At 38.5% G+C, this 115,343-nt stretch carries 101 protein-coding genes and 2 pseudogenes (1 of these 103 running past the window's edge); 57 read left to right on the forward strand and 46 right to left on the reverse strand.

Annotated elements, in window-relative coordinates; all coding sequences use genetic code 11:
• A pseudogene (locus tag ACTJJH_RS00005) lies at nt 1–69 on the reverse strand (helix-turn-helix domain-containing protein); the annotation flags it as partial.
• A gap of 438 nt (nt 70–507) precedes the next feature.
• Here ACTJJH_RS00005 and ACTJJH_RS00010 point away from each other — a divergent pair.
• Nucleotides 508–1,062 carry a TetR/AcrR family transcriptional regulator gene (locus ACTJJH_RS00010; protein ID WP_068528162.1) on the forward strand — a complete coding sequence of 185 codons (555 nt, stop codon included), beginning with the start codon at nt 508–510 and terminating at the stop codon, nt 1,060–1,062.
• A 77-nt stretch (nt 1,063–1,139) separates the two neighbouring features.
• On the opposite strand, the gene ACTJJH_RS00015 is transcribed toward ACTJJH_RS00010, so the two are convergent.
• A complete protein-coding gene (locus tag ACTJJH_RS00015) occupies nt 1,140–2,738 on the reverse strand; it encodes a bifunctional aspartate transaminase/aspartate 4-decarboxylase (RefSeq protein WP_002116631.1) in 1,599 nt (532 codons plus the stop codon).
• 56 nt (nt 2,739–2,794) lie between these two features.
• The gene (gene aspT, locus ACTJJH_RS00020; protein WP_060464706.1) at nt 2,795–4,480 is read right to left on the reverse strand and encodes an aspartate-alanine antiporter; all 1,686 of its coding nucleotides are present in this window, start codon (nt 4,478–4,480) and stop codon (nt 2,795–2,797) included.
• Nucleotides 4,481–5,487: 1,007 nt separating this feature from the next.
• Here aspT and ACTJJH_RS00025 point away from each other — a divergent pair.
• From ACTJJH_RS00025 to ACTJJH_RS00040, 4 genes are read left to right on the forward strand one after another with little or no spacing between them, the layout of a single operon-like run.
• Nucleotides 5,488–6,096, forward strand: a complete 609-nt coding sequence (locus tag ACTJJH_RS00025) for a paraquat-inducible protein A (protein WP_002116639.1) — start codon at nt 5,488–5,490, stop codon at nt 6,094–6,096.
• Complete coding sequence (locus tag ACTJJH_RS00030) at nt 6,093–6,902, forward strand: paraquat-inducible protein A (RefSeq protein ID WP_372549756.1); 810 nt, start codon at nt 6,093–6,095, stop codon at nt 6,900–6,902. Before ACTJJH_RS00025 ends, ACTJJH_RS00030 begins: the two co-directional genes overlap by 4 nt.
• Nucleotides 6,903–6,909: 7 nt before the next feature.
• A complete protein-coding gene (locus tag ACTJJH_RS00035) occupies nt 6,910–8,577 on the forward strand; it encodes a PqiB family protein (protein WP_081309635.1) in 1,668 nt (555 codons plus the stop codon).
• Nucleotides 8,567–9,274, forward strand: coding sequence for a PqiC family protein (locus tag ACTJJH_RS00040; RefSeq protein WP_320123653.1), 708 nt, complete (start codon nt 8,567–8,569; stop codon nt 9,272–9,274). Before ACTJJH_RS00035 ends, ACTJJH_RS00040 begins: the two co-directional genes overlap by 11 nt.
• A gap of 85 nt (nt 9,275–9,359) precedes the next feature.
• On the opposite strand, the gene ACTJJH_RS00045 is transcribed toward ACTJJH_RS00040, so the two are convergent.
• Nucleotides 9,360–9,812 carry an Rrf2 family transcriptional regulator gene (locus ACTJJH_RS00045; RefSeq protein WP_025466502.1) on the reverse strand — a complete coding sequence of 151 codons (453 nt, stop codon included), beginning with the start codon at nt 9,810–9,812 and terminating at the stop codon, nt 9,360–9,362.
• A 105-nt stretch (nt 9,813–9,917) separates the two neighbouring features.
• Here ACTJJH_RS00045 and ACTJJH_RS00050 point away from each other — a divergent pair, with 105 nt between their 5' ends.
• A complete protein-coding gene (locus ACTJJH_RS00050) occupies nt 9,918–10,823 on the forward strand; it encodes an NAD(P)/FAD-dependent oxidoreductase (protein ID WP_014207182.1) in 906 nt (301 codons plus the stop codon).
• A 117-nt stretch (nt 10,824–10,940) separates the two neighbouring features.
• On the opposite strand, the gene uraH is transcribed toward ACTJJH_RS00050, so the two are convergent.
• Nucleotides 10,941–11,342: a hydroxyisourate hydrolase gene (gene uraH / locus ACTJJH_RS00055; protein ID WP_000167347.1), complete on the reverse strand. Its 402-nt coding sequence runs from the start codon at nt 11,340–11,342 to the stop codon at nt 10,941–10,943.
• A gap of 10 nt (nt 11,343–11,352) precedes the next feature.
• Nucleotides 11,353–11,820 (reverse strand): GlcG/HbpS family heme-binding protein, encoded by a 468-nt coding sequence (locus ACTJJH_RS00060; protein ID WP_081309271.1) that lies wholly within the window; start codon nt 11,818–11,820, stop codon nt 11,353–11,355.
• A gap of 125 nt (nt 11,821–11,945) precedes the next feature.
• On the opposite strand from ACTJJH_RS00060, the gene ACTJJH_RS00065 reads away from it, so the two are divergent.
• From ACTJJH_RS00065 to ACTJJH_RS00110, 10 genes are all read left to right on the forward strand, one after another.
• On the forward strand, nt 11,946–12,617 hold the full coding sequence (locus ACTJJH_RS00065; protein ID WP_005123675.1) for a heavy metal response regulator transcription factor: 672 nt from the start codon (nt 11,946–11,948) through the stop codon (nt 12,615–12,617).
• Nucleotides 12,614–14,017: a heavy metal sensor histidine kinase gene (locus ACTJJH_RS00070; RefSeq protein WP_320123654.1), complete on the forward strand. Its 1,404-nt coding sequence runs from the start codon at nt 12,614–12,616 to the stop codon at nt 14,015–14,017. Before ACTJJH_RS00065 ends, ACTJJH_RS00070 begins: the two co-directional genes overlap by 4 nt.
• A gap of 96 nt (nt 14,018–14,113) precedes the next feature.
• Nucleotides 14,114–14,677, forward strand: a complete 564-nt coding sequence (locus tag ACTJJH_RS00075; protein WP_000770558.1) for a lipocalin family protein — start codon at nt 14,114–14,116, stop codon at nt 14,675–14,677.
• Nucleotides 14,678–14,796: 119 nt separating this feature from the next.
• On the forward strand, nt 14,797–15,768 hold the full coding sequence (locus ACTJJH_RS00080) for an acyl-CoA desaturase (protein WP_440600519.1): 972 nt from the start codon (nt 14,797–14,799) through the stop codon (nt 15,766–15,768).
• A complete protein-coding gene (locus ACTJJH_RS00085; RefSeq protein ID WP_304396038.1) occupies nt 15,765–17,027 on the forward strand; it encodes an NAD(P)/FAD-dependent oxidoreductase in 1,263 nt (420 codons plus the stop codon). Before ACTJJH_RS00080 ends, ACTJJH_RS00085 begins: the two co-directional genes overlap by 4 nt.
• A gap of 21 nt (nt 17,028–17,048) precedes the next feature.
• On the forward strand, nt 17,049–17,840 hold the full coding sequence (locus tag ACTJJH_RS00090; RefSeq protein WP_440600520.1) for a DUF1365 domain-containing protein: 792 nt from the start codon (nt 17,049–17,051) through the stop codon (nt 17,838–17,840).
• Nucleotides 17,837–19,036 carry an SAM-dependent methyltransferase gene (locus ACTJJH_RS00095; RefSeq protein WP_271055755.1) on the forward strand — a complete coding sequence of 400 codons (1,200 nt, stop codon included), beginning with the start codon at nt 17,837–17,839 and terminating at the stop codon, nt 19,034–19,036. The genes ACTJJH_RS00090 and ACTJJH_RS00095 overlap by 4 nt, the downstream gene beginning before the upstream one ends.
• 29 nt (nt 19,037–19,065) lie before the next feature.
• On the forward strand, nt 19,066–19,845 hold the full coding sequence (locus ACTJJH_RS00100; protein WP_060464694.1) for a DUF1295 domain-containing protein: 780 nt from the start codon (nt 19,066–19,068) through the stop codon (nt 19,843–19,845).
• 8 nt (nt 19,846–19,853) lie between these two features.
• Entirely contained in the window at nt 19,854–20,903 is a 1,050-nt protein-coding gene (locus ACTJJH_RS00105) for an SAM-dependent methyltransferase (RefSeq protein ID WP_440600521.1), read from the forward strand.
• Between the two features lie 29 nt (nt 20,904–20,932).
• Nucleotides 20,933–22,261, forward strand: a complete 1,329-nt coding sequence (locus ACTJJH_RS00110; protein ID WP_440600522.1) for a sensor histidine kinase — start codon at nt 20,933–20,935, stop codon at nt 22,259–22,261.
• On the opposite strand, the gene ACTJJH_RS00115 is transcribed toward ACTJJH_RS00110, so the two are convergent.
• The 3 genes from ACTJJH_RS00115 to ACTJJH_RS00125 are packed head-to-tail and all read right to left on the reverse strand — an operon-like array spanning nt 22,258 to nt 24,004.
• Entirely contained in the window at nt 22,258–22,953 is a 696-nt protein-coding gene (locus tag ACTJJH_RS00115) for a response regulator transcription factor (protein ID WP_039758477.1), read from the reverse strand. The two genes, ACTJJH_RS00110 and ACTJJH_RS00115, sit on opposite strands and share 4 nt — an antisense overlap.
• A gap of 17 nt (nt 22,954–22,970) precedes the next feature.
• On the reverse strand, nt 22,971–23,465 hold the full coding sequence (locus ACTJJH_RS00120; RefSeq protein WP_000350280.1) for a chalcone isomerase family protein: 495 nt from the start codon (nt 23,463–23,465) through the stop codon (nt 22,971–22,973).
• On the reverse strand, nt 23,432–24,004 hold the full coding sequence (locus tag ACTJJH_RS00125) for a nuclear transport factor 2 family protein (protein ID WP_039758461.1): 573 nt from the start codon (nt 24,002–24,004) through the stop codon (nt 23,432–23,434). The genes ACTJJH_RS00120 and ACTJJH_RS00125 overlap by 34 nt, the downstream gene beginning before the upstream one ends.
• Before the next feature lie 280 nt (nt 24,005–24,284).
• Between ACTJJH_RS00125 and ACTJJH_RS00130 the strand changes: the two are divergent.
• From ACTJJH_RS00130 to ACTJJH_RS00145, 4 genes and pseudogenes are all read left to right on the forward strand, one after another.
• A pseudogene (locus tag ACTJJH_RS00130) lies at nt 24,285–24,975 on the forward strand (aspartate/glutamate racemase family protein).
• A gap of 58 nt (nt 24,976–25,033) precedes the next feature.
• Entirely contained in the window at nt 25,034–25,453 is a 420-nt protein-coding gene (locus ACTJJH_RS00135; protein WP_078225108.1) for a PH domain-containing protein, read from the forward strand.
• Nucleotides 25,454–25,624: 171 nt separating this feature from the next.
• Nucleotides 25,625–26,995, forward strand: a complete 1,371-nt coding sequence (locus ACTJJH_RS00140; protein WP_440600523.1) for a PQQ-dependent sugar dehydrogenase — start codon at nt 25,625–25,627, stop codon at nt 26,993–26,995.
• A gap of 38 nt (nt 26,996–27,033) precedes the next feature.
• A complete protein-coding gene (locus ACTJJH_RS00145; protein ID WP_078225106.1) occupies nt 27,034–27,486 on the forward strand; it encodes a GNAT family N-acetyltransferase in 453 nt (150 codons plus the stop codon).
• Nucleotides 27,487–27,545: 59 nt separating this feature from the next.
• Here the strand turns inward: ACTJJH_RS00145 and ACTJJH_RS00150 are convergent, their stop codons facing one another.
• On the reverse strand, nt 27,546–28,748 hold the full coding sequence (locus ACTJJH_RS00150) for an MFS transporter (protein WP_440600524.1): 1,203 nt from the start codon (nt 28,746–28,748) through the stop codon (nt 27,546–27,548).
• A 137-nt stretch (nt 28,749–28,885) separates the two neighbouring features.
• Here ACTJJH_RS00150 and ACTJJH_RS00155 point away from each other — a divergent pair, with 137 nt between their 5' ends.
• On the forward strand, nt 28,886–29,446 hold the full coding sequence (locus tag ACTJJH_RS00155; RefSeq protein ID WP_014207150.1) for a TetR/AcrR family transcriptional regulator: 561 nt from the start codon (nt 28,886–28,888) through the stop codon (nt 29,444–29,446).
• A gap of 455 nt (nt 29,447–29,901) precedes the next feature.
• Nucleotides 29,902–31,200 carry a dicarboxylate/amino acid:cation symporter gene (locus ACTJJH_RS00160; protein WP_002119617.1) on the forward strand — a complete coding sequence of 433 codons (1,299 nt, stop codon included), beginning with the start codon at nt 29,902–29,904 and terminating at the stop codon, nt 31,198–31,200.
• Between the two features lie 166 nt (nt 31,201–31,366).
• Here ACTJJH_RS00160 and ACTJJH_RS00165 read toward each other — a convergent pair whose 3' ends face one another.
• From ACTJJH_RS00165 to ACTJJH_RS00215, 11 genes are all read right to left on the reverse strand, one after another.
• On the reverse strand, nt 31,367–31,570 hold the full coding sequence (locus ACTJJH_RS00165; protein ID WP_002119766.1) for a hypothetical protein: 204 nt from the start codon (nt 31,568–31,570) through the stop codon (nt 31,367–31,369).
• Between the two features lie 360 nt (nt 31,571–31,930).
• Nucleotides 31,931–32,662 carry a hydroxyacylglutathione hydrolase gene (gene gloB / locus ACTJJH_RS00170; RefSeq protein ID WP_262440314.1) on the reverse strand — a complete coding sequence of 244 codons (732 nt, stop codon included), beginning with the start codon at nt 32,660–32,662 and terminating at the stop codon, nt 31,931–31,933.
• A 152-nt stretch (nt 32,663–32,814) separates the two neighbouring features.
• The gene (locus ACTJJH_RS00175; protein WP_440600525.1) at nt 32,815–33,510 is read right to left on the reverse strand and encodes a methionine ABC transporter permease; all 696 of its coding nucleotides are present in this window, start codon (nt 33,508–33,510) and stop codon (nt 32,815–32,817) included.
• Nucleotides 33,507–34,532, reverse strand: coding sequence for a methionine ABC transporter ATP-binding protein (locus tag ACTJJH_RS00180; RefSeq protein ID WP_002119636.1), 1,026 nt, complete (start codon nt 34,530–34,532; stop codon nt 33,507–33,509). The genes ACTJJH_RS00175 and ACTJJH_RS00180 overlap by 4 nt, the downstream gene beginning before the upstream one ends.
• A gap of 75 nt (nt 34,533–34,607) precedes the next feature.
• The gene (locus tag ACTJJH_RS00185) at nt 34,608–35,480 is read right to left on the reverse strand and encodes a MetQ/NlpA family ABC transporter substrate-binding protein (protein WP_440600526.1); all 873 of its coding nucleotides are present in this window, start codon (nt 35,478–35,480) and stop codon (nt 34,608–34,610) included.
• 487 nt (nt 35,481–35,967) lie between these two features.
• A complete protein-coding gene (gene purD, locus ACTJJH_RS00190) occupies nt 35,968–37,254 on the reverse strand; it encodes a phosphoribosylamine--glycine ligase (RefSeq protein WP_002119643.1) in 1,287 nt (428 codons plus the stop codon).
• Nucleotides 37,255–37,377: 123 nt separating this feature from the next.
• Entirely contained in the window at nt 37,378–38,952 is a 1,575-nt protein-coding gene (purH, locus tag ACTJJH_RS00195) for a bifunctional phosphoribosylaminoimidazolecarboxamide formyltransferase/IMP cyclohydrolase (protein ID WP_069031178.1), read from the reverse strand.
• 85 nt (nt 38,953–39,037) lie between these two features.
• The gene (fis, locus tag ACTJJH_RS00200; protein ID WP_001086304.1) at nt 39,038–39,307 is read right to left on the reverse strand and encodes a DNA-binding transcriptional regulator Fis; all 270 of its coding nucleotides are present in this window, start codon (nt 39,305–39,307) and stop codon (nt 39,038–39,040) included.
• A 376-nt stretch (nt 39,308–39,683) separates the two neighbouring features.
• Nucleotides 39,684–40,529: a zinc-ribbon and DUF3426 domain-containing protein gene (locus ACTJJH_RS00205; protein ID WP_005073576.1), complete on the reverse strand. Its 846-nt coding sequence runs from the start codon at nt 40,527–40,529 to the stop codon at nt 39,684–39,686.
• A gap of 12 nt (nt 40,530–40,541) precedes the next feature.
• Nucleotides 40,542–41,447: a 50S ribosomal protein L11 methyltransferase gene (gene prmA / locus ACTJJH_RS00210; protein WP_017480823.1), complete on the reverse strand. Its 906-nt coding sequence runs from the start codon at nt 41,445–41,447 to the stop codon at nt 40,542–40,544.
• Between the two features lie 154 nt (nt 41,448–41,601).
• A complete protein-coding gene (locus ACTJJH_RS00215) occupies nt 41,602–41,832 on the reverse strand; it encodes a hypothetical protein (RefSeq protein ID WP_002119672.1) in 231 nt (76 codons plus the stop codon).
• Nucleotides 41,833–42,064: 232 nt separating this feature from the next.
• Here ACTJJH_RS00215 and mnmG point away from each other — a divergent pair, with 232 nt between their 5' ends.
• From mnmG to ACTJJH_RS00245, 6 genes are all read left to right on the forward strand, one after another.
• Nucleotides 42,065–43,945 (forward strand): tRNA uridine-5-carboxymethylaminomethyl(34) synthesis enzyme MnmG, encoded by a 1,881-nt coding sequence (gene mnmG / locus ACTJJH_RS00220; RefSeq protein ID WP_440600527.1) that lies wholly within the window; start codon nt 42,065–42,067, stop codon nt 43,943–43,945.
• A 765-nt stretch (nt 43,946–44,710) separates the two neighbouring features.
• The gene (locus tag ACTJJH_RS00225; protein ID WP_161282377.1) at nt 44,711–46,900 is read left to right on the forward strand and encodes a TonB-dependent siderophore receptor; all 2,190 of its coding nucleotides are present in this window, start codon (nt 44,711–44,713) and stop codon (nt 46,898–46,900) included.
• Nucleotides 46,901–46,954: 54 nt separating this feature from the next.
• The gene (locus ACTJJH_RS00230) at nt 46,955–47,344 is read left to right on the forward strand and encodes a Fur family transcriptional regulator (protein ID WP_064785205.1); all 390 of its coding nucleotides are present in this window, start codon (nt 46,955–46,957) and stop codon (nt 47,342–47,344) included.
• 30 nt (nt 47,345–47,374) lie between these two features.
• The gene (locus ACTJJH_RS00235; RefSeq protein ID WP_064785204.1) at nt 47,375–47,725 is read left to right on the forward strand and encodes a hypothetical protein; all 351 of its coding nucleotides are present in this window, start codon (nt 47,375–47,377) and stop codon (nt 47,723–47,725) included.
• Nucleotides 47,725–49,434, forward strand: coding sequence for a PepSY-associated TM helix domain-containing protein (locus ACTJJH_RS00240; RefSeq protein WP_440600528.1), 1,710 nt, complete (start codon nt 47,725–47,727; stop codon nt 49,432–49,434). The genes ACTJJH_RS00235 and ACTJJH_RS00240 overlap by 1 nt, the downstream gene beginning before the upstream one ends.
• On the forward strand, nt 49,431–49,772 hold the full coding sequence (locus ACTJJH_RS00245) for a DUF3325 domain-containing protein (protein ID WP_050688037.1): 342 nt from the start codon (nt 49,431–49,433) through the stop codon (nt 49,770–49,772). The genes ACTJJH_RS00240 and ACTJJH_RS00245 overlap by 4 nt, the downstream gene beginning before the upstream one ends.
• Nucleotides 49,773–50,137: 365 nt before the next feature.
• On the opposite strand, the gene ACTJJH_RS00250 is transcribed toward ACTJJH_RS00245, so the two are convergent.
• Nucleotides 50,138–51,145 carry a helix-turn-helix transcriptional regulator gene (locus tag ACTJJH_RS00250; protein ID WP_069031174.1) on the reverse strand — a complete coding sequence of 336 codons (1,008 nt, stop codon included), beginning with the start codon at nt 51,143–51,145 and terminating at the stop codon, nt 50,138–50,140.
• A gap of 225 nt (nt 51,146–51,370) precedes the next feature.
• On the opposite strand from ACTJJH_RS00250, the gene ACTJJH_RS00255 reads away from it, so the two are divergent.
• The 4 genes from ACTJJH_RS00255 to ACTJJH_RS00270 are packed head-to-tail and all read left to right on the forward strand — an operon-like array spanning nt 51,371 to nt 55,073.
• A complete protein-coding gene (locus ACTJJH_RS00255) occupies nt 51,371–52,921 on the forward strand; it encodes a circularly permuted type 2 ATP-grasp protein (protein ID WP_032005405.1) in 1,551 nt (516 codons plus the stop codon).
• 22 nt (nt 52,922–52,943) lie between these two features.
• Complete coding sequence (locus ACTJJH_RS00260) at nt 52,944–53,540, forward strand: alpha-E domain-containing protein (protein WP_032035534.1); 597 nt, start codon at nt 52,944–52,946, stop codon at nt 53,538–53,540.
• Nucleotides 53,541–53,542: 2 nt separating this feature from the next.
• Nucleotides 53,543–54,322 (forward strand): transglutaminase family protein, encoded by a 780-nt coding sequence (locus ACTJJH_RS00265; RefSeq protein ID WP_017480828.1) that lies wholly within the window; start codon nt 53,543–53,545, stop codon nt 54,320–54,322.
• Between the two features lie 16 nt (nt 54,323–54,338).
• A complete protein-coding gene (locus tag ACTJJH_RS00270) occupies nt 54,339–55,073 on the forward strand; it encodes a proteasome-type protease (RefSeq protein WP_002119721.1) in 735 nt (244 codons plus the stop codon).
• A gap of 59 nt (nt 55,074–55,132) precedes the next feature.
• Here the strand turns inward: ACTJJH_RS00270 and alr are convergent, their stop codons facing one another.
• The 12 genes from alr to ppsA all read right to left on the reverse strand — a co-directional run bounded on the left by alr (nt 55,133) and on the right by ppsA (nt 67,552).
• Complete coding sequence (alr, locus tag ACTJJH_RS00275; RefSeq protein ID WP_017480829.1) at nt 55,133–56,203, reverse strand: alanine racemase; 1,071 nt, start codon at nt 56,201–56,203, stop codon at nt 55,133–55,135.
• A 32-nt stretch (nt 56,204–56,235) separates the two neighbouring features.
• The gene (dnaB, locus tag ACTJJH_RS00280; RefSeq protein ID WP_002119718.1) at nt 56,236–57,681 is read right to left on the reverse strand and encodes a replicative DNA helicase; all 1,446 of its coding nucleotides are present in this window, start codon (nt 57,679–57,681) and stop codon (nt 56,236–56,238) included.
• 197 nt (nt 57,682–57,878) lie between these two features.
• Entirely contained in the window at nt 57,879–58,325 is a 447-nt protein-coding gene (gene rplI / locus ACTJJH_RS00285) for a 50S ribosomal protein L9 (protein ID WP_000382591.1), read from the reverse strand.
• An 8-nt stretch (nt 58,326–58,333) separates the two neighbouring features.
• Nucleotides 58,334–58,561, reverse strand: a complete 228-nt coding sequence (rpsR, locus tag ACTJJH_RS00290; RefSeq protein WP_000090661.1) for a 30S ribosomal protein S18 — start codon at nt 58,559–58,561, stop codon at nt 58,334–58,336.
• An 11-nt stretch (nt 58,562–58,572) separates the two neighbouring features.
• Nucleotides 58,573–58,956 (reverse strand): 30S ribosomal protein S6, encoded by a 384-nt coding sequence (gene rpsF / locus ACTJJH_RS00295; RefSeq protein WP_002119610.1) that lies wholly within the window; start codon nt 58,954–58,956, stop codon nt 58,573–58,575.
• A 181-nt stretch (nt 58,957–59,137) separates the two neighbouring features.
• Nucleotides 59,138–60,016, reverse strand: a complete 879-nt coding sequence (cyoE, locus tag ACTJJH_RS00300; protein WP_005073589.1) for a heme o synthase — start codon at nt 60,014–60,016, stop codon at nt 59,138–59,140.
• Nucleotides 60,017–60,026: 10 nt separating this feature from the next.
• Nucleotides 60,027–60,356: a cytochrome o ubiquinol oxidase subunit IV gene (locus ACTJJH_RS00305; RefSeq protein WP_000094534.1), complete on the reverse strand. Its 330-nt coding sequence runs from the start codon at nt 60,354–60,356 to the stop codon at nt 60,027–60,029.
• On the reverse strand, nt 60,356–60,976 hold the full coding sequence (cyoC, locus tag ACTJJH_RS00310) for a cytochrome o ubiquinol oxidase subunit III (RefSeq protein WP_002119759.1): 621 nt from the start codon (nt 60,974–60,976) through the stop codon (nt 60,356–60,358). Before cyoC ends, ACTJJH_RS00305 begins: the two co-directional genes overlap by 1 nt.
• 4 nt (nt 60,977–60,980) lie before the next feature.
• Nucleotides 60,981–62,972, reverse strand: coding sequence for a cytochrome o ubiquinol oxidase subunit I (gene cyoB, locus ACTJJH_RS00315; protein WP_005068497.1), 1,992 nt, complete (start codon nt 62,970–62,972; stop codon nt 60,981–60,983).
• A 3-nt stretch (nt 62,973–62,975) separates the two neighbouring features.
• Nucleotides 62,976–64,028, reverse strand: coding sequence for a ubiquinol oxidase subunit II (cyoA, locus tag ACTJJH_RS00320; protein ID WP_002119579.1), 1,053 nt, complete (start codon nt 64,026–64,028; stop codon nt 62,976–62,978).
• A 316-nt stretch (nt 64,029–64,344) separates the two neighbouring features.
• Nucleotides 64,345–65,100 (reverse strand): RDD family protein, encoded by a 756-nt coding sequence (locus ACTJJH_RS00325; protein WP_002119677.1) that lies wholly within the window; start codon nt 65,098–65,100, stop codon nt 64,345–64,347.
• A 64-nt stretch (nt 65,101–65,164) separates the two neighbouring features.
• Nucleotides 65,165–67,552 carry a phosphoenolpyruvate synthase gene (gene ppsA / locus ACTJJH_RS00330; RefSeq protein ID WP_005803576.1) on the reverse strand — a complete coding sequence of 796 codons (2,388 nt, stop codon included), beginning with the start codon at nt 67,550–67,552 and terminating at the stop codon, nt 65,165–65,167.
• A gap of 147 nt (nt 67,553–67,699) precedes the next feature.
• On the opposite strand from ppsA, the gene ppsR reads away from it, so the two are divergent.
• The 5 genes from ppsR (at nt 67,700) to pgaD (ending at nt 74,891) form a co-directional block, all read left to right on the forward strand.
• Complete coding sequence (gene ppsR / locus ACTJJH_RS00335; RefSeq protein ID WP_002119749.1) at nt 67,700–68,536, forward strand: posphoenolpyruvate synthetase regulatory kinase/phosphorylase PpsR; 837 nt, start codon at nt 67,700–67,702, stop codon at nt 68,534–68,536.
• Nucleotides 68,537–68,924: 388 nt separating this feature from the next.
• A complete protein-coding gene (gene pgaA / locus ACTJJH_RS00340) occupies nt 68,925–71,363 on the forward strand; it encodes a poly-beta-1,6 N-acetyl-D-glucosamine export porin PgaA (protein ID WP_440600529.1) in 2,439 nt (812 codons plus the stop codon).
• Nucleotides 71,363–73,189, forward strand: coding sequence for a poly-beta-1,6-N-acetyl-D-glucosamine N-deacetylase PgaB (gene pgaB, locus ACTJJH_RS00345; protein WP_440600530.1), 1,827 nt, complete (start codon nt 71,363–71,365; stop codon nt 73,187–73,189). The genes pgaA and pgaB overlap by 1 nt, the downstream gene beginning before the upstream one ends.
• Nucleotides 73,189–74,436, forward strand: coding sequence for a poly-beta-1,6-N-acetyl-D-glucosamine synthase (gene pgaC / locus ACTJJH_RS00350; RefSeq protein ID WP_032004705.1), 1,248 nt, complete (start codon nt 73,189–73,191; stop codon nt 74,434–74,436). The genes pgaB and pgaC overlap by 1 nt, the downstream gene beginning before the upstream one ends.
• Nucleotides 74,433–74,891: a poly-beta-1,6-N-acetyl-D-glucosamine biosynthesis protein PgaD gene (pgaD, locus tag ACTJJH_RS00355; RefSeq protein ID WP_063099166.1), complete on the forward strand. Its 459-nt coding sequence runs from the start codon at nt 74,433–74,435 to the stop codon at nt 74,889–74,891. The genes pgaC and pgaD overlap by 4 nt, the downstream gene beginning before the upstream one ends.
• A gap of 39 nt (nt 74,892–74,930) precedes the next feature.
• On the opposite strand, the gene ACTJJH_RS00360 is transcribed toward pgaD, so the two are convergent.
• The 5 genes from ACTJJH_RS00360 to ACTJJH_RS00380 all read right to left on the reverse strand — a co-directional run bounded on the left by ACTJJH_RS00360 (nt 74,931) and on the right by ACTJJH_RS00380 (nt 79,037).
• Nucleotides 74,931–75,494 carry a hypothetical protein gene (locus tag ACTJJH_RS00360; RefSeq protein WP_002119689.1) on the reverse strand — a complete coding sequence of 188 codons (564 nt, stop codon included), beginning with the start codon at nt 75,492–75,494 and terminating at the stop codon, nt 74,931–74,933.
• A gap of 148 nt (nt 75,495–75,642) precedes the next feature.
• Complete coding sequence (locus ACTJJH_RS00365; protein WP_440600531.1) at nt 75,643–76,647, reverse strand: LLM class flavin-dependent oxidoreductase; 1,005 nt, start codon at nt 76,645–76,647, stop codon at nt 75,643–75,645.
• A gap of 133 nt (nt 76,648–76,780) precedes the next feature.
• Nucleotides 76,781–77,287, reverse strand: a complete 507-nt coding sequence (locus ACTJJH_RS00370) for a hypothetical protein (protein ID WP_002119687.1) — start codon at nt 77,285–77,287, stop codon at nt 76,781–76,783.
• A 235-nt stretch (nt 77,288–77,522) separates the two neighbouring features.
• Nucleotides 77,523–77,942, reverse strand: coding sequence for a glycine zipper domain-containing protein (locus ACTJJH_RS00375; protein ID WP_440600532.1), 420 nt, complete (start codon nt 77,940–77,942; stop codon nt 77,523–77,525).
• 192 nt (nt 77,943–78,134) lie between these two features.
• Nucleotides 78,135–79,037, reverse strand: coding sequence for a LysR family transcriptional regulator (locus ACTJJH_RS00380; RefSeq protein ID WP_440600533.1), 903 nt, complete (start codon nt 79,035–79,037; stop codon nt 78,135–78,137).
• Between the two features lie 119 nt (nt 79,038–79,156).
• Between ACTJJH_RS00380 and ACTJJH_RS00385 the strand changes: the two genes are divergently transcribed.
• The 3 genes from ACTJJH_RS00385 (at nt 79,157) to prmC (ending at nt 82,189) form a co-directional block, all read left to right on the forward strand.
• Nucleotides 79,157–79,996, forward strand: coding sequence for a type 1 glutamine amidotransferase domain-containing protein (locus ACTJJH_RS00385; RefSeq protein ID WP_440600777.1), 840 nt, complete (start codon nt 79,157–79,159; stop codon nt 79,994–79,996).
• 289 nt (nt 79,997–80,285) lie between these two features.
• Entirely contained in the window at nt 80,286–81,374 is a 1,089-nt protein-coding gene (gene prfA, locus ACTJJH_RS00390; RefSeq protein ID WP_002119588.1) for a peptide chain release factor 1, read from the forward strand.
• On the forward strand, nt 81,374–82,189 hold the full coding sequence (gene prmC, locus ACTJJH_RS00395; protein WP_325753113.1) for a peptide chain release factor N(5)-glutamine methyltransferase: 816 nt from the start codon (nt 81,374–81,376) through the stop codon (nt 82,187–82,189). The genes prfA and prmC overlap by 1 nt, the downstream gene beginning before the upstream one ends.
• 2 nt (nt 82,190–82,191) lie before the next feature.
• Here the strand turns inward: prmC and ACTJJH_RS00400 are convergent, their stop codons facing one another.
• The 3 genes from ACTJJH_RS00400 to ACTJJH_RS00410 form a co-directional block, all read right to left on the reverse strand.
• On the reverse strand, nt 82,192–83,031 hold the full coding sequence (locus ACTJJH_RS00400; RefSeq protein ID WP_161282368.1) for an ABC transporter permease: 840 nt from the start codon (nt 83,029–83,031) through the stop codon (nt 82,192–82,194).
• 3 nt (nt 83,032–83,034) lie between these two features.
• Nucleotides 83,035–84,009 carry an aliphatic sulfonate ABC transporter substrate-binding protein gene (locus tag ACTJJH_RS00405; protein ID WP_440600534.1) on the reverse strand — a complete coding sequence of 325 codons (975 nt, stop codon included), beginning with the start codon at nt 84,007–84,009 and terminating at the stop codon, nt 83,035–83,037.
• Nucleotides 84,010–84,251: 242 nt separating this feature from the next.
• The gene (locus ACTJJH_RS00410) at nt 84,252–85,280 is read right to left on the reverse strand and encodes an AraC family transcriptional regulator (RefSeq protein WP_440600535.1); all 1,029 of its coding nucleotides are present in this window, start codon (nt 85,278–85,280) and stop codon (nt 84,252–84,254) included.
• Nucleotides 85,281–85,449: 169 nt separating this feature from the next.
• On the opposite strand from ACTJJH_RS00410, the gene ACTJJH_RS00415 reads away from it, so the two are divergent.
• Together ACTJJH_RS00415 and ACTJJH_RS00420 are read left to right on the forward strand one after the other, a co-directional pair.
• Nucleotides 85,450–86,220: a 3-hydroxyacyl-CoA dehydrogenase gene (locus ACTJJH_RS00415; protein ID WP_440600536.1), complete on the forward strand. Its 771-nt coding sequence runs from the start codon at nt 85,450–85,452 to the stop codon at nt 86,218–86,220.
• Nucleotides 86,221–86,239: 19 nt separating this feature from the next.
• Nucleotides 86,240–87,376 carry an acyl-CoA dehydrogenase family protein gene (locus ACTJJH_RS00420; protein ID WP_440600537.1) on the forward strand — a complete coding sequence of 379 codons (1,137 nt, stop codon included), beginning with the start codon at nt 86,240–86,242 and terminating at the stop codon, nt 87,374–87,376.
• Between the two features lie 89 nt (nt 87,377–87,465).
• On the opposite strand, the gene ACTJJH_RS00425 is transcribed toward ACTJJH_RS00420, so the two are convergent.
• Entirely contained in the window at nt 87,466–88,044 is a 579-nt protein-coding gene (locus tag ACTJJH_RS00425) for a flavin reductase family protein (RefSeq protein WP_440600538.1), read from the reverse strand.
• Nucleotides 88,045–88,217: 173 nt separating this feature from the next.
• Here ACTJJH_RS00425 and ACTJJH_RS00430 point away from each other — a divergent pair, with 173 nt between their 5' ends.
• The 9 genes from ACTJJH_RS00430 (at nt 88,218) to ACTJJH_RS00470 (ending at nt 99,197) form a co-directional block, all read left to right on the forward strand.
• Nucleotides 88,218–88,994, forward strand: a complete 777-nt coding sequence (locus ACTJJH_RS00430) for a HesA/MoeB/ThiF family protein (RefSeq protein ID WP_440600539.1) — start codon at nt 88,218–88,220, stop codon at nt 88,992–88,994.
• A gap of 58 nt (nt 88,995–89,052) precedes the next feature.
• Nucleotides 89,053–90,351 carry an ABC1 kinase family protein gene (locus ACTJJH_RS00435; RefSeq protein ID WP_002119658.1) on the forward strand — a complete coding sequence of 433 codons (1,299 nt, stop codon included), beginning with the start codon at nt 89,053–89,055 and terminating at the stop codon, nt 90,349–90,351.
• Nucleotides 90,352–90,366: 15 nt separating this feature from the next.
• Entirely contained in the window at nt 90,367–90,747 is a 381-nt protein-coding gene (gene folB / locus ACTJJH_RS00440; protein WP_000338783.1) for a dihydroneopterin aldolase, read from the forward strand.
• The gene (locus ACTJJH_RS00445) at nt 90,704–91,141 is read left to right on the forward strand and encodes a 2-amino-4-hydroxy-6-hydroxymethyldihydropteridine diphosphokinase (RefSeq protein WP_023896504.1); all 438 of its coding nucleotides are present in this window, start codon (nt 90,704–90,706) and stop codon (nt 91,139–91,141) included. The genes folB and ACTJJH_RS00445 overlap by 44 nt, the downstream gene beginning before the upstream one ends.
• Before the next feature lie 258 nt (nt 91,142–91,399).
• Nucleotides 91,400–93,109, forward strand: coding sequence for a potassium-transporting ATPase subunit KdpA (gene kdpA / locus ACTJJH_RS00450; RefSeq protein ID WP_440600540.1), 1,710 nt, complete (start codon nt 91,400–91,402; stop codon nt 93,107–93,109).
• A gap of 8 nt (nt 93,110–93,117) precedes the next feature.
• On the forward strand, nt 93,118–95,157 hold the full coding sequence (gene kdpB, locus ACTJJH_RS00455; RefSeq protein WP_440600541.1) for a potassium-transporting ATPase subunit KdpB: 2,040 nt from the start codon (nt 93,118–93,120) through the stop codon (nt 95,155–95,157).
• 13 nt (nt 95,158–95,170) lie between these two features.
• Complete coding sequence (gene kdpC / locus ACTJJH_RS00460) at nt 95,171–95,776, forward strand: potassium-transporting ATPase subunit KdpC (protein WP_202732230.1); 606 nt, start codon at nt 95,171–95,173, stop codon at nt 95,774–95,776.
• Between the two features lie 38 nt (nt 95,777–95,814).
• Nucleotides 95,815–98,469 (forward strand): sensor histidine kinase KdpD, encoded by a 2,655-nt coding sequence (locus ACTJJH_RS00465; RefSeq protein WP_322976401.1) that lies wholly within the window; start codon nt 95,815–95,817, stop codon nt 98,467–98,469.
• Between the two features lie 11 nt (nt 98,470–98,480).
• Entirely contained in the window at nt 98,481–99,197 is a 717-nt protein-coding gene (locus ACTJJH_RS00470; RefSeq protein ID WP_000625746.1) for a response regulator, read from the forward strand.
• A 77-nt stretch (nt 99,198–99,274) separates the two neighbouring features.
• Here ACTJJH_RS00470 and ACTJJH_RS00475 read toward each other — a convergent pair whose 3' ends face one another.
• Nucleotides 99,275–100,699, reverse strand: coding sequence for a glutamine synthetase family protein (locus tag ACTJJH_RS00475; RefSeq protein WP_440600542.1), 1,425 nt, complete (start codon nt 100,697–100,699; stop codon nt 99,275–99,277).
• Nucleotides 100,700–101,105: 406 nt separating this feature from the next.
• Here ACTJJH_RS00475 and ACTJJH_RS00480 point away from each other — a divergent pair, with 406 nt between their 5' ends.
• Complete coding sequence (locus tag ACTJJH_RS00480; protein ID WP_440600543.1) at nt 101,106–101,654, forward strand: DUF2799 domain-containing protein; 549 nt, start codon at nt 101,106–101,108, stop codon at nt 101,652–101,654.
• Between the two features lie 45 nt (nt 101,655–101,699).
• Here ACTJJH_RS00480 and coq7 read toward each other — a convergent pair whose 3' ends face one another.
• Nucleotides 101,700–102,335, reverse strand: coding sequence for a 2-polyprenyl-3-methyl-6-methoxy-1,4-benzoquinone monooxygenase (gene coq7 / locus ACTJJH_RS00485; protein WP_044102222.1), 636 nt, complete (start codon nt 102,333–102,335; stop codon nt 101,700–101,702).
• 3 nt (nt 102,336–102,338) lie between these two features.
• Nucleotides 102,339–103,661, reverse strand: a complete 1,323-nt coding sequence (locus tag ACTJJH_RS00490) for an MFS transporter (protein WP_233733591.1) — start codon at nt 103,659–103,661, stop codon at nt 102,339–102,341.
• Between the two features lie 166 nt (nt 103,662–103,827).
• On the opposite strand from ACTJJH_RS00490, the gene ACTJJH_RS00495 reads away from it, so the two are divergent.
• The 5 genes from ACTJJH_RS00495 to ACTJJH_RS00515 all read left to right on the forward strand — a co-directional run.
• Nucleotides 103,828–106,563 (forward strand): autotransporter assembly complex protein TamA, encoded by a 2,736-nt coding sequence (locus ACTJJH_RS00495; RefSeq protein ID WP_017385429.1) that lies wholly within the window; start codon nt 103,828–103,830, stop codon nt 106,561–106,563.
• 26 nt (nt 106,564–106,589) lie between these two features.
• Nucleotides 106,590–111,098, forward strand: coding sequence for a translocation/assembly module TamB domain-containing protein (locus tag ACTJJH_RS00500; protein WP_347737912.1), 4,509 nt, complete (start codon nt 106,590–106,592; stop codon nt 111,096–111,098).
• A gap of 271 nt (nt 111,099–111,369) precedes the next feature.
• A complete protein-coding gene (locus ACTJJH_RS00505; RefSeq protein ID WP_320123687.1) occupies nt 111,370–112,605 on the forward strand; it encodes a lactonase family protein in 1,236 nt (411 codons plus the stop codon).
• Between the two features lie 134 nt (nt 112,606–112,739).
• Nucleotides 112,740–113,102: a hypothetical protein gene (locus ACTJJH_RS00510; protein WP_320123688.1), complete on the forward strand. Its 363-nt coding sequence runs from the start codon at nt 112,740–112,742 to the stop codon at nt 113,100–113,102.
• Between the two features lie 253 nt (nt 113,103–113,355).
• Nucleotides 113,356–115,343, forward strand: partial view of a bifunctional aconitate hydratase 2/2-methylisocitrate dehydratase gene (locus ACTJJH_RS00515; RefSeq protein ID WP_005068571.1) — the 5' portion only. The gene runs 652 nt beyond the window's last position; the window shows 1,988 of its 2,640 coding nt (coding positions 1–1,988); it begins with the start codon at nt 113,356–113,358; the stop codon falls past the right edge of the window.

Below are 115,343 nucleotides of genomic sequence, written 5' to 3' on the forward strand. Positions count from 1 at the left end.
TTTACTTCCCTCTAAATAAGCTTGAATGACTTTTAATTTTAACTCTTTTGAATGCTTCGGAATTGGCATAGAGCACACCTCATAAGTTTTAAAAGTCTAACTTATGGGGTGCAGTTCAGGACGGGAGAGGGACACCTTCGGGTGTGCTGGCGTCTAACCAGTCTGTCAACCTTCTCTCGTTCTGCCACCATAATTATTTGACAGTAATTCGGTAGAACTTCTTTAGACATGAGGAGTCCTCTATGCGTACTAATTCTTTTTCTTTATTGGCCTTTGCCAAATTCTCTCTACCCATACCGCTTAAACAGTCTTTAAAACGACGTAATCGACTTTAGGTTTCTACACCTTAAGAATCGTTACGACTAAAACATAGCAACAATAAACCAGAGATAGGTGAGCACACCATTATTGTGGGGCTTTTGCATGCCTGTATTTAGCACTCATTTTAAGAGTGACGGTATTTCTATCTCTTTTATATACAACAAAAAATTATTTTAAGCGGTATACATGAAAAATTTAGAAGTTTCATTTAGAGCAACTCGAGCGCTTTATACAGCAGCAGATTTATTTAAACAATATGGCTTTAACAAGGTCGGGGTAGACCGAATTGTTAGTGAAGCCAAGATGACTAAAGCCACTTTTTACAATTACTTTCACTCCAAAGAAAGATTAATTGAAATGTGTTTGTTGGTTCAAAAAGAACACTTAAAAGAAAAAGTGAGAGCGGTAAGTGAATCTCGTCAATATCCAGATTTGTCTCTTACGCTTAGACAAATTTACCTTTTACATGCGGACTTAAAAGGTGCGTATTATCTGTTGTTTAAAGCGATTTTTGAAATTAAACAGCTTTATCCAAATGCATATCAAACCGCAATTCGCTATAGGCGATGGCTTAAAAATGAAATTTTCTGGGTTCTGCGAGAATCTAAAAAAAGGGCTACGTATGAAGAGTCAGATATTTTTGTATTTATGATTGATGGTGCGATTTTTGGTCTTTTAGATTCAAGCCAAAATGAAGAGCCTGATGAGTTGCTGACTTACTTTTTAAAAATAAATGCTTAAATTGAAAAACTGAAATAGCAAATTAAAGAACAGAAAGGAAAAAGTGAGGCTGCTAGAGCCTCACTGTATATAGGTGCTTATTTGCCTTTTTTAGTTTTTAAATACTCTGCATAAGCTTCATCTGCAAAGCGTCTTAGAGAATCACCAATTGCAGCATATTGGTATTCATTCAGGTTAGCTAAAGATGCACGGGCAGAAGGGTGCTGCACACCGAAGCCAGAACCGGGTAATAAAACCACACCTGTTTCATCTGCTACTCTAAATAATAGCTCGGTCGGATTTTTATTTTTCATAACCCAATCGGCAAACTCATCTCCATAGAGAGTCCGTGATGTGTTTTCAAGGTTGACTAGGGTGTAGTAGTCCACAGCATTCGGATCTGTTGGAACCTCGACACCAAGCTGTCTATAAAGTGCTGCATCGCGTTCACGAACAACAGATTTAACAGCTTTTTTATAGCTTTGGCGTGAGTCCATCATATTAAATAGTGCAAATAAAACCATTTGAACTTGCTGCGGGGTAGACAGACCAGCGGTATGGTTCAAAGCAACATTTCGGCTATCGGCAACTAAACGGTCAATAAACTTAATGCTTGCTGGGTCGGTAGTTAAAGATGAATAGCGCTCTTCAAGCTCTTTCTTCTCTTTTTTCGATAAGTTCGCAATTTGTTTATCAAGCACATTGTTATTTGAAAGTGCAATGACACCGAGTCGCCAACCAGTCGCACCAAAGTATTTAGAGAATGAATAAACCAAAATTGTATTGTCAGGACAGATTGCAAAAAGTGATTTGAAGTTATCTGCAAACGTACCGTAAACGTCATCGGTCAAAATAATCAGATCAGGGCGCTTTTTGACGATATCGGCCAAAATCGCAAGTCCTTCATCACTCATTTTCACCGATGGTGGGTTACTTGGGTTGACTAAAAAGAATGCTTTAATAGACGGATCTTCTAACTTTCTAAGCTCCGACTCTGGATATTGCCAACCGAGTTTAGGGTCGGCTTCAATTAATACTTCTTCAAGCTGGTAGTCATTGAGTTTTGGAATCTCAAGATATGGCGTGAAAATAGGGCTACCAATGGCAATACGGTCGCCATTTTTGATAATTTTATTTTCTTTTAATGAGTTAAAAATATAGGCCATTGCGGCTGTTCCGCCTTCAACCGCAAACAAATCTAAGTCTCTTTTTTGCATGCCTTGTACGCCCATTTCTCTTAAGACGTACTCTTTAATAATCGTTTCACTGACTCGAAGCATTCGGTCTGGCACTGGATAGTTACAGCCTAAAATCCCTTCAACCATTTCAAGTAAAAAAAGATCTGGATCTAAGCCTAACTGGTCGCGCACATAAGATACGGCTTTGCCTAAAAAGACCACACCGGGTTTGTCACGGTTTTCCAAAATGAAGTTATCAAAACGTGACTGGAGTCCAACGGGGCGCGGGAAGCCACCTAAACCTTCTGGCATATATGAAAACGAGAACTCGGATTCGGTCGCAGAAAACAAACCCAGTTGAAAGAACGCTCTACGTGGGATGGTAGCAAGAAAGTTTGGATTACCACGCCCAGCATTTAGCATCATTCGGTCAGTTCTGCTTTGAGCTAATTCTATTAAATTATCTTTTAGTTCAAATGGGCTGAGTTTTGCGTATTTAGAATAATCGACTTTCCCCATGGGACGTCTCCTTAATTATAGTGGGATGAATAAAATTTCTAATTCAATGTATAAAATCAGGCCAAGCCTACGATCAGTGGTCCGAGTAAGGTTAAGAACACATTTGCTAGGGCATAGGTAATTGCAAATGGAACGGTCGGAATCGAGTTTCCTGCTTTGTCTAAAATTGCACCAAATGCAGGGTTTGCACTGCGTGAACCAGATAGTGCACCTGCCATTACTGCAACGTTGTCATAACGCAGAACATAACGAGCAAAGAGCATGGAAAGTAGGAGAGGAACCAGTGTTACCACAACTCCTATCATAAAGAGTGAAAGACCACTTTCTTTAATGGTTTGAATTGCTTGTAAACCTGATTGTAAGCCGACGGCAGCAACGAAGCCTGCAAGACCCAAATCTTTAAGAAGCTGTGAAGCCGCTAAAGGCATATTGCCATGCACTTGATTTCGACTTCGAATCCAACCAAACAGAAGACCTGATAGTAAAGCTCCGCCACCTGCTCCTAGCGTTAATGGCACATCACCCAAACGAATCACAAAAAGACCAATCACCAAACCGACCACAAGGCCTGCACCATGGAAAATCCAGTCCGTTTTTAAGCTTTCAGGTAGGGCTTTACCTGCTTCTTTCACCAAGCGGTCGAGGTCGCTTTTTGTTCCGTATACAGTGACCACATCGCCTTGTCGTAAAACAGTGTCATCACTTAAAGGTTGTGGCTCATCCTTACGCTTAATTGCAAGTACATAAATACCGTGCTTTAAATACGCAGGCGTATTGGCCTTAATGTCTCCTAAGGTGCGGTTGAGATATTTGGAATTTCTTAGGATGACATCACTGGTATCCATAATCATTTCCATACCTTGCGATGACTGTAATTCGCTACCGATTTGCTCGGCAACTGAAACCACACTGGCACGGCGACCAACCAATAAGATGACATCGTCTGTTTGTAAAGTTAGCTCGGGAGCGACATCAATAAACTGATCTTTACGTTTTAACCGTTCAATCGTAATACTCGGCTCTTTTGCTTCAATTTCCGCAATAGTTTGCCCATTGGCTTGTTTAACTTTATAAATACGGCCAACAATTTCCGGGATTGCCAGTTCTTGGCCTGGGGCTAATTCAAAAGCACCTTTTAGCCGCTCACTCTGAGCTTTTAAAGCATCGTCGTGAATTTCTTTACCCATAAATTTAGGCAAGATATTCACACAGACAATAATTGCTCCCAATGAACCGAAAATGTAAGTGACCGCATAGCCAATCGCGACATTTGCTTGAAGTCTTTGAATTTCTGCGAGTGGGAGATCGAGTCTAGAAATTGCATCTCCCGCAGTCCCAATAATCGCTGATTGAGTCATGCCGCCCGCAGCGAGACCCGCAGCCAAGCCTTTATCGAGATGAAAAATTTTAGCCATTACTAAAACAGTGACTAAACCACACACTGCCATGAATACTGCTAATAAAATTTCTTTTATGGACTGTGGACCCAGTGATTTAAAAAACTGTGGACCACTTTCAAAGCCTACTGCGTAAATGAAGAGAGCAAATAAAATTGCTTTAACGCCGTTATCGACAGGTACGCCAATAAGGCTTAAAACAACTGCGACGAGTAAGGAGCCTGCGACTCCACCAAACTGAAATTTTCCAAACTGGAATTGTCCAATCCAGAAGCCTATTGCGAGTGATAAGAACAATAATATTTCGGGGCTGTGCTTTAAAACACCTTGTAACCATTCAATCATTTTGATCTCACTTTTATTATTAGCTCTATCTTTAATATATAAATTTATTTATTTTTCATTTTTAAAATACAGTATGAAAATTACTTAAGCAAACCTTCAGGTTTAGTGGTTTTCTTAAGTTTAATTATAAAAAATAATGCGCTTAAAATACGTGTGAACTAAGGTATGGTGGTAATTCTGAGTGTTTAAATCAACTATTAATTTTTTAATGAAAGGTAAAATTTATTTACAATAATATAAAGAATATTTTATGAGATTAAAGTGTATTGCTTATATCTAATCTTGAAAACTAATTTTTAGTTTATTGATATTTAAGTGATTAATTTTTAATTGTTAGGCTGGTCTTAATTTTTATATAAATTAAAAAACAATCTACTTAAAATCAATTTTTTGATAATTATGTCGCATAAATTAATTTTTAATATATTTAAATTAATCTTTATAATGACATTTATTTTTAAAGAAAAATATAAGATTTGAAATTGCCGTTCTTAAATGGAATGTATATTTGAATATAGAAGTGATTAATATTTTTGTTTTATATCTTAATTAAAATTATCATATTAAAAAGAGAGGGTTATAGGTATTAAAAAACTTTAGAAATACTCTATGACTGCTCATATTTTTAAGTAAATCTCTGTCCGCGTGTATAACCAATACGCTATTCTTTCGTACTGTTTTCCCAATGACTCACATGCCGTACTGTTCAGAAATGCTAAATTTTTGATGGTTTCGTGCTGTCACATGCTGATCTTAGATATGTTGGTCATAAAACTGTGTTATCTCAGCTTAAGCCTTTGACTTTTAGGTTCTATTTTAATTTGGCCACAGAATTTGTACAGATTATTCAGCAGTTTCAATAATATATTGAACAGTACACGGTAATTTTCATCTCAAAATTTATGATGACTTGGATAGTTTTTCGATTGATTTATATTTTAATTTACCTTAGTAATAAAAAGAGTTTTGTGTGACACAGTTAAAACTATAAATCTCAGAGTATAACTATGAAGCTTAAAGAATTAGCAGGTTGTGAGGAATGCGATACTGTCTATCGTAGAACCCCGCTTGCTTATGGAAAAAGAGCTTATTGCTTATGCTGCGGTGCTGAACTCTATCGGCACACCAAACCTTTTTCGACACTGTTGGCTTTAATATTAACGGCATTAATTGTATTTATTATTGCTAATAGCTTTCCTATTGTAAAAATTGAATTGCAGGGCAACATCTCTGAAACCACCTTACTGGGTGCGGTCTGGGTAATGTTTCATTATGATCGGGCTTTTGTTGGCATTCTTATTTTAATTACTACTTTTATTGTGCCGCTTTCCTATCTGTTATTACTTTCCTATGTGTTGGGCACAGTAAGTGTATTGAAGAAAAGACCTACATTTTTAGTGTTTGCCTTACGTACACTTTATTTTATGAGAGTGTGGGGAATGGTTGAGGTGTTCTTAATCGGAATCTTGGTCACGCTTGTGAAGTTAATAGGAATGGTGTTGGTGATTCCCGAGATTGCGTTATGGGCATTTGCGATCTTAAGTGTATTGTTGGTCTATATTACTTCCATAAAGGTGAGTGATATATGGAACGAAATTGATAGGTCACTGCCATGAAAACGATAAAAAATGTGACCCAAACACAAAGCTCGCAGCAAGGGTCAGTGCTTAAGCAATACCCAAGAGCCAAAGATCTCTCATTGATTGTCTGTCACTGCTGTGGTGTCGTAAATTCTGCGAAAAATGAAAAGAGACAACTCAACCAAAGCCATAAGGTGTTACGTTGTATTCGCTGTAATAGCGTACTGCATTCACGTAAGCCAGCAAGTTTAAATCGAACTTTTGCCTTAGTGGTGGCTGCGACTATTCTCTATATTCCAGCCAATGTACTTCCAATGACGGTGACGGACTCACTGTTGGGTAGCCAGCAAGATACCATCATGAGTGGAGTCATTTACTTTTGGCAAAGTGGAGACTATCTGGTTTCAGTGGTCATTTTTATGGCCAGTATTTTTATTCCCATGCTAAAGCTACTGATTTTGTATTTTTTATTGGTGGCGGTATATCTTCAACAATCTTCAGCTTGGAAGTTTTTACCTGAGCAATGCGTTAAATTATATCGAGTTGTCGAGTTTATTGGCCGTTGGTCAATGATTGATGTATTTGTGGTGGCACTCTTAACAGCGCTCATTCAGATTCAGTCGCTTGCTACGATTTTAGCAGGGCCGGGTTCGATTGCTTTTGGTGCAGTTGTAGTGTTAACCATGTTTGCATCGTTAAGTTTTGACCCACGGCTTATTTGGGATAACTTCTACGCATCTCAAAATAAAAATAAGCCTTCTTCTTTTGCCTCAAACAAAACCAAGATTATTCAGGCAGAACATCCGCCGTTGAATAATGATTCTATTAATCCCAGTCAATAAAAGAACAATGAGTATGTCTGAAAATGAAATAACCCCTGGTAACTCAGATCGTCGTGATCCGGATGTTGAACTGGATAGCATGAATGATTTGCCAGAACCCCAAGAAAAGAAAAGTCGGTGGAAGCCTCTTTTAATTTGGCTCATTCCATTGATTGCTCTTTTAATCGCGCTTTCATTAGCGATAAAAGCGCTCTTGTCTCACGGCCCTACAATTGACGTATCTTTTAGGACGGCTGAGGGATTGGTCGCGGGTAAAACAACGGTCCGTTATAAACAGGTGGATATTGGTGTAGTACGCCAGATTGATCTTTCAGAAGACCGTTCACACGTGATTGCCAGAATTGATTTGCGTAAAGATGCGAGTAACTTTGCCGCAAAAGATTCACGGTTTTGGGTTGTGCGACCACGGATTGGGACGAGTGGGGTTTCAGGAATAGACACCTTATTGTCAGGTTCATATATTGAAGTGGATGGTGGTAAGTCGGAAGAGAAAAAACTCGAATTTACTGGCTTGGAAATACCGCCAGTGATTACTTCCGATGTGCCGGGTAAAGAATTTTTCTTAAATGCAGATGACTTGGGGTCTTTAGATGTCGGTTCCCCAATTTATTATCGTCGAATTAATGTGGGCCAAATTACAGCCTATAAATTGTCAAATGATGGTAAAACTGTAGAGTTGCAAACTTTTATCCGTGCACCATATGACAAGTTTGTCACCACAGATGCACGTTTTTGGCAGGCGAGTGGGATCGATGTGAGCCTGAATGCTTCAGGATTTAGTTTAGATACTCAATCTCTGGCAAGTATTGTCGCGGGCGGTATTGCTTTTGGAATTCCTGAAAGCTCGCGTGCTACTACAGCGGCAAATCATAGTCGCTTTAATCTGTGGGACTCGAAATCTGAGGCATTAAAAGAACCTGACGGGCAACCTCGTGGTGTGATTATGTACTTTGATCATTCATTACGTGGACTGTCTGTTGGCGCGCCAATTGATTTCATGGGCATTGAAATTGGTAATGTTAAATCGATTAATGCAGAGTTTTATAATAACTATAAGCAGATTCGTATGCGTGTTGAGGCGGTCATCTATCCGTCACGCGTTGAGAATGGACAGGCACTCAATCCAAACAGCAATATTTTCAAAGATTTTGTTGAACATGGATGGCGTGCTCAAATGAGAACAGGCAACCTTCTCACGGGTCAAAACTACATTGCCCTAGATAAGTTCCCTAAAGCTAAACCAGCCACATTACAAATTTTGAGTGATGACCGTGTGGTGATTCCGACTACACCAACTGAACTGAGTGGCTTACAAGCACAAGTTTCTCAGATTGCTGACAAGTTAACTAAATTCCCGTTAGTTGAGATTGGGCAAGATGTACGTAAAACGCTCAACAATATGAACACAGCCATTGAGTCTACCGACAAACTGGTTAAACAGTTAGATGGAAAAGTTGCACCTGGTTTACAAGCAACCTTAGACGATGTTCGTAAAACTGTAAGATCGTCAGAGTCTATTTTGTCGAGTGATGCGCCGTTACAGCAAGACGTACGTAAAGCATTGCAACAAATGACACGTGCGGCTGCTTCCTTACAGTTAATGGCAGACTATATTGAGCAACATCCTGAATCAATTATTCGTGGTAAAACACCAGAGACCGATGATGAAAAATAAAAACATTCTACCTTTTCAACATCCTAAAGCAGCCAACTGGCTGCTTGGGAGCGGCCTGTTTTTAACGGCTGTTGCCATGACGGCATGTTCGAGTTCGCCAACGCCAAACTATTATACGATGTCCCCTAAAATTACTGCGGCTACAAAATCAACTGTGCAGGTGATTGAGGTATTACCCGTCGGGATTCCAGACCGATTGGACCGTGCGCCTTTGGTACTTCAAGACAGTAGTGGTAAGTCTACGGTGTTAAACAATGAACGCTGGACATCGACCATGGGTACGCAATTACGCGATACCTTGTCGGCGGGTTTACAGCAAAAATTAGGGGCAATTGACAGTTATAGCAGTGGGCTAGCTGGAAACAATCAGCCTTTATATCGAGTTTCTACAGACTTTTCTCATTTTGATATTGTAGATAAAAGCTATATTAATATTGCGGTGTCTTGGGTGGTGAAGCGTCAAATACCGCCCACTCAATTAGAGTCAAATAATGCAAAAGTCATCACGAATGCAGGATCTCAGCTCAATTGTCGAATTGCTTTTAGGCAACCGATTGATCAAAAAGCTAAAAAGATGGAAGGTATTGTGAATGCTTCAAGTGAAGCGATGACCCAAATTATTAATACGGTTTCTTCTTCAATTGTGGCGCTAGATTCAAACAAAAAATTGGTTATTAGCAATGGTGTTTGTTCGTAGTTAAGAATTTTGAAATCACTTCAAATTAAAGCTCCTTACATTTAAGGAGCTTTTTTTAGTTAAAAGCACGTGAGGAAAAAATTACTCAATGTGAGTGTTTTAAATCCCATCCTTTTTCAATACAGATTTGATCAAATGATCTTGCAAGATCGGCTAGGGTAGTGTCTTTTAAACGCTGAATTAAAATCGCCTGTGCAGCTTGAATACTTGAATCTAGAGCTGCATTGACAACTTGTTCTACAGCACATTCCGGATTTTTTCTTTCATTGCCCATTGCAAAAATTGTTGGTTCACCAACAGCATTATAAATATCAAGAAGCGTAATTTTTTCGATATCTCCTATTAAGTGCCAACCACCACCAGGTCCTTTTTCTGACTGTACGAAGTTAGCCTGTTTTAATCCAACCATGGTACGACGGATAACTACAGGATTAGTTGATAGCATTTTTGCAATTTCTTCAGAAGTAAAACTGCGATTTTGCCTCGCCATATGTAAAAGCACATGAAGTATTCGGGAAAGTTTATTGTCGGTACGCATAAGCACAAAAAACAGCGCGATTAATAGAATATATAAAATGTAACATGAAAAGTTGCAAATTAAAATAAAAAGCATTAATGTAACTTCATAAGTTACTTATTAAGGGTGGACAAAATGCTGTACGACGTTGCGATTATTGGCGGCAGTTATGCGGGTTTATCGGCAGCAATGCCGTTAGCCCGTGCACGTAGAAACATTGCGATAATTGATGCAGGGCAAAGAAGAAATCGTTTTGCTGAAAATTCTCATGGATTCCTTACACAAGATGGAACTCAAGCTAGTGAAATTATTGAAATTGCAAAAAAACAATTAGAAGCATATAGCACTGTTCACTGGCAAAATGGAGGAGTTAAAAAAATCGCAAAAATAGATGAAGGCTTTTGTATTTGTATTGATGGGGTGTATTCCATTCAAACTAAAAAAATTATTATTGCGGCAGGAGTGACCGACCAGTTGCCCGAAATACCGGGTTTAGCTGAAAGATGGGGAAAAACAGTTTTTCACTGTCCATATTGTCATGGATATGAATTAGAACAAGGAAAAATCGGTATCTTGGCCACTTCAGAACACAGCTTACAATTGGCAATGATGCTACCTGATTGGGGCCCAACCACGCTTTTACTTAATGGAAATGATCAACTCATTCATACAGAATGGCATACTTCCTTACAAAAACGTGGAGTGATTGTAGAGCCATGTCTTATTCAGGAAATCAGAGGTGAGGCAGAGATTGTGTTTACCGATGGAAAGGTTATTGCTCTGGATGGACTGTTTATTCCAACACGTACATATATTACTCAACCTTGGCTGGCCGAGCTTGGATGTGAAGTCGAAGACACGCCGTTTGGACAAATAATCAAAACAAACGCGACAAAAGACACCACGGTAAAAGGGGTTTTTGCTTGCGGTGATATTGCACGTTTAGGTGGTTCGGTACCATTCGCAGTTGCAGATGGAATGATGGCAGGGGTAAGCGCTCACCGTTCGCTTATTCTTAATGGTTCATCGTAAATTAGGAAAACTGCATTCTACTAAGATCATTACGAATGTAGGGTCTCAGTTGAATTGTAGAAATTGCTTTTAACCAACCCCTTTATTTTTGCATAACAGATAAAGGGGTTTTTTATTTTAATTGCCGCGATAAGTTGAATAACCGTAAGGGCTAAGTAGTAACGGAATATGGTAGTGATTTACGCTTCCATCGACTTTAAAAATTACAGGTACTTCGGCAAAAAAAGTTTGTTGTTTGTTCTTTTTAAACCAGTCTTCAGTTTTAAAAGTAACTTTATAAACACCTTGCTCTAGTTTTTTATTTTCTGGATAGAGCGCAGTAATACGACCATTTGAATCGGTCACTTGCTGGTTGAGCTTAACCCATTGGTTATTGGTGTTTTTCTCTAAAACGACTTCAACCTGAGAAGAGGGTAAACCCGTTTCTAGATTTAACACGTGCACACTTAGCGGATTAGTTTGTGCAAATGTAGCCGAAGCAATAAATAACGAAGATAAAGCAATAAATGATTTAGTCATGGTGAACTCCTTATGAATGAAAAACGGTTTCAATGGCTTTGCTTGCGCATTGATTGTCATTTTGTGCACCGCCAGCACCTGCAACCCCAATGGCTCCGATCACTTGGTTCCCAAAACGAACAGGTACGCCACCGCCTAACAAAAGTAAATTTGCTACGGTAGTTAAATTTTTTGCATCGGGGTTCTGGTTACTGTTTTGGCTTAAAACTAAGGTCGATGTTTTGGTTGTTAACGCGGTATAGGCTTTTTTCTCGGCAGCCATTAAATTATGTGGACCTACCAGCTCATGCCGTTCGGCAGTTAAAGGATTACCGCCGTGATCTACAACAACAACCGCAATATTTTGGTTTAGTTTTTTACATGCCTCTTTCGCACTGTCGGCTAACAGGTGGGCAGTTTTGAAATCTAATGAATAAACTTGATTCAAAGCAGGGGGCTGTGCAAAAGTACTATTACCGAATAGCACGACTGTTAACATCAGCCAGTTCAATTTTTTCATAATGATTGCCTCTAAGTCGCTTTGAAAATCTTAAACAAATTGCTTAATTTCAAGCATGACAATCACATTACAAAGTTGTCATCTTTCAAATGAGTCTCTACAAAATGCGTATCCTTATTATTGAAGACGAGATCAAGATCGCCACTTATTTGGTCAAAGGATTAAAAGAGTCTGGATATCAAGCGGAGTGTGTTCACTTAGGGCTGCAAGGTTTGGAAATGCTAAAGAGAGATCAATATGACTTGCTTATTCTTGACGTCATGTTGCCGGACATAGACGGCTGGAGCGTATTACAGGTTCTACGCCAGTTTTCAAAAATTCCGGTGATTTTCTTAACGGCGAAAGATCAGGTGATGGATAGAGTGAAAGGGTTAGAGTTGGGTGCAGATGATTACTTGGCTAAGCCTTTTTCCTATATTGAACTATTGGCACGTATCAAAAGTCTGTTAAGACGACAGCAATATCTGCAAGAAAATGAGCTATCTATTAGCGATTTAAAAATGGATGTGGTCAGTCATAAAGTATGGCGTAGTGGCAACTTAATTGAGCTGAGTAAAACCGAATTTAATTTGTTGCGTTATCTATTGCTCAACAAAGAGCAAATCGTGACACGCAGACAAATTGGTTCCGAAGTTTGGAACATTAACTTTGACACTGATACTAACTTTATTGACGTTGCAGTACGCCGTTTACGAAGCAAAATTGATGAGGGATATGAGTTAAAACTCATTCATACCATACGTGGCTTGGGCTATAAAATTTCGGTTAGCTTATGAACTTTAAATTTCTACGTTCTCTTGAAGTCCGTATTACATTACTGGTCACGCTTTGTTCTGCCTTAATTTTATGTTCCGTCGGCTTTATGACCTATTTGGGTATTAACCAGATTTTATTGAAGCAGCAAGATAAAGCTTTAGCAGAGCGAATTAACCGTTTGGAAATTTTGTTGCAAGATAGCGAAAATGTAGAGCAAATCATTGCGCGTCCTAAGCTGTATCAAAACATGCTCGGCAACCAAGACAACTTGTTTCTGCTCATCCATAAAGATAAAACTTTAATTAATATCAATCCGCTCCATATTCAGTTACCTGAACTTGCACAGCGCGACAGTCTTCAATTTCAAGATTTAGCTAACAACTCATATCCAACGCGCATTGCTTGGAAATCCATAAAAATTAATAACGAACCTTATCTGCTCATTGCAGGTAAACAGTGGTCGGAACGCATCAACATTCTTTTACCTTTTCAAGAAAGTCTCTTGATGTATGTGGTCGGGGGGGTATTTGCAATCTTTGTGCTTTGCATTTTAGCGTGTCATTTTGGTTTACGGTCGCTACAACAGCTTCGCAAGCAAACTCATTCTATTAATGCAAATCAGCTACAGAACCGATTAAACCTCCCAAATTCACCTTTAGAAGTTGATCTGCTTTCAAAAGATATCAACCACATGCTTGAGCGTATTGAAAAGGGCTATACCCAGCTCAACCGTTTTTCTGAAGATATCGCTCATGAGTTCCGCACACCTTTAAATAATCTGATTGGGCAAACCGAGATTGCTTTAACGGGCGAACGTTCGGTTGAGCAATATGAAGATTTACTGGTTTCTCATTTAGACGATTACCATAGATTAAAACGCATGATTGATAGCATGCTTTTCTTGGCAAGAGCCGATCAGAAAATGGTGCTTGTAAATAAACAAGAAATAAATATCCAAGATGTTATGGATAGGTTATGCCAGATTTTTGAATATCAGGCCGAGGAACAAGACTGTCATTTTAGTTGTAACTTAGAAGCTCAAACGTTATTTGCAGATCCTGAGCTTTTTCAAAGAGCCGTTTATAACCTGATTTTAAATGCGTTGGTTCACGGTGGTGACAAGCGAACTATTTATATCGCAACAAAACATAAGATGATTGAACATAGGCAATGGGTCAGCCTAACTGTGGTAACGGGTGGTATTTCAATTGCTGAACATCAACTTGAGCATCTTTTTGAAAGATTCTACCAATGCCATTCAAGTCGAAGTGATGAGAATCAAACAGGTGGATTAGGTTTGTCGATTGTTGCTTCAATTATGGATCTACATGATGGCCGCTATCGAGTTTATAACACCGTCGAGGGGGTGTGCTTTGAGGTTGATTTTCCATTTGCAGATGCTGCAAAGAAATACAATTAAATCCTTATTAATGTTGCTTAATTTCTAAAATTCACACTTTGTTCACAGCCCTCTGACGTATGTTTAAACGTATGAAATAAACAGAAGAGGGCGATCATGAAACTATTATTTAAATCACTTGTCATTAGCAGCAGCCTTGCAGCGGTCAGTTTAATGCTTCCTTTGAGCACCTTTGCCGACACCAATACTAAACCTGTCGCCGTTGATTCTATCGATATTAATAAATACGCAGGTAAGTGGTATGAAATTGCACATTTACCTATGTTTTTTCAGCGTAATTGTGTAGCCAATACAACTGCAAACTATTCTATTAACGCGGACAAAACCGTTGGTGTTTTAAATAGCTGTACGACTAAAAAAGGCGAAATGATCTCATCTGAAGGTGTGGCCTATCCGCAAAATGAAGGCAACAGTAAATTGAAGGTGAGCTTTTTACCCTCTGGCCTCCGATGGATTCCTTTTACAAAAGGCGATTATTGGGTTTTAAGAGTTGACCCAAATTATCAGGTTGCTTTAGTGGGTGGCCCAAGCCATAAATATTTATGGATTCTTTCTCGTAGCCCTCAACTTGATGAGGCGACATATCAGTCTTATCTGCAAACCGCAAAAAGCTATGGCTACGACGTTTCTAAACTGGTTAAAACAACACAGTCTAAATAGCGAAGTGCTGGTTGCATAGATGCTTATATTTATCTCGTAACTGAGTGAACTTCACATAAAATTCATTGCGTATTTTCTAAATTAGAACCAAAAGAAATGCTTTAGATCAGGAAGAATCAATGTCTAAATTTTTTCTGCGCTGGATCGATAGCTGGTCAGATTCAGAAAATGCGCAAGTGGGTACTTCTAGCGAATATGTCATTGAAAAGAACATTCAATGGTTAAGAATTATTCCTTTTATTTTATTGCATATCGCTTGTTTAGCTGCGTTTTGGGTGGGCGTATCTTGGTTTGCGGTGATCTTCATGCTTGGATTTTATTTTCTTCGCATGTTTGCAATTACTGCTTTTTTCCACCGCTATCTTTCGCATAAAACTTTTCAGACATCACGTATTGTTCAATTCATTTTTGTACTGATCGGAACCATGAGTGCGCAGCGCGGACCTTTATGGTGGGCAGCCCATCACCGTTATCACCATCACTTTACCGACACCGATCAGGACCCGCATTCAGCAAAAGCAGGCTTTTGGTATTCCCATGTAGGCTGGTTTTTAAATGAGCAAAATTTTGCTACTCGAAAAAAAGTCATTAAAGACTGGTTGAAATATCCAGAGCTAATTTGGCTAGATCGATTTAGTTTGCCTATTGTGATTTTGACGGCCTTAGCAATTTATGGTTTAGGTTCGTGGCTTGCACAACATTTCCCTGAGTTGGGCACCAATGGCTTACAACTTTTAGTGTGGGGATTTGTGATTTCCACTGTTCTATTAACACATGCAACCTTGTGTATTAATTCACTCGCTCATCGTTATGGCTCACGTGAGTTTAACACCCCAGATGATAGCCGTAATAACTTCCTACTTTCTTTAATTACCTTGGGCGAAGGATGGCACAACAACCATCACTTTTACGCGGGTAGTGTGCGTCAAGGCTTTTATTGGTGGCAGATTGATATCACTTTTTATGTGCTCAAACTGATGTCTATATTTGGTTTGGTGTGGGGGCTAAAGCCAGTACCAGACAAGGTTTATCAATACAAAAAGATTAAAAATTTATCGATAGAAAAAATTGAAAACGGTGAAGTGTTATGAGAATTGCCATTATTGGTTCGGGTATATCTGGACTTTACGCAGCTTGGAGATTGTCAGAACAACATCAAGTCACTGTGTATGAAAAAAATAATTATTTTGGCGGTCATACTGATACTCACGAGCTAGAGATAGAAGGCACTAAAGTCGCGGTAGATAGTGGTTTTATTGTGTTTAATGACTATAACTATCCGTTATTTACCGACATGCTTAAAAAATTAGGCGTAGAAACTCAAAGCAGCGATATGAGTTTTTCTGTGAATAATCTGGTCAGTGGACTTCAATATAATCCTTCAAAAAAATGGTCGCTCTTTGCCCGTCCGCAGAACTTTTTAAACCGAAAATTTCTGCAAATGCTCTCAGATTTGCTGCGTTTTTATGATGACAATAAAGATATAGATGTGGCAGATATTGATCCTAATTTATCGATTGAAGAGTATTTGGACCTTCACAAATATAGTCATGAGTTCCGTTATGAGCATCTTTATCCGATGTGCGGTGCTTTATGGTCGGCACCCGTTGAGCAAGTAGGACAAATTCCATATCGATTTGTCGTGAGCTTTTTTCAACATCACCGCATGTTGCAGTTAAAAGACCGCCCACAATGGCAAACAGTTAAACATGGTTCGGCAAGCTATATCCGTGCTATTCAAAAGAAATGCCGATCCATTGAGTGGAAATTTGCAGAAGTAAAAGCTGTGAGTCGTTCATCAGAAACTGTGTTGATCGAAACCGTTGAAGGGCAATCGCAATATGACTGGGTGATTTTTGCAAGCCACGCTGACGATAGCCTAAGTTTAATTAAAGATGCGTCAGAGCTTGAACAAGAAATATTAAGTCAATTTGGTTATCAAGATAATCGAATGGTCGTCCATCGTGATCTTTCAATTATGCCTAAAAGCCGTTTGCAGTGGGCAAGCTGGCATGTACATGTAACACCAAAATCTCAAGTTCAAAACGATGAGTCCGACATACATTATGGTTTTACCTACTGGATGAATAATTTGCAGAATTTACCTTGCGCTACTCAAATTTTTTCTACTTTAAATCCGAATATGAAAATCAAAGTCGAAGACATCTTGGTTGAGCGGCAATATCGACATCCCGTATTTGATGCAAAAGCGATTCAAGCTCAATCTCGTTGGCACGAAATTAATGGGCAAAATCGTACTTCATTTTGTGGAGCATATTGGGGCTGGGGCTTTCATGAAGACGGTGCCCGCAGTGCAGCACGTGTTGTTGAGCAACTCTTAGCGTTATAAGAATAAATAAGGAGCTTTCAAATGTTATTAAATAAACTTGCTATCGCTCCTGCGTTTATTCGTCATCGGCGTTATAGCCCTAAACCACATGAGTTTAGATCGACCTTAAATTATTTATGGTTCGATCCAGATCAATTAGTTGATATCACAAAAGATTGTTCACTTTGGTCGACCGACCACTGGAATCTATTAAAACTATCTGAAAAAGATTTTTTAAATATGTATCGCGGTTCTATAAGAGATAGAGTAGAGAAAGCGATACTGCAAAATAATCACTTACATCTTCGGCCAGACTGGCAAATTCGAGTCTTGGCTTTGCCTCGTTGTTTAGGTTTTCGGTTTAATTCGGTCGTATTTTATTTTGTTTTAAATAAAGCTGGAAAACCGCTCTTTATTCTTAGTGAAATCACCAATACTCCGTGGAATGAACGAAAAGTCTATACACACGACTGTATAAAACAACAAGGTCAGTTGGGTGACTATCAAAGTTTTGATTTTAACTTTGAAAAATCATTTCATGTTTCGCCGTTCATGCCCATGCAGTTGACTTACCGTTGGCGATTTAGTTTTTCAGATCAGCAGAATGTCATTCATATGCAGCTTTTTGAAGAGCAAAAACAAGTCTTTGATGCCACTATGCGTTTTGAGCTTGTGCCCATCACATTTCCTTCACAGCAATATCGATATGCTCTTATGAACAGCTTAGCGCCTTTTAAAATGTTGTTTTCAATATATTTAGAGGCATTTAAGTTGTGGCGAAAAAAAGTTCCATTTTATCGTCATCCTAAAAAGATCAAGGTAGATAAGACATGATAAAAACATTTCTTTATGGTGAAGATGACTCACTACCGTTATTGCTTAAGAGTCTTCTCAAACTACGTCATGGACAGATCACTTTTCAGGGCACGTGGAATGGGACGGTCGGTGAAGTTTCAGACTTACATGCTGTGATTGAAGTTCACAATCCTTTATTGATGGATCTTATTTTAAAAAATGGTGTTTTGGGAGCAGCAGAAGGCTACATTCGTGGTGACTGGAGCAGCGAGCACCTTGTCGAGTTGATTCAGATCTTGGCACGTAACCGAGCTGTATTGGACCAAATCAACCAGAATGTTATTGCTCAAGCGAGCCAGTTTTTTCTTAAAGCTTGGTATCAAAATCGAAAGAATTCTATAAGTGGTAGCCGTAAAAATATTGCTGAGCATTACGACTTAAGCAATGACTTTTTTAAATTATTTCTAGATCCGTCTTTAATGTATTCGAGCGCAGTTTTCGAAAATGAAAGCATGACCCTCGAAGAAGCATCTGATTTAAAAAAAGAGATCATTTGTAAAAAGTTAGATTTAAAACCGCTAGATCATTTGGTTGAAATTGGAAGTGGGTGGGGTGGTTTTGCCATTTATGCAGCTCAACATTATGGCTGTAGAGTAACCACCATTACCATTTCACAAGCTCAATATGATGAAGCCGTTACTCGTGTAAATGAAGCTGGCTTGGCACATCGAATTGATGTGCAACTTAAAGACTACCGTTTGCTCGAAGGCAAGTTCGATAAGCTGGTTTCAATTGAAATGGTTGAGGCGGTTGGTGCGCAATATTTATCGACATACTTTGATCAATGTAAAGCACTCTTAAAACCGAAAGGTTTGGCATTTATTCAAGCCATTACCATTGAAGATTTCCGATATAAAAAAGCATTAAATACAGTTGATTATATTAAGCGCTATATTTTCCCGGGTAGCTTCATTCCTAGCATAAGTGTATTAACTCAAACTGCTTCTGAAAGTGGTTTAAGGTTAAAACATTTAAATGATATTGGTTTAAGTTATGCACAAACACTTCATCACTGGCGAGCGCGTTTTTTAGCAGCGCGGGAACAAGTATTGGCTCTGGGTTTCGATGAAAACTTCATTCGCATGTGGGATTTCTATTTATGTTATTGCGAAGGCGGTTTTAAAGAAGGCGTGATAAGCAATGTTCACTTGTTGTTTGAAAGTACCAGTTACTAAATCAAACAGCTCAAGTAAGGAGACTGCTCATGTTTTGGAATTTACTGATTCTAGATTTAATGATCATGTTGCTGAGCTGGCTACTTGCCACTCTAAATGGCCGAGCTGGAATAGTAGATGCTGCATGGAGTTTCTGTCTGGCAGTAAACATTATCGTGTCTTCTTTACTCATTTCAGTTGCCCCAGTTGAAGTGCGTCTTTTTATCGGTATTTTTAGCGGTTTATGGTTTTTAAGATTATTTTGGCACCTGTTAAGACGTTATCAATCTGAACAAAAAGAAGATGGCCGTTACGCGAGCATGCGTAAAGCGATGGGTAAGTTTCAGCATATTGGCTTTTTATTCTTTTTTATCTTTCAAACACTTTTAGTGCTTTTGTTCTTTTTGCCGATGTGGATGCTCCTCAATGTAGAGGCAACTGAATGGAGTAGTGGATATAAAGTCGCTTTAGTAATTGCTGCTGTCATCATGGCAATTGCTTTCATTGGAGAACAACTCGCTGATCAGCAGTTATACCGATTTAAATTAAATCCAGATCATCATGGCAAAACGATGGATCAGGGTTTATGGCGTTATTCACGTCACCCCAATTATTTTTTTGAATGGTTACACTGGTTTGCCTATCCAATTATTGGTTTAGCGGCAGGCCAATATTTATTGTGGATTTATCCGTTACTGATGTGGCTATTTTTATATTACGTCACGGGTATTCCATTTAGTGAAAAACAAGCAATTAAAAGTCGCGGTCAAAATTATCTTGATTATCAACAAAAAACGTCAATGTTTATTCCGCGAAAACCCAAAAAATAGGTGCGCATATGGATTTTATTGTTCATCAGTCTTTGAAAATTGTTGAAAGTGGTGTGATTCCAGATCATGCCATTCGAGCTGCAATTCGTGCTTTAAGTAAAAAGCGCTTAATCCAAGAAGGCCGTTATGACCCTGAACAAGGAGCACAGCGCTACATGGATGTGCTTAATATGCTGAAGAAGAGCGAAATCGCGGTTGAAACGGATAAGGCAAACGAGCAGCACTATGAATTGCCGACCGAGTTTTTTCAGGCGGTGCTTGGAAAAAGACTCAAATATAGTGCATGTTATTTCCCGACTAAAACCACAACTTTAGATGAGGCAGAAGAGTTGGCTCTTCAGATTTATTGTGAAAGAGCACAACTTAAAAACGATCAACAGATTTTAGAGTTAGGCTGTGGATGGGGCTCTTTAACTTTGTGGATGGCAGAAAACTATCCGCGCTCACAGATTACAGCTGTTTCAAATTCTGCCACTCAGAAAAAGCATATTCTTCGACAAGCAGAATTGAGAGGTTTAACCAATATTGAAGTGCTTACCTGTGATGTGAATGTACTCGACTTAGACCAAGACAAGTTTGATCGTATTGTATCGGTCGAAATGTTTGAACACGTCCGTAATTACCAACTTCTTTTTGAAAAAATTCAGAGCTGGTTAAAGGCAGACGGCTTACTTTGGTGTCATATTTTTTGCCATCGCTTTTTACATTATCCTTTTGAAGTGAAATCAGATTATGATTGGATGTCCAAGTATTTCTTTACTGGCGGTTTAATGCCTTCGACTTCAACTTTTTTGCATTTTCAAGAGCATTTAGAGTTGGCTCAACAGTGGCAGTGGTCGGGTGAGCACTATATGAGAACGGCAAATGCTTGGCTTGATAACATGGATAACCAAGAAGTCGAACTAAAGCCCCTGTTTAAAAAAATCTATGGAAAAGATGCCAATATTTGGTGGCAACGCTGGCGTATTTTCTTTATGGCTTGTGCTGAGTTATTTGGTTTTGAGCAAGGTCAAGAATGGGTCATTGGTCACTTTTTATTTAAAAAGCGATCAAAGTAATTTCTATAGCCTATCCCGGCGATAAAGATATGATAAGAACTCGACATGATGGCAAAACGAGACATCCATTAGCCCAAATGTTCAATCGATATTACTGGTTGCAGATTGGTCTGATTGCATTATCGATCGTGGTCGGGTTGGCTTGTAGTGCTTGGGTGATTAAGGGTTCTTTACTTAAAACCGCTTTAGAACAGGAAATGGAGCATTACTGGTTACGTATAGAACGTAACCCAAATGCTGATTTACCAGATACCAAAAATTTATATGGATATCGGTGGAATACACAGGTCGCGCCTCAACCTTTTCGGGGCATGCATTTAGAAAGTGGCGTGCACCGAGTATTCGTTGATGGTAAAGAACGAATGACGGTCTATGGTGAGCGTAATGGTCAACATGTTCTGTTGGTATTTGGCGAAAGCAATGTTAATAAGCTGATCTGGTTATTTGGTCTCGCTCCACTGATGTTCAGCTTATCTGTTCTATATAGCTTTTTGTGGTGGTCAAACCGAAGAGCAAGACGCTATTTTTCCCCGATTACGCGTTTAGCGAATGCTTTAGAGAATATTGATTGGGCACATCAAGATACTCAGGCATCTCCTTTTAGAGATATTAATACCAATGGCAATATGGAAGCTGAATATCTCAAACAAGCTTTAGAAAAATATCATCAGGTTTTAAGTGATTTTATTCGACGCGAAAGAGAATTTACTGGTGATGTAAGTCATGAGTTACGCACTCCACTCACCATTTTGAAAGGTAATGTGCAACTTTGTCAGGCGAAATATGGAGACGATAAATCCTTGGTCCGTCTTCATAACACAATTGAAGATATGCAGTTGCTCGTCGATACCTTACTGGCTATTGCTCGGAATACGGTAAAAAGCTTGCCGTCTGAGAAAAATTTATTATCCAAAACGGTAAAAGATCTTGTTGAAAGTTTAGAAGCGGTGAGTGTAGGTAAAGGGATACAGATTAATATTCAACCTGACGTTTCTGAGCAGCCACGTTGGTTATTTCCTTCGATGACTCAAATGGTTTTAGGTAATATTTTACGTAATGCCCTGAACTATTCTCAAGGTTCACAAATCGACATTATTCAACAAAAAAACAGCCTGATTATTGCAGATAATGGAATTGGAATTTCTTTACCTAACGATGTAAAGGTGCAAGAGCTCAGCGATTCACAACTTTCCTTAAAGGCTAAAGGCCATGGCATTGGTTTGCAATTGGTACAAAAGCTTTGCAAACAACTAGGATGGAGAGTGGAGCTGTTTGATCGACAATATTATTTAACCACTCATCCTGAACTCGATTTGGAGCCAACCACAGGCTTAATTGTTGTGGTCTATTTAAGTTAAGTCGCGGAATCTTCCAAAGCAATTTTTAAACCGACACCTGCCACTGTATGTAATAGCTTTGGGTCAAAAGGTTTATCAACCATTTTTCTTAAGTTATAAATGTGACTGCGTAACGCATCACTTTCAGGCTCTTCATCACCCCATAATTCCATCATCAGTTCTTGCTTGGTTACCACTTTTGGAGACTGGCGCATCAAAATTTTTAATAGTTTAAATTGAATAGGGGGTAACTCGATATTATTTCCGGCACGAACCACGGTTTGAGTTGCGCTATCAAGAATTAAGTCGTGAATTTGAATTTTATGGTGAGTGACTTCGCCAGCTGCTCTTTTTATTAATGCACGAATCCGCATTACTAGTTCATTAAAATCAAAAGGTTTTACCAAATAATCATCTGTGCCAGCAGTAAAACCTTTAAGTTTGTCATCTAAAGTATCTCTTGCTGTGAGCATAAGAACAGGAATATCAACGCCTTGTTCAATGCGTAGCCAGTTGCATAGGTCATAACCCGAGCCATCGGGCAAATTTATATCAAGCAACAAAAGATGATAATGCTGAGATTTGAGAAAAGTCCGTGCAGCATCTAAATTACGTGCATGATCGACAACATAACCATGCACTTCAAGAAATTCGCAGACCGTTGCTGCAAGTTCAAAATGGTCCTCAACCATGAGGATAAAGTGATTACCCATGAGATTTTATTAAGCCATTAATTTAATAATTGTTGTTTTAATTTAGCATTAAACGGTTCACTACCAAACCAGATTTTAAAATATTGATTTGCATTCGGATTGTTCAAAGAACCGAGTAGCTTCTGGTTTAATTTCAGTTCTAGTTTTTGATTTTCATGTTGATAATAGAGACTATAAAGATCTCCACTCTTAATTGGCCTATATAGTTCATTAATATGATTAAGCGGAGATTTAGCATCAAAGCCGCTAACATTTTTCTTCAAAAAGTGGGTGGCTGCGCGTTTAAATGCCCACTCGGGAATATCGCGGTTATAGCTAAAGTCCATTTTGATGCTTTGGCTTTGCCAATTTTTTTGGCAATCTTCAGCAAAGTAACTGACATTTCCCACCTTTTTACTCGTAACCATTAAAGGTGCTGAACTGCATTTTTTCAATTCAGCCGCATTGGCTTGAGATACGATTAAGATTCCTAGAAATATCAAGATTCGACTTTTTTGAACGGCAATATCCATTTATATACTCCTCCAAATATTGGTAAAGAACGGTAGAGGCCATTCGCTGGATCCCAATAATCTTGCTGGAAAATAATTTTTTGTTGGTCATTAATCTTAATTTGACTAATTCCATAAGAAGCCATGGTTTTTGAGCGACCTAACATTTTAAAGTCATAGGTCATGTACCAATGAATGTAGGCTGTATCTTGGTGATGAGTTGCACTAATGAGTTTTACCGTGACATTATTCACTCGGGCATTCATGCCTTCAAAATGCTTAATGAGATCTTTCTTTTGAGAGAACTGTGAGAGTGTATCGTTGATATAGAGCTGATCAGCGTAAAGATTGCTGGCATTATTTACAAAAGAAGGGGTGCCGAGCGTATTAAATGCAGCGACAAAACGATTGCCGATATCTAGCGCCTGTTGATCATCTAATTCTATACCAGTAATTTTTTGTTCAGCTTTGCCATAGTCACCTGAGTAACTAGGCACACTTTTACACGCCGTTAAACCTACCAAAGTAATCAGCCCTAGGGCTGTAGTTATAATTTTCATGTCGATATCCAAGCCAACTTTATAAGATTAAATTAAAGAGCTGGTCGTGAATTTTGCGTGAATTCTTATGTTTTATGATTTGGGTTTAATGGAGAGCGTTTTCTGTTTTGGAAATTTAATAAACTAGGTCTAATCAACTTAAAAATTTCTATCGACTTCACAGCGTTTAAGATTAATAAATAAGATAAGCAAGAAAAAATTTAAGAAAGCAATTTTATTCTAGCTGCGCTTTACCTATAAGAGATATAGATAGGTTTTACATAAATAGAAGGATTCAATAATGAAAACAATCGGCTTATTAGGTGGAATGAGTTGGGAATCGACAGCGCTTTATTATCAGCAAATCAATAAAATGGTTCATTGTAAATTAGGAAAATTGCACTCTGCTAAGGTCATTATTAATAGTGTTGATTTTGAAGAAATAGCAGCCTTGCAAGCGAAGGGTTTATGGCAAGAAGCTGGCACATATTTAGCTGAGCAAGCACAAAATTTAGAAAAAGCAGGGGGCAGATTGTATTTTGGTGTGTACTAACAACATGCATAAAGTTGCTGCGCAGATTGAAGATTCAATTTCGATTCCTTTCTTACACATTGCTGATGCAACGGCAAAAGAAATTTTGAGTCAAAATATTGGTAAAGTTGCACTGTTAGGAACAGCTTTTACAATGGAGCAAGATTTTTGTAAAGCTCGATTGCGGGATTATGGAATTGATGTTGTTATTCCAAATGAAGCCGACCGAAAGACAGTTCATCGCATTATTTATGAAGAACTTTGTTTAGGTGTGATCAACCCAGATTCTCAGCAAAAGTACATTGCTATTGTAGAAAGACTCATAACTGAAGGCGCCCAAGGCGTTATCTTGGGTTGTACTGAAATTTGTATGTTAATTGGTGAGCTTAAATTCTCGGTTCCTTTATTTGATACTACAGCCATTCATGCAAAAGAAGCAGTGAGTTTTGCTTTAACTTAAGAAGATAAATTAGAAACAATAAATTGTTAGGAATTAATTTTAAAGATGGAGGATAACTTTGAAATTTAGATCAAAAATTGATTGGTGGCTTTTACTCATATTTATTGTTGTCACTGGCAATATCCTTATGAAAATTTATGAAGCAAATCATCATTATTCTTTAGCTTCAAATTTTCAGCACCTCTTCATTTATAGTTTAGTCATTTTGGTTATTTGGCTTCCGGTCTTTAACACGTATTACGTAGTAGAAAACAACACATTAATCATTAAGAGCTTGGTATTTCGATGGAAAATTAATATCAATGATATTACTCAAATAGAACCTACCCATAATCCACTTTCTTCTCCAGCATTATCGCTAGATCGACTTAAAATTTATTATATGAAAGATGGAAGAATGGCTACAGTAATGATCTCGCCCAAAGATAAAGAGGGTTTCTTAAATGCTTTACACAAAAGTTCTGGGACAAAGTTCTAATTGATAGTTAATGAAGACAGTAAATTAAGTGCCTAATAAACACTCAGTTATGTATTAGATTTTTGAAAATACGGTCTGTAATGCTCAGCACAGTTAAATAAATCAACTATAAGTCTCTCTTCTAAAGCATTAACCTGTATTTATTGCGAATAAATAAAATGGAGATAAAAGATGCTTAACGATTTTTTGAAGCCAACTTTAGGCATTACGATTGTATGTGTACTTGCAGGATGTGCGTCATCCTCTCAATATCCAATTACTGATAGTTATGGCCCAGAACCAAAACTTCCTGAACCCAAAACAAGCTTATTCCCGACCGTTAATATAGCCCCAGCAGAGGGCTGGCCAAATGGCGCTATGCCAACTCCAGCAGAAGGTTTAAAGGTCAAAGCCTTTGCCAAAGGACTTGAGCACCCGCGTTGGCTTTATGTATTACCAAATGGCGATGTATTAGTTGCTGAAACAGATGCTCCGCCTAAACCGGAAGACAGCAAAGGTATTAAAGGTAAAATCATGACTTTTGTGATGAGACGTGCAGGCTCATCACATCCAAGTGCAAACCGTATTAGCTTACTTCGTGACACTAATGGAGATGGCGTCGCTGACCAGAAAACGGTATTTCTTCAAAACTTAAATTCTCCATTTGGTATGGCATTGGTAGGTAATAACTTATATATCGCTAATACGGATGCACTGGTGCGTTTTCCTTACCAAGAAGGAGAAACTCAAATTACAGCCAGTGGAACCAAAGTGTTGGACTTACCGGGTGGTCCTTTAAATCACCATTGGACCAAAAATGTGATTGCTAACCCAGCTGGAACCAAGCTGTACATTACCGTTGGTTCTAACAGTAACGTTGCTGAAAATGGTTTAGATCAAGAAAAAGGTCGAGCACAAATTACAGAGTTTGATATTGCAAGTGGTCAGTCTCGCCCATTTGCAACAGGACTGCGTAATCCTAATGGTATGGCTTGGCAACCTCAAAGCGGTAAACTTTGGACGGTGGTTAATGAACGCGATGAAATTGGGAGTGACCTAGTGCCCGATTATATGACTTCGGTTCAAGACGGTGCTTTTTATGGTTGGCCTTATAGCTATTATGGTCAACATGTTGATGTGCGAGTAAAACCGCAAAATCCTGAAATGGTTGCTCGTGCAATTAAACCCGACTATGCGCTAGGTAACCATACGGCTTCTTTAGGCCTTGCATTTTATGCAACCGAACTGATGCCACAATTTAGAGGTGGTGCATTTATCGGGCAACATGGTTCTTGGAACCGTAAGCCTCACAGTGGTTATAAAGTCATTTTTGTACCATTTAGAAGTGGTCAGCCCTCAGGTCCACCGCAAGATATTTTAACAGGATTCCTCAGCGAGAAAGGTAAAGCCTATGGGCGTCCTGTGGGTGTAGCAATTGATTTCTCAGGTGCTGTGTTAGTTGCAGATGATGTGGGCAATACGATCTGGCGTGTTTCGCCAGTTGCAGAGACGACTTATGAGAGTCCAACCCAGCAATCCATTAGTAGTTTAGTAGTTCAGTGACTCAACCTTAAAAAGGTTGGACAAAATAGGTTTATTTTATGCAAATATTACGGTTATCTGATTACCCTCAATACAAAGAAATGGCTGCACGGTGGTTTTCTGAAAAATGGCAAATCCCTGTGGAAGCCTATCTTGATAGCATTCAGATTTCCATTGATCAAAAGCATGCTATTCCACAGTGGTACATTGTTTTAAATGAAGATAAGCATTTAATTGCTGGAGCAGGAGTCATTGATAATGACTTCCATGAGCGTAAAGATTTAACACCAAACTTATGTGCTTTATTTGTAGAAGAGAACTATCGAAACCAAAATATTGCAAAGCACATTTTAGATTTTATACGTGAAGACTTGAGTAATCAGGGCATCCAAACACTTTATTTAATAACAGACCATACCGAGTTTTATGAAAAATGTGGTTGGCGGTTTTTAATGTTGGTAAAGGATGAGGAAGGCGAGATGGTACGTATGTATGTAGCAGATACTTTTTAATAGAATTTAAAGAACATCTAAAAAAAATAGCCTCTATAGAGGCTATTTTTTTTTTAGGCTTATTTACTTTTAAAGTTTTTAAAAATCAGAAGAAGGGCAACAAACGATAGTAAAATAATAAAACTAATATAACTATTTGCTGTACTCATCAGCCCAATTTTCCCAACAAAATAGCCAGCTAAAATTGCTGGAACACTAAAAGCCAAATAGCTTTCAACAAAGAATGCAGCCATTAAACCTGCGCGTTCTTCGGGTAAAGCGAGGGGCATGACTGTGCGAATTGCTCCCATGAAAGCTGTACCAAAACCCACACCCGTAATAATAGAACCAAGAAATAAAACTACTGCATTTGTAAGATTAATTGCTAAAAATAAAATGGTTGAACCAATAGCAATTGAAAGAGTACCTGTTAATAAAATACGGTAATTTGTCGACTTCCTAAGCGTTAATATACCGACTGCACCTGAGAGTGCTAGCGCCATAAACATAATACCGTTTAGCCATGCCGATGAAGTATGGAAAATTTTTGCCAGTAAAGAGGGCATAAGTGATAGGAAGAAACCACTGACCATCCAAAGAGCAATATTAATAGGGCTAATACTCAATAAAGCACTTTTTGTTTGTGGGGGAATAGCCATATTGGGTTTTAAAGAGGCAAGTGCACCCGATCTTTTTTGGGCTGTTTCAGGAGTAAAAAAACTTAAAATGAGTTCACAAATAAGAAGAAGACATAAAAATTCAAAAACAAGCTGTAAGGGTTGGGTAGAGAATTGCAAAATAGAACAAGTTAGAAATATACCAACAGCCATGCCGACCATTGGTGCGATACTATTAATAAGCGAACCCTGAAGCTTACTAAAATCTAAAATTGCTGCGCCTATAGCCGAGACAGCAAGCCCTGTTGCGATTCCTTGTAAGCCCCGTGCAATAAATAACATCGAAACATCTGAAGCAAATAAGAAAAAGCTCATCGAAATAATTTGCAGAAAAATGGCTGCAATAATGACAGGACGGCGTCCAATATAGTCAGACAAAGAACCAATAATCAGTAATGAACCCAGCAAAGTAAAAGCATAAGTTGCAAAAATTAAAGTCAAAGTAACAGGCGAAAATTGCCAAAGCTGTTGGTATAGACGATAAAGTGGAGTCGGTGCACTAGACGCCGCCATAAAGGTCATGAGCGTGATTGTATTAAGTGTCAATGCACTTGCACTATCTAACTGAAAAACTGATACAGACCGTTTTGAACTTGAATTGTTCATATAAGATGAATAACATAAAAGCGAATATTTAGCTTTTATATATTATTTTCACACTAAAGCAAATCCTTAGCTTTAGTGTATTTTGTATATAGATATAAATATTTATAAATTTTTTGATCCCTTTACAGAGTTTATAAATGGCAAAAGTTGTTACTGGCTTACGTCCTGGTGGTCGTAGTGAAAGAATTCAAACTGCGGTGCATCAAGCGGTAAAAGAGCTTCAAAAAACCTTAGAGCAGAGCCAAATTACCATACCTATGATCGCTCATGAGGCAGGAGTAACACCTTCAACAATTTACCGCCGTTGGGGCGATATTAATCAGCTATTTTCAGATGTAGCCCTAAATGAACTTAAACCTGATATGGAACCAAAAGATTTAGGTTCATTTCAGCTAGATATCACTGCATGGATTGAACAATATTTTGAGGAGTATTCTTCTGAAGTTGGTCAAACATTATTGCGTGATGTGCTATATACAGCCGACTCTTCAAATGCAAGAAAATGTGAAACCTTAATTATTCAACAACTTGATATTATTCAAGCCAGAGCTAAATCGCGTAATGAACCCACTATAAATAATGAAGAAATTATCGAAGCTGTTATTGCCCCTATGCTATTTCGCATCTTATTCACTGAACGTACATTAAGCTTAGATTACGTCCACATTTTATTGGAACGGTTATTTAACGCTCCCTAATTTGAATTAATTTCAAAGCCTATTAGTGTGATTTTTTTAACAAAAAAGAGACACTTTATCTTGTTAAAAAATTATATATCAATTTTTCTTATTATTTTTAAACTAAATTTTCATAATTTATAATTTACATGTTTTTTATAAAATCATTTATTTAATAAATGTTGTGCTGGTATGAGACAATTAAACTTCTACAGCCATTTTTGTGCATGTTTTTACTTAAAATATTAAGATTAAATAATGCTTTATAACGAATTTTGGTTGTTTTTTTATCTTTTAAAACTAGAAAATTAAAATGATTTTATATAATTTATTGCATGATTATTGAATTTGACATTTTTTAAATTTATAACACAGGCCGTTTTTTATTCTTTACAATGGCTTTTCCTTGATAAAGCAGCTTGTGGTGCACGCTTTATATTTTATTTTTTTATCCCCATCGAAAAGGTATTTAGATAATGGATTTCAATACCCTTGACCAAGAAACGGTACAGAAAAAACAGAAGTTTCACCAAATTTTGTATGTACAGGTCATCTTTGCAATTATTTTGGGCATTTTAATTGGTCATTTTTACCCAGAACTTGGCGAAAGTTTAAAACCGCTTGGTGATGCATTCATCAAGATTGTTAAAATGATTATTGCTCCCGTCATCTTTTTAACCGTTGTTACAGGCATTGCCAGTATGACAAACATGAGCCGAGTTGGCCGTGTAACTGGTAAAGCTATGCTTTATTTCCTTACCTTCTCAAGCTTGGCGCTAGTAGTTGGTATGATTGTGGCAAATATTATCCAACCAGGTAAAGGTCTTAATATTGACCCCGCTACCTTAGTCAACGATAAAGTAAATACTTACGTTGAAAAGGCGCATGCAACAAATATTACTGACTTCTTCATGAATATTATCCCGCAAACTCTAGTTAGCCCTCTGGCAGGTGGCGAGATTTTGCAGGTTCTGTTTGTGGCGGTGTTATTTGGTATTTCTTTGGCTGCATTGGGTGACCGTGCACGTCCAATTACCGACTTCTTAAATAACTTAACAGCTCCAGTTTTTTACCTTGTTGGTATGTTAATGAAGCTGGCTCCAATCGGTGCTTTTGGTGCAATGGCTTTTACCATTGGTGCGTATGGAATCGAATCAATTGGTAATTTATTGCTATTAATTATGACATTCTATATTACAGCGGTATTGTTTGTCATAGTGATTTTAGGAGCCGTAGCCCGTTACAATGGCTTCTCAATTATTCATTTAATCCGTTATATCAAAGATGAGCTTTGGTTGGTTTTAGGAACAAGTTCTTCTGAAGCAGCTTTACCATCTTTAATGGATAAAATGCAAAAAGCAGGTTGTGAAAAATCGGTGGTAGGTTTGGTGATTCCAACAGGTTATTCATTTAACCTCGATGGTACAAATATATACATGACTATGGCGGCTCTATTCATCGCACAAGCGTGTAATGTTGACTTATCAATTAGTGAACAAATTGCATTGCTTCTTGTGGCAATGGTAAGTTCTAAAGGTGCAGCAGGGGTGACTGGCGCAGGCTTTATTACTCTGGCTGCAACTCTATCGGTTGTACCGGCGGTACCTGTAGCAGGTATGGCTTTAATTCTTGGTATTGACCGTTTTATGTCTGAGTGTCGTGCATTAACAAATTTAGTTGGTAATGCTTGCGCAACAATTGTTGTAGCACGATGGGATAAAGCTTTAGATAAAGATCTTTTAGATAAAGCTTTAAAGAACCCTAAAGCAGAATAATCTTATAAAAAAATCTGTAGCTGAGGGCAATTTGGGAGAGTAGCCCCGCTACAGATTTTTTGTTTAATATCTAAGAATATATTTTAATTAAACCATTCTAAAGTTCTGCAATATTACTTATCTTTCAAAAAAGACAATACTGTAATTAAAATCGAGCCGTAAAAAATTATGCTTTTAAGTGATCTTCAAACTCTTCACCTAATTGCATCGCTAATGAATTACCTGCTAAATCACAGGTCACTAAACCATATTCTTTTTTAAAACTAAAAGTAAAACCTTTTCCATCAGCAAGATTTTTAACTGAATACCCTAACTTTTCTAACCAAATACGAAACGCAATCAAATTTTTAGCTTTAACAACCTTTTTCACGTGAGAACTCCTTCTATCCGTGGCATTACATCTTATTTATTAATAGGGTTTTAATTAGATTTTTTAAAGGGGGAAAACTTTGTTTTATTTTGCAACTTGTAAAAAAAGTAAGATAGAGAAAGAACAGTTTTCATTTTTATAAAAATATGGAGGTGTTATGTAACTAAAAAATAAATACTTTTTATTTAGTGGATTGTTTATTGGCGTGTTTTTAAGAAAATATAAATTTGAGGGAATTTTTAAAAAGATGAATAAATATGAAGATAGTAAATGTAAAAAATAATTACAATCAACGCGCACTATGCAAAAAGATACAGTTCTTAAAATGGAACTGTATCTCTTAAAGGAGAAGCTTTAACTTTAAAAGTTATCTTTAAGTGCACGTAAATGAGCAAAGTCTTCAGCACTTTCTGCACGAAGAAAAGGATTGGTGGCTAATTCTAGTTCAATCGTACTCGGAAGAGTGATTGATCCTTGTTTACGTAGCTCACGAACTTTTTCAGCTCGTTCAGATAAGGCATGGTTATGCGGTTCTACCGTTAAGGCAAATTCGGCATTTGAAAGCGTGTATTCATGCGTACAATAAACTTTGGTTTGTGTTGGTAGCGCTGCTAAACGACTAAGTGAGTGATACATTTGTTCAGCCGTACCTTCAAATAATCGTCCACATCCCATTGCAAACAAAGTGTCACCGCAGAATACAGCTTCTAACTCTTCAATAAAATACACAATGTGCCCTAAGGTGTGACCTGGGGTCGCGATAATCTCTACTTTTAAATCATTAAATTTTAAATGATCGTCATGTTGTAAGGGGTGAGTAATTCCCGGAATTTTTGAGAGCTCATCACGTGGACCATAGACAGTAATATTTTGGGCAGCCGTTAAATCTGCTACACCACCGATATGGTCTTTATGCCAATGAGTGAGCCAGATTTGTTTTAAAGTGAGCTGATGATTTTGACAAAATTGAGTAACAAGTTCAGCTTCTGTTGGATCAACTGCAATAGCCTCTTGGGTTTCAGTATCTTCTAAAATCCAGATATAGTTTTGGAGGGCATTCTGTACATCAATAAAATGAATTCTATAACGCATTGTTTTATCCTAAAACCAAATCCAAAGAGTAAGTAATCACTGTTTTTGATAATAACAGAAAATGGTAGTAAGCCACTCACTCAACCTTTTTATGAAAATGATGTATATAAAACAAAAAAGCCCCCATTTAGGGAGCTTTTTATATGAGTAATTTAACGGATCTTAGAGAGCCAGTTACCTAGCGTCTGTACAATCTGTACTAAGAGCAATAGAACAATTACTGTTAAAATTACAACGCTTGTATCAAAACGTTGGTAACCATAAGAGATTGCTAAGTCACCAATACCACCTGCGCCCACTGCACCAGCCATTGCTGTTGCACCAATCAAACTGATTGTCGCTGTTGTGAGGTTTAAAATGAGTGAACTGCGTGCTTCTGGCAAAATAAAGCGGTAAATAATTTGCCAAGGTGTAGCACCCATCGCCTGAGCAGATTCAATAATTCCTTCATTTACTTCGAGTAAGGAAGTTTCAATCAAACGTCCCATATATGGACCGATGTAAATTGTTAAAGGAACGATCGCTGCCCACGTACCAATTGAAGTACCTACCAATAACTTGGTAAGAGGAATCACTGCAATAAGTAAAATAATAAATGGGAGAGAGCGTAATGCATTTACAATTGGGTTGAGTAAATGATAGACGAATCTATTTGGCAAAATACCTTCTGGTCGAGTTACAAGCAGGATAACCCCTTGAATGAAACCCCAAATACCACCAAATAACAGCGCAAAAAACACCATGTGAAATGTTTCTTGTAGAGCTGTTACAAACTGGTCAATTGAAAGAGAACTGTGCCAGAAAGGTTGAGTAAGTTCAGTTAACCACTGTACGATTAAATCTCTCATACTTGATCTCCTGATTGAACTACACTCACTTCATTTTTCTCTAAAAACTCGATAGCCTGTTTAATTAACTGAGGCTCACCTAGAAGCTGTACAAACATTTGACCAATGACAGTACCGTTAATTTCAGTCATGTTAGCGAATAAGATATTTAAACTAATATCAAATTGTTTAATCAGTGACTGAATTACAGGTTCTTGAGCAGAACGGCCCAAAAACTGTAAACAGTAGATGCTATGGTGATGCTGATTTTCGAGTTGATTTAAAATATTCACAGGCAACTGTTGATGTAACACAGTTTGAATAAAGTTTTTAGTCGTCGGATGTTGAGGATTACTAAAGATATCAATCGTTGAACCTTGTTCAATGACTTTACCAGCTTCCATCACAGCTACATGATCACAAACAGTTTCAATGACATCCATTTCATGGGTCACCATAACGATTGTGATTTTTTGCTCTTGATTGATTTTCTTGAGTAACTCTAAAACAGACTTGGTTGTTTGCGGGTCTAGGGCAGAGGTTGCTTCATCACACAAAAGAATTTTTGGATGATTTGCCAAAGCACGAGCAATACCAACACGTTGCTTTTGGCCGCCAGAAAGTTCATCAGGATAAGCATCTTTTTTATGCTTAAGATCAATGAACTCCAATAACTCATTTAAGCGCTTTTCACGTTCTGCTTTATTGTAATTCAGCAGACGCATTGGCATTTCGATATTTTCAGCAACCGTTTTGGTTTGTAGCAAATTGAAGTGCTGAAAAATCATACCAATATTTGCACGTTCCTGACGTAATGAACGCGCATCCAAAGCAGTGAAGTCCTTTTGATTAATGATAACCTGACCTTCATTTGGTCGTTCAAGTAAGTTAATCAGGCGGATTAAAGTACTTTTACCTGCACCACTATAGCCAATAATGCCAAAAATACTCCCTTCAGGAATTTCCAAATTAATTTGGTCCAGAGCTCGTATGGTTTGGCCTTTAAGCTGATAGTGCTTTGAAATGTTTTTAAATTGAATCATGTCGTCAAAAACTATGCTAAAAAGAAAAAACAGGCAAAGAGTCTTTGCCTGTTTCGCGTTGCAGCTATTATATTACTATTTAGCTTCCGTGAGGTAGCTGATTGGCTGATTCACGTCAACTTTTGTACCACCAAAGTGTTGTTCAACGTATTTTTTAACAGCTTCAGTGTGGTATAGCTGACCAACTTTCTGAAGAACTGGGTCATCTTTGCGAGATTCCGCTGTTGCAAGGATGTTTACATTCAGTTTAGTGCTTTGGTCAACAGGCTCATAGTAGATAGAATCTTTAAGTACGTTCAGACCACCTTCTAAAGCTAATGTATTACCTAAAACAATTGCATCAACTTCATCTTTTACGCGTACAGCTGTCGCCATTTGGATTGGTTTGATATCAATTTTTTTACTGTTATCGATAATATCGCTTGGTGTGCCTTTAGCAGGGTCGAAGTCAGCTTTAAGTTTGATTAAGCCAGCACTTTGTAATAACAATAATGCACGAGCTTCATTCGCTGCATCATTAGGAATTGCAATGCTTGCACCCTGTTGGAATTCTCCTACTTTTTTATGTTTACTTGAGTAGATCCCCATTGGCTCAAGATAAGTTGTAGCAACTGGAGCAATTTTATCTTTATTTGATGCATTGAAAGCAACTAAATATGCATAAGATTGGAAAGCATTTAAGTCAACTTCTTTATTTGCTACAGCTGTATTCATTGCAACATAATCAGTGAAATTTTTCACCTCAAGCTTAATACCAGCAGCTTTAGTTTCTGGTAAAGTCGAAATATAACGCCAGATATCAGCGTCAGAACCAGTTGAGGCAATAACCACAGTTTGAGGTTGTGATGAATCACCACTCTTTCCAGCTTGTGGTTCACTTTGTTGTTTACCGCAAGCTGCAAGTAATAGCACAGACACGCTTAAAAAAAGACTGATCAGCTTTTTCATGTAAAAAAAGTCCTGATTAAGAGAGATATCAACTATTTAGTTGGCTCTCTAGAAAAGAGAATGAGTTTTGTTGTCACGTCACAAAGTTTTGAATGCTAAAAGTTATAGCTTTTAGCTCTTTTCTAATTCCTCAGATACTTGTTTTACCGTTTTTGATCTGTACTCAATAAAACTATTTTCACAACAGTTCTATCATGAGTTGACAGTCTTTAAGCGATTTCTAAAAGTATTCAATGTTAAAAATAACGATTATCCCTAACAGAATTAGATGATGAGCCTCAATATTTAAAGGCACAATAACTTTGTGGAAAGTTCCAACGCTTTATCTAATCATATCAATAAAAACATATTCAATATAGTGGACATGTTTCGATCTTATTGATTGGAAGTGAATAAAAACCGAAGTTTATATAAAATTTTCTGATAAATAAGAATGAAATATAAAAAGCCCTCTTTAATAGAGGGCTTTTTATCAGTTGAGAGTTTTTTACTCAGCTTTTTCTCGTGCAATTGCGCGATAGCCAATATCACTACGATATTGCATACCTGTAAAGGTCACTTGGCCGCATACTTCAAGTGCATTAATTTGTGCTTCAAGTACGCTGTCGCCTAGCGCAGTTACACAAAGAACTCGACCACCAGAAGTCACGATGTGACCATCTTCACGAGTTGCAGTGCCTGCGTGGAAAATTTTAGTATCTTCAGGTGATTGTCCAATACCTGAAATTACATCACCTTTGCGTACGCTATCAGGATAGCCTTCGGCTGCAAGTACGATACCGATTGACTTACGCTCATCCCATTCAGCTTCTTTTGGTAAATTGCCAGCAATACCAGCTTCTACCAATTCAACAAGAGATGACTTTAAGCGCATCATGATTGGCTGAGTTTCAGGATCACCGAAACGACAGTTGAACTCGATCACACGCGGTTGACCTTGTTCATCAATCATTAAGCCAGCATATAAGAAACCAGTGTAGACATGTCCGTCAGCAGCCATACCTTCAACAGTCGGACGCATGATTTCAGTCATAACACGTTCGAAAATGTCAGAAGTTACCACCGGAGCAGGAGAGTAAGCACCCATACCGCCAGTATTAGGACCTTGGTCACCTTCAAAAATACGCTTGTGATCTTGTGAAGTTGCCATTGGTAAAATGTTTTTACCATCAATCATACAAATGAAAGAAGCTTCTTCACCTGCAAGGAACTGTTCAATTACAACACGTGAACCAGCATCACCGAATTTGTTGCCTGCAAGCATGTCATCAATTGCTGCAAAAGCTTCTTCGTTGGTCATTGCAACGATTACACCTTTACCAGCAGCAAGACCGTCTGCCTTAATTACAATTGGTGCACCATTTTTTTCAACATAAGCTTTAGCTGCATCAACTTCCGTAAATACTTCGTAAAAAGCAGTTGGAATGTTATGACGCTTTAAAAAATGTTTAGCAAATGCCTTTGAGCCTTCAAGCTGCGCAGCATATTGAGTTGGTCCCCAAATTTTTAGACCTGCTTCGCGAGCAGCATCTACCACACCATTCACTAAAGGTGCTTCTGGACCAACAATAATAAGTTCAACATTATTTTCTTTAGCAAAAGCGATAATTGCAGGATTGTCTAAAATATCAAGCTGAACATTAACGCATTTGTCTTCAGTTGCAGTTCCCGCATTTCCCGGTGCAACGAAAACTTGAGTAACTTTGGTATCTTGCGCGATTTTCCATGCCAGAGCATGTTCACGACCACCACTACCTAAAACTAAAATATTCATTTTTAATTTGTTCCTTAACTTTAATCCTTTTCATCCCCCTCTATTCCTCAAGGTGGAGTTTAGCTCCATTATTGTGGAAAACCCTCCTGAATGAAAGGAGGGTTAGGGAGGACTAAATTTAAATTAGTGGCGGAAATGGCGCATACCAGTGAACACCATTGCAATACCAGCTTCGTCTGCTGCAGCGATTACTTCTTCATCACGCATAGAACCACCTGGTTGAATGATGCATTTAATGCCAGCTTTAGCAGCATTATCAATACCGTCACGGAACGGGAAGAATGCATCAGATGCCATTACAGCACCTTCAACAACCAAACCAGCATGTTCAGCTTTAATGGCAGCAATACGAGCTGAGTTAACGCGACTCATTTGACCTGCACCTACACCAATAGTTTGGCGGTTTTTAGCATAAACAATTGCGTTTGATTTTACATATTTTGCAACTTTCCAAGCAAAGATGAGGTCATCAATTTCTTGTTCATTTGGCGCACGCTTAGTAACTACTTTAAGATCATCTTTAGTGATCATGCCCAAGTCTTGATCTTGAACAAGTAAGCCACCATTTACGCGTTTATAGTCAAGTTGCGGTGCACGTGCATCAATAGCAGGTAACTCGCCACATACTAAAACACGTACATTTTTCTTAGCGCCAGTTATTTCAAGTACGCCATCAGCAATACTTGGAGCAATAATCACTTCAACGAATTGACGCTCTACAATTGCTTGAGCAGTTGCAACATCTAATTCACGGTTGAATGCAATAATACCGCCAAAAGCAGATTCTGGATCGGTTGCATAAGCTAAATCATAAGCAGCTTTAATGCCGTCTAAAGAAACCGCAACACCACAAGGGTTAGCATGTTTCACGATGACACAAGCAGGTTTTGCGAATGATTTAACACATTCAAGTGCAGCATCTGTATCTGCAATGTTGTTATAAGACAATTCTTTGCCTTGTAACTGTTTTGCAGTAGAAACTGATGCTTCTTTTGCATTAGCTTCGACATAGAAAGCAGCCGATTGATGCGGGTTTTCACCGTAACGTAAATCTTGTGCTTTGTTCAATTGAGTATTGAATGTACGAGGGAATAAGTCAGCTTCACCTTCGGTCTTACCAACGCGAGCGCCTAAGTAAGAAGCGATCATGCCGTCGTATTGAGCTGTATGTTCAAATGCTTTAACTGCTAAATCAAAACGTGTTTCATAAGAAAGTGAACCAGCAGTTTTTAATTCATTAATTACAGTGTCGTAATCTGAAGCATTAACTACAATACCTACTGAAGCATGGTTTTTAGCAGCTGCACGAACCATTGTAGGACCACCGATGTCGATATTTTCGATTGCATCAGGAAGAGTACAGTCAGGTTTTGCAACGGTTGCAGCAAATGGATAAAGGTTTACAACAACAAGATCAATCGGATCGATGTTGTGTTCTTCCATAACTGCTTCATCTAAACCGCGACGAGCAAGAATACCGCCATGAATTTTTGGATGTAATGTCTTAACACGACCATCCATCATTTCAGGGAAGCCAGTATGTTCAGATACTTCTACAACCGCGATATTATTATCTTTAAGCAACTTATATGTGCCGCCTGTAGATAATAGTTCTACCCCTAGAGCTGCAAGGTTTTGAGCAAATTCGACAATTCCTGTCTTATCAGATACAGAAATCAAAGCACGTTTAATAGTCATGATGTTTAATTCAACAATTTCAAGTCTACGGATTAAAACCAATAAGCATAAAAAAATGCCCACGACGTCGTGAGCATTTTATCATTTATTCACTCATTAAACCGTGAGCTTTTAACTTTTTACGTAAAGTGCCACGGTTGAGTCCAAGAATTTCTGCAGCACGCGTTTGATTACCACGTGTATATTCAAGAACTACAGATAAAAGAGGTTTCTCCATTTCTGCTAGCACCATGTCATATACCTGAGATGGTTGCTCACCTTGCAATTGTGCAAAATAATGGCGAACTGCGCGATCCACGTGGATGCGAAGAGCAACATCAGATTGTGCAGTAAAAATAGGAGATTTGCTATTCATGCGAGTTAATCCGAAAATCAAATACTAGCTTGGGTAAAGTAGTATATAAATGTGGTCTAAAAATACGGAGTCCTGTTTTAGATCCTAAAACAGTGACTCTAAAACATAAGAACAATTAGCTTGCCATATTTCTTCGTATTGAATAAAAAATAAGCGTAACAATAATTAAATATTTGTTACAGCCCCCTCAAAAACAAAAAAAGTTAGGCTATGCGCTTAAAGTAGAAAAGCACACATGCTTAACAGTATTTTTTTTGGATTGAGAGCGAGGAGTATATGAGTCAAAGCTTTCGTGGCGCGTATCATACCATTGTCTAGGAAAAAGTGAGCAAATTAACTGCATTTTTTTTTATTTTTTTTTCACTTTTTTTACATTTTAGGGGTGGACAATTTCTAATCGATAATTTACTAGCCTTTTTTTGCTTTTGTTTAGCTCAAATTGGAATCGGAAAGGGGTATTTGATGGAATGCGTTGAATACCCCGTAAGTTTTCAACTAGATATTGTTGAGGAGTTAATATGATTTCCTCTGTTTTGTCTGGCTCTGTTGCAAAAATCAACTTTAGGTTAGGAAGCTCAATACTTTTATCATTCTGGTTGAGCAATATGCCTGAGAACTGGGTATGGTTCGCATCGATCTTGCGGACTTTTAACTTTTCTATATAGATAAGTTGATAAAGTTCTGCTGATTTGTTGCAGTGTAGTATTTGGCAAACGTAATTAAAAGCATGGCTAACGGTTGGGCTTGCATGCATGAGCTTAGGGTTAAACCAGAGGATTTGAAAAGTAAAGACTAAAATTAAAATAAGGTTGGCAGAGCTCCAGAGCGTATAGTACAACCAACTATGCTTTTTATTATTGTCTTGTTCTTGTGGGGATGCCTGCTCAGCTAAATTAAGGTTTGGTAGAGCATTAATAGGTTCGTTGTGAAAGTAATTTAAGTTGTTGAGATAAGTTAAAAGATCAATATTAGAGTTTTCTACTTTTTGGTCAAAGATATCTAGTACGTGAGAATGCGTCATATATCTTGTCTGCATTGAACCATTGGCTAACGTTGTTGAGTTGACCATAACTGGCTGTTCAATATTGATTAGATGGGTTAAGGCATTAAAGCTTGAATTACATTTAGGGCAACAAACCATACCCTGAGCAACAGTCAATTGAGTAAGAGATACTTTATAAACTGTTAAACACTTAGGGCAGCGGGTTTGTTTTTCATTCATGAGTTAAAAATCTCAATTTATTGTTTTACGTTTTCCTGAAATGCGACACCAGTTTTCTTCGCGCTTTTCGACATCTAATATATCAAAAAAATCAGAATAAACACGTGAAACATCAGCAACTTGCTCTTCAATCACACCAGCAAGTGCGAACTCGCCCTCAGATTTGATTAAATTTGCAAATTCAGGCGCAAGCATCATTAAAGGTCCTGCTAAAATATTTGCAACTAAAACATCGGCTTGTTTAGGTTTGAATTCTTGATCAAACTCTTCAGGAAGACCTACATATAGTCGATCTAATACACCATTAAGCTCTGCATTTTGTTTCGTTGCTAAAACAGCCTGAGGATCAATATCGGTAGCGTATACTTTTTTAGCGCCTAATAATAAAGCTGCTACGCCTAAAATGCCTGAACCACAGCCATAATCAATCACGATTTTATCTTTAACGTCAGTTTTACCCAGCCATTGTAAGCATAGGAAAGTACTTGCGTGGTTACCTGTACCAAATGCGAGACCTGGATCTAACTTAATGTTAGTTGCGTCCGCTTCTGGAGGCTCTAGCCATTCTGGCACGATCCAGAACTTTTCCCCAATCTGAATTGGCTCATAGTAATCCATCCACGCGCGTTCCCACACTTGATCTTCAAGTTCTTCATGACGCATAGGAACATCTGGAAGTTGAGCTTTTAAGAAAGCTTCTAAAGTATCGACATCAATTGGGTCTTGTTCGTCTTGTTGATAGATGCCTGTCACAATAACTTTGTTCCATAAAGGTGTTTCACCCGGTAATGGTTCAAGTAAAGCCTGATCTTCAGCATCATCCAGCGTTACGCTTACCGCACCTAGAGACATTAAAAGTGTTTCTGTGAACTCAACTTGTTCTTGATCAACGGTAATGTGTATTTGTAACCACTTCACGAAAAGGACCTAAAAATTTTATTTAAAGGCGTATTGTAGCGGACTAGACCATTTTAAAAAAGAAAGCGGCCCATCTTTAATGGACCGTCTTTGAAAATACTGATGAGATATAGCGGAAAATAAATGACTTCTTCTATACCTATGTCAAAACAGATTAAGGAGCAGGGGCCTTAAATTGTAACTTGCCATTTTCGTTTGGTTGGCAAGTACCGTTAAAGGTTACACCATTGTGATTGTATGAAACCCATTCACCTTGCTGTTTTTTTGCACAGACTCGAATTTGTTTTTGCATTTCAGCTTTGCTCGTGTCAGCAGCATGGGTAAAAGTTACGCCTGAAAAACAAATTAGAGATGCAGTTAAGATTTTTAACATGGTCGTTTTCATTTTGTATTCCTTCTCGTTGCGTTAATTTTAAAGTCATAGAAGTGCTGTACATTTTTTATTCTAAGATGAATTAATTTTAAAAACATTCACTTTGTATTGAATTCATGAAACAAAATGTCAAATCATGTGGCATAGCGTAAATTATGTGAAGACAATTTTGTAATTATGTACATCAATAAGCAGATAATTTTGCTATAATGTTCCGTCTTTTTTTTCTGGTGTTTTTGTACTCATGCACTATCCTAAAGTTTATGATGTTATCGTTATCGGTGGCGGTCACGCAGGTACGGAAGCGGCCCTTGCTGCTGCGCGTATGGGACGACAGACTTTGCTTTTGACCCATAACATTGAGACTTTGGGCCAAATGAGTTGTAACCCAGCAATTGGTGGTATTGGTAAGTCTCACTTAGTCCGTGAAATTGATGCACTTGGCGGTGCAATGGCTCTGGCTGCCGATAAAGGGGGTATTCAGTTCCGTATTTTAAATTCGCGTAAAGGTGCAGCTGTGCGTGCAACACGTGCTCAAGCTGACCGTGTTCGTTACAAAGCTGCCATTCGTGATACTTTGGAAAATCAAGCAAATCTTGACATTTTCCAGCAAGCAGCTGATGATCTGATTGTTGAAGGCGATACCGTTAAAGGTGTTGTTACCCAAATGGGTATTCGCTTTGATGCTAAAACTGTTGTGTTGACTACAGGTACATTCTTGGGTGGTGTCATCCACGTTGGTTTAGAAAAATCAAGCGGTGGCCGTGCGGGAGATCCTCCTTCTATTGCACTTGCTCAGCGTTTACGTGAATTAAAATTACCAGTGGGACGTTTAAAAACCGGTACTCCGCCACGTATTGATGCACGTTCAGTTGATTTTTCAGTCATGATTCCGCAGCCGGGTGATTTTCCATCTCCAGTGATGTCATTCATGGGTGATGCTTCTATGCACCCTGAACAAGTAAACTGTTATATCACTCATACAAATGAAAAAACCCACGACATTATTCGTGGTGGTTTAGATCGCTCACCAATGTACACTGGTGTTATTGAAGGTGTAGGTCCGCGTTATTGCCCGTCAATCGAAGATAAGATTCACCGTTTCGCTGATAAAGACTCACATCAAGTATTCTTGGAACCAGAAGGTCTAGATACACACGAGCTTTATCCAAATGGTATTTCGACGTCTTTACCATTTGATGTTCAGTTCGAACTTGTACGCTCAATTCGTGGTATGGAAAACGCTCATATCTTACGTCCAGGCTATGCAATTGAATATGATTATTTCAACCCGCAAGCTTTGAAATTTACCCTCGAAACTAAAGCGATTAATGGCTTGTACTTTGCTGGTCAAATTAATGGTACAACAGGTTACGAAGAAGCTGGTGCCCAAGGTTTACTTGCAGGTTTAAATGCTGCGCGTCGTGCATGGGAGCAAGAAGAGTGGACGCCTAAACGTGACCAAGCTTACATGGGCGTGTTAGTTGATGACCTCATCACGTTAGGTACTAAAGAACCATACCGTATGTTTACCTCACGTGCTGAATATCGTTTGATGTTGCGTGAAGATAATGCGGATCAGCGCTTAACTTCTATTGGTCGTGAACTTGGTTTGGTTGATGATGTACGTTGGGCTGCTTATTGCGAGAAAATGGAAGCGGTTGAGCGTGAAACCTCTCGTTTACAACATTTATGGGCAGCACCAAATAACCCTATGGGTAAAAAATTCGTTGAAATGACGGGTGCTGATTTGAGTAAGGAATGTAGTGCGATTGATTTGCTTAAACGTCCTAATATCACCTTCGGTCAAATTGCTGAACTTACTGGTTCTGAAGTTTCAGAACAAGTGGGTGAGCAAATTGAAATTGCTGTGAAATATGAAGGTTACATTAACCGTCAGCATGAAGATGTTGCTCAATTAAAGCGTCTTGAAGAAACCAAAATTCCTGCCGATTTTGACTATGATGTTGTGTCTGGATTATCACGCGAAATTACACAGAAATTAAAAACAGTTCTTCCGGAAACATTAGCGCAAGCAAGCCGTATTCCTGGTGTTACACCAGCAGCTGTTCAGCTTGTAATGATCACGATTCGTAAAAATAATATGACGAAAAAAACGGCTTAATTATTTAAGCGTGTAAAAAAGCCCAGTTAAAACTGGGCTTTTTTGTGAGTCAAAATTTGTAAAAATCAGTGATTTGTATTGTAAAAGTATGTGAATTATTAAGACGAAATTATAATTTAAAGTGAAATTTTTAAGTTTTTATAATTAATGTTAAAAAAATTTTATTATTAAATATTTGAAAATTAATATTATTTTTATTTATTTGGTAATGATTATTATTTTCTTCATTTTTTATCCATTTTTCCATGCTTATGGATGAGTAAAATGTATGCGACAAAATCGATAGACATTTGGAATGATCAAGAATGAATCACCTATGAAGAGTGGCAAAGGTGCGGTTTGAGCTTTCAACATATGTGGAAGGGGTAATCAACAGTGCGAGTATTGTGATCAACATATCAGTAAGCATTATTAAACTTACACAGTAAAATAAGCATATGTTAAACATGCTATTAGTGTGAAGTCTAATATTACTGAAACTGTTATTAACAACAATCCTAAATAATATATCTGATTTTCTTTTTCTTATTTAAGAACAGGAATATTGATAAAAGAAGCGGGCTCATAAATCATTAAGCTTGCTATTTTTGTTTCGATTTTAAAAATATAATTTTTTATATGTTAAACTATTGAATTTTAATAATTAAATAAAATAAATGAGAACGATTATCGATTTTATTTGTATTTATTTTTTTATTTGTTACTATGCGTTAACTCATTATTTGCAGTTGCAACTCATCATTAATCTCTGAGGGGAGGCATAGTATGTCCGCATTCAATATTCCACGTTCTGTTTTAGCTGCTTCAATTTTATTTAGTATGTGCTCCATAGCTGAGTCGGCAGAGGCAACGGACAAGGAAGTAGAAACGGAAACTGTCAAGTTGAATACCATTGTCGTAACTGCTGAAGAACAGGTGAAGCAATCTTTAGGTGTGTCGGTAGTCACCTCTGAAGATTTAGAAAAAACACCTGTTGTAAATGATATCTCTGAGATTTTACGTCGCATGCCAGGTGTTAATCTCACTGGAAACAGTTCTACAGGCCAACGCGGAAACAATCGTCAAATTGATATTCGTGGAATGGGACCAGAAAACACACTCATTTTAATTGATGGTAAACCCGCGACTTCACGTAATTCAGTACGTTACGGTTGGCGTGGAGAGCGTGATACTCGTGGTGATTCTAATTGGGTACCTGCCGATGCGATTGAATCGATAGAAGTTTTACGTGGCCCTGCTGCTGCTCGTTATGGAAATGGGGCAATGGGTGGTGTGGTTAATATTATTACCAAAAAAGTCACCAATGAAACACATGGCTCAGTCGAGGTATATACCAATCAACCAGAAGACAGCAAAGAAGGTAGCAGTAGCCGCGTTAGTGCAACACTTAGTGGCCCAATCATTAAAGATGTTTTGTCCTATCGCGTATATGGAAATTTCAACAAAACTGATTCGGATGATCCCGATATTAATCCTGTAACTGAAAGCGGTACTCGAGCAGGGGCGCGTGAAGGAGTAGAAAACAAAGATATTAATGCACGTTTAGCGTGGCAGATGACGGATCAGCAAACCGTTTTATTAGATGTCGCATCAAGTCGCCAAGGTAATGAATATACAGGTGATACTCAAAATAGTAATGTTGATGCAACAGATCCTGAAGCGAATGCTTTATTAAATTCACTATTAGGTACTGAAACCAACACCATGTACCGTGATAGTTATGCATTAACGCATGAAGGGGATTGGACTTGGGGTAAAAGTAAATTTGTAGCTTCGTATGATCAAACGAAAAACAAGCGTTTGACAGAGGGGCTTGCGGGTGGACCGGAAGGGCGTATTAACAGTACTGATCGTTCAACTTCACTTCTGGAAACATTACGTTTTAATGCTGAAGCAAATATTCCTTTTGAAGTTTGGCGCCCACAAAATCTAACTGTTGGTGCTGAGTGGGTTGAAGACGATTTTACCGATTCGGCTAATACTACACAAACCGATGCATCAGGTATTATTAATTTACCAGCAGACCGTACAAAGATGAATTCGCGGATTGCTTCGGCATATGTTGAAGACAATTTACAGCTGACTGATAGTACCAATGCGGTATTGGCGGTACGTTTTGATGATCATAATAAATCTGGCAGTAACTGGAGCCCTAGCTTAAACCTTACTCAAAAGCTTGGTGAATATTTCACTTTAAAAGGTGGTATTGCAAAGGCATACAAAACTCCAAACTTATATCAAACAGCTGAAGGATATTTATTATTTACCCGAGGAAATGGTTGCCCTATATCTGTAGATAGCGGCAGTTGCTATTTATTAGGTAACCCTGATCTAAAACCTGAAACATCTATTAATAAAGAGTTGGGAATCCAGTTTGAGAAAGATATTGTCAATGCTAGCTTGGCATGGTTCCGTAACGATTATAAAGATAAGATTACCTCAGGTACATCCGTATTAGATTCTGTTGAAGTGGGGGGGTCAACATATCGACTTCTACAATGGACAAATATTCCTAAAGCGCTGGTACAAGGTCTTGAAGGAAGTATTGGTCTAGATTGGGGGAATATTCGTTGGACAAACAACTTTACTTGGATGAAAGACTCAATTAATAAAGAAACTGGGAATCCCTTATCGATTGTACCGAGCTACACTATTAATTCTATTCTTAACTATGACATTACCGATGCTTTGGATGTCAATTTCGTATATACCCAATATGGTCGTCAAAAGCCAATGCAATATGAAGAGACTCGTAATGCTTCGCTGAATCGAGAGACTATTAAAAGTTACAGTATTGCTGGTATTAATTTTGGTTATAAATTTAATCAAAATCTAAGCGGTCGTCTTGGTATTAGCAACTTGTTTGATGAGCAGAAGTTGCGCGATACGTCTATAAATCAAACTTATAATGAACCAGGGCGTGCTTATTATGCATCCTTGAAGTATTCATTCTAAACTTATAAAAGCTAGCTATATGTTCTAGCTAGCTTTTTCATATCAAATTGCAAAATGAATATTGCCTCTAAACTAAGATCAAATGGATTAACTGCTACACGTACACGTGTTGTAATTTTCCATTTGCTTATAGAAAATCCGCAAGGTTTAACTGCAGAAGATATGTATGTGCTGCTTGCTGGAAAAGAAAAGATCAGTATAGGTTCTATTTATCGTATTTTAGCCGATCTAGAAAATCATGGCTTAATCAAGCGAATATTCTACGGTAAAAACAAAAGTATTTATAAATCTGCAGATCAACGAGTAGGTATTAATATTTTTGATTCAAAAACAGGCTTATCTGTTTTATTTCATGATGAAAATATTAATAAGAAACTTGAAAAAATACTTGAAGATTTACCTCCGGATATTATAGGTCTAGAACTGACTTTATATAAGCAATAGTTTTAAATTAAAGTTATCTCGGTGTCTCATATGTTAACGACTGAACCATGCAATTTAATTGCAGAAGAAAGTTCGATTAAAAGAAAAGTAAAACATAAAGTAGTTCCTGCAAAATATAGATGGATGATTTTTTATCGATTTATCTTAGCTGGTATCGGTGGATATATTCTTTCGGCTTTAGCCTGTGTTGTATTGAGTTATTTATTCAAAGCTCATCCTGTAGATGCTGTTTTATCTGCAACAATGTTAGCCTTCATTATTTATGTTTCTGTATTTATATGGGTTTTTATAAATCATAGTACGCAAAGAGCAACTTGGGGAGTTGTGATTCCATCAGTACTCTTATTTATATTTTATTGGGGATTGAAAGGAATAATATAATGCGTATTGATGGAAATACAGAAAGCCCACGTCAGTCAATGTCATGGTTACATACTTGGGCGAGTCTAATTCTAGGTTGGTTGCTATATGCAATTTTTGTGACGGGAACATTAAGCTTTTTTCAAAATGAAATTTCCATTTGGATGAAGCCTGAACTACATCAGTCCATAAATCGTAAAGATCAGTCTCAGCAATTACAATCAGCTATCGTTTATTTACAGCAAAATGCTCCAAATGCTTCTGCATGGAATATCAATTTGCCAAATGCACGGAGTACCACGACTGATATTACGATTCGTGGTGAAAACGAAGATCCAAGAGCACGTCGAGGTGGTGAGCGTGTCATATTGGATTCAGTCACTGGTGAAAAACTTCAGCCACGTGAAACTCGTGGAGGTGGTTTTCTTTACCGTTTTCATTTTGAGCTTTATGGCCTGCCTCGTAGCTGGGCACGTTGGATTGTAGGTATCGCGACAGTACTTATGTTTGTCGCGATTATCAGTGGTGTGATTACACATAAAAAAATTTTTAAGGATTTTTTTACATTTCGTTCAGGCAAAGGGCAGCGTTCTTGGTTGGATGGCCATAATGCAACAGCAGTACTAGCTTTGCCATTTCATATTATGATTACATTTAGTGGCTTACTATTATTGATGTATTCACTAATGCCTTACGGTGTTTCTGCTTTATTTCCAGAGGGAAGGCTGCATTTTTTACAAGCACAGCGCGCGCAGCTGAATGGAGAAACTATCCGATCTGCTGAATTCGCTTCTAGTTCACAAAAACTTGATAGCAGTAAACGCAATGGACATAGTGAAGGGGAAAAGAGAAGTAGTTTGGAGGTTAAAAATGTACCTCTTGCTGATTTAACAGCAATGTTAGCTCAAGCACAAAAATTATGGGGTGAAAATCCAGTTGCATCCTTCAATATCATTTCACCAAACCGTCAAAATAGTGAGGTAGAAATCCGTGCTACATATTCAGAAAGTATTTTAAATCGAGCGATTGTTCCAACACTAATTTTTAATGGTGTTACAGGTGAGTTAATCTCTCAGCCTCAACAGCTTAAAATTAGTTTTCCTATCGGTATTTATAATACTGTTACTGTATTACATGAAGCCCGCGGCGTTGATTTAGGACTACGTTGGTTATTATTCTTTTCAGGAATTTTAGGAACAGTGATGGTTGCATCAGGATTAATTCTCTGGTGTGTCAAACGTGCACCTCAGCAACAAAAGCAGGGCTATAAAAATTTTGGCTATCGTTTGGTTGAGGTTTTAAATATTGCATCAATTTCTGGTTTATTAATTGCGACAGCTGGTTATTTTTATGCAAACCGTTTAATTCCAGTTACCACTGAAAATCGTAGTTTTTTAGAAATTAAAATTTTCTTTATCGTATGGCTGTTAACTCTGCTACATGCAGCTTTACGCCCACATCGAAATGCTTGGTTAGAGCAACTTTTGTTCGGTGCTATTTTATTTTGTGTTATTCCTCTATTAAATGCTTTAACAGGTGGACGAGTAATCTGGAGCAGTATTGCAGAGGCTCAATGGGTGGTAGCAACTTTTGATTTGATGAGTTTGGCTCTTGGAATGATTTTGTTATTTATTTTTTATAAAGTAAAAAATCACAAAGTAGCTGGTATTCACAAAACTAAAAAAAATATAAACCTTGAAAGTGCTGCTATGCGAGGAGAAGGCCAATGATTGATTTTTTCCTTATTTATTTTTTGTGTCTGCTTGGTTTTTTACACATTTGTTTTTCTATGTCTCGTCATCAACAACAAGTGTTTCAAAAAGTTTTGCAAGAAAAATACAATATTTGGTATTTGATCACTGGTTATAGCATTTTAGTAATTGCATTGGCTCTTTCAGTTTATCAGTGGGGAAAGTCTATCGGTATATGTTATTGGATCGGCACACTGAGCTTTGCTGCTTTATTAATTCTTTGGTTATTAAGTTATTATCCTATTCATTTAAAGCTAGTGAATCAGTTTTCAAGAGTGATCATATTGGCTTTATTAGTGTTTAATCTTTTAGCGTAATTTTCTAGCCCAGTTGAGACTGGGCTTTTTTATTTTCTATTCAAAAAATATATGGAAACTTCCTAAGGAAGAAAAGAGATTTCGCTTCCTTTTTTTCTTATTTCACATATTTTAAGTCGCCAGTTATATTGAATTCACGTTCAAACAAGAGGGCTTTAATGATGACAATGAAATCAATTCGCTACAATGGATATGAAATGGCATGCCAATGCTCATGTTCAAAATAGCGCAAAAGAAAGAGTAGATCAGTTTTGGTGGGGGAAAACACATTGGTCTGAAAACAAGTAAAAATATAAGAACAATATAAAATTAAGAAAATTATAATTCAAAATCTAAAGAGAACCTTACGGTTCTCTTTTTTATATCTATTTATTCTCAGTTTCAATTTCTCGCACAGCATTATGTACTTGTACTGGCTCAATATGCAGTAATTTCTTACCAAAACTACGTAGCCACCATACTAGTTGAGATGTAAAAGGTACGGTCGCTGAAACTTCTACAATATTTTCTTCAAGTGGAGTAATGGTTTGGTCTTTACTTAACTGACTTTCATAAAAGGTTTTCGCAGTTTGTTCCGTTATGGTTAAGGTGAGCTGAATTGATTCAGTTGGTTGGTTATAGTCCACTCTAAAGCCTAAAGCCCCCGAGTCAATATAATGATCAATATCAAAATTAACTGGATGCAGTGCTCGACTGTCTAATACTTTTGCTGATTTAAAACGGTGCAGAGCAAATGTTTGTACTTCAGTTTTGTCATGTCGTGTGCAAATTAAATAAATGACTGCACCTTTTTGTACCAAAGCCAAAGGATTTAAAACATAAGTTCTGTCTTCACCCTGATTGACTCGTGCCCGATAAATACATTCTATTTGCTTGTCTTGGAGCAAGCCTTCATAAATTGCTTGTTGAGCATTTCGGTCAACTACAGGTGGAATTAACGGTTGGCTTGCCGGAACAATACGTACACGGTTAATCCACTGTCTCACATTATTTTGTGTAGAGAGACTACGTTTGGCCAAATCGAACCATGGGCCCATCTCATCAAGTAGGCTCGGAGGAAGGAGGTGCTTAAGGTGCTCCTCAACCATCATAAAGGTTACCGCTTGAGAACTTGTCATGTGAGGTAAGCTTTGAATAGGTGCATCTGATTGCCACCGCCAGCCTTGAGGTACGGCTTTATTGCTCTCTATCGGAAAACGCTGAGCAATTTGATTTAAGTCACGCTGAATAGTCCTTAAACTAATATCAATACCTTCACGCTCAAGCATTTCTTGCAATTCTCGAGTCCCGATCCATTTGCCGGTCGGTAGGCGAGACAAGATCTGCCATTGGCGATACAAACTATTCGAAGTTTCTTTTTCTATTACAGACATAAGCGTAATACATCTATATCCAATTGCTTTGGTGTCAACACAATAAAAAATCTTTACAGATTTAGCAAGTTTGTCAGATTCAGTTTATAGCCCATTGGGTAAACGATGATAAGATTTAGAAGAAAGTTATAACAATGATGCCGTACAAGTATTACAGATATATAAGTGGCACTGAAATTGCTTATTTAAAAATGAAATATAGATAAATGATAAGACGAGGTGGTTATGTCAGAACAAGAGCATGAATTACATCTAGATAATGATTTTTTTATACAAGAGCAGACAACAACAGCACTCATTAACCCAACCTCTTTTTTAGAACATATTTCTGTGCAAACTAATCTCTTTGAGCAACTTAAATCACAGTTCTTTAATGAGATGCTTGATGATGTAACATCAAATGGTGCAGCTTCTAAAAAAATTGAACAATGGTTGAGCATCCGTACTTTAGATGAGTTAAAGGAGTTAAATACCCAAGCAAAACAGCATTTTCTTTATCATGGGATTACTTTTAATGTTTATGGCGATAAAGAAGGAACGGAGCGCACTATTCCTTTTGATTTAATTCCAAGAGTAATCGAGAAAAAACAATGGGAAAAAATTGCCTCAGGCTGTGCACAGCGTGTTAAAGCATTAAATTATTTCCTAGATGATATTTATCATGGACAACATATTTTAAAAGAACAAATCATTCCCGAAGAACAAATTATGGGAAATGATGCTTTTCAACCCCATATGCTTAAACATTCTTTAAAAGGAAAAATTTATTCACAAATTAGCGGGATCGATATTATCCGTGATGGTGAAGGGGAGTTTTTTGTATTAGAAGACAATTTGAGAACACCTTCTGGGGTGTCTTATATGATTGAGAGCCGAAATATTAGCCAGAAATTAATGCCTGAGCTATGTACAGCTAATAATTTACAGGGGATTGAGCATTATCCAAAACTTTTAAAAGAAATATTGCAAGAAAATTCTTCTGCAGATCAACCTTTTATTGTGGTGCTAACACCAGGGCGTTTTAATAGTGCTTATTATGAGCACGCTTTTCTAGCACGTGAAATGGATGTGCCATTGGTTACAAATCGGGATTTATTTGTAGAAAATGATCAAGTATTTGTCAAAACTATTCGTGGGCGTCAAAAAGTAGACGTAATTTACCGCCGTTTAGATGATGACTTTCTAGATCCTTTAGCATTTCGACCAGACAGTGCTTTAGGCGTAGCAGGTCTTATGTCTGCTTATTTACAAAAAAATGTCGTGATTGCAAATGCACCTGGAACGGGTGTGGCTGATGATAAATCTATCTATCCTTATGTAGATCAAATGATTCAATATTATTTAGATGAAACACCAATTCTAAAAAATGTACCCACTTATCAGTGCCGTAAAGAAGAACACTTAGACTATGTACTCTCTAATCTTGATCAATTAGTCGTTAAGGAAGCACAAGGTTCGGGCGGATATGGCATGTTGATTGGACCTAAAGCAAGCTCATGCGAAATTGATGACTTTAGAAAAAAATTGATTGCGATGCCTCATATGTATATTGCACAACCTACCTTAGCTTTATCTGTCGCTCCAACTTTAACAACAGGCGGAGTAGCGGAACGTCATATTGATTTGCGTCCATTTGTGTTGAGCTCACCTTATCGTACAGAGATTGTACCTGGTGGTTTAACACGCGTAGCTATGCAAGCTGGCTCTTTGGTCGTAAATTCATCTCAAGGTGGCGGTATAAAAGATACATGGGTTGTTGAAACATTACATTCCTGATTGTGGGTTAAAGAGGAACTTTATGGTTTTACTCAATTCGAGTGCGCATCAAATATATTGGTTGGGTCGATATTTGATGCGAGTTAAATTTGCAGCCTCTCATTTACCCTTTACAGAAGATGAGAAAGCAACAAGATTTGCAGCAGCATTTGGTTTGGTCATAGAAAATGCTGAATTACTAAATCACTATATGTTAGACAAGAAGCAAACATTTTCATTACTGAACCAGCTCATTATTGCTAAAGATAATATTCAGGAACTAAGAGGTATTTTGTCATCACATGCTTATGCAGAATTAAATAATGTGATTAATACGCTTCAAGCTCAACCTGATGCATTGAGTAAAGCAGTCGAACAATGCACACGAATACTAGAAGCGGAACATGAAGATGTTCGTTTATTTTTGCATTTAGGCCAAAAAATAGAGCAATTTGATATAGAACTGCGTTTTGGTGAAGATTTATCTGTTCTCATATCAGAGCTAGATACTATGGTGCAACAGCTCGCTAATTTGAATTGGGAAAATATAAATGAAAATTGGCAAGCACTAAAGCAGCAACTTACGTGGGACGCTTATTATACTTTTACACAGCAGTTGGAAAATATGTTTGAGGGCTGATTATGAAATTGATGGTTAATCATCAAACGCATTATAGCTATACTGAAACTGCTCGGAACAGCATTCAGTATATTAAAATGATGCCTCAAACATCGCCTCACCAACATGTTATGAATTGGGCAATTAGCGTGCCGGGTGATAAAACAATAAAGAGAGATATATTTAACAATGTATGGATGACGGCTAGTCAGCGTTATCCATATCAACATCTTACATTTATGGCCCAAGGAATTGTTGAGCTTCGAAATGTAGAACTAGGTTGTGTAGATCTCTCTACACCTACAAATTTGTTTTTGCAGATGACAGGTGCAACTCGATGTGATTCGGAAATGTTGGACTTTGCTAAAAATATTGTAGTGGTTAGGGATCGACAGCATATTGCGTTATTAAGCGAATATATCTTGCAAAAAATACTTTATCAGCCTGAAAGTACTTCGGTTCAGACAACTGCGATCGAAGCATTTCATGCTGGTCAAGGTGTATGCCAAGATCATGCTCACATTTTAATTGCGATGTGTCGTGCGCTACAATTACCTGCACGTTATGTCTCTGGTTATCTATTTGATCAAAACTATCCGCACCTTGCCAGTCACGCTTGGGCGGAGGTATTTTTAGAAAATCAGTGGTATTGTTTTGATGTAAGCAATCAGTTGTTTACACCCAAACATCATATCTACCTTGCAGTAGGACGTGACTATCTTGATGTGGCACCTATTCGTGGCATAAGAGAGCAAGGTGGAGTTGAGAATATGATGTCTGTGGTTCAAGTGTTGGCATGTTGAATGTAAAGAGAATGAAATGACCTATTGTTGTGCGTTAAGATTGGAACAAGGTTTAGTGTTTATTAGTGACACAAGAACCAATGCAGGAGTTGACCATATTTCTGTGTTCCGAAAACTGCATACTTTCGGCGTTACCGGAGAACGTTTTATTGCCTTGCAAACTGCAGGTAACTTAGCAACAACGCAAGCTGTTATAGGTCATTTACAAAATGCCCTGACTTTGCAGCAAGAGCCTAATTTATATAGTGTTAATACGATGTTTGAGGCGGCTGAACTAATTGGTAAAACCTTAAAAACTGTTTTAGAGGATATTAGTTCGGACACCCAAGAACAAATGAATTATGCCTGTAGTATTTTGGTGGGTGGGCAGATTAAGGGTGGTGACATGCAACTTTATAATGTTTATCCACAAGGCAATTTCATTTGCGCAACTACAGATACACCTTATTTCCAAATAGGTGAAAGTAAATATGGAAAGCCTATTCTGGATCGAGCTTTATATTATGCAATGCCACTAGACGACGCATTACGTTGTAGCCTGATTTCTTTTGATTCGACTTTGCGCTCAAATGTTTCGGTTGGCTTACCACTTGATGCATTGGTATACATTAAAGATAGCTTTGTTATCCCTATGGGAAAACGAATAACTGAAGATGATCCTTATTTCTCACAGATTAGTAAACAATGGTCAGATACTCTTCGTCGGGGATTACAGGAAATGCCAAAGCCTACAGATGATTACTGGCGATAAATTTTGAATGTTTACATAAAAAAATCCAAGCATGCTTGGATTTTTTTATATTTTATTATTTAAGTGCTTTTACGAGTGGGGCGATTGCTTAATCGACAGAGTAACTCATATCCTATCGTTCCGTTTGCATCCGCAACATCATCAACTAGGCGATGCGGACCCCAGAGTTCAACTGGAGTGCCTAATTTTACTTGCTTGCCTGTCACGTCAATTGCAATCATATCCATGCTCACGCGCCCTACAACCGCACAGAGTTGTTTATCGATAGCGACATAGTTTTGTTTAATATAAGCTCGTGGATAACCATCACCGTAACCTATAGAAACAATTGCAATATCCATTGCTTGCGTGGCGCAGAAAGTTGATCCATAACCGACATGTTCATTAGTTTGAATATGATTGAGTGCAATCACTTCTGCTGAAAAAGTCATCACTGGTTTTAAGTCAAGATCATGGACTGTTTTATCTGCAAAAGGCGAGGCGCCGTAAAGCATGATACCCGGACGAACATAATCAAAATGTAACTCTGGCCATTTATAAATAGCAGCAGAGTTACAGCAAGAAGCTAACACTGGATCACAAGCTTGTTTAACCTGTAGAAATTGTTGTTTTTGTTGCTCGTTAAGTGGATGGTCTACATCTGCATTTGCGAAATGCATCGCAAGTACACAAGTAAATCCTTCAGATTTTAAAGTCTTAATAACTTCAATAATTTCTGGATTTTTAAAACCTAACCGGTTCATCCCACTATTAAGTTTCACCCAGACTTTTAAGCCTTGGCTGATGTATGCTTGTTTGTGTTTAATCAACCATTCAAATTGTTGTGGATGGTGAATGACACATTCAAATTTTTGTTTAATCGCAATTGGCATTTCATCTTCAGAAAATACCCCTTCAATTAAAGTAACAGGTTGTTGAAATCCGAGTTCACGGATTTCCAGACCTTCTTGTAGGCAGGCGACACCAAAGGCATCTGATGCATTTAAGGCTGCTAAACAGTCTTTGATTCCATGTCCATAAGCATTGGCTTTTACCATACTTACAATTTTTGAATTTGTTGCAAGTTGTTTGACACGGTTTAAGTTATATTGAATTGCATTGCGGTCAATATAAACTGTTGCTTGGCGCACCCTCATTTACTCCTTTGGGCTAGAGATAGAGCTTATTCTTCATCATCATATTGGCTGTAATACTCAGGAGAGAGATTACTAAATCGAGTATATTGACCTTCAAAAGCAAGACGAACTGAACCAATTGGACCGTTACGCTGCTTACCAATAATAATTTCTGCAGTGCCGGCTTCTTTTGATTCTTTGTTATAAACCTCATCACGGTAAATAAACATAATTAAGTCGGCATCCTGCTCGATCGCACCGGATTCACGTAAGTCGGACATTACAGGACGTTTATTTGGACGGTTTTCCAGACTTCGGTTAAGCTGGGAAAGTGCAATAACAGGACATTGCATTTCTTTCGCTAACGCTTTTAAGCTACGTGAAATTTCCGAGATCTCGCCTACACGGTTATCACCCATGCCTGGGACTTTCATGAGCTGCAAGTAATCGACCATGATACAACCGATTTTACCATCATGCATTTTGGCAACACGACGAGCACGGGCACGGAGTTCAGTTGGAGGTAGGGCAGATGAGTCATCAATATACAGATGCATTTGCTGAAGCTGCAAAATTGTACCAGTCACTTTGGTCCATTCATCTGCATCGAGGTTACCAGAGCGTAAATGTCCTTGATGGACTTTACCCATTGCGGAAATAAGACGCATCGCAATCGAGTCTGCTGGCATCTCCATTGAAAAGACCAGAGCAGGTAACTTGTTATATTGCAAAACACTCTCAACCAGATTCATGGCAAAAGTAGTTTTACCCATCGATGGACGTGCAGCAACAATAATTAAGTCACCAGGTTGCATACCAGATGTTTTATTATCAAGTTCTAAGAAGCCAGTCGTTAAACCTGTAATATTGCCATCTAATTTTGAAAGCTCATCAAGCTTACTAATTACGTCTGCGGTAACAGAACTAATAGATTTTGGACCAGCATCTTTTTTATTGTTATTGTGCTGTTCTGCTAATGAGAAAATACTTGTTTCAGCTAAGTCTAAAATTTCACTAACACCGCGGCCTTTCGTGTCATAAGCATTTTGTAAAATTTCAGTACTAACTTTAATCATGCTACGAAGCGTAGAAAATTCTTTAATTTTAGTAGCATAAGTTTCTAAGTTATAGAAACTTGAAGGTGAGTCAGCCATGAGCTGCATTAAATATTCTTCGCCACCGATAGCATCAAGTAAATTTTGTTTTAAGAGCCAGTCACTTACTAAGACAGCATCATAGGGTGAGTTTTCTTGTGCTAATTTCTCGATTGCACGAAAAATATATTTATGGCGAGTCGCGTAAAAATCATTTTCTTTGAGTACATCGTTAACTTGTTCGAAAGATTCGGCAACTGTCATCAGGGCAGCTAGAACAGCCTGTTCAATAGCTAAATTGTGTGGGGGAGTGCGAAACTCTTTAAGTTGGCCTGATTCACTCGTTTTATTTTCTGTTGGAGATGAAAGCGCTAAAGAAGTGGCATTCGCCTGAGACATAATTAGACCTGATGATAAAGAAAGGTGTACACAAAGAGGCTATAAAGCCGAGAACTATCTTAAAACAAAATTAAATAAACTACCTAATTAAAAAACCAATTAAACTGAAGAACTGATCAGGAATTAATATATCTTATTTTAAAATTTGAAACATAAAAAAAGAGCATGCAAAAGCATGCTCTTTTTTTGATGAGAAATTACTCAGATACGATAGTAACGAGAACTTCTGCAACAACATCATGGTGCAATTGGATTGCGATGTTGAATTCACCAGTGTGACGAAGCGCGCCATTTGGTAAACGAACTTCTGCACGGTCAACTGTAAGACCAGCATTCGTTAATGCGTCAGCGATGTCACGAGTACCGATAGAACCGAAGAGTTTACCTTCGTCACCAGCTTTAGCAGTGATAACGATGTTAACTTCATTCAATTGTTCAGCACGTGCTTGAGCAGCAGCTAAAACTTCAGCTTCTTGCTTCTCAAGTTCAGCACGACGAGCTTCAAAAGCAGCAGTGTTAGCTTCAGTAGCTGCAACTGCTTTACCTTGAGGGATAAGGAAGTTACGGCCGTAACCAGCTTTAACTGATACTTTATCGCCTAATTTACCAAGGTTCTTAATGCGTTGTAATAAGATAACGTCCACAGATCACCTCACTTATGGTTGTCAGTGTACGGAATCAAAGACAAATAGCGAGCTTGTTTGATAGCAAGTGCTAATTGACGTTGATAACGAGCTTTAGTACCAGTGATACGGCTAGGAACAATCTTGCCGTTTTCAGTGATGTACTGTTTTAAAGTGTCGATATCTTTGTAGTCGATGTACGCAACATTCTCAGCTGTAAAGCGGCAGAACTTGCGACGACGGTAAAAACGTGCCATTGATGTTCTCCTTATTCAGCTTCTTGAGCAACTTGCTGTGCTTCTTCGCGTTGAGCTTTACGCGCACGCTTTTCTTCAGCACTCTTAGCAAGCAATGACTCTTCAGTGATTGCGTGTTCACGACGGATGATAAGGTTACGAATGATCGCGTCGTTATAACGGAATAATTCTTCTAACTCATCAAGCGTAGTTTGACCACATTCAACATTCATAAGAATGTAGTGCGCTTTGTGAATTTTGTTAATTGGGTAAGCCAATTGACGACGGCCCCAATCTTCTAAACGGTGAATTTGACCTTCAGCTTCTTTGATCTGAGAGATATAGCGTTCAACCATACCTACAACTTGATCGCTTTGGTCTGGGTGTACCAAAAGTACGATTTCGTAATGACGCATTGTCAGCTCCTTACGGTTTAAACAGCCCCTAATAAAAAAATTAGAAGCAAGGAGTCATAACTTAATAAGTTATGTCGCAAAAATTGCGAAGGCTGAATTATAGGTAAAAGTTCGACTAAAAACAAATCTTTTGATCAGAAAAGTAAAACTTCTTTACTATAAAGAGGAAATCCTCTCTTGTTTAAAAGAGAGGAAGATTTGGAGCAGGGGATTGATAGGTAAAGCTAAAGCTCAAACTTAACAGGGTAATTAATATGACCGAGTAAAGGAAAAAACGTTTAGCCCACAATTGATCATTTACGGCTTTAAATCCAATAACTGATAAATATAACCAATATGCAGTCAAAGCATTAAAGGTAATTAAAAAGAATACATTGGTATAGCCAAAACAATATAACCCATTTAAAACAGCTGCAAATAATAGGATATAGATTACACATTCAATTTTCGTACGATAAATAGAACGTGCTACAGGCAAAATTGGAATTCCCGCATTTTTGTAATCATCAAAACGATAAATTGCAATTGCCCAAGAGTGAGGCATTTGCCATAAAGCGTATGCTAAAAACAAAAGCAAGGCTGCCACATCAAATTGATGAGTTACTGCTGTATAACCAATAACAGGAGGGCTCGCTCCGGAGATACTACCAATGACGGTTTGATGGATTGAAGTACGTTTGGTCCACAAGCTATAAAAACCGACATAGACAATAAAACCAATCATTGCAAACAAAAATGCATAACCATTTACACCGAACCACAAAATGCTAAAACCAATTACTCCAAGCACTAATGCATATATCAGCGCAACAGTAGGAGAGATTGTTTTTTTAACAAGTGCACGGTTTTGAGTGCGCTGCATCTTTGTATCAATATCTTGATCTATAACATTATTAACTACACAACCAGAAGCCACAACTAAAGTTGTTCCAAGTAGGGTGAGAAGTAATAATAAGATGTCTATAGAGCCTTGGGCGGCTAAGAAAAAGCCGCCCAAGGTGGTAATGAAATTACCGAAGAGAATTCCTGGTTTAGTCAGGAATAGATATTTTCTCAACATGACAATCAGTTTAGATCATCATATTGTAGTGAAGGTAATTCATAATCCACACAGAACCGATTAAAAGTACGGCGATACATAGGATTGTGTAGATGAATGCAATCATATTCCAACGTTGTTCAGATGATGTATTCATGTGTAGGAAGTACACAAGTTGTACAAGAACCTGAGCAACCGCAGTGATTGCAATCACTGTAACTAAAAGACCACGACTGAAACCACCCGCCATCACCATCCCGAAAGGGATGATGGTGAGGATAACAGAAAGGATAAATCCAACAGTGTATTGCTTAAAGTTACCGTGTGACGCACCAGCAGCATTATGCTCATGACTACTCATTAGAGAACTCCCAGTAAGTAAACGACGCTGAATACACAGATCCAAACGATGTCAAGGAAGTGCCAGAACAAGCTTAAGCAAGCAAGACGACGTGTATTCGGTAAAGTCAAACCTTTAGTTTTAATTTGATACATTAATACAAGCATCCACACTAAACCAGAAGTTACGTGGATACCGTGTGTACCAACCAAAGTAAAGAACGATGATAAGAATGCACTGTGAGTTGGACCGTGGCCTTCATGTACAAGGTGATGGAATTCATAGACTTCCATTCCAATGAACGATGCACCAAAAAGGAATGTAATAAATAACCAAGTGATAACTTGATTTACATTCTTTTTATAAGATGCAAGTACAGCAAAACCAAAGGTTACCGATGAAATCAATAAGGCAAATGTTTCAGTTAACACGAAGCCTAATGAGTCATGGAATAGGTCATATGCGCTTGGAGTGCCTGCTGGAACATGACTGCTTAATACAGCGAACGCAATGAAGAGTGATCCGAAAAGAATCAAGTCACTCATCAAGTATGTCCAGAAACCAAAAACCGTTAAGTCGGTATCATCATGTTCATGATGACCGTCATGGCCGTGGTTGTCGTGATGAAGTACTTCAGCCATTTCCTTAGTCCTTCTTCAAGTGTTTTTCAAGTAAAGCATAGCGTTCGTTTTCAATACGCTCAACTTCAGCAGCAGGAACGTAGTAGTCAACATTCTTAGTGAATGAGCTTACGATCAAGCTAACAACAGCTGCAACGAATGAAACAACAACGAGCCACCAAATATGCCAGATGAGTGCAAAGCCAAGAAGAGTAATGAACATTGCAATGACAAAACCAGCAGCACGATCAGTCGGCATGTGGATGTCTTCATATTTAGTGTTACGTGCGTATGCTACACCATTTTCTTTGTCAGTCCAGAAACGGTCGATACCGCTTGCATCTGGTTCATGCGCAAAGTTATAGAACGGAGCAGGGGAAGAGGTCGCCCATTCAAGCGTACGAGCATCCCATGGATCGCCAGTAAGGTCCATGTTGTCTTTACGTTGTAAGAAACCAACGATGATTTGCATTAAGAAACATGCAATACCAATCGCAACAAGAACAGCACCAAATAATGCAATCGCAAGGTACGGATCCCATTCAGGGTTGTCATATGTATTCAAACGACGAGTCATACCCATGAAACCAAGGATATAAAGTGGCATGAATGCAAAATAGAAACCGAAGAACCAGAACCAGAACGCAGCTTTACCCCATGCTTCGTTGAGCTTCCAACCAAACATTTTTGGCCAGTAGTAAATGATGCCGGCAAACATACCAAACACCACACCACCAATAATTACGTTATGGAAGTGAGCGATCAAGAATAATGAGTTGTGTACCAAGAAGTCCGCAGGTGGAACAGCCATAAGTACACCAGTTAAACCACCGATACCGAATGTTACAAGGAAGCCAAGCGTCCATAACATTGGAGTAGTAAAGGTGATGCGACCTTTATACATAGTGAATAACCAAGAGAAGATTTTCACACCAGTAGGAATCGCAATAACCATGGTCATGATACCGAAGAACGCGTTAACGTTCGCACCAGCACCCATGGTGAAGAAGTGGTGAAGCCATACAACGAACGCAAGAACAGTAATCGCGATAGTTGCATACACCATAGACTTGTAACCGAACAACGCTTTACGAGAGAAGGTTGCAACGATTTCTGAGTATAGACCAAATGCTGGTAATACCAAGATATATACTTCAGGGTGACCCCATGTCCAGATCAAGTTCACATAAAGCATTGGGCTACCGCCAAGCTCATTTGTGAAGAAATGGAAGCCGAAGTAACGGTCAAGAGTAAGCATTGCAAGAGTACCTGTTAATACAGGGAATGATGCAATGATTAATACAGCCGTACAAAGTGAAGTCCATGTGAAAATAGGCATGTCCATTAATTTCATGCCAGGCGCACGCATTTTGATGATGGTAACGAAGAAGTTAACACCAGATAAAAGCGTACCTAGACCAGAAACCTGAAGTGCCCAGATATAGTAATCGACACCTACACCAGGAGAATATTGAATGCCAGATAGAGGAGGGTAAGCCATCCAACCAGTCGCAGCAAATTCACCTAATACAAGTGAAAGCATCATTAAACCAGCAGCACCAGCGAATAACCAGAAGCTTAAAGAGTTCAATAATGGGAAAGCAACGTCGCGAGCACCAATCTGTAAAGGTACAGAGATGTTCATCATACCTACAACGAGACCCATTGCTACGAAGAAGATCATGATTACACCGTGTGCGGTGAAGATCTGGTCATAGTGGTCAGGATGTAGATAACCTTCGCCGCCGCCTTTAGCGAGGAAAAGTTGTAAACGCATCATGATCGCATCGGCGAAACCACGCAGAAGCATGACAACAGATACGATGATATACATGATACCAATCTTTTTATGGTCTACCGTAATAAACCACTCATTCCACAAATATCCCCATTTTTTGAAATAGGTGATACCGCCAAGCACTGCAATTGCACCAATTGCCATAAGGACCATGGTGACAAGTACGATTGGCTCTGTCGGGATAGAGTCCCAACCCAGTTTACCAAAAATCATATCCATGTCTTATTCCCCTTGAGCAGCGTGTTCAGCTGCAGCATGAGTGTCAGCTGTTGCGTGTTCAGCAGAGTGGTCAACACCATGATAGTTACTCATATAGTGGTTGATAATTGTTTCAAACAATTTAGGCTCAACAGTAGAGTAATAAGTCACAGGGTGTGGCTTAGTCGGGAACGGTTTCATAGCTTCAGCTTCAGCAACTGCTTTTTCATCACCAGCAGCTTTAGCACGATTTACTAAATGCTCGATCTGATGCTTAGAACGGTTACCATCACGTAAGGTTGCCAATTCAGCTTGGTCAAGCGTAGTTTTTTGAACTGCTTCTGGGTTAATGGTTGAACCATTACCTGCTTTAACCGCTGCTACCCATTCGTTGAATTGTTGCTCTGTAACACTATGCGCCTTGAAACGCATTTGAGAGAAACCGTAACCTGAGTAGTTAGAAGAGAAACCACGATATACACCAGTTTCATTTGCTAACAAATGAAGGTGAGTTTGCATACCTGCCATTGCATAAATCTGGCCGCCTAACTGTGGAATGAAGAATGAGTTCATTGTAAAGTTAGAAGTGATTTTAAAGCTTAACGGAGTTTTTTCAGGGAAACGTACTTCGTTAACTGTTGCAATGTTTTGTTCAGGATAAATAAAGATCCACTTAAACTGTTCAGCAATAACTTGAATAGTTAAAGGTGCTTTATCTGATTCTAAAGGACGGTATGGGTCATACTTGTGGGAACCCCACCAAGTTAACCAAGCTAAAATACCAATAATAATGACAGGGATACCCCATACTACAACTTCAATTGCAGTTGAGTGTGCCCATGTAGGTTTATAGTCTGCATCTTTATTTGACGCGCGATATTTCCAACCAAACCATAATGCCATGATGATTGAAGGAATCACCACAAGTAACATTAAATAGATCGCAGTCATCATAAGGTCACTTTGACCTTGACCAACTGGACCTTTAGAGTTTAGAAGTACCATATCACCACCACACCCAGTCAAAAGTGCGGCAAGCGTTGATAAAGACAATACAGCTAAAATCGTTTGTCTCATTTTACAACCTCGGTGAAGAGTCCCATTCCCTAATTAAATATGGGATAGCGATTAAAGTGTCGCATGATTGAGAACGCTAATCCTTAAATTTAGACTTCTCAATTATATGACACCGCTACGTTGTAGGGCATTATGCCTCATATCGACAAACTAAGCTATACATAAAGTAGGCTGAAATAATTGTTTTAAAACCCGATTTTTTTTGTAGGGTATCTAATTTCAATAGAGCTTTTATTTAAATATCAACTCACTATAGAAAAAAGGAGGCAGGGTGCCTCCTCTTTTTTTAGACATTAAATGAATGAGTCATTTACTATCATTTGATCACTTTTGTTCTTGCAATTTTGTCATGTAAAGCTTGTCGCTTTTGTCCTAATGCAAAAGCATAGTCAATAATTGTACTGATCGGCATAAACAGTAAGTTTAATATGATAAAAACAATACTTCTTAATAAGAAGATGCGAGTTAAATTAACCTTGCTATTGTCCTCAGCATCTACAATTTTAATTCCAACGATTTTCTTACCTATACTCTGACCAAACTTTGTTAAAAGAACGGCTTGAATTGCAAGCATAATAACGACGTAAAGAAGCATTGAATGCCAAGCTTCTATTGGAATTAAAGTAAAAAGTTGCTGTTGCAATTCTGCAGCTTTAGTCGATGCGACTTCGGCAGATTGCATCTGTTTTTGTAACTCGAATAATTGCTTATATTGAGCTTCATTAAAGAAAAAGGAAGGAATCGCAGCGATTGGTAACCAAAGCAATAAATCAATAATTTTTGCTAAAGCCCGAGCTGGAATAGACGCAAGTTCATGAACTTTAGGTTCTACACGAATTTGACGAATAGTTTCATTAGTTGATGTATTCGTATTTATTGTAGGTACAGAATAACCGATAGGTTGATATACAAGTTTACCTTGGGTTAATTCTCCTAAAGCTTTCCATTCTGTCATGCCTTCATGCCAAGCTAAATCAGTTAACAAAATTTGTTGGCTAGCCAACATTTGATTTACTTGTTCTAAAGTATAAGGCCCAGCTTGTTGATTATTACGTGCCAAGTAAATTTGCATAAATAAAAATTCTCTATTCTAAAGATGAAAAAAGACCCACGGATGGGCCTTTTTTTATAACATATTAGATTTGCTTGATTTTTTCTTCAGCAAGGAAGAACCATGTATCTAAAACTGAGTCTGGGTTAAGAGAGACAGATTCAATACCTTGTTCCATTAACCATTTTGCAAGATCTGGATGGTCTGAAGGACCTTGACCACAGATACCTACATATTTACCTGCTTTACGGCAGGCATGGATTGCCATTGAAAGAAGTGCTTTAACAGCTGCATCACGTTCATCAAATAAGTGTGAAACAATACCTGAGTCACGGTCAAGACCTAACGTTAACTGAGTTAAGTCATTAGAACCAATAGAGAAACCATCGAAGTGTTCTAAGAATTGTTCAGCTAACAGGGCGTTAGTTGGTAATTCACACATCATGATTACTTTTAAGCCGTTCTCGCCACGTTTCAAGCCATTTTGTGCAAGTAATTCAATAACGCGTTTCGCTTCAGATACGGTACGTACAAAAGGAATCATGATTTGAATATTGGTGAGACCCATTTCATCACGAACTTTCTTAAGTGCGCGGCATTCTAGTTCGAAACAATCACGGAAGTTATCAGATACATAACGGCTTGCACCACGGAAACCGAGCATTGGGTTTTCTTCTTCAGGCTCGTATAACTTACCACCAATTAAGTTTGCGTATTCGTTTGACTTGAAGTCAGACATACGAACGATCACTGGCTTGTCTCCAAATGCAGCAGCAAGAGTCGCAATACCTTCAACCAATTTTTCAACATAGAAATCTACAGGTGAAGCATAACCCGCTGTACGAGTTAAAACCGCAGCACGAGTTTCACGAGGTAGGCTGTCAATGTTAAGTAGGGCTTTAGGATGCACACCGATCATACGGTTAATGATGAACTCAAGACGAGCAAGGCCAATACCTTCGTTTGGAATTTGAGCAAAGTCAAATGCACGGTCAGGGTTACCTACGTTCATCATAATTTTGAACGAAAGCTTAGGCATAGATTCGATTGAGTTACGTTGAACTTCAAAATCTAAAGCACCTTCGTAAATGAAACCTGTATCACCTTCAGCACAAGAAACAGTTACTTCTTGGCCGTCAGTTAATACTTCTGTTGCGTTACCACAACCTACAATCGCTGGTACACCAAGTTCACGTGCAATAATTGCTGCGTGACATGTACGACCACCACGGTTAGTGATAATTGCAGCAGCACGTTTCATTACCGGTTCCCAGTCAGGATCGGTCATATCTGATACAAGAACATCGCCTTCTTGAACTTTGTCCATTTCTTTAATTGAATTAACAATACGGACTTTACCAGAACCAATACGTTGACCAATTGAACGACCTTCACAAAGAACAGTACCTCTTTGTTTGAGAAGGTAGCGTTCCATAGTGCCTACATTTTGGCGGCTTTTTACAGTTTCAGGGCGAGCTTGAACAATATAAATTTGACCGTCATCACCGTCTTTTGCCCATTCGATGTCCATTGGCGCACCGTAATGCTGCTCAATGATAAGCGCTTGTTTAGCTAACTCTTGTAACTCATGGTCATTTAAAGCGAATTGTTGACGGTCTTGTTTTTCAACATCAACAACAACAACAGATTTACCCGCAGAACCTTCTTCACCATAAATCATTTTTTGGTGTTTAGAGCCAAGGTTGCGACGTAAAACAGAATGTCTTCCTGCATTTAATAATGGTTTAGATAAGTAAAACTCATCTGGGTTAACGGCACCTTGTACAACCATTTCACCTAAACCGTAAGATGCAGTAATAAATACAACATCACGGAAACCAGATTCTGTATCAAGTGTAAACATTACACCCGCAGCGCCAGTTTCAGAACGAACCATACGCTGAACACCCGCTGAAAGTGCAACGATGTCATGATCAAAACCTTGATGCACACGGTAAGAAATTGCACGGTCATTATATAAAGAAGCAAACACTTCTTTAATCGCAATAAGTACGTTATCAATACCGCGAATATTCAAGAAAGTTTCTTGTTGACCCGCGAATGAAGCATCTGGTAAATCTTCAGCAGTTGCAGATGAACGAACGGCAACCGCGATATCAGGGTTGCCGTTAGAAAGTGCTGTAAAAGCGGCGCGAATTTCTTGTTCTAAGGTTGCAGTGAGTGGAGTCTCTACAATCCATTGACGAATTTTAGCGCCTGTTTCTGCAAGAGCATTTACGTCATCGACGTTGAGTTGAGCAAGTTCTGCTTGAATTCGAGCGTTAAGACCACTTTGGTCTAAGAACTCACGATAGGCAGCAGCAGTAGTTGCAAAGCCACCAGGTACCGATACACCAGCATTTGATAAATGGCTGATCATTTCACCCAAAGATGAGTTTTTCCCACCTACGAGTTCGACATCGTGTTTCCCTAATTTTTCTAGACCGATTACGCGCGCTTCCAAAGTTTTCACTCCACTTTTGCAGTATTAATGTCTATCTTGGCATGAAATTATAAAAATAAAGTGCTTAGTTGAGAATTATACTAAGCGACAGTCATGTAAGATCAGTTTACTATAAAGATTATATAGCACTAAGACAAATGTTTAAGGAGAATTTTAATGTCAGAAAGTAAACAATTTAAGCGGAGTGTTTTTTTTATTTCTGATGGAACTGCAATTACTGCCGAGACTCTTGGACATTCGTTATTAGCGCAATTTCCCAATGTAGATTTTGATATTCACATCATGCCGTATATTACAACTGAAGAGGCGGCAATGGATGTGGTGGTTGAGATTAATCGATGCCAAACCAAAGACGGTTGCCTACCTTTAGTATTTGATACTTTAGTCGATCCGCATGTGCGAGAGATTATTAATACGGCTAAAGCGGTTAATCTGGATGTGTTTGAAGGTTTAATTAGTAAACTTGAACAAGAGCTTGGAACACCACCAACAACATTGGTCGGGCAGACTCATGCGGTAACCGATTCTGAATATTATAAAGCCCGTATCGATGCTGTTCATTTTGCGCTTGATAATGATGATGGGGCACGTACTCGTCATTACGATAAAGCGGATTTAATCTTAATTGGAGTTTCCCGTTCGGGTAAAACACCGACTTCTATTTACTTATCTCTTCAATTCGGTATTCGTGTTGCAAACTATCCGTTAACTGAAGAAGATTTAGATGACAACCGGTTACCAGCAGTATTAAGAGCTCATCGTAGCAAGTTATTTGGTTTGATGATTGATGCTGAGCGTTTGGTCGCAATTCGTAGTGAACGTAAAGCGAATAGCCGTTATGCAAGTTTTAGCCAATGCCAAATGGAGCTAAGAGCAATTGAAGGGATTTATATTTCAGAAGGCATTAAATATTTAAACGTGACCGAAATGTCGATTGAAGAGATTTCAACTCGTATTTTACAAATGACGGGATTAAAACGTCGTATTGGTTAATTTAATCAATTGTTTATTTTAACCATTCAATTTTTGTATATTAATTTATAGATAAGTTGAATGGTTTTTTTAATATATATCACAGAGAAAAATTAAAGTTTTATATATAAAACTTAATATTATTAAATAGTTCTTATTGGTTATAAGCCCGTAGTTATTTTGAAACTCGTTTGTAAATTTAAATAACACTATTGAAAAGAAGTGTATGTTTTTTATTACGCATAAAACTGGTAATTCTTTATTTTTTATAAATATTTTAGAAAAGCATTCATGAAAAATCCACAATTTATAAAATGTTAAATAGATCACACTTTTCTTGTGTTATGTGATTGGTTTTTGATTTTAATTATAATTTCCCACCTCGATATGGGACTATCCGATTATCAAAATGCTAAAAAAATGTATTTTTTCATTGGTATATATCTTGCCTCTTAATTTATATGCTGCTCAAGTAGATGAATTGCGAGAGCAAGCTATTCACACTTACAAAACTGGGCAAACTCAACAAGCAATATTGCAACTAGATCAATTGCTAAATAAATACCCGCATGACCAAAAATTACTAGCTGATTATTTAGTTGTCATGTCAAGTGAAAAAAGAGATTTATTAACCTTTTCTCAGCATTTAGCAAATGTTAATTATGTGAATTTTCCAGAATATGGGCAGCTACCATTAATACGTAATTTTCGTGATTTTAAACACTTTAAAAATGCAATTGAGTGGTCGAATAAATTTAATATTCAAAAGACATCTGATGGGCAGATTTTATTAGCGGTTCTATATGCTGAGGCTAAAGACCCTGTAAATGCTAAGGTGCATTTATCAGGTATTAAGAGTAAAAATCTTACAGCTGATCAATTTGTTCAAATTGCTTATGCATATCGACTTATTAATTCACCTGTAGATGCTTTATCTGCAATCGAGCAAGCTTATCAACAACAACCAAAATCTTTTGCGGTTTTGCAAGAATATAGTTATGACTTGGCGGCTGTAGGCGCTTATAAAAAAGCTCAGCAGTTGCTGCTTGCCAGCGATAAAAATGCACAAACAGAATCGTTACAACACTGGTTAAAAGTCAGCGAGTTTTCTCAACGTGTAAATAACGCAATTACTCGCTATAAATATTTGAATCGGGAAGGCATGTCGGACAGTGAAGGCTTTGCCGAGCTTGATGCTGTGTTGAAACAAGGTGAGCAAATACAGCCTTTGATTCAACCGTCAGACCCTAATTATTTAAGATTTCATTATGACTATTTATATGCGTTGGACTTTCGTGGGCGTAGCCGTACGGTATTAGATGAATTTACTAAATTAAATGTACCGTTAGAAAAGCTACCGGCTTATGTTCGTCATGCGATCGCTGATAGTTATTTAGCTGAAAGACAACCTAAGCAGGCTGAACTCGCGTTTAAAACCTTACTTACCGAAAAAAACTACTCAGATATGACGGTATATACGGGGCTTTATTATTCTTATATTGAACAAGAAAAATATAAACAAGCTGAACAACTTTTGAATGATGTTGATAGGTTGATCCCTACATATAAATATAGTCAAGCCAAGGGAGTAGATAAATCAAGCCATCCTGATCGTGATGATTATATTGCTTTACAAGGCATGCATTTAGCTTATGCAAATCATTTGGATCAATCAGAAAAACACTTCCAGAAACAAGTAGATCTTGCACCTGCCAATGAAGGTTTAATTAACAACCTTGCTCGTGTTGAGCGCTGGAGAGATAAACCGTTACAAGCAAAGCAAACAATTGCTCGTTTAAATGGTTTAACACCCGTTGCTAAAGATACGCGTATTAATCAAATGCAAAATGCTCAGGCTTTAGGAGATATTCCTGAATGGCGCAAAAGTACAGAAAGTCTTTTGCAATATTATCCTGAAGATAGCGGTGTAGTTAAAAGTCGAAAAGAGTTGGATGATCGTGATAGAGCAACCATCTCGCACTCAACGACTTGGGGCCAAAGTAAAGCAGAAAATAGCGATTCTGTGAGTGGGCAAAATGGCTTAAAAGATCGGGAAATGGAAACTCGTGTTAATAGCCCTTGGATTAAAGATAATTATCGTCTATTTGCTTGGCATCAAGATCGTTACGGTGAATACCGTTTTGGTGATGTGCATGACCAACGTTATGGGGTTGGTGCTGAGTGGCAAGCAAACCGTAAGGCACTGTCGGCAATCTTGTCGCAAAGTACAGATGGTGGTCAAGCAGGTGTTCGTCTTGATTGGTCGCAATGGTTAAATGACCACTGGCAATATCAATTGCAATATGACAGTCAGGCTAATATTCCATTACAAGCAATTGATGCTGGTGAGGATGGACAGGCTTACCGTGCTGCTTTGACATGGCAAAAAGATGAGTCACGCCAAATTGGGGCGAGTTATGGCTTAACCGATATAAGTGACGGTAATAAACAACAGGAATTTTCTACTTTTTGGCGTGAGCGATTATTTGATGCGCCTCACCATATTACTTACGGAACCGTTCGTGGATTTTATGGCAGCAATAGCCAAGATCAGACTGCTTACTTTAGCCCAAGCAATCATTACAGTGCCGAGTTGAATTTAAGCCATGACTGGGTCACTTGGCGAGAGTACGAACGCTCATTTAAACAACATTTTGAAGCTGGAGTAGGGCTATATAAACAAGCAGATTACTCAGCTCGACCAACATACTCTTTGCAATATCAACATCAATGGCAGCTCTCACGGACTTGGCAACTTAATTATGGAATTGGTTGGCAATACCATCCATATGATGGTCATGATGAACAACATACCTACGGTATTTTCGGATTTGAAGGGCGTTTTTAATGAATAACATGATGTCAAAAATGTTGAGCTGTGTGTTTGCCTCAACATTATTACCCGTACAATTTTCTCATGCCCGCATTGAAACTGAACTACCAAAAAATCATACGGTTTCGTTAACTTTTCATGATGTACGAGATGATGTGCTCAAGGAAGGTGACCGCGATGTTTATGCGATTCAGACCAATAATCTGGCACAGTTTCTCGATTGGCTTAGCCAGTCGGACTGGAAACCGATTCGTTTAAAAGAGATTGAAGAGGCGCGGAAGCAAGGTAAAGAATTACCTCATAACTCTATTCTACTGACCTTTGATGATGGTGCTTTAAGTAGTTATAGCCGAGTATTTCCTTTGCTGAAGCAATATAAAATTCCAGCAGTTTTTGCGCTTCCAACAAGTTGGTTAAATGGTAATACAAAAGCGGGTTATGAAGCCTATGGCCAAGGTAACTTGGTGAACTGGGCTCAAGTTCGTGAAATGCAAGCATCTGGGTTAGCCGAGTTTGCAAGCCATAGTGATGATTTACATCATGGTGTATTAGCCAATCCTCAAGGCAATGAGCAACCTGCTGCGACTTCTTATTCTTATTTAAAATCGCAATCACGTTATGAAACCGATGCGGAATATCAACAACGTATTTTGCAGGATTTAAAAAAATCTTATGCAGTTTTGAAAAAAGAAGTAGGGGTTAATCCTAAAGCAATTATTTGGCCTTATGGCGCCGTGAATGAGCAGTTAGAGAAGCTGGCACAACAGGCTGGTTTTCAGTTCTCATTCAGTTTAGGACGTGATGGTATGAATCGCGTGAGTGACTCAACTTTTAAGCGTAGCTTAGTCATTGATAACCCTACAGCCGAACAACTGACAGAAGGCATGTTAAATATTCTGAATTTCGAAGAGTCAGATTTATTTAAGCAAACGCGTCATTTTGTGAGCATGAATTTAAAGCAGTTAGCAGCGCAACAAAACTCTCAGACTGATGAAAAATTAGGGCAGTTGCTATCAAAGCTGTATAGCTTGAAAAACAACGCTTTAATCTTAAAGCCTTTGGAAGACACAGATGGAGATGGGCAATATGATGTTGCCTATTTCCCTACAAATAAAATGTCTGTTCAACAAGATATTTTAAATCGTAGTTTATGGCAGGCTCAAACTCGTGCAGGCCAATCTGTAATATTAGAATTGCCTGCTTATCCGCAAAAAGATAAACCATTTTTAGCTGTAGATTTGGCTAAAGATATTGCACGTTTTAACAGTAATTTAAGTGGTATTCAGCTTAATGCAGGATCATCTTTAAATTGCGCAATGCAAAAAACAACCGTGCAAGAAAGCAGTTGCATTGAACAATCAAAACAGCTTGAACAACTGAGTCAATTGACTAAAAAAGCAGTCAAGCCTTATTTAAATATGAGTAATCAGGCGCAGTTTAGTTTATTGCTTACACCAGATTTAGATCATATTGAAAATCTACCTGAGCTTATCAAAACGCTTTTAATGCAACATGACTTAGTCAATTTGAAGTTTGATGTGATTGGTAAGAAAAAACAATTTAATCAGTTGTTAACGCTCTTAAATACACTTGATCAAAATGATAAGCAAAGAATAATGCTGACTTTAGTATTACCAGAAAATTCGCAAAAAAATGCTTGGGAAGAGGTTCAGCAAGGACTCTTTTCTATTCAGCGAGTAGGAATCCAGAAATTCGGTATTGATGGCTATGACTTTGAAAAATCAAAAGATGTTCATCAGTACTTATATAATCCGCTTAGTCTGAATGCTAGCCCTGTGATGTATCAGCCTTTTGCTGGATTGGTAGAGGGGAAAAAGTAATGAGGGTATTACTCGATATTCTGTTTGCTTTTGCCTTTTTATATCCCTTACTGATGGCTTGGACATGGATGGTAGGGGGACTTTGGTTTTTCTTTAAAAGAGAATACCGCGAACAAGCGCTTCCTGAACCTACAGGTGAAGGATGCAGTATCATCATTCCGTGTTTTAACGAAGAAGCGCAAGTACGCCAAACAATTCGTTATGCGCTACAAACCAAATATCCTAATTTTGAAGTCATTGCTGTTAATGACGGAAGTAGTGATAGGACCGCCGAAATTCTAGATGAATTGTCAGCGCAAGATTCACGACTTCGGGTTGTACACTTAGCAGAAAATCAGGGTAAGGCTGTAGCTTTAAGATCGGGAGTACTGGTTAGTAAATACGAATATCTTGTTTGTATCGATGGAGATGCGTTGTTGCATCCGCATGCGGTACTTTGGTTAATGCAACCATTTATTAACTTCCCGCGAATTGGTGCTGTAACTGGTAATCCACGAATTTTAAACCGATCTAGTATTTTAGGAAAATTACAAGTTGGTGAGTTTTCTTCGATTATTGGTTTGATTAAACGTGCACAACGTACATATGGTCGTATTTTTACCGTATCTGGTGTGATTGCAGCATTTCGTAAAACTGCACTCGTTCGAGTCGGGTTTTGGTCAGACGATAAAATTACCGAAGATATTGATATTTCATGGAAGTTACAGCTAGACCATTGGGATATTCAGTATATTCCACAAGCGCTTTGTTATATCTATATGCCTGAGACATTTAAAGGTCTATGGAAACAGCGTCTTCGCTGGGCGCAAGGTGGGGTAGAGGTTCTTATAGAATATATTCCACAAATGTTCAAACTGCGTGTTCGAAGAATGTGGCCGGTCATGATTGAGGCGCTAGTCAGTATTATCTGGTCTTATGTGATGATCATGATCTTCACGCTATTTTTTGTTGGATTATTTGTTGAACTGCCTCAGCAATGGCAGATCAAAACGCTTATGCCACAGTGGTACGGTGTAATATTAGGCGGAACATGTTTGATCCAGTTCTTAGTGAGTTTGTGGATTGATCATCGTTATGACCGAGGGCGTTTTTTTAGAAATTACTTTTGGGTGATTTGGTACCCGTTATTTTTCTGGCTACTGACTTTGTTTACAAGTGTTGTCGCGGTACCAAAAACTTTATTTAACACAAAAAAACGTGCCCGTTGGGTAAGTCCAGATCGAGGCTTCCGTGGAGATAACCCATGAAACTTGAGGGAAATAAGGATATAGAGACTTTAGATATCCCTGAATATATTGATCAGCCAGAATATGTCAAAAATAAAACAGCAAACTATACATTACAAACCATTGGCTGGATTTGTTTAATGTGGTTGCTTTTCCCGTTGGTTTCACTATTTTTATGGGTTTTTGAAGGTCACTTAATTTATGATTACGTCTGGGTAGACCACTTATCAGAAGTTAAGACCTTATTACATTTAGCATTAATGATCGGAATTAGCGCGCTTATTTTAATTTTATGGGCAAGTTATAACTGGATTAGGTTTAGTGGTGAGGACCGACGTGCTAAGGCACCTAATAGTTCTGTAGAATTATTAGCGGCCCAATTTTCAGTTACTTCCGACATGCTAAATGATTTGCAAGAAAAACAGCGCATCATTTTGCATTACGATGATCATGGTAATTTGCAAAAATATGAGTAAATAAAAAAGCATGGCCTAAAACCATGCTTTTTTTTACTTTTATGGCATTGCTCTGATAATAATATCAACGGGTTGTTCTATACCATCCATGCTGTGAATAGATCTATTGGTAATTTTAACAATTGGCCATGTTTGCAATTTACAGTTGGGTTTTTGAAGTGCTGCATAATAACTGTCGGATTTAAAAAATACTTTTTTTGTGGTTGCAGTATTGGGAGTCAAAAGACGCTTAAGCCACGGTTCATTTACTTGAGTTTCTAGAAAACGTAATGCCAGAATGCTTTTAACACGATTGTTAAATAACCTGCGGTTTTTGATAATAAGTGGGTGGGTAATTAACTTATGCGTACCCATCTGACTATGGGGCAAAATAAAATGAGGAGTGATTTGGAAGACAGTCACAAATTTTGCTTGCTGACAGATTTTTTCAAGATGAGTCACGCTATCTTGATTTGTACCAATAATCGCGACAGATGAATGTGAAAAGTCAAACTCTTTAATTGATGTTGATGAAATCACTTGGCCAGTAAAATCTTCGAAATCTTGAGAGATATTCTGAAAAATCACTGATTTTGAAGTGTTATTTTTAATATTAATACTCATTTTCCAAAAGTCCTTTTGGTTTTTTAAATCATGATGTTTTTATCGTTTTAATATAAATAACCAAGCAGGAAGTTGGGGTAAAGTCTTTTCAGATAGATGGTCATCCCATACTCGAAATTAATTCAAGTATGGGAATGCGAAGCGGAGTTTAATGTTCTGATTTTACATTCATGAGTTGTGTAAAGCTTTCTAAACGTTTAGCTGTATCGTATACATCACATGTAAAAATAAATTCATCAACATCGTATGTAGCTAACAGCTTTTGTAAGCCAGAGCGAACAGTATCTACAGAACCAATTTGCGCCATTGCATAAAAGTTTTCGACAGAAAGTTGTTCTGCTGTATTCCATAATCCCTGCATTGATTCAACTGGTGGTTTCAGCTTCAAGCTTTCACCACGGATTAAACCTAATACGCGTTGGTAAGCACTAGTTGCTAAAAATTGTGCTTCTTCATCTGTATCTGCAACAACAACAGGCACACCCATTGAAACATACGGCTTATCTAGGTACTCAGAAGGTTCAAAGTTCTCCCGATAAAGTTGAATCGCTTGACCTAACATACGTGGTGCAAAATGTGATGCAAATGAGTAAGGAAGTCCAAGTTTTGCCGCGAGTTGTGCACTAAATAGGCTAGATCCAAGTAACCAAACAGGAACATGGGTGCTTTGCCCTGGTGTTGCAATAATTTTTTGTCCTGCTTGAGGTACATCGAAATATCTTAAGATTTCGACAACATCTCGAGGAAACTGATCTTCTGTTTCTTGATGGCCACGACGTAAAGCTCGCATGGTGAGTTGGTCTGTACCGGGAGCACGGCCTAAACCAAGTTCAATACGATTTGGATATAAAGTAGCAAGCGTCCCGAACTGTTCTGCGACAACTAAAGGGGCATGGTTAGGAAGCATAATTCCCCCTGAACCTAAGCGAATATGCTGTGTATGTGCTGCAATAAAACCGAGTAAGACAGCGGTAGCTGAACTTGCGATTCCATCCATGTTGTGATGTTCAGCAAGCCAGAAACGTTCATAACCTAGTTTTTCTGCATGTTGTGCCAATTCTAATGCGTGACGTAATGAGAATTCGATGGTTTTATCATTACGAATAGGAGCAAGTTCCAAAATGGAGAACTTGGTATCTTGAAGTGATCGCATGCGATATTCTCGAATAAGGATATATCGAAATAATACGATATATGGGGTGTGATGTATATCGTTTTTTTTCGATATTAATTTTTAGCTATAAATAAAAAAGCACCCGAAGGTGCTCTTTTGATTCATCTGTGAATTAGCGGTTTTTATACCAACCACGGTGTAAGCCATTGTCATGGCGACGGCTACCACCTTTATAATAACGACGGTCACCATCGTAATATCTGCGGTCATCACGATCGTAACGATCACGGTCATAACGGTCATCGTAATTACGATCTTCAGCAACTTTACGACCTAATGCAGAACCACCAGCTGCACCTACTGCTGCACCGATGTATCCACCGTTGGTGCCGCCCATATTTTTGCCGACTGTATAACCAGCACCACCACCTAAAGCACCACCAATTGCAGCTTCTGTACGATTACGACGATCACTTGCTGCTGCTGCACCACCAGCACCACCTAAAGCAGCACCGATTGTTGCACCTGAGGTACCACCAATACTTTTACCAATTGCAGTACCCACTACACTACCTAAAGCAGAGGTTGCAGCAACACGTGTACCATTGTCAGCATGTGCAACTGTTACCATAGAAGATGTTGCAATTAATGCACTAGCCAACCAAATATTCATTTTCATCGTAGAACTCCATGTCCTTTTTACTGGAAGGACAGTTATCTTTATCTTGGGGTAAATGTAATAAAAAATTTCGTGATAATTATGGAGAACCCCAAGGGTGATACAAGTGTTTTGTGTCTGTTTGTAGTGTTTGTATTAATTTGTGGATAAATCATTAGCATACGAAATATGAGTGTATAACTTCATCACAATAAAAAAGCACCCGAAGGTGCTTAAAATTGCTTCATCAGCTTAATTAGTAATGACGACGGTGTTTTTTCTTCCAGTGCTTAGAAGATCTGTCTGCATCACGGTCTTTAGAGATTTTATTACCCAAAGCAGAACCACCCGCAGCACCTAAAGCAGCGCCTACATAACCACCATTTGTACCGCCCATGCTTTTACCAACCGTATAACCAGCACCACCACCTAAAGCACCGCCAATCGCAGATTCAGTACGGTTACGACGATCGCTTGCAACAGCTGCACCACCAGCACCACCTAAAGCAGCACCAATTGTTGCGCCAGATGTACCGCCCATGCTTTTACCAATTGCAGTACCTGCTACGCTACCTAAAGCAGAAGCGGCTGCTACATGTGTTGTATTGTCAGCATGTGCCACAGTAACCATTGAAGTTGCTAGAACAGCGCTACATAACCAAGCATTTAATTTCATTTTTGACTCCGTGTCCCTAGTTGCAGGACCCTATATCTTTTGTTACGGCAAATGTAACAAAACACTTCTCCCCAAATATGGAGAACCATCTTTTGATTATTGCAGTTTAGTGTCTGGTTTGTATGTTTTCTATTAAAATAGAATATTTAATATTCATATAGATAAATTAAGCTTTATTTAGTTTTAACGGGGTTACTCATGATCAGAACATAGAAAATTTATTAAAGCTCTTGTCGCAGACGACATATGTTTATGTTGTGCGTACAGTAAAGAAAAGGGCCGTGTGTGACCTGCATAACCCTCAAGTAGGGGCTGCAATTTTCCTTGCCGGATCTTTTCATTAACAATAAAGCTATAACTCTGACATATTCCTAATCCACTTCCAGCAAGAGAAACTACTCCCAAAATATCTTCTTTTACTAAAATCCGATTTGATGGTATCCATTGAATTTCATTATCACCATTTTTAAAAAACCATGGAGTGACTTTACCTGTGCTCGGTAATTCAAAGGCAATACATTGGTGATGGTTTAAGTCTTCCAAGGTTTGAGGAACACCCATACGTTTTAAATATTCGGGTGAAGCAACAAGTTGAAGAGGGGCAAGCTCCAAAGGTCTGGCAATGAGAGTGCTACTAGGAAGCTGACCTTGACGAATAGCTAAATCAAATCCTTCCGCAATTAAATCGACGTTTCGATTAGAAATACTGACTTCTATTTGAATATCTGGATATTGCAAAAGAAATTTTTGTAGTAATTCTGGAAGGCGATAGTGTCCATAGGTGGTGGGTACGCTTAATTTAATTTTGCCGGAAATTTGCAGTTGCTTACCTTGAATAGCACGCTCTGCATGGTCAATTAACTGAAATGCATGTTGCATCTTTTCATAATAAAGTTGACCAGCTTCCGTCAGGCTCAAATGACGAGTTGTTCTTCTAAAAAACTGAATGCCAAGTTTTTTCTCTAGCCGCGTAATTGTTCTACTAATGACTGAAGGAGTTGTTGCTAAATAAATTGCAGCTGCACTAATAGAAAGCTTCTCAGCCACAATTAAAAACACTTCAATATCGGCAAGATGGTCAAATTGACGTGACATTTAGTCCTCAAACACAAAAAAGATTTGTAAAGATGGTTGTTTATCTACCTGATTGGCAAAAATAGAATATATCCATCCAAAATATAAATCCAGCAAATGGTTGGAATGAAGGTCGAATGATGAAATCTCTAAATAAAATAATGCTTGCAGTAGTTGCCGTTTCAGCAGCATTCAGTGCAAATGCTGCTCATGTGTTGGTTGTATTGTCTGATGAAGCCCAATTAGAGCTGCAAAAAGGTCATATTTTTAAAACAGGCTTTTACTTAAATGAGTTGATGCAACCTACAAAAATGCTTTTAGATGCAGGCCATACAGTAACTTTCGCTACACCAAAAGGGAAAGCTCCAACCTTAGATGAATCATCGAATAATGCGATGTATTTTAACCAAGATGAAAAAGCATTAAAGCAATATGCAGATTTATTGCATGATCTAAAATTAACATCTGCTCAAGATTCTCCAGTTGTGAGCCTATCTCGTATTGAACAAATTGGTGTGGGTCAGTTTGATGCTATTTATATTCCAGGTGGGCATGCACCTATGCAAGATCTATTAAAAGATAAACAACTTGGAAAAGTACTTAAAGCTTTCCATAAAGCTGGTAAACCTACTGCGTTGGTCTGTCATGGTCCTATTGCATTAATGTCTACTTTACCTAATGCCTCGGAAGTAGTTGGTCAACTCGAACAAGGCAAGCCAGTAAAAACTGGCGAATGGATTTATAAAAATTATCGAATGACGGTGATTAGTAATCAGGAAGAAGAGCAGGCTAAAGCTTTATTAAAAGGTGGAGAAATGAAGTTTTATCCACAAACGGCTTTACAGTCACTTGGCGGTAAGTATCAAAGTAATACCACTGCATGGACTCCAAATGTGGTGGTGGACCGTGAACTTATTACAGGACAAAATCCAGCGTCGGCTGTTTTGGTGGGCAAAACCTTATTAGAAAAATTAAAATAAGTAGGCTGGCAAAGAGGTTTTTTAAACAAAGCCTCTATTGTCATATAGAGGGAAAATATAACTTATTATTTTCTACAGAACAGCCAAATTATAGGCAAGTAATAAATCTTATTCGGAATCATTATATTTATACGCCTCTACTTATTGGGAAAGTTGATGAATTGGCTGATTATATATGTCATTTAAGCAGCATAATCTGTAAACTATGCGCTATTTTTACGATTTTGCTTATCTTCTATACTTACATAGCCTTCGATAAGCTTTTTGGACTTTTGAGATATTTCCTCTTATGAAAGCGTCACTCCGTTTACGACTTGATCAACTCTGTGATCGACATGAAGAACTTACTGCATTGCTTGCAGATGCTGAAGTGATCTCCGATAACAAACGTTTCCGTAAATTGTCTCGTGAACATAGTGATTTATCTGAAATTACCGAAGTTTGGGGCAAATACCGTCAAGCAGAAGAAGATATTGAAACTGCTGAAATGATGAAGTCGGACCCAGACTTTAAAGATATGGCAGAAGAAGAAATTCAAGCCAATAAAACATTGCTTGAAGAATTAGAAAGCCAGCTCAACATTTTGATGATTCCAAAAGATCCGAATGATTCTAATGCGGCTTATTTAGAAATCCGTGCTGGAACAGGTGGTGATGAAGCTGCGATTTTCTCTGGTGATTTGTTCCGTATGTACAGCAAATATGCCGAGACACAAGGCTGGCGTATTGAAGTCCTTTCTGAAAATGAAGGCGAGCATGGTGGCTTTAAAGAAGTTATTTGCCGTGTAGATGGTGATGGCGTTTATGGTCGCTTAAAGTTTGAAAGTGGTGCTCACCGTGTACAACGTGTGCCAGCAACTGAATCACAAGGTCGTGTGCATACATCAGCGTGTACAGTTGCGATCTTGCCTGAAATTGATGTTGATACCAACGTTGAAATTAATCCGGCAGATTTACGTATTGATACTTACCGTGCGTCAGGTGCGGGTGGTCAGCACATTAACAAAACCGATTCGGCCGTGCGTATTACTCACATTCCAACCGGTACAGTCGTTGAGTGCCAAGAAGAGCGTTCACAGCATAAAAACAAAGCTAAGGCGATGGCATTGTTAGTATCGCGTTTAGAAAATGCTAAACGTGCAGCAGCAGATGCAGCAACTTCTGAAATGCGCCGTGATTTGGTTGGTTCTGGTGACCGTTCTGAACGTATCCGTACTTATAACTACCCACAAGGTCGTATGACGGACCATCGTATTAACCTAACTTTATATAAGTTAGACGCGATTATGGAAGGTGATTTAACTGAACTACTTGATAGCTTACATCGTGAATATCAGGCAGATCAGCTTGCGATGCTTGCACAGGAAAATGGCGGCTAATGAATATTGCTCAAGCGCTTGCAATTCGTGGTAAGCCTGATAGTTATGAACGACAAGAAAATGCTTGGTTACTTGAGCATTTTCTAAAAATCAATTCGCTTGAATTGAAGTTTAGACTTGAGCAAGAGTTAACAGCCCAACAAGAGCAAGATTACTTGGCTGGTCTTGAACGTATCCAAAATGGTGAGCCTTTAGCTTATGTGACGGGTTCACAGCCATTTTGGACGCTCGATTTAAAAGTAACGTCTGATACTTTAGTCCCACGTCCAGATACTGAAGTTTTAGTTGAAACAGTTTTAAATCTAAATTTGCCAAATATTGCAAATATTGTTGATTTAGGAACGGGGACAGGTGCAATTGCACTTGCATTAGCGAGTGAACGTCCAGATTGGCAAGTAACCGCAACTGATATTTATGCGCCTACTTTAGAAGTTGCTAAAGAAAACGCAAAAACACATGATTTACAACGTGTGAAATTTGCTTGTGGCGCTTGGTTTGACGCACTTGAACCACAAAAGTTTGATTTAATTGTTTCTAATCCGCCGTACATCGACCCTGAAGATGAGCACATGCAAGCTTTGGCAACAGAACCACGCCGTGCATTGGTTGCAGATCATCAGGGACTGGCTGATATTGAAATTATTATTGCTCAAGGGAAAAACTGGTTAAAACCGCAAGGCTGGATTGCACTAGAGCATGGTTATGATCAGGGACAAGCTGTTCGAGATATTTTCACAGAGCATGGTTTTAGCCAAATTAAAACTATTCAAGACTATGGCCAAAATGATCGAGTCACTTTGGCATGCTGGATTTAAAATTACCTTTGTAGTGTATCTCGCCAACGTAATAACCAGTTTTCGATAAGTTTCATTAAGGTATCGGTTACTTTACCCAATAGGGCTAATAAAATAATTGCAATGATAACAATATCTGGTCGAGACGTTTCTCGGCCATCACTGAGTAAATAGCCAATCCCTTGAGTGGCTGCAATCAGTTCAGCTGCAATCATAAACATCCAAGATAAACTTAAGCTGTTACGTAAACCCGTTAAAATGCCTGGAGATGCTGCCGGTAAAATAATAGATATAATCCGCTGAAAAGCATTAAGCCGATAAACTTTTCCAACTTCAATGAGCTTTTTATCTACATTATGAATTGCTGCAACTGTATTGGTATAGGTTGGAAAAAATGCTCCGATTGCAATCAATGTAATTTTAGAACCTTCATCAATTCCTAACCAAAGTAATAATAAAGGGATCCACGCAAGACTTGGGATCGATTTAATTGCTGAAAAAGTTGGTTCTAAATATGCTTCTGCTTCTTTACTTAATCCAACCCAAATTGCAAAAATTAAACCTAAACCGCTTCCTATAATAAAGCCCAACAGAACACGCCATGTACTAATATAAATATGGGCAAATAGATCGCTATGAGCTAAATCTAAAAAAGATTGCCATAAACTAGACGGTGCAGGGAGTAGATAAGCATCGATATAGCCATTTCTGACTAGAAACTCACAAGCCGTTAAAAAGATGAGTGGAATGAGTAGCGCTTTAAACCACCGTGTAAATTTGTGGTTTAGATGCTTTTTCTGAGATTTTGAAGCCTGCTGAGCTAAGAAGTGATTTAGCTCAGCTTTGTTAAGTGAATCACTCATATACTATTTCACGACTTTTTGAGCAAAACGTGGGTCTAGCAACTGATCAACCACTTGATTGACATTGGTACCTTTTCTAACCAAATCTTCTTCAGTCAAAATTTTCCCAGAACGTTTTAGTGCTTGTGCTTGAGTTGCTGATGGAATGCTTTGTTCGAAGTTAGTTCGGCTCAGTTGTAGTTTAGCCACAGGTAGAGGGAGTTTTGATTCTTGAGCTAAAAGTGCTGCCACTTTATCTGGATTGGCTTTTGCCCATTTTCGGGCTTGTTCGTAGGCTTTAATAACGGCTTCTACCGCTTCAGGGCTTTGCTTTGCAAAATCTTCTTTAACGCTCAGTACACTATAGCTATTAAATCCAACATTACGATAAAGCAATTTGGCACCCGATTGAATTTGAGCAGAAGCCATTAATGGATCAAGTCCGGCCCAAGCATCTACTTGACCACGCTCTAATGCAGTTTTGCCGTCTGGGTGTTGTAAATGAACCAGTTGTACATCGCGTTTAATTAAGCCTACAGTATCTAGTGCTTGTAGTGTAAATAAGAAAGGATCTGTTCCTTTGGTGGCTGCAATTTTTTTACCTTTTAAATCTTTGAGGCTTTTAATTGGTGAATTTTTTGCGATAACAAGCGCGGTCCATTCCGGTTGGCTTTGTACATAAACCGTTGTAATTGGACTACCATTCGCTCGACTTAATACAGCAGCTAATCCAGCGGTAGAAGCAAAATCGATGCTGTTACTGTTGAGATATTCTAATGAGCGGTTACTACCTTGACTAAAAACCCATTTAATTTGGGTATTTGGCAGTGCTTTTTCGAGAAGTTTTTGATCTTTGACGACTAAACTGGTCGGTGCGTAGTAAGCGTAATCAAGTTTAAGCGTAGTCGGAATTGCTGCAAAAGCAGATGAAGCAAATACAAACCCCAATGTTGATGCCAACAAAGTCTTTGGTAGAGAAAATTTTGATTTTAAAGACATGATAAAAATAAAACCGAAATGAAATAGGAGATCATCCTTTCATGTGTTTAGAGGCTTATAAACTTAGTTATTTTGATTTATAAATCAGTTTGAAAGATAAAAGTTTGAATAAAATGATAAATCACTGTTTTTATGACCATTATTAAATTTTAAATAATGCGTTTATCTGAAATATTGAATTTAAAAGACATAAATATCATAAGCTTAAACTCTAATACCTCACGCTTCATTGAGTGTGGATTTTATTGCTTGTGTGCAGTTAAATTATCTCGATACGCACCTGGGCTGACACCTGTCCATTTTTTAAAAGCACGGTGAAATGCACTTGGGTCATGGAAGCTTAAATCTTCACTAATATCTTGAATTGAGTCATTCGTTTTGCTTAAGCGTTGAACAGCAATATCACAGCGGATTTCATTTTTAATTTGTTGATAGCTTACACCTTCATGTTTCAGTCGACGTTGAACGGTGGCTTCTGAAATATTGAGTTGGTGAGCTACATCTTTAAGTTCGGGCCATTGTGCAGGGTGGAGTTTCAATAAATGGCGACGAATAAGTACACTCAGGGCATTTTCATTTTTAAAGCGAACTAAAAGATTTTGCGGAGTTTGCTCTAAAAAATCATAAAGCGCTTTTTTATCTTTTTTAATTTTAATATCTAAATAGTGGGCATCGAACTCAACTCGATTTATCTCAGCATTAAATTGAATATCTTCACCAAAACGAACTAAATAGTCCTGAATATCGTTCGGTTTAGGACAACGTACCATAATAGTATTTAAACCAATGCGCTGGTCTACCAACCAGCACATAAGTCCGTGTACTAATATTAAAAAGGTTGCGTAGGTAAACATACGTTTAGGTTGTTCATGATCATGAATCACTAAATAAGCTTTGTCTTGTTCTCGAATGAGTTCTCCATGCATATCATCTAAAACAAAGTTAAAAAACTTCAAAATATCGTAGAGTGCTTTTTCTAAAGTTTCAGCCGTACTGACGATTTTAGTCAGTAATTTATAGCTCCCACGACGCATGGGGTGGCTATCCATCCCAAAAAATTCATCGTTCATGGCATTGGCAAGCTCTATCCACAATTGGGCATAGGTTGCAACAGGTACACGTGCCTTTGGAGACATCAGTAATTCAGCGGGGATGCCTGCTTTATTTAGAATTATTTGTGTATTTAGGCCTTTGGCATAAGCCACACTCAGTGCTTCATGTACTAGTGCAATCGAAATTGTGCCTTTACTTAAAGATGATTGGACAACCATGTCAAAGACTCATATTTTCTTCATATATTTCAAGTGAAATACTGCATATTTAAAATTTGGATTGATCAAAAGCTGCAAACATTTTGAGGCTTTTTGAAATTGTATCGGAAAACAACAACTTTTACTCTCACTACTAAGTTTAAAGAACATTTCTATAGGACATTACATAATGAAAATTCAAGGGAAACATTTCGTAATTACAGGTGGTGGCTCTGGTTTGGGTGCTGCAACAGCTGAGTATTTAGTCCAGCAAGGTGCTTCAGTTACCTTGGTAGACATGAATGTAGAAGCAGGCGAGCAACAAGCAGAACAGTTGGGGCCAAAAGCTGACTTTGTAAAACTTGATGTGACCGATGAAGCTGCTGCTGAACAGTTCTTTAAGGATGTTTTGACAAAACATGGTCATTTGCATGGTTTGGTGAACTGTGCCGGTATTGGCCCTTCTGCGAAAGTAATTGGTCGTGAAGCCGTACATGATTTGGCATTATTTTCAAAGACTTTAAATATTAATGTTACAGGTACATTTAACATGCTGCGTTTTGCAGCAGATGCAATGAGTAAAAACACGCTTGAAGCAGGTGAAGAAGACCGTGGTGTAATTGTTAACACTGCTTCTGTTGCCGCATTTGATGGTCAAATTGGTCAGGCTGCGTATTCTGCATCAAAAGGCGCTATTGTTGCGATGACATTGCCAATTGCTCGTGAGCTAGCGCGACATGCCATTCGCATTATGACAATTGCACCAGGAATTATGGAAACCCCAATGCTTAAGGGTATGCCACAAAATGTGCAGGATGCTTTGGGGCAAATGGTGCCATATCCATCTCGTTTAGGAAAACCAGAAGAGTTTGCCCGTTTGGTGGCACATATTGCTGAAAACTCTTACTTAAATGGTGAAGTCATCCGTCTAGATGGTGCAATTCGTATGGCAGCAAAATAATAAAAATAAGGATGCTGAAATGATCTTAAATGCTGAACAAAGTATGGTTCAGGAGATGATGCGTAATTATGCGCAAAATCAGTTAAAACCAACTGCTGCACATCGCGATAAAACTCATGAATTTCCTGCTCAGGAATTAAAAGATTTAGGTGCACTAGGTGCTATGGGGATGACCGTGCCCGATGAATGGGGTGGTGCGGGAATGGACTATGTATCCTTAGTGCTTGCAATTGAGGAAATTGCCGCAGGCGACGGTGCTATTTCCACCATCGTCAGTGTTCAAAATTCCTTGATTTGCGGCATTACACTGGCGTACGGTTCGGATCAGCAAAAACAAACCTATTTGCCAAAATTTGCCTCTGGCGAATGGCTAGGATGCTTTTGTTTAACTGAACCACATGTAGGTTCTGATGCAAGTGCGATTTTATGTAAAGCTGAACGCGATGGCGACCATTGGGTGCTCAATGGCGTCAAACAATTTATTACCAGTGGTAAAAATGCCCAAGTGGCTTTGGTGTTTGCGGTTACAGATAAACAAGCTGGTAAAAAAGGGATTTCGTGTTTTCTTGTACCTACCAATACACAAGGTTACTTGGTCACTCGTATTGAAGACAAAATGGGTCAACATGCTTCGGACACTGCAACCATTACGCTTGAAAACTGCCGAATTCCTTTAGAAAATTTGGTGGGGCAAGAGGGTGAAGGTTATAAAATTGCATTATCTAATTTGGCAGCTGGACGTATTGGTATTGCAGCTCAATCGGTAGGTATGGCAAGAGCGGCTTTTGATGCAGCGGTGCAATATGCAAATGAGCGTAAAGCTTTTGGAGTCGAATTAGTTCAGCATCAGGCGGTTGGTTTCCGTTTAGCCGATATGGCGACCCAGATTGAAGCTGCGCATCAGTTGGTTTTGCATGCTGCAACTTTAAAAGATGCTGGGCTGCCTTGTTTAAAAGAAGCCTCAATGGCAAAGCTATTTGCGTCTACTATGGCTGAGCGGGTGTGTTCAGATGCGATCCAGATTCATGGTGGCTATGGCTATGTAAGTGATTTCCCTGTAGAGAGAATTTATCGTGATGTTCGTGTAAGCCAGATTTATGAAGGTGCTTCTGATATTCAACGCTTGGTGATTGCTCGTGAAGTGGCTCAAGTTTAAGTATTAGATTTTAAAAAATGTCGTTGACTGCAAAAAACCGCAATTGTTATGCGGTTTTTTGCAATTAAATGAAACTCGCTTTTTAATGATTAAATTTGAGCTTTGACTTCTTCACCAATTAAATAAAAGGTTCCTCCAGCAATATAATGTAAGCTTCGAAGTTCTTTCGGTGCATTTTGAAAATGCCAGTGCCCATCTTTAAAAACGCGGCTATCTGCCCATGCACCCACAACAGAACCAATAAATAAATCATGAGCCGACTGATTATGGGGTTCTGGAATAAGTTTACATACGAGCCAAGCGATGCAACCTGATACAAGCGGGCTCGTAAAACCTTCTTGATAGAATAGCTCAACACCGCAATGTTCAAGTTTTTCTGGATCATCCAACTTACTAATGGTGCCAAGTTGATGAGTCAGATCGAGTTGTGCATAGCAGGGAACTTGTAAGGTGAAATAGCCACTTTGCTCAACGAGCTGTCGGGTTTTAGTGCTTTTGTCGAGAACAACGGACACTTTGGCAGGCTTGAATTCTAAGGCACATGCCCATGCGGCAGCCATTACATTACGGTCGTCACCATGTTGTGCAGAAACAAGGACAGTAGGACCATGATTTAACAAACGATAAGCTTTTTCTAACTCTACAGGTGCAATATATGATTGCGTCATATTTAGCCTAAGTAATAAAGAAAATAGATATTTCTATTGTTGCAGAAAGTTTGATAGATGCAATGTTGGTAAATAAGCTTTATTAGAATAAAAAAGTTGTTTCCATTTTATAGCTTTCATAATGATTAACTTAGTCATAAAATCACTTGGCTTCTAAGAGAAAGGATTAACGCGTGACCGAGCTTCAAGATATCGATTTTGTAGAGTTAAGTGATGAAGAAATGCATCTCTATAGCCGTCAGATTTTACTTGATGGATGGGATATTGAAGCTCAGGAAAAACTCAAACTTGCTAATGTACTGATTGTTGGTGCTGGCGGAATAGGATGTAGTAGTGCAGAGCTACTAGCGCGAGCAGGGATTGGGAAAATTACACTGATTGATGCAGATACGATCGAGATAAGTAACTTACAACGACAAATCGCATTTGGTCATGAAGATATTGGTCGTTATAAAGCAGAAATTTTGGCTAAACGGTTACAGAAAATTAACCCTTATATCTGTGTTGAATACTACAACGAACGTTTAGACGAACATAACATTGATAGACTTGTTGAACACCAAGATGTGGTTTTAGATGGTTGTGATAATTTTACAACTCGCTATCTGGTAAACGCAGCTTGTAAGAAACATCAAGTCGTATTAATTAGTGCTTCAGCAATTGGTTTTCAGGCGCAAATGTTTATGGTTGAAGGAGATTCAGCTTGTTATGAATGCCTTTTTCCGAAAGAACAGCATAGCAATGAAGGGCTGCGCTGTGCAGAGTCAGGGGTACTTGCAACCACTCCTGTAATGATAGCGTCATTACAAGCACACCACACTTTGCTGTATTTAGGTCTAAATCGTGTACCTTTAAAACAGAAACTATTATTGTGGGATGGTTTAAATATGACACAACGTATTGTTAGTTTTGATAAAGATGTAAATTGCCCACTTTGTCAGGCAAGCTAATCAGTAAATTAAACAAAATTTGCTACACTCAACCTGAATGATTTGGTTTTGAAGAAATATGAAAAAAAATATTTTGTTTGATGGGCTGCGTTCAGTCGCCCGCATTGGTGAAACAGCAGTGGTTGCGGCCAAAGCTGGAATTAAATACGCAACTGAAAAACCAAGTAATGCCAAACTCATGCGAGAGACTTTTGAGTCACTTGGTTCAACTTATATTAAGCTTGGTCAGTTTATTGCGAGTACGCCATCGCTTTTCCCACGTGAATATGTAGAAGAATTTCAAGGTTGTTTAGACCAGACACCAACACTACCATTTAGTTATATTCAAGGTGTGCTTGCATCTGAATTTGAAGGGCGCGATTTAAGCCAGATTTTTAGCTATATCGATGAAAAGCCATTAGCTTCTGCGTCAATTGCTCAGGTTCATGCAGCTAAGCTGACCACAGGTGAAGATGTTGTTATTAAAGTACAAAAGCCTGGTGTTGAAACCATTTTATATACAGACTTAAGTGTAGTACATTGGGCTGCCAAGCTGCTCGAACGTGCTGTACCAAAGATTAAATTTGCTGCTCTTTCTGAAATTGTAGATGAAATTAAAAGCCGTATGGTCCGTGAAGTCGATTTCATTGAAGAAGCACAAAACCTAGATGATTTTGTGGAATATCTTAATATTTCACAAAATAAAGCAGCGACAGCGCCTAAAGTTTATCATCAGTTTTCTACACGCCGTGTTTTGACCATGCAACGCCTATACGGTGTGTCTTTGACTGACTTTAGTGTCGTAAAACAATATGCTAAAGATCCATCGCAAGTATTGATTACTGCCATGAATACATGGTTTGGCAGTCTCATGCTATGTAAGAGTTTCCATGCCGACTTACATGCTGGGAACCTAATGTTGCTTGAAGATGGGCGTATTGGTTTTATTGATTTTGGTATCGTCGGTCAGTTAAAACCTGAAGTTTGGACTGCATGTATTGCATTTATGGATGCCTTACAAAAAACTGATTATCAGGCAATGGCTGAAAATATGCTGAAAATGGGTATGACCCATAACAAAATTGACGTTCAGGTGTTGGCTCAAGATCTAGAGCGTTTGTTTAATGGCGTATTAATGGCCGATCCGCAACAGATATTGTCTTCAAATCCAGCCGATTTAAATGACATTATGATGGATATGGTAGGTGTAGGCGAACGCCACGGTATTAAATTCCCACGTGATTTTGCTTTATTATTTAAGCAAATGCTTTATTTCGATCGTTTTATGCGCGTACTCGCACCATATACTGATATTTATGCAGACCAACGTTTGAAAATGGTTCAAAATATGGAACCTGCTTCGTTATTAAAGCACTAAGGTCAGTTTAAATTTATGGATGCCATTATTATTGAAGGCTTGAAAGTTGAGACAGTGATTGGCTGTTTCAACTGGGAAAGACAAATCATTCAACCTTTAATGTTGGATTTAACCATCCATAATGATTTGAGCCGAGCAGCAGAGTCTGACAAGCTTGAGGACACACTCAACTATGCCCAGATTTGTGAGTTATCGGCTCAAACCATTCAACAAGCTAAACCTGAATTAATCGAGCATGCAGCACATTTGGTTTTACAATGTTTGTTTGAAACCTTTCCATCAATTGAAAAAATTACCATAACCATCCGTAAGCCAGCCATCATTGCAGAAGCAAATGCTGTAGGAATTCGTCTTGAACGCACCAGAAACAATTTTTGCGCTCGCCCTAGCGAGTAATTTAGACGCAGATCAGCACTTTACTTTTGCTTATACGCAATTGGCAACTTTGGGGAAAGTGCAGTTTTCATCTGTTTATCAAATTCCATGCCGAGATGGTATTGGAGATGATTATTGGAATTCGGCATGTCTATTAAAAAGCACTTTATCGTGTGACCAAATTGAATCTTTTTTAAAGAAACTTGAGTCAGATTCGGGGCGTGTTCGTCCGTCGCATCATATTTCTTTAGATGTAGATTTGATTGCATGGGGAAGTGATCTGGACCATATGCAATTTAATTCTAAAAAGCTACCTTTGGCACTCGATGTAAAAATTCCTTTATATGAACTTTGGCATTGTGAAACCTTAAAGGCTGATAGCATGATTTATCCAGTCGTTAATTTTAAAGTTTAATACCCTTCAAACTAAATTTTACGCAAACTTTACGCGGGCTTTGACTTCCTCAATAGAGAATTTACGGGCATTTTATCGATACTGAAATTCACTAAATTAGTGTTATTTCAGGACAATAAAGATGCTTATAAATTCTCAAATGCGCATCTTGCATCAGTCTGGCATTGTCTTATGCGGACTTAAAACAAATGATATTTCCTCATCTCTCCTTATTTCCAGTTTGGCAAATCAAGCTAAGGGGTATAGAGGAGAATAGCCATGTTAGAACTTATACTTGTTTTATTTATTGCTATTTTTCTAGCATGGTGCCTCAGTAAATATCTATCCAAAGTGATGGCAAATCAGCCGATGTGGGGTGATGGATTATTTCGTTGGATTGAAAATCCTGTATACAGCTTATTAGGTGTATCTCCACAACAACAAATGAATTGGAAACAATATTCTCTAGCATTTGTTGTGAGCTGTATTTTTCTTGCAGTGGCTATTCTTGCTATTTTTATGACGCAAGCATGGCTACCATTAAACCCGAACCATGCACCAAATATGAGTTGGGATTTAGCGCTACACACTGTTATTTCATTTTTAACAAACACCAACCAACAGCATTATTCTGGTCAGGCTCAGTTATCTTATTTGTCGCAAATGACAGGTATTGTGGGGCTGCAAGTCATTACTCCAATGATGGGCCTAGCTTTGGTTGTTGCGACCTTAAGAGCTTTCTTTTATCAGCGCCCAAGCCATATTGCGGCCGATGTTGCCGAGCAGCCAGATCAAATTTTAATTGGTAACTATTGGGCAGATGTAATTCGTCCTACAGTCCGCTTTTTGCTTCCACTCTGTTTTGTCTGGTCATTATTGCTTAACAGCCAAGGTGTGCCAGCAACTTTCTACGGTGGGCCAGAAGTACAACTTATTGATAAAGCCAATAGCGTTGAAACTCAAAAAATTCCTTTAGGACCAGTTGCGCCAATGGTGGCGATTAAGCAACTAGGTAGTAACGGTGGTGGTTGGTACGGTCCAAATAGTTCTGTGCCTTTAGAAAATCCAACACCATTTTCTAATTTACTAGAAATGATTGCGATCTTACTTATTCCAATCACAGTAATTTTCATGGTCGGGCATTTTACTCAGCGTAAAAAGTTTGCTTACTTTGTCTTTGGTAGCATGCTTTTCATGTCAATTATTTCAGGTGCAGCGGCTGTCTGGTCTGAGAGTATGTCATCGACAGCATCTCAGCTTGCCGTAATGGAAGGTAAAGAACAACGATTTGGACCAGCAGCATCAGCAGTTTGGGCAGCGCTTACTACCCAGGTAAATAACGGCTCGGTCAATATGATGCATGATTCTTCTGCACCGCTTACCGGTTTAGTCGAACTCATTAACATGCTGATTAATGCCATTTGGGGTGGTGTGGGCTGTGGGCTGCAACAGTTTATGATTTATCTGTTACTCGCAGTATTTATTGCAGGTTTAATGACAGGTCGTACCCCTGAATTGTTTGGGCGCAAGATTGAAGCGGCAGAAATTAAGTTGCTCGCGATTATTATCTTGATTCAACCTTTAGTCATTCTTGCATTTACCGCATTAAGCCTCAGCATTCCAGGCATATCTGGAATTAGTAATCCGGGACCACATGGCATTAGCCAAGTGTTCTACGAATATGTCTCTGCATTTGCCAACAATGGTTCAGGTTTTGAAGGTCTTGGAGACAACACTGTATGGTGGAATGTTACTTGTAGTATTGCTCTACTGTTAGGACGTTTTTCAACCTTAATTTTGCCATTAATGATTGCAACACGTTTAGCAGCAAAAAGAAAAGCACCCGAAACAGCAGGTAGTCTTCAGGTTGAAACTCCAACCTTTGCTTTAACGCTGATTACGATTGTTGTGTTGCTTACCTTATTACAATTTATGCCAGTTCTTGTCCTTGGGCCTATTGCCGATCAACTTTTGTTGGTTAAAGGCTAAGGAGGCGAGTGAAAATGAATACACAAACTCATGTAAATAGCCATAAACAAACCATGGCAGTGCCAAATTTTGAAGTTTGGAAAAATGCATTTGTGAAACTGCTACCGCAGCATGCAATTAAAAATCCTGTGATGGCAATCGTATGGCTTGGAACAGTGGTTACAGGCATTAGTACAATCTTAGGTTACACCACGCTGTTATTTGGTTTAGTGGTTACAGCAATTCTGTTTATTACCATTTTATTTGCTAACTATGCCGAAGCAGTTGCAGAGGCTAGAGGCCGTGGGCAGGCATCTTCACTACGTGCAGCAAGAGAAAATTTAACAGCTCGAAGAATCAACTCTTTGACAGACCGTCAAGCGACTCAAGTTGCAGCGACTGAACTTCATTTAAATGATTTTATTGAAGTACATGCAGGTGAGCTTGTTCCAGCCGACGGTGAGATTGTAGAAGGCTTTGCCACTATTAATGAATCGGCTGTTACAGGTGAGTCAGCACCTGTGTTACGTGAAGCTGGAACAGACCGTTCAGGTGTTATTGGTGGAACCAAAGTTCTGACAGATCGTATTGTTGTGCAAGTGACTGCTGAATCTGGTCAAAGTTTCTTAGACCGTATGATTGCTTTGGTCGAAGGCTCAAATCGCCAGAAAACTCCGAATGAGATTGCGCTTGGCTTCTTGTTAATGGTAATGACAATCACGTTTTTAATTGTCGTGATTAGCTTGCCATTTATTGCCAAGTATTTGCATGTTGAACTTGATCCAGTCGTGCTCGTGGCGTTATTGGTCTGCTTGATTCCTACAACCATTGGTGGCTTGTTACCTGCGATTGGTATTGCGGGGATGAACCGTGCACTCAAGGCCAATGTTTTGGCGAAATCGGGGAAAGCTGTCGAAGTTGCGGGTGACATTGATGTGCTTTTACTCGATAAAACAGGAACCATTACTTATGGTGACCGTCAAGCGACCTCTTTTTATCCTTTAACTTCGGTAACCGAGTCTGAGTTGAGAGCTGCTGCTTGGGTAAGTTCACTTGCCGACCCAACACCAGAAGGGAAATCGATTGTTAAGTTAGCAAAAGAGCAAGGGCTAAAACAGCAAGAACCTGAGCAAGCCGAATTTATCTCTTTTAGTGCTTCTACCCGAATTTCTGGTGTGAATTTACCGAATGGTGACCAAATTCGTAAAGGTGCATTAGATGCAATCTTGAAATTTGTAGATGAGGATTATTCTCAAGATTTAGAATTAAAAGCGCGTGTTGAACAAGTTGCCAAAAAAGGAGCAACACCTTTAGTCGTCGCTAATCAACATCATGTGTTGGGTGTGATTGAACTCTCAGATGTGATTAAACACGGTATTAAAGAACGTTTTGCTCGTTTAAGAGAAATGGGTATTAAAACTGTCATGGTTACAGGTGATAACCCATTAACTGCGGCCGCGATTGCTGCTGAAGCTGGTGTTGATGATTATATTGCCGAAGCAAAACCAGAAGACAAATTAGCTTGTATTCGCACCGAACAACAACAAGGTCGTTTAGTTGCAATGGTCGGTGACGGAACCAACGATGCACCAGCATTAGCTCAAGCCGATATTGGCTTAGCCATGAACTCGGGTACACAAGCTGCAAAAGAAGCCGGCAATATGGTTGATTTAGACTCTGATCCGACCAAACTACTTGCTGTGGTCGAGATTGGGAAACAGCAGCTGATTACCCGTGGCGCTTTAACAACATTTTCGTTGGCAAACGACGTCTCTAAATACTTTGCCATTTTGCCTGCATTGTTCGCTGCTGCGATTCCACAAATGCAAGTATTGAATGTAATGCACTTGGCAAGTCCAAACAGCGCGATTTTATCTGCATTAATTTTTAACGCGATTATTATTCCGCTATTAATTCCAATCGCACTCCGAGGCGTCAAATTTAAACCTTCAACGGCAACTCAGTTATTACGTCGAAATATGTTGATTTATGGTGTGGGCGGTGTGGTTCTGCCATTCCTTGCCATTAAAGCAATTGATGTAGTGATTGTTCAATTATTTGGTTTGTAATCTGGAGTTTGAAATGAAAACTTATGTACAAAATTCAGAAGCAAATTTGGGTCAGACCTTAAGAGCATCTTTGGGATTATTAATTTTTACCTTAGTTGGCTGTGGCGCTGCTTATAGTGCTATCGCTACAGGTGCGGGACAGGTGTTATTTAACAATCAAGCGAATGGTAGTTTGATTGAAATAGATCATAGAGTTTTAGGGTCAAAATTAGTTGCTCAGCCATTTGTTGGAGAGGCTTATTTTCATCCGCGTCCTTCAGCAATTGCTTATGACCCGATGGCGATGGCAGGTACAAACTTAGCGCGTACTAATCCTGAACTACAGCAACAAATTGATGCTCAGATTCTTGCTGTGAAAAAACAAGATCACACGGGCAATACACCTATACCAAGTGATTTGGTGACTAAATCTGGTAGTGGTATTGATCCGCATATTAGTCCTGAATCTGCTCAGTTACAGGTTGCCAGAGTGGCTCAAGCTCGTCATTTAGATCCTAAGGTTGTGGAAGAGCTTTTGCAAAAGTATGTTGAACCGAAGCAGTTTGGTGTATTAGGGCAAGCTCGTGTTAATGTATTACAGCTCAATATTGCTTTAGATCAATTACAATCTACACATTAACTTAAAAATAAAGTTGTTAGTTTACCGGATGATATCAAGTGCAAAGCAATCGCGAAAATCAGGCTGAGGCCTTATTAAATCATGTCAACAGATATCAAGCCGGTCGACTAACGGTCTTTCTTGGTGCGGCACCTGGTGTAGGAAAAACTTATGCCATGCTTGCCCGCGCCAAAGAATTATTTCAACAGGGCACAGATGTTGTTGTTGGTATTGTTGAAACCCATGGAAGAATCGAAACTCTAAAAATTTTGGAAGGGTTGCCTCAGATTGCTAGAAAAGAAATGCAATATCAGGGGCATACTTTAGAAGAAATGGACTTGGATGCTATTTTACTTAGGCATCCGCAAATCGTTTTGGTTGATGAATTGGCTCATCGCAACGTCCCAAATAGTCGTCATGAACGGCGATGGCAAGATGTTAATGAGTTGCTAGACGCAGGTATTGATGTATTCACCACTATAAATATTCAACATTTAGAAAGCCTAAATGATGTGGTCTATCAAATTACAGGCATTCGAGTAAATGAAACAGTACCAGATCGGGTATTTGACCGTATTCGAGATATTCGCTTAATTGATTTACCCGTCAGTGAACTCATTGAAAGGCTCCATCAAGGAAAAGTCTATGTACCAGAGCAAGCAAATCTGGCATTACAAGGCTTTTTTAGCATTTCAAATTTAACGGCATTACGTGAACTGGCAATGCAATGCGTTGCTGAGCATGTCGATTCAGATTTAAAAGAGAGTTATGCCTCAAAGGGTTTGAAATCTATATCGTTACAAAATGAATTGATGATTGCGATAGATGGGCAAGGCTCTTCTGAATATTTAGTGCGAGCAGGCTGCCGCTTAGCAGAACGTAATGGGGCTACATGGACTGTAGTAAATGTTGCTAGAAGTTTGGACTTTGGGCAGAGTTCAGTGAGTTCTTATAAAAAAGAATACATCGAGATTGACCGTGCGTTTGAGTTGGCTCGACAACTAGGTGGTCGAACTGAAGTTTTATATGGGCCGCGAGTTGCATCAGTGTTAATGGATGCCGCCGTTGATCGAGGTATTTCCAATCTTGTCATTGGTAAAAGTATTTCACCGTGGTGGTTAAAGTTATTTAAGAAAAATTTAGCTCAGCAATTATTAAATCAAGAAAACTCAATTGCTTTAACCATTTTGCACCCAGAACAGGGTACTAAAAAGATTAATCAGCTCAAAAAGCCTTCATTTTTATCATTAAAAGAAAGTGTTTTTGTTTTAGCTGTGACGTGCGGTAGCATTTTTCTAGCTCACTTCGCCGAAGTTCTATTTGGTATTGAAGACTTCTCTGTCATTTTTATTATTTCTGTTTTAATTGTTGCAACGAAAACCCGAATGTTAGCTGCAGTAGTGGCAGCCTTAATATGTTTCTTGGCCTATAATTTTTTCTTTATTGCCCCGCGTTATACCTTTCAGATTTCAGCACACCAAGGGGTAGTCACCGTTGTTGCTTTTTTTGCAGCAGCTTTAATTGCTGGCCGTTTAGCTTCTCAGTTACGCCAGCAAGTTTTGTCTTTAAAAGCTGCGAATGCTTACACTACGGTAATGCAAGACTTGGCGCGTAAGCTTTCTAGTGCAGTAAACCTTGAAGAAGTCATGCAAACAGGACGTATGACTTTAGAAACACAACTTCAAACTAAAGTGTGGATTTCTATTCGAGATAAGGTAATTTCATCTGATATTGAGCTAAATGATAAAGAAAAAGTAGCCGCAGAATGGTGTTTGAAACACAAGCAACCGTGTGGGCGTTTTACCGATACTCTGAGTCAGTCAAACTGGTGGTTTTTACCTCTTTTAGAACAAAAAAATAGCCTAGGTATTGTGGGAATTTACTTTAAGGATGAAGTGGTTTCCTTAAATTTTGAGCAAAAAAAATTGACTGAAAGTGTAATTGAGTACATTGCACAGGCAGTACTTCGAACCCAATTGGTGAATGAGCTTGAACAAGCAAAAGTCACCAGTGAAACAGAGCGCTTACGTTCTGCTTTATTATCTTCGGTATCGCATGATTTACGTTCGCCACTTGCTTCTATCATTGGCGCAGCAGACACGCTTGCTAATTTTAAAGCTGATATGTCAGAACAAGACCAACAAGATCTGCTTGAAACAATTCATTTAGAAGGTGAGCGTTTAGACCGTTATATTCAAAACTTACTTGATATGACACGCTTAGGTCACGAAGGTCTAACTTTAAAAAGAGACTGGATTGGGGTAGATGAGTTAATTGGTTCGGCAACCCGCCGTTTAAAGCGTTATAAACCAGATACGCAAGTATTAGTCCAGTTACCTGAGCAGCCAATTAGTTTGTATGTTCACCCAGCACTGGTAGAGCAAGCTATTTTTAATGTTTTAGAAAATGCTGCAAACTTTTCACCTCCAGATGAGCCAGTTATGATTCGTACTCATCTTGTGTCAGAAGATGAGGTGAAAATAGAAATTGAAGATAAAGGTGCAGGAATTCCTGAAGACGAAAGACACCGCATTTTCGATATGTTTTATACTATGGAGCGTGGAGACCGTGGAAAATTCGGTACAGGTTTAGGGCTAACAATTGTAAAAGCGATTATTGGTGCTCATATGGGTACAATAGAAGCATTTTCAGGGCGCCAAAATAAAGGTACTTTAATTCAAATCAAATTACCCATTCATCCAGTAAAAGAATAAGTTGTAAATTCATGATAAGTTCAGAAACATCACCTGTAGAAACACGTATTGTGATTATTGATGATGAGCCTCAAATCCGTAAATTTTTAGACATTGCTTTAAGAACTCAAAAATACAAAACCACGCTCTGCGAAACGGGTTACAAAGGCCTAGAGGCTTTGGCAACCCAAGGGGCTGATTTGGTTATTTTAGACTTAGGCTTACCCGATTTAGATGGAAAAGAAGTGCTTCAAGAATTACGTAGCTGGTCGAACGTTCCCGTTATTGTGTTATCTGTACGTGCTGATGAATATGAAAAAGTTGCCTTGCTAGACGCAGGGGCAAATGACTACATGACCAAGCCTTTTAGTGTGCAAGAGCTTTTAGCGCGCATACGTGTCATTTTAAGAAATCAACCGATTCAACAAGAAGCTCATGTGTATGACGATGGCTATCTCAAGGTTGATGTCATGCAACGTTTAGTTTGGATCGAGCAACAACCAATTACTTTAACTCGAAAAGAGTTTCAGCTTTTGACGCTCTTAATGCGCTATCAAGGGCAGCTTTTAACACAGCCTCAGCTCTTAAAAGAGCTATGGGGACCCACCCATCAGGAAGATACGCACTATTTACGTATTTTAGTGGGCAAGTTACGCAGTAAACTGGGGGATAACGCGATTCAGCCACGTTATATTGCTACTGAACCAGGTGTTGGGTTACGTTTTTTAGCTAAACAGAAAAATCATTAATTAGATATAAAAAAAACCTTAGGGTATTTCTCCCTAAGGGTTTGCAAAGTGGTTTATAGTTTTTTTGCTCTTTTTATTTATATATCCCAATGTTGTTCTGCTTCAGTCATTTGACTGTAAATATTTTGATATTCAGCCTGTTTAACCGTGTACCAATGTTCTACAAAGTCTGCCCCTAAATACCCTTTTAAAATAAGACTTCCTTTAAATATTTTTAAGGCTTCCGGCTGATTGTTGGCTAATAAAATGTGCTCATCTTGAAATTTTAAAAGATGTGCAGGTTTTGGCAGCGGTAACTTATGAGATAAGCCGTAAGATACGCCAGCTAAAATAGTCGCTGTAACGAGATAGGGGTTACAGTCAGCTCCAGCAACCCGATATTCTAAGCGTTGATTTTGTATATCTGAGCATGGAATTCGTATTGCGACATTACGATTGTTGGTATCCCAATTGGCTTCTAATGGCACGTGATGGCCAATTTTAAAACGTCTATAAGAATTAATATTAGGCGCTAAAATCGCCATAGATGCAGGCATTAACTCAATGAGTCCGCTAATCGCGCTCAATAATTTGGCTGAAAGCTCATCTTTTTCTATTTCTGAACTAAATATATTTTTATGGTATTGATTAAGTAGGCTCATATGAAAATGCATGCCACTACCAGCCTTTGCCAAGTTCGGTTTCGCCATGAAACAAGCAGTTAAGTCATGTTTTCTTGCGACTTGCTTTACAATTCTTTTTAAAGCATTAATTTGATCGCAGAGTTTTAAAATGTCATGGCTGTGTTGAAGATTTAATTCGTATTGTCCAGGGGATGATTCCGCAACAATAGCGGTAATTTCAATTGATTGTAGTAAGGCTGCTTTTTCAACTTCATCTAGGACTTGTTGGTAGTTATTTGGCGCATCTATATTAAAACATTGGTTTTCTGAACATGTCTCAGATTGTTGTTGAGGTGAGAAAAGGTAAAACTCTAGCTCGGCAGCCATGACAGGGAAATAATTATTAGCATGTAACTGATTTAATAATTTTTTTAATATATTACGTGGTTCATAGCGACAGTCTGAACCATCTTCTTCTTGCATTGATAGGTAAAGCTGAGCATTTAATTCTGGGGATAAGGCACTTGGTTGCAAGCTGCCTAAAATGGGCAGGCAAAGTCTATCTGGTTCACCAATATATTTTCCTAGGCCTGTTTCTTCAATCACTTTTCCATCGAGGCTCATGGCATAAACAGAAAGAGGAAAATAACATCCATTAGATAGATTTTTCAGACTCTTAACGTCAATACGTTTGCCACGAATATGCCCGTTTAAGTCATGTAGACAAATATCAATGTGCTGAGTGTGTGGATATAAACTTAAATATTCATCAACTTCTTTTAAAAAAAGATCTGATTGGAAAGTACCAGATTGTGTCGGAGGAATAAAATTATCTGATATTTTAAATGTCTTAAAGTGAGGATCTTTTAAGTTTAAATTTGGGTAAATAAGTGTACTCATTATAAAAAACCTTGGTGGTTATTTAGCTAAAATGCTAACGTAGCCTTTGAAGGAAATCGCGTAAAAAAAGAGTAAAGATGGTTGAACAATATTTTATGAGTAATTTGATTTTTTATATTTATAATCAATATATTGAGTCTCATGTTTATAATCAATTTTTAAAGTAAAATTAGCGTATAAGAGCAGTCAGCGCATTATAAAATTCTACTGATTTCTCTTTTTTAAAATTAAACAAAGCTAAAAATTTAAGCTTCTCATTTGGTGAGATGGTCAAACTGCTTTAAACTTAAATGCTTATCCAGTTAAACATTTATTTATAAATCTTGAATTGAGCAAGGCTTATATAGCACATGTACTGGAATTTTATTTTTTGCGTTTTTAAATTTTATTTTTGAGTTTTCTTAATATGAAAAATATCGGTTTAGCCATTTTAGCAATCAGCCTTTCAGGTTGTGCTGCAATGAGCGTAGAAGAATGTAAGACTGCGAATTGGTCATTAGTGGGTGAGAAAGATGGTTCAAAGGGGTCTTCGCCACGTTTAGATCAATATTACAAAGCGTGTGGAAAAGCCAATATTGTTCCAGATCAAAAGTCATATGAACGTGGGTATAAAGAGGGCTTAGGGTATTATTGCCAGCCATCAAATATTTTTTATAACGCTTTAGAGGGTAACGGCAATATTAATGTATGCCCAATCGAGCAGCGTAATCGTTTAAGACCTTATTATCGAGCAGCTTCCGATTACTACAATGCAAAAAATGAATATGACCATTATGATGAAAAGTTTAAGCAATATTCTGATAATGCTTATAACGAAAAATTAAAGCCAGAAGAGCGCGAACGCTATCGTAAACTTTTAAGAGAATTACAAATTGATCGTGACCGTATTAACAGAAACTATTGGAACTCAATTCGAGATATCGAACGTTTCAAATATGATCACGGCTTAAAATAATATTTTAAACAGGATTGATCTGAATGAGATCAATCCTTTGTTTTTTTAAAGATAATAACTCGTTTTTGTCATTAACTTTGAAATAGCAGTCATCGTAATTTTTACTGCATATGGTAATTCAACACCGCCTGCTTCAAGTGCAGTATGACGGTGATGTAATTCATCTTCATTCATTTGCTCTAAAATTTTACGAGAGCGTTCATCTTGAGCAGGTAACTGGTTTAAGTGATCTTGTAAATGCAGACTAACCTGACGTTCAGTTTCAGCAACAAAACCTAAGCTATATTTATCACCAGCAATACCGGCAAGGGCACCCATGCCATATGACAACCCGTACCAGATTGGATTTAACAAACTTGTATGACTGTTTAATTCTTTTAAACGATCTTCACACCAAGCTAAATGATCTTGTTCTTCAATCGCTGCTTGTTGCATTTCTTGGCGTACATTTGGCAATTTCGCCGTTAATGCTTGCCCATGGTAAAGTGCTTGAGCACAGACTTCACCACTGTGGTTAACACGCATTAAACCTGCGACATGGCGAGCATCTTCTACGCCAAGTTTTGCTTCTACTGTTTCAGCTGGATTTTGGCGCTGTGCTGCTGTTGCACCCGGAACAAGACTACGCAATGCTTGATCAAAAGAGTTAATAAGTTGATCAATTCCAGTATAGTGGCGCATAAATTAGTCCTCTAAAGAAAGGTGGGCTGTGGCAAGCATTGGTTTTAGTCGGGCAAGAAGCCAGATACTAAAGATTGCACTAAGTACAGCTGTAATAATAAATAGTATTTTAATATCAATTTTTAAAACACTTAAGATTAAGATTGAAAAAATTGCAGAAGAAACCATAAAAACGGCATTTAGGATGTTATTCGCTGCAACAACACGTGCACGATGTGAACGTGGTGAATAAGCCTGCATCATGGCATATAGGGGAACAATATAAAAACCGCCACTAATACCCAATAAAGTCACCGCTAACATTACGTGGTAGTAAACCCAGCCTTGGGTAAAAACGTCCTTTAACGTAAGTAATGCCCCAGTTTTTTCTGGTACAAAAGCTAAACTGGCAGCAAGGTAGAGCGCAAAAACAGTAAGGCCAACTGCACCAATCGGCACCATTTTAATATTAATTTCTGAACCACCAATTTTACGGCAAAGAAGAGAACCCACACCAATACCGACTGAAAAGAAAGTCAGTAACAGGCTAACGACATTTTCTGATGCATGAAGGTTTTGCTGGGTAAGCTGCGGAATTTGAGTTAAATAAGTCGCGCCATAAAACCAGTACCATGAGTTGCCTAGCAAAATTGTGAATACTAGCGGTAAGCTTTTGGCATATTTAATGGTTTGAAAGCTGGTACGGATGAAATTCCAGTCAATCTTTAAGTCAGGTGCAGCAACTTTTTGCGGCAAAATGAAGCGACTAAATAAATAGCCTATGCAAGCAATAGCCACTACGGTGATACTAATCCACAATAAATTACCATCTGATGAGGCAATTACTGCGCCACCTAAGATCATCCCGAACAAGATCGCCATGGATGTGCCGGATTGAAATAGCGCATTACCGGACATTAACTCGTTCGGTTTTAAGATTTCAGGCAAAATTGCGTATTTAATCGGGCCGAAGAACGTCGAATGTGTACCCATCAAAAATAAAGCAAAAAGAAGTAGCCATAAGTTTCCTAACAGGAAACCTGCAGTACCGATGAGCATAATGATGATTTCTAAAATTTTAATACCACGGACGAGTTGAGATCGTTCGTATTTGTCGGCGATTTGTCCAGCTGTGGCTGAAAAAAAGAAATATGGCAGAATAAACAAGAGGGCTGCCAAATTATTAAGAGTACTTACGGGAGCAGATTGTTGCTGAATCCATCCATAAGTAATCACCAATAATAAAGCTTGCTTAAAAACGTTATCATTTAATGCGCCAAAAAACTGGGTAAAAAACATCGGTACAAACCGACGTGAGGTCATCAGGTGCTCATCTTGTTTCATCATGTGCAAACTTCATTGTGTTTTATAAAAAAATGTGACCGAGTGTTAATTTGCATCGAAAACCATGTATGATATTTTTAACGCTTGATTAAATGAAAAATCAATGGTTTTGAGTGAGTTTTACACTCACATTGGTGCGTTTTATTAAAAAATAAGTCTAGAGTTTTCTATGCCTTCTAAAATTAAGTTTAAACAGTCAACTCTCTCACATTCTATGCATTTAATTTTAAAAATGCAGGGCATTCCTAAACTTATTTGTAGCAGCTTGTTGTTAAGCGTTTGCGTAACGCCAAGTTTTGCTCAAACTTCTGTTGAGAATAGTTCATCAACAACTTTAAACCAGACAGTATCTGATGAGTCAACTGAACAATCAGCTCAGGTTAACGAGCAATATACTGCTCCAGTTACAGATATCGCTACACTTGTAACCCAAGCTCAGCAGCAACAAGATAGCTTGGCTATATTGCAACAACAAGAACAATTTCCAAATCAAATTGATGAATTTAAGCCAATTACTCTTGATAATCTTGAAGATTTACCCGATATGCCTGTTGATCAAAACATGGCAAATGAAATTTATAGGGTAGCGGAAGAAGCGAAGAATGAAGCACAGAACTTTCAAAATGGGACTCAGAAACTCCCTGAAGTTACTGTAAGCGATGCAACTCAATCTGAATTAAATCAAATTAATCAGGCACCTGTAAATATTGATCAGCTTATGCAAGAGATTAAGTCTGATAGTAAGATTGTAGTGGAAGCCAATGAGACTGGAAAAACACTGCCTGAATTGACACCAGAGGCCGAAGAACCACCTGAGCAAGCTGGTTTCTTTAAACGTATTTTAAATAAAGTACGTCCGCCGCGTGCAATTCCGATGGAACAAGTACCGCGTATTAGCGCAGAGGTAGAAGGCGCTTCAGATGTGTTAGCTAAAAATATTAAAGGTAAGCTTTCAACATTTACTCAAGAATCTTTTGAAGACTTTAATGCTGCTTTACCTCAGCTTAGAACATTAAGTAATCAGGCTGCTCAAGCTGTTGGTTACTATAATGCTGAGTTCCGATTTGAAAAATTAAGTCCGAGTCGTGTTCGTGTCAGAGTGACACCAAATGAACCAGTACGGATTAATGAGCAAAATATTGAATTTACAGGTCCAGGTGAAAAGCAGCCGCAATTTCAGGTTATTCGTTTAGTTCCTGATCAAGATGTTGGTGATATCTTTAATCACGGTTTATATGAAACCACTAAAACCCGTATTGTCGATGCAGCATCTGATAACGGTTATTTTGATGCTTATTGGCGATTGCATGATGTAAAAGTAAGTCAACCAGAAAATAAGGCCGATATTAATTTACGCTACGAGACAGGAGAGCGTTATAAATTAGATAAGGTCGAGTTTCGTATGAGCGATCCTTCGAAACCTTTGCCATTAAATCAAAATATCTTAGAAAGTATGGCACCTTGGAAAGAAGGTGATGACTATGCTTTCTGGCGTGTAAATGTGCTCGCGAATAACCTAACCAACTCGCGTTATTTTAATTACACCTTGGTTGATAGCATTAAGCCAGATCCAATTGAAAAGCCACTTGAATTACCGCCAGATTTACAAGCTTTGGTCGATGAGCAAAATATTGATGTTGATGAGTCTAATTTACTTTCACCAGAACAACGACAACTTGCGAAAGCACGTCAATTAGCGACATCCAATAAAGAAGTTACGCAAAACGTAGTCGATGAAAAACAGTTTGCTGGAACACAAAATGCAAAACAGGCAGAGCCTCAAACTGCGATGTTGCAAAGCGCCGCAGCTCAGCATGATGAACAGGAAACTGAACAGGATCGTTTACAAGCTCAAGCACGTGAAACAAAAAGAATTCCAGTTATTGTGACTTTAAATGCTGACAAGCTAAATAGTTTGGAAACTGGTATTGGTTATGGAACCGATACGGGGGCGCGTTTACGTAGTCAATATCGCCGTTCTATCGTAAATAAATATGGCCATTCTTTTGATGCCAACTTAGAAGTTTCTGAAATTCGTCAATCGATTGATGGTCGATATAGTATTCCCTATAAACATCCGTTAAATGACTATTTCAATATCGTTGGCGGTTATGAGCGTGAAACACGGGATGATATTGGTCCAGATGTAAGCCTGTTAACCGAATCTGCTGTTGTGGGCGGGGAGCGCGTAATCAAACGTCCATTAGGAAATTGGCAGCATACTATTGGTGTTCGTTATCGTTTAGACCGTTTGACCCAAAAAGGTAATGTTGATATTTCTGAATTACCAGATGCTTTTAAAACAGCTGCATCTGAGCAAGAAGCATTATTGTTTAGTTATGAAACATCTAAAACCTCAAGTAATACACGTTTAAACCCAACAAAAGCTTTTAAACAAACTTATAAATTAGAATTAGGCAGCGAGAGTTTACTGTCAGATGCCAATATGGCAATTGCGAGTGCAGGCTGGAGATTTATTTATTCTCTAGGTGAAAATGATGATCACCAATTCGTCGGAAGATCTGACCTTAGTTATATTTTTACAGATGACTTTGACAAAGTTCCATACAATCTTAGATTCTTTACGGGTGGTGACCAAACGATTCGTGGATTTGACTATAAAAGTCTTTCTCCTGAAGTAGATGGATATAAAATTGGGGGCCAAGCTTTAGCTGTAGGTTCTTTAGAATATAACTATCAGTTCAAAGATGGATGGCGAGCAGCTGTTTTCTCTGACTTTGGTAATGCTTACGATAAAGATTTCAGTAATCCAGCAGCTTATAGTGTTGGGGTCGGAATTCGCTGGAAGTCTCCAATTGGGCCAATCCGTTTAGATGTCGCTTCGGGTATTTCAGATGAGAATCATCCGATTCGTTTACATTTCTTTATAGGCCCACAACTTTAAAAATAAAATTTTATTAGGTTTATTTTATGGCGGAAGTAGAACAGCAGCCCACTTCGGCACCAAGCTCTCCTAAGAAGAAGCGTCGCATTTTGCGTAGCTTCTTGCTGACGATATTGATCATATTGTTATTATTGGCTTCTTCGTTAGTCATCATGATGTCAACGGATCGCGGAAGCCGTTTTTTATTAGATCGGGTTTTAGAAGCTCAGAAAATAATTAAATATGAATATGAAGGCGGCAACTTATTGCGAGGCATTATTCTCAAAAATGTGTTGGTGCAATTAAAAGACGTTGATGTTTCATTAGATCGAGCTGATGTAGGCTTAGGGTGGCGCTCTTTATTATTAGAAAAAGAAGTGCATTTAAGCCATGCAGATGTACGCAACTTACGTATTATTAATAAAACTCCGCCTTCTGGTAAACCGTTTGAATTTAAACCAATCAAATTGCCATTCGTTTTACGTATAGATGAAGGTGATGTTGATCATTTAGAAATTAAGTTAGCAACCTCAGATGTAAGTTTTCATGATGTCCATTTGCAGGATGCACTTTGGTCAGAGACCAAACTGGAATTTGAAAAATCTAGTATGGATATGGGCTATCTTTCGGTCCACAACGCAACAGGTAAAATGGATTTCAGTGGTAAATATCCATTAGATGCCACAGCAGATTTAAGAATCCCATCTTTAAAAAGTTTAAATATTCAAAATATTAAAGTTGCTGCTCGGGGAAGCTTAGATACTATAAAAGCTGGGGTTGCAACAACCACTCCCGATCTATTAACAGGTTGGGTAATATTGCATCCTGTTCGCGATGAAGTTCCAATGCAAGGTGAACTATTATTAAAAAACTATCATTTACCTTTGCTTCAAGAACAAAAACTCTTTGCAAAAAATGGCGTGATCAAGTTTCAAGGTAATATTAAACAGCTTAATTTGGCACTTGATACAGATTTAAAGGGTGAGAATTTACCTGAAGGTCAGTACAACGCTTTAATGAATACTGATTTAGTTCATCAGCTTAATATTACCGATTTCAATGGCCAAGTTATGAAAGGTGCCGTTAATCTTAAAGGTCTGGTGAATTGGAAAGATCATGTGACTTGGGACATCAAAGGTCGTTTAGATCGCATTAATCCTAAAGACAAAGCGATTCCTCAGGTGGTTCAAGACTTCTTACCGCCAAGTTTAGATGCTGCTATTGCTTCAACTGGTTCTTTGGAAAAAGGCACAGAAGTATTTGCTAACGTTGATTTTGACCGTTATGAGTCTTGGAAACTCAAGCTTAATCAGGCGCCTGAAAAAAATAATAAACCTCAACCAATGCTCATGAATGTGGCGTGGGCGAATATAGACCGTGCAATGCCTTATATTGGATGGTTAAGTAGTGATAATGGTCAAGTCGATTTAACATTACGTGACGGTCAACAAGATATTAAGGTTGCTACAAAAGTATATCAGCATGAAAAAACTTTATTGCCAGCAGGACAATATCTAGCCAACCTGAATGTTAAAGATAATATCTTAAATGTTCCTAATTTTAGTTTTGCTGCTGAAAAAGGTAGCTTAACAGGTCAGGCTAAAGTTTTATTACCTACTGAAAAACGACAGCTGGCTTGGAATGCTTTATTAAATGCAAAAGATTTTAATCCGCAAAGTATTCATGCAGCAGCGCCGGTCAATCTATTAAACGGTTCGATTAAGGCAAATGGTTTCGCTAAACCAAACCAGCAAATTATTCAGTTTGAGAAAATTGATTTAACTGGTCGATTGGCTCAAGCAGGTCAAGAAACTGTAAGTTTAGGTGGAAAAAGTACAGCAGCATTATTATTTCATGATGTTAAAGCTGGGGGCGGTTTTAAAGGCTTTGCGGTTAATTATGACGGGTCTTTAAAAGCCTTAAAACAGGCAAATGGTTTGTTGAAGTTTTCTATAGCGGGTACGCCAGATTTTATTCGAATTAGCCAGTTACAACACGATGGTGTGGCTGGAAAAATCTATGCTACTGGTTCTGTCAATTTAAAAGACCGCATTGCATGGGATATTAATAGTTCATTAGTACGCTTTAAGCCTCAATATTTTGCCTCAACTGTTAAAGGTGAAATTTCAGGAAATCTGAAAACTCAAGGGGTTTGGTCTGATCACTTGAAGCGAATTAATATTCAACAATTGAATCTTGCAGGCTTTTTAAATAATAAACCTGTTCGGGGTAAGGGTAATCTATCTCTATTGATGGATTCTAATCAAAATGGCTTTTTACCTCAGCAATTTGAAGCGAATAACTTATTTTTAGTGTATGGACAGAACCAGTTACAAGCTACTGGCAATGCACAAAATCTAAAAATTAAGCTGAATGCGCCAGCACTCTACGAGTTATATCCAGGACTGCGCGGACGAGCTTATGGTGATTTGAATGTTCAATCACAACCACGTTTAAAAGCAACAGCCAATATTGCCGTAGATAATTTTGCTTTTAATACACTCGTAAGTGTGAAGAGATTGAGTATTCAGGGTGAGCTTCCAACATCGGAAACAACACCGACTCAATTAACCGCAAAATTAAATAATCTGCGTAGCGGAAATAGAGAAATCCAGTCTGCTGAAGTGAATTTGACAGGAACAAGAAAAGCACATTTATTGAAAGTACTTGGCAATAATAGTGTTTCCAAGTTCTATGTTCAGTTGGCAGGTGGATTTAATCAAAAGAATGATTGGTTAGGTCAAATCCAGAAAGGAAGTTTTGATTCACGACGAATTCGTCTGGCACAAAATCAAAATGCTCCGGTAATTTTTTCTTCGGCGAAATCTGAGCTATATGTGGGCCAACATTGCTGGCAAAGTACCAATAGTCAGCTCTGTTTTGATCAGCCTGTAAGAGTGAGTAAAGCACGAGGGAATATTTCCTTTGTAACTCAGAACATGGACTTAAGTGATTTCGCGGCATTTATGCCAGAAGGCTTAGCGATGACTGGACAATTAAATGGTTACGCTAAGGCATCGTGGGTAAATGGTGGTAATCCAAAACTTGATGCACGTTTAATTACGCGTAAAGGTGAAATCGGTTTAGCTGCTGAAGATCCACAAGATCCTGCAACGACTTTGGCTTATGATGAGTTAGGGGTGATTGCAAAAAGTGTATCAGAGGGTTTGTTATTCCGTATTGATGTGAAAACACCGGATATTGGTACGGGTTATGCGAACGTTATTATCAACCCATTCCAGTCGTCAATGCCAATGCATGGTGAAGTGGCCTTTAATGATGTTCAATTAAAAGTCTTGAAACCATTTATTCAAGATGTTCGCTCAATGAGTGGGACGTTAGCCTTGGCTGGTAAAGTCAACGGTACATTAACTCAACCTCAGTTTACTGGTGAAATGCGCCTGAAAAATGGTGCGATCAGCATGATTTCTCTGCCAGTGAATCTAACCAATGTGCAGGTGTATTCATCAATTCGTCAGGATATGGCAACAATTGATGGAGCGTTTAATAGTGGGCAAGGTGTAGGCTTGCTTAAAGGTAGTTTTGAGTGGAAAGATGCGCCGCGCCTTCAATTAAATCTGAAAGGTGATAATTTACTGGTACGTCAAGCGCCATTAATTACAGCAATTGCTAACCCGAATCTGACACTTGATATGTATCCTTTTGATAAGCGGTTAAGCTTAAAAGGATCTGTAGATGTTCCTCGTGCACGTATTTCAATGCCAGAAACAACTGCTCCAATCATTAATACGTCATCAGATGTTCGCATCGTGCGCCAAGGTCAAGATCCACTTGCAATTTTACGGGCCGCTAAACCTTGGGATATTCGAGCTGACATTTCTGTTAATATTGGAAAACAAGTGATCTTCCAAGGCTTTAACAGTAATATTCCGTTAGTTGGTCGTCTAAACTTAAGCCAACGTGGCTATGAGACTGCAATGAGAGCTAACGGAGCGATTGGTGTTAGCCAAAAAGTAAAAATTGAAGCTTATGGACAAAGTCTAGACTTGAACCGAGCAATTGCCCGTTTTAATGGACCATTGGCTAACCCGACTTTAGATATCGATGCGAACAAAAATGTTCAGGGAAGCATGGTTGGCGTACGTGTTACAGGTACTGCGACATCACCAAACATTCAGGTCTATAACGATGCAGGTCTATCTGAGCAAGAAGCATTGAATGCGCTTGTTACTGGTCGTATTAATGAAGGTTCGAGTGGCTTGAGTAATGCAGAAGGTTTTAAATCTGATGTAAACAACACCATTGCTGCTGCGGGTATTAGTATGGGCTTGGGTGGTACACGTGCTTTAACTAACCAGATTGGACGTACGTTTGGTTTGAGCGGTTTAGCTTTAGATGCACAAGGTACAGGTGATGATACGCAAGTGAGTTTAACGGGTTATATCACACCAGATCTGTTTATTCGCTATGGTGTTGGGGTGTTTACTCCTGTAAATAAACTTACTTTACGTTATCAAATGAATCGACGTTTATACCTAGAAGCAAGTCAGTCTTTAGAAAGAGCGATCGACTTATTCTACAATTGGCGCTTTTAGTTGATTGAAACCAATAATAAATGAATTAAAAGCTCACTATTGTGGGCTTTTAATTTAATAACGCCTTCATAACATTTAAAAAAGTTTAGTATTTATGATTTAAAGTATCGCTTCTCTTAAGAGTAAAGAAGCCTTGGATAGGTATTGATTAAAGAAAATTCACTTGAAAATTGCTGTTTTATAAATTAGTTTTCAGAAACATTAAATGAAATTAGATTGATATACCTTGTTGATAAATGCAAATAAGGTGGGTTTTTTCAAGGATATAGTAGTGAATATAGATACTTATGTTGAAATTAAAAATGGCAAGGAAAACGATATCAACGTTAAATATCGTGGCCTAATTCAAAAATTAATAGCAACATTGTCATTGACGCTCTTGTCATTTGGATGGTGCTCCACCGTAAATGCTGCACAACAACAAATTGCTTTAGTAGGAACATGGACGTCAATTCCTAATGCACCGCTTGCGCAAAAACCAAAACAAGCCAGTGAAGGTTTGTACCAGCTTCAAGTGAATAAGGATGGAACTTTAACTCCTGTTAAAGTGCTGAAAATGAAAAGTCCTTCTTGGATTGTGAAATCGAAAGATGGTCGTTTTGCATATACCACTAATGAAGAAAACGAAGGTGCGGTGACCGCATTATCTATTCAAAACGGAAAGGTGGAAGTGTTGAACACAGTGGATAGTCATGGTGGACATCCAACACATGCAACAATCAGTTTAGATGGTAAGTTCCTGTTTGTGTCGAACTATTCAGCGTTCGATAAAGGCCGTGGTGGTGTGGCTGTTTTGCCAATTTTACCAAATGGCCATTTGGGTGAAAAAGTACAAAATATTGTTTTTGAGGAAGGTTCTGGCCACGTCAAAGGCCGCCAAGAAAGTGGACATGCTCATTCCACAACTTTTAGTCCAGATGGCAAGTATTTATATGCTAGCGATCTTGGAAATGACAAAGTCTATGCATTTCGTTATAACCCGAACAAGGCTCAGCCACTTGAAGCGGATACCAACCGCGATGTAACTTTTACACATGGTTCTGGCCCGCGTCATATGGTCTTTTCACCAAATGGCAAACATGCGTATGTTACCGCAGAAATGCGAAGTGAAATTGTGACATTTAACGTGCAAGATGGTCATTTGAAAAAAGTGGCTGAGCTAAAACTAATCCACGAGGATAAAACACCTGAATTTAAGAGTGCGAGTGGAATTATCCTTAGCCCAAATGGTAAATATGTGATTGCTGCCAATCGAGGTGCAGACAACAAACTTTTAGTATTTAAAATCCAACAGAATGGATTGCTAGGTAAGCCAGTTGTTTATAAAGCGAATGGTATTGAACCACGTGCTTTCTCATTCGATGCATCTGGTAAATATCTATATGTAACCAATGTTTATAGTAATAACATCAGTTTATTCCGTTTTGATGCAAAAAATGGCATCTTAAAACCTGCTGGTGATGCAGCAAAAATTTCAACACCTACGGATATCAAATTCTTTAATTAATTCAAATCATGAAACTGGCATGTCAAATGCTTAATACAAAAGACCGAGATTTTGTTATCTCGGTTTTTTATAGCAGTTTTGGCAAAAACGATGATTTTCCGTATGATATGGACAGCAATAATTAGTGTAGTGAAATGATGAAAAAGATTTTATTGATTGCAATGAGTTTGCTCTTTGTTGGTTGTTCAGAAAAGAAACCATTAACACCAGAAGAGCAGTGGCATGGCTTTTGTACTAGCGTAGGAAATGCTGCAAGAAGTATTGTTTTTGATCGTCAGCAAGCAATTGAAAAAATGCAGGCAGTTGAGCATGCAAATAAGATTGAAGATGAGATAACTAAAAAATTCATTCTTAATGTTATTGAAAAAGTTTATGCAATTCCAAAAGAAGAACTGACAAAAGATCCTCAAGCAATTCAAGAAAAAGTTAGAAAGCAAATGATGGATGAATGTTTGGCAACCCCTCATGACAAAATGCCAAAATATAAATCATTCTAATTGTGGATGAGGTTATTGAATTTTCATCTGGCTGAAGCTCATTTTGCTTAAAAATAGCTCAATTTAGCCCAATATGCTCATTATTTAAACACAGGTATTTAGATACAAAATAATGGGCATCACGGAGAAACACCCCGCGCTCATTAACTTTTACCTTGAACTCTAGTAAACTTTTGTAGTCCATATTACTTGTGAAGCTTTTAAGAAAGCTGGAATTTGCAAGTAATTTTTCAAAAAAAGAGGAATGAACACCGTGCTAGAAGCTTACCGCCAACACGTTGAAGAACGTGCCGCACTCGGAGTCCCACCGAAGCCACTTGATGACGCTCAAACAGCTCAGCTTGTTGAACTATTAAAAAATCCACCAGCAGGCGAAGAAGCGTTCTTGGTAGATTTGCTTGAAAACCGTGTTCCTGCAGGTGTTGACCAAGCAGCTTACGTAAAGGCAGCATTCTTGGCAGCGATTGCAAAAGGCGAAGCAACTTCACCACTCGTTTCTAAAGAACGTGCAGTTTACTTACTTGGCACTATGCTGGGTGGTTATAACGTAGCACCACTTGTTGAACTTCTTGACAATGCTGAACTTGCAGGCTTAGCTGCTGAAGCATTAAAGAAAACTCTTCTTGTATTTGATGCATTCCATGATGTAGCAGATAAAGCAAAAGCTGGTAATGAAGCTGCTAAAGCTGTTTTACAATCTTGGGCTGAAGCAGAATGGTTCACTAGCCGTCCTGACGTTCCAGAAGAAATCAAAATCACTGTGTTCAAAGTAACTGGTGAAACAAACACTGATGACTTGTCTCCAGCTCAAGATGCTTGGAGCCGTCCAGACATTCCATTACACGCAAATGCAATGTTGAAAAACGAGCGTGATGGTATCAACCCTGAAAAACCAGGTGAAGTTGGTCCATTAAGCCAAATTAAAGAACTTATCGCGAAAGGCAATCAAGTTGCTTACGTTGGTGACGTTGTTGGTACAGGTTCAAGCCGTAAGTCTGCAACTAACTCTGTTCTTTGGTTCTTTGGTGATGAACTTCCACACATTCCAAACAAAAAAGACGGCGGTGTGTGCTTAGGTTCTAAGATCGCTCCAATTTTCTTCAATACTATGGAAGATGCAGGTGCATTACCTGTAGAAATCGACGTTGCTAACATGAACATGGGCGACGAAGTAGTATTGAAAATTGACCATGCTGCTGCAAAAGTAACTGCTTTTAAAGATGGCGTACAAATCTCTGAAGCAGATCTTAAAACTCCAGTACTTTTAGACGAAGTACGTGCGGGCGGTCGTATTAACTTGATCATTGGTCGTGGTTTAACTGCTAAAGCACGTGAAGAACTAGGTCTTGCACCTTCTACATTGTTCCGTACTCCAGTACAACCTGCTGACACTGGCAAAGGCTTCACACAAGCTCAAAAAATGGTTGGCCGCGCATGTGGTTTACCAGAAGGCCAAGGTATCCGTCCAGGAACTTACTGTGAACCTAAAATGACTACAGTTGGTTCTCAAGATACGACAGGTCCAATGACTCGTGACGAGTTAAAAGACTTAGCATGCTTGGGCTTCTCATCTGACTTAGTGATGCAGTCTTTCTGTCACACTGCTGCGTATCCAAAACCAGTTGACGTAACAACTCACCATACATTACCTGACTTCATCATGAACCGTGGTGGTGTATCTTTACGTCCAGGTGACGGTATTATCCACTCTTGGTTAAACCGTATGTTACTTCCAGATACAGTAGGTACTGGTGGTGACTCACATACTCGTTTCCCAATCGGTATTTCATTCCCAGCGGGTTCTGGTCTTGTTGCGTTCGCAGCAGCAACTGGTGTTATGCCACTTGACATGCCTGAGTCTGTACTTGTTAAGTTCAAAGGTAAAATGCAACCTGGTATCACTTTACGTGACCTTGTACATGCAATTCCTTACTACGCAATTCAAGCGGGTGATTTAACTGTAGAGAAGAAAGGTAAGAAAAATATCTTCTCTGGTCGTATCCTTGAGATCGATTTATCAGAAATGGAAAATGACTTGACTGTTGAGCAAGCATTCGAACTTTCTGATGCGTCAGCTGAACGTTCTGCTGCTGGCTGTTCAATCACACTTTCTGAAGAGAAAGTTGCTGAATACCTACGTTCTAACATCACGATGTTGAAGTGGATGATCGCAGAAGGTTATGGCGATGCACGTACACTTGCGCGTCGTGCTGAAAACATGCAGAAGTGGTTAGATAACCC

The organism is Acinetobacter sp. 22301 (genome assembly GCF_052045285.1).
Classification (GTDB): domain Bacteria; phylum Pseudomonadota; class Gammaproteobacteria; order Pseudomonadales; family Moraxellaceae; genus Acinetobacter; species Acinetobacter pittii.

What these genes read in the sequence shown, in the direction of transcription:
- ACTJJH_RS00160 (WP_002119617.1), top strand. Translation starts at nt 29,902, where the DNA reads ATGGATTTCAATACCCTTGACCAAGAAACGGTACAGAAAAAACAGAAG.
- ACTJJH_RS00145 (WP_078225106.1), top strand. Translation starts at nt 27,034, where the DNA reads ATGCAAATATTACGGTTATCTGATTACCCTCAATACAAAGAAATGGCT.
- ACTJJH_RS00265 (WP_017480828.1), top strand. Translation starts at nt 53,543, where the DNA reads ATGAAATTGATGGTTAATCATCAAACGCATTATAGCTATACTGAAACT.
- ACTJJH_RS00115 (WP_039758477.1), bottom strand. Translation starts at nt 22,953, where the DNA reads ATGGGTAATCACTTTATCCTCATGGTTGAGGACCATTTTGAACTTGCA.
- ACTJJH_RS00435 (WP_002119658.1), top strand. Translation starts at nt 89,053, where the DNA reads ATGAAAAAAAATATTTTGTTTGATGGGCTGCGTTCAGTCGCCCGCATT.
- prmC (WP_325753113.1), top strand. Translation starts at nt 81,374, where the DNA reads ATGAATATTGCTCAAGCGCTTGCAATTCGTGGTAAGCCTGATAGTTAT.
- ACTJJH_RS00230 (WP_064785205.1), top strand. Translation starts at nt 46,955, where the DNA reads ATGAATATTGCCTCTAAACTAAGATCAAATGGATTAACTGCTACACGT.
- mnmG (WP_440600527.1), top strand. Translation starts at nt 42,065, where the DNA reads ATGCACTATCCTAAAGTTTATGATGTTATCGTTATCGGTGGCGGTCAC.
- ACTJJH_RS00100 (WP_060464694.1), top strand. Translation starts at nt 19,066, where the DNA reads ATGTTTTGGAATTTACTGATTCTAGATTTAATGATCATGTTGCTGAGC.
- ACTJJH_RS00085 (WP_304396038.1), top strand. Translation starts at nt 15,765, where the DNA reads ATGAGAATTGCCATTATTGGTTCGGGTATATCTGGACTTTACGCAGCT.
- ACTJJH_RS00410 (WP_440600535.1), bottom strand. Translation starts at nt 85,280, where the DNA reads ATGGTTGTCCAATCATCTTTAAGTAAAGGCACAATTTCGATTGCACTA.
- ACTJJH_RS00105 (WP_440600521.1), top strand. Translation starts at nt 19,854, where the DNA reads ATGGATTTTATTGTTCATCAGTCTTTGAAAATTGTTGAAAGTGGTGTG.
- ACTJJH_RS00240 (WP_440600528.1), top strand. Translation starts at nt 47,725, where the DNA reads ATGCGTATTGATGGAAATACAGAAAGCCCACGTCAGTCAATGTCATGG.
- purD (WP_002119643.1), bottom strand. Translation starts at nt 37,254, where the DNA reads ATGAATATTTTAGTTTTAGGTAGTGGTGGTCGTGAACATGCTCTGGCA.
- ACTJJH_RS00380 (WP_440600533.1), bottom strand. Translation starts at nt 79,037, where the DNA reads ATGTCACGTCAATTTGACCATCTTGCCGATATTGAAGTGTTTTTAATT.
- cyoC (WP_002119759.1), bottom strand. Translation starts at nt 60,976, where the DNA reads ATGGCTGAAGTACTTCATCACGACAACCACGGCCATGACGGTCATCAT.
- ACTJJH_RS00400 (WP_161282368.1), bottom strand. Translation starts at nt 83,031, where the DNA reads ATGAGTGATTCACTTAACAAAGCTGAGCTAAATCACTTCTTAGCTCAG.
- ACTJJH_RS00235 (WP_064785204.1), top strand. Translation starts at nt 47,375, where the DNA reads ATGTTAACGACTGAACCATGCAATTTAATTGCAGAAGAAAGTTCGATT.
- ACTJJH_RS00015 (WP_002116631.1), bottom strand. Translation starts at nt 2,738, where the DNA reads ATGGGGAAAGTCGATTATTCTAAATACGCAAAACTCAGCCCATTTGAA.
- ACTJJH_RS00360 (WP_002119689.1), bottom strand. Translation starts at nt 75,494, where the DNA reads ATGAGTATTAATATTAAAAATAACACTTCAAAATCAGTGATTTTTCAG.
- ACTJJH_RS00375 (WP_440600532.1), bottom strand. Translation starts at nt 77,942, where the DNA reads ATGAAATTAAATGCTTGGTTATGTAGCGCTGTTCTAGCAACTTCAATG.
- aspT (WP_060464706.1), bottom strand. Translation starts at nt 4,480, where the DNA reads ATGATTGAATGGTTACAAGGTGTTTTAAAGCACAGCCCCGAAATATTA.
- cyoE (WP_005073589.1), bottom strand. Translation starts at nt 60,016, where the DNA reads ATGTTGAGAAAATATCTATTCCTGACTAAACCAGGAATTCTCTTCGGT.
- ACTJJH_RS00150 (WP_440600524.1), bottom strand. Translation starts at nt 28,748, where the DNA reads ATGAACAATTCAAGTTCAAAACGGTCTGTATCAGTTTTTCAGTTAGAT.
- ACTJJH_RS00260 (WP_032035534.1), top strand. Translation starts at nt 52,944, where the DNA reads ATGGTTTTACTCAATTCGAGTGCGCATCAAATATATTGGTTGGGTCGA.
- pgaC (WP_032004705.1), top strand. Translation starts at nt 73,189, where the DNA reads ATGAGGGTATTACTCGATATTCTGTTTGCTTTTGCCTTTTTATATCCC.
- ACTJJH_RS00480 (WP_440600543.1), top strand. Translation starts at nt 101,106, where the DNA reads ATGAAAAATATCGGTTTAGCCATTTTAGCAATCAGCCTTTCAGGTTGT.
- ACTJJH_RS00155 (WP_014207150.1), top strand. Translation starts at nt 28,886, where the DNA reads ATGGCAAAAGTTGTTACTGGCTTACGTCCTGGTGGTCGTAGTGAAAGA.
- fis (WP_001086304.1), bottom strand. Translation starts at nt 39,307, where the DNA reads ATGAATAGCAAATCTCCTATTTTTACTGCACAATCTGATGTTGCTCTT.
- ACTJJH_RS00175 (WP_440600525.1), bottom strand. Translation starts at nt 33,510, where the DNA reads ATGAGAGATTTAATCGTACAGTGGTTAACTGAACTTACTCAACCTTTC.
- ACTJJH_RS00470 (WP_000625746.1), top strand. Translation starts at nt 98,481, where the DNA reads ATGATAAGTTCAGAAACATCACCTGTAGAAACACGTATTGTGATTATT.
- cyoA (WP_002119579.1), bottom strand. Translation starts at nt 64,028, where the DNA reads ATGAGACAAACGATTTTAGCTGTATTGTCTTTATCAACGCTTGCCGCA.
- ACTJJH_RS00010 (WP_068528162.1), top strand. Translation starts at nt 508, where the DNA reads ATGAAAAATTTAGAAGTTTCATTTAGAGCAACTCGAGCGCTTTATACA.
- ppsR (WP_002119749.1), top strand. Translation starts at nt 67,700, where the DNA reads ATGTCAGAAAGTAAACAATTTAAGCGGAGTGTTTTTTTTATTTCTGAT.
- ACTJJH_RS00070 (WP_320123654.1), top strand. Translation starts at nt 12,614, where the DNA reads ATGAACTTTAAATTTCTACGTTCTCTTGAAGTCCGTATTACATTACTG.
- ACTJJH_RS00405 (WP_440600534.1), bottom strand. Translation starts at nt 84,009, where the DNA reads ATGTCTTTAAAATCAAAATTTTCTCTACCAAAGACTTTGTTGGCATCA.
- ACTJJH_RS00415 (WP_440600536.1), top strand. Translation starts at nt 85,450, where the DNA reads ATGAAAATTCAAGGGAAACATTTCGTAATTACAGGTGGTGGCTCTGGT.
- uraH (WP_000167347.1), bottom strand. Translation starts at nt 11,342, where the DNA reads ATGACTAAATCATTTATTGCTTTATCTTCGTTATTTATTGCTTCGGCT.
- ACTJJH_RS00420 (WP_440600537.1), top strand. Translation starts at nt 86,240, where the DNA reads ATGATCTTAAATGCTGAACAAAGTATGGTTCAGGAGATGATGCGTAAT.
- ACTJJH_RS00120 (WP_000350280.1), bottom strand. Translation starts at nt 23,465, where the DNA reads ATGGATATTGCCGTTCAAAAAAGTCGAATCTTGATATTTCTAGGAATC.
- ACTJJH_RS00060 (WP_081309271.1), bottom strand. Translation starts at nt 11,820, where the DNA reads ATGTTAACAGTCGTGCTATTCGGTAATAGTACTTTTGCACAGCCCCCT.
- ACTJJH_RS00180 (WP_002119636.1), bottom strand. Translation starts at nt 34,532, where the DNA reads ATGATTCAATTTAAAAACATTTCAAAGCACTATCAGCTTAAAGGCCAA.
- ACTJJH_RS00255 (WP_032005405.1), top strand. Translation starts at nt 51,371, where the DNA reads ATGTCAGAACAAGAGCATGAATTACATCTAGATAATGATTTTTTTATA.
- cyoB (WP_005068497.1), bottom strand. Translation starts at nt 62,972, where the DNA reads ATGGATATGATTTTTGGTAAACTGGGTTGGGACTCTATCCCGACAGAG.
- ACTJJH_RS00270 (WP_002119721.1), top strand. Translation starts at nt 54,339, where the DNA reads ATGACCTATTGTTGTGCGTTAAGATTGGAACAAGGTTTAGTGTTTATT.
- ACTJJH_RS00370 (WP_002119687.1), bottom strand. Translation starts at nt 77,287, where the DNA reads ATGAAAATGAATATTTGGTTGGCTAGTGCATTAATTGCAACATCTTCT.
- ACTJJH_RS00045 (WP_025466502.1), bottom strand. Translation starts at nt 9,812, where the DNA reads ATGCGTACCGACAATAAACTTTCCCGAATACTTCATGTGCTTTTACAT.
- ACTJJH_RS00095 (WP_271055755.1), top strand. Translation starts at nt 17,837, where the DNA reads ATGATAAAAACATTTCTTTATGGTGAAGATGACTCACTACCGTTATTG.
- kdpC (WP_202732230.1), top strand. Translation starts at nt 95,171, where the DNA reads ATGAAAACTTATGTACAAAATTCAGAAGCAAATTTGGGTCAGACCTTA.
- kdpA (WP_440600540.1), top strand. Translation starts at nt 91,400, where the DNA reads ATGTTAGAACTTATACTTGTTTTATTTATTGCTATTTTTCTAGCATGG.
- ACTJJH_RS00065 (WP_005123675.1), top strand. Translation starts at nt 11,946, where the DNA reads ATGCGTATCCTTATTATTGAAGACGAGATCAAGATCGCCACTTATTTG.
- ACTJJH_RS00475 (WP_440600542.1), bottom strand. Translation starts at nt 100,699, where the DNA reads ATGAGTACACTTATTTACCCAAATTTAAACTTAAAAGATCCTCACTTT.
- coq7 (WP_044102222.1), bottom strand. Translation starts at nt 102,335, where the DNA reads ATGCGCCACTATACTGGAATTGATCAACTTATTAACTCTTTTGATCAA.
- ACTJJH_RS00075 (WP_000770558.1), top strand. Translation starts at nt 14,114, where the DNA reads ATGAAACTATTATTTAAATCACTTGTCATTAGCAGCAGCCTTGCAGCG.
- ACTJJH_RS00025 (WP_002116639.1), top strand. Translation starts at nt 5,488, where the DNA reads ATGAAGCTTAAAGAATTAGCAGGTTGTGAGGAATGCGATACTGTCTAT.
- ACTJJH_RS00125 (WP_039758461.1), bottom strand. Translation starts at nt 24,004, where the DNA reads ATGAAAATTATAACTACAGCCCTAGGGCTGATTACTTTGGTAGGTTTA.
- purH (WP_069031178.1), bottom strand. Translation starts at nt 38,952, where the DNA reads ATGACTATTAAACGTGCTTTGATTTCTGTATCTGATAAGACAGGAATT.
- ACTJJH_RS00205 (WP_005073576.1), bottom strand. Translation starts at nt 40,529, where the DNA reads ATGAATGAAAAACAAACCCGCTGCCCTAAGTGTTTAACAGTTTATAAA.
- ACTJJH_RS00090 (WP_440600520.1), top strand. Translation starts at nt 17,049, where the DNA reads ATGTTATTAAATAAACTTGCTATCGCTCCTGCGTTTATTCGTCATCGG.
- ACTJJH_RS00140 (WP_440600523.1), top strand. Translation starts at nt 25,625, where the DNA reads ATGCTTAACGATTTTTTGAAGCCAACTTTAGGCATTACGATTGTATGT.
- ACTJJH_RS00425 (WP_440600538.1), bottom strand. Translation starts at nt 88,044, where the DNA reads ATGACGCAATCATATATTGCACCTGTAGAGTTAGAAAAAGCTTATCGT.
- ACTJJH_RS00500 (WP_347737912.1), top strand. Translation starts at nt 106,590, where the DNA reads ATGGCGGAAGTAGAACAGCAGCCCACTTCGGCACCAAGCTCTCCTAAG.
- ACTJJH_RS00490 (WP_233733591.1), bottom strand. Translation starts at nt 103,661, where the DNA reads ATGATGAAACAAGATGAGCACCTGATGACCTCACGTCGGTTTGTACCG.
- ACTJJH_RS00250 (WP_069031174.1), bottom strand. Translation starts at nt 51,145, where the DNA reads ATGTCTGTAATAGAAAAAGAAACTTCGAATAGTTTGTATCGCCAATGG.
- folB (WP_000338783.1), top strand. Translation starts at nt 90,367, where the DNA reads ATGGATGCCATTATTATTGAAGGCTTGAAAGTTGAGACAGTGATTGGC.
- ACTJJH_RS00080 (WP_440600519.1), top strand. Translation starts at nt 14,797, where the DNA reads ATGTCTAAATTTTTTCTGCGCTGGATCGATAGCTGGTCAGATTCAGAA.
- ACTJJH_RS00385 (WP_440600777.1), top strand. Translation starts at nt 79,157, where the DNA reads ATGAAATCTCTAAATAAAATAATGCTTGCAGTAGTTGCCGTTTCAGCA.
- ACTJJH_RS00040 (WP_320123653.1), top strand. Translation starts at nt 8,567, where the DNA reads ATGAAAAATAAAAACATTCTACCTTTTCAACATCCTAAAGCAGCCAAC.
- gloB (WP_262440314.1), bottom strand. Translation starts at nt 32,662, where the DNA reads ATGCGTTATAGAATTCATTTTATTGATGTACAGAATGCCCTCCAAAAC.
- ACTJJH_RS00325 (WP_002119677.1), bottom strand. Translation starts at nt 65,100, where the DNA reads ATGCAAATTTACTTGGCACGTAATAATCAACAAGCTGGGCCTTATACT.
- ACTJJH_RS00245 (WP_050688037.1), top strand. Translation starts at nt 49,431, where the DNA reads ATGATTGATTTTTTCCTTATTTATTTTTTGTGTCTGCTTGGTTTTTTA.
- ACTJJH_RS00495 (WP_017385429.1), top strand. Translation starts at nt 103,828, where the DNA reads ATGCCTTCTAAAATTAAGTTTAAACAGTCAACTCTCTCACATTCTATG.
- ACTJJH_RS00035 (WP_081309635.1), top strand. Translation starts at nt 6,910, where the DNA reads ATGAGTATGTCTGAAAATGAAATAACCCCTGGTAACTCAGATCGTCGT.
- pgaB (WP_440600530.1), top strand. Translation starts at nt 71,363, where the DNA reads ATGAATAACATGATGTCAAAAATGTTGAGCTGTGTGTTTGCCTCAACA.
- ACTJJH_RS00510 (WP_320123688.1), top strand. Translation starts at nt 112,740, where the DNA reads ATGATGAAAAAGATTTTATTGATTGCAATGAGTTTGCTCTTTGTTGGT.
- ACTJJH_RS00365 (WP_440600531.1), bottom strand. Translation starts at nt 76,647, where the DNA reads ATGCGATCACTTCAAGATACCAAGTTCTCCATTTTGGAACTTGCTCCT.
- ACTJJH_RS00225 (WP_161282377.1), top strand. Translation starts at nt 44,711, where the DNA reads ATGTCCGCATTCAATATTCCACGTTCTGTTTTAGCTGCTTCAATTTTA.
- ACTJJH_RS00110 (WP_440600522.1), top strand. Translation starts at nt 20,933, where the DNA reads ATGATAAGAACTCGACATGATGGCAAAACGAGACATCCATTAGCCCAA.
- pgaD (WP_063099166.1), top strand. Translation starts at nt 74,433, where the DNA reads ATGAAACTTGAGGGAAATAAGGATATAGAGACTTTAGATATCCCTGAA.
- rpsR (WP_000090661.1), bottom strand. Translation starts at nt 58,561, where the DNA reads ATGGCACGTTTTTACCGTCGTCGCAAGTTCTGCCGCTTTACAGCTGAG.
- prfA (WP_002119588.1), top strand. Translation starts at nt 80,286, where the DNA reads ATGAAAGCGTCACTCCGTTTACGACTTGATCAACTCTGTGATCGACAT.
- dnaB (WP_002119718.1), bottom strand. Translation starts at nt 57,681, where the DNA reads ATGTCTCAGGCGAATGCCACTTCTTTAGCGCTTTCATCTCCAACAGAA.
- ACTJJH_RS00185 (WP_440600526.1), bottom strand. Translation starts at nt 35,480, where the DNA reads ATGAAAAAGCTGATCAGTCTTTTTTTAAGCGTGTCTGTGCTATTACTT.
- ACTJJH_RS00305 (WP_000094534.1), bottom strand. Translation starts at nt 60,356, where the DNA reads ATGAGTAGTCATGAGCATAATGCTGCTGGTGCGTCACACGGTAACTTT.
- ACTJJH_RS00215 (WP_002119672.1), bottom strand. Translation starts at nt 41,832, where the DNA reads ATGAAAACGACCATGTTAAAAATCTTAACTGCATCTCTAATTTGTTTT.
- ACTJJH_RS00030 (WP_372549756.1), top strand. Translation starts at nt 6,093, where the DNA reads ATGAAAACGATAAAAAATGTGACCCAAACACAAAGCTCGCAGCAAGGG.
- pgaA (WP_440600529.1), top strand. Translation starts at nt 68,925, where the DNA reads ATGCTAAAAAAATGTATTTTTTCATTGGTATATATCTTGCCTCTTAAT.
- rpsF (WP_002119610.1), bottom strand. Translation starts at nt 58,956, where the DNA reads ATGCGTCATTACGAAATCGTACTTTTGGTACACCCAGACCAAAGCGAT.